At 57.5% G+C, this 114,087-nt stretch carries 107 protein-coding genes and 5 pseudogenes (2 of these 112 running past the window's edge); 66 read left to right on the forward strand and 46 right to left on the reverse strand.

Translation table 11 applies throughout. The annotated features are described in order from the left end of the window. Window positions 1-270: the 5' portion of an aromatic ring-hydroxylating dioxygenase subunit alpha gene (locus DK870_RS14345; protein WP_161548935.1), read on the reverse strand. 792 nt of this gene lie to the left of the window's left edge; only the first 270 of its 1,062 coding nucleotides appear in the window; it begins with the start codon at window positions 268-270; the stop codon falls past the left edge of the window. A gap of 273 nt (window positions 271-543) precedes the next feature. Here DK870_RS14345 and DK870_RS14350 point away from each other — a divergent pair, with 273 nt between their 5' ends. The 5 genes from DK870_RS14350 (at window position 544) to DK870_RS14420 (ending at window position 21,011) form a co-directional block, all read left to right on the forward strand. Beyond that, the gene (locus DK870_RS14350) at window positions 544-2,265 is read left to right on the forward strand and encodes a ShlB/FhaC/HecB family hemolysin secretion/activation protein (protein WP_161548936.1); all 1,722 of its coding nucleotides are present in this window, start codon (window positions 544-546) and stop codon (window positions 2,263-2,265) included. A 33-nt stretch (window positions 2,266-2,298) separates the two neighbouring features. Continuing rightward, window positions 2,299-19,566: a filamentous hemagglutinin N-terminal domain-containing protein gene (locus tag DK870_RS29665; protein WP_256679854.1), complete on the forward strand. Its 17,268-nt coding sequence runs from the start codon at window positions 2,299-2,301 to the stop codon at window positions 19,564-19,566. A 1-nt stretch (window position 19,567) separates the two neighbouring features. Beyond that, on the forward strand, window positions 19,568-19,867 hold the full coding sequence (locus DK870_RS14410) for a hypothetical protein (RefSeq protein ID WP_372241673.1): 300 nt from the start codon (window positions 19,568-19,570) through the stop codon (window positions 19,865-19,867). 28 nt (window positions 19,868-19,895) lie between these two features. Beyond that, a complete protein-coding gene (locus DK870_RS29670; protein WP_256679856.1) occupies window positions 19,896-20,180 on the forward strand; it encodes a hypothetical protein in 285 nt (94 codons plus the stop codon). 198 nt (window positions 20,181-20,378) lie between these two features. Then, window positions 20,379-21,011, forward strand: a complete 633-nt coding sequence (locus DK870_RS14420; protein ID WP_161548937.1) for a hypothetical protein — start codon at window positions 20,379-20,381, stop codon at window positions 21,009-21,011. Between the two features lie 386 nt (window positions 21,012-21,397). Here the strand turns inward: DK870_RS14420 and DK870_RS14425 are convergent, their stop codons facing one another. After that, on the reverse strand, window positions 21,398-21,730 hold the full coding sequence (locus tag DK870_RS14425; RefSeq protein WP_161548938.1) for a DUF6124 family protein: 333 nt from the start codon (window positions 21,728-21,730) through the stop codon (window positions 21,398-21,400). A gap of 378 nt (window positions 21,731-22,108) precedes the next feature. Next, window positions 22,109-22,246, reverse strand: coding sequence for a hypothetical protein (locus DK870_RS29350; protein WP_178126870.1), 138 nt, complete (start codon window positions 22,244-22,246; stop codon window positions 22,109-22,111). 141 nt (window positions 22,247-22,387) lie between these two features. Between DK870_RS29350 and DK870_RS14430 the strand changes: the two genes are divergently transcribed. The 4 genes from DK870_RS14430 to DK870_RS14445 all read left to right on the forward strand — a co-directional run bounded on the left by DK870_RS14430 (window position 22,388) and on the right by DK870_RS14445 (window position 24,494). Next, on the forward strand, window positions 22,388-22,720 hold the full coding sequence (locus tag DK870_RS14430) for a hypothetical protein (protein WP_178126871.1): 333 nt from the start codon (window positions 22,388-22,390) through the stop codon (window positions 22,718-22,720). Next, window positions 22,701-22,970 (forward strand): hypothetical protein, encoded by a 270-nt coding sequence (locus DK870_RS14435; RefSeq protein WP_161548939.1) that lies wholly within the window; start codon window positions 22,701-22,703, stop codon window positions 22,968-22,970. Before DK870_RS14430 ends, DK870_RS14435 begins: the two co-directional genes overlap by 20 nt. A 225-nt stretch (window positions 22,971-23,195) precedes the next feature. Further along, window positions 23,196-23,777: a lipopolysaccharide assembly protein LapB gene (locus DK870_RS14440; protein ID WP_161548940.1), complete on the forward strand. Its 582-nt coding sequence runs from the start codon at window positions 23,196-23,198 to the stop codon at window positions 23,775-23,777. 327 nt (window positions 23,778-24,104) lie between these two features. Next, the gene (locus DK870_RS14445; RefSeq protein ID WP_161548941.1) at window positions 24,105-24,494 is read left to right on the forward strand and encodes a hypothetical protein; all 390 of its coding nucleotides are present in this window, start codon (window positions 24,105-24,107) and stop codon (window positions 24,492-24,494) included. A 66-nt stretch (window positions 24,495-24,560) separates the two neighbouring features. On the opposite strand, the gene DK870_RS14450 is transcribed toward DK870_RS14445, so the two are convergent. Together DK870_RS14450 and DK870_RS14455 are read right to left on the reverse strand one after the other, a co-directional pair. Further along, complete coding sequence (locus DK870_RS14450) at window positions 24,561-24,950, reverse strand: RidA family protein (protein ID WP_161548942.1); 390 nt, start codon at window positions 24,948-24,950, stop codon at window positions 24,561-24,563. Beyond that, the gene (locus DK870_RS14455) at window positions 24,940-26,076 is read right to left on the reverse strand and encodes a DSD1 family PLP-dependent enzyme (protein WP_161548943.1); all 1,137 of its coding nucleotides are present in this window, start codon (window positions 26,074-26,076) and stop codon (window positions 24,940-24,942) included. The genes DK870_RS14450 and DK870_RS14455 overlap by 11 nt, the downstream gene beginning before the upstream one ends. A 94-nt stretch (window positions 26,077-26,170) precedes the next feature. Between DK870_RS14455 and DK870_RS14460 the strand changes: the two genes are divergently transcribed. Then, the gene (locus DK870_RS14460; RefSeq protein WP_161548944.1) at window positions 26,171-27,055 is read left to right on the forward strand and encodes a LysR family transcriptional regulator; all 885 of its coding nucleotides are present in this window, start codon (window positions 26,171-26,173) and stop codon (window positions 27,053-27,055) included. 58 nt (window positions 27,056-27,113) lie between these two features. Here the strand turns inward: DK870_RS14460 and DK870_RS14465 are convergent, their stop codons facing one another. Next, window positions 27,114-28,055 (reverse strand): hypothetical protein, encoded by a 942-nt coding sequence (locus DK870_RS14465; RefSeq protein ID WP_060752863.1) that lies wholly within the window; start codon window positions 28,053-28,055, stop codon window positions 27,114-27,116. Between the two features lie 331 nt (window positions 28,056-28,386). On the opposite strand from DK870_RS14465, the gene DK870_RS14470 reads away from it, so the two are divergent. The 6 genes and pseudogenes from DK870_RS14470 to DK870_RS14490 all read left to right on the forward strand — a co-directional run bounded on the left by DK870_RS14470 (window position 28,387) and on the right by DK870_RS14490 (window position 35,030). Beyond that, window positions 28,387-29,892 (forward strand): methyl-accepting chemotaxis protein, encoded by a 1,506-nt coding sequence (locus tag DK870_RS14470; RefSeq protein WP_372241674.1) that lies wholly within the window; start codon window positions 28,387-28,389, stop codon window positions 29,890-29,892. A 379-nt stretch (window positions 29,893-30,271) separates the two neighbouring features. Further along, window positions 30,272-31,354 (forward strand): annotated as a pseudogene (locus DK870_RS29995) (cache domain-containing protein); the annotation flags it as partial. A gap of 324 nt (window positions 31,355-31,678) precedes the next feature. Continuing rightward, a pseudogene (locus tag DK870_RS30000) lies at window positions 31,679-32,215 on the forward strand (methyl-accepting chemotaxis protein); the annotation flags it as partial. Window positions 32,216-32,432: 217 nt separating this feature from the next. Further along, window positions 32,433-33,338, forward strand: coding sequence for a transcriptional regulator GcvA (gene gcvA / locus DK870_RS14480; protein WP_161548947.1), 906 nt, complete (start codon window positions 32,433-32,435; stop codon window positions 33,336-33,338). A 74-nt stretch (window positions 33,339-33,412) separates the two neighbouring features. Continuing rightward, on the forward strand, window positions 33,413-34,240 hold the full coding sequence (locus DK870_RS14485) for a DMT family transporter (RefSeq protein WP_161548948.1): 828 nt from the start codon (window positions 33,413-33,415) through the stop codon (window positions 34,238-34,240). 28 nt (window positions 34,241-34,268) lie between these two features. Continuing rightward, on the forward strand, window positions 34,269-35,030 hold the full coding sequence (locus DK870_RS14490; RefSeq protein WP_060752868.1) for an SDR family oxidoreductase: 762 nt from the start codon (window positions 34,269-34,271) through the stop codon (window positions 35,028-35,030). Between the two features lie 272 nt (window positions 35,031-35,302). Here DK870_RS14490 and DK870_RS14495 read toward each other — a convergent pair whose 3' ends face one another. The 10 genes and pseudogenes from DK870_RS14495 to DK870_RS14540 all read right to left on the reverse strand — a co-directional run bounded on the left by DK870_RS14495 (window position 35,303) and on the right by DK870_RS14540 (window position 42,912). Next, window positions 35,303-35,980, reverse strand: a complete 678-nt coding sequence (locus tag DK870_RS14495) for a DUF5710 domain-containing protein (protein WP_161548949.1) — start codon at window positions 35,978-35,980, stop codon at window positions 35,303-35,305. A gap of 274 nt (window positions 35,981-36,254) precedes the next feature. Continuing rightward, the gene (locus DK870_RS14500; protein WP_161548950.1) at window positions 36,255-36,668 is read right to left on the reverse strand and encodes a hypothetical protein; all 414 of its coding nucleotides are present in this window, start codon (window positions 36,666-36,668) and stop codon (window positions 36,255-36,257) included. A gap of 50 nt (window positions 36,669-36,718) precedes the next feature. Beyond that, a complete protein-coding gene (gene hxsA, locus DK870_RS14505; protein WP_161548951.1) occupies window positions 36,719-37,327 on the reverse strand; it encodes a His-Xaa-Ser repeat protein HxsA in 609 nt (202 codons plus the stop codon). Continuing rightward, window positions 37,324-38,559: a His-Xaa-Ser system radical SAM maturase HxsC gene (gene hxsC / locus DK870_RS14510; RefSeq protein WP_161548952.1), complete on the reverse strand. Its 1,236-nt coding sequence runs from the start codon at window positions 38,557-38,559 to the stop codon at window positions 37,324-37,326. The genes hxsA and hxsC overlap by 4 nt, the downstream gene beginning before the upstream one ends. Beyond that, window positions 38,559-40,046 carry a His-Xaa-Ser system radical SAM maturase HxsB gene (gene hxsB, locus DK870_RS14515; RefSeq protein ID WP_161548953.1) on the reverse strand — a complete coding sequence of 496 codons (1,488 nt, stop codon included), beginning with the start codon at window positions 40,044-40,046 and terminating at the stop codon, window positions 38,559-38,561. Before hxsB ends, hxsC begins: the two co-directional genes overlap by 1 nt. Next, window positions 40,043-40,342 (reverse strand): His-Xaa-Ser system protein HxsD, encoded by a 300-nt coding sequence (gene hxsD / locus DK870_RS14520; RefSeq protein WP_161548954.1) that lies wholly within the window; start codon window positions 40,340-40,342, stop codon window positions 40,043-40,045. Before hxsD ends, hxsB begins: the two co-directional genes overlap by 4 nt. A 963-nt stretch (window positions 40,343-41,305) precedes the next feature. Then, window positions 41,306-41,662: a type II toxin-antitoxin system RelE/ParE family toxin gene (locus DK870_RS14525; RefSeq protein WP_104993594.1), complete on the reverse strand. Its 357-nt coding sequence runs from the start codon at window positions 41,660-41,662 to the stop codon at window positions 41,306-41,308. Between the two features lie 2 nt (window positions 41,663-41,664). Then, entirely contained in the window at window positions 41,665-41,955 is a 291-nt protein-coding gene (locus tag DK870_RS14530; protein ID WP_104993595.1) for a type II toxin-antitoxin system ParD family antitoxin, read from the reverse strand. A 91-nt stretch (window positions 41,956-42,046) separates the two neighbouring features. After that, a pseudogene (locus DK870_RS29675) lies at window positions 42,047-42,281 on the reverse strand (DUF6124 family protein). Between the two features lie 205 nt (window positions 42,282-42,486). Next, a complete protein-coding gene (locus tag DK870_RS14540) occupies window positions 42,487-42,912 on the reverse strand; it encodes a low affinity iron permease family protein (protein WP_138452794.1) in 426 nt (141 codons plus the stop codon). A 214-nt stretch (window positions 42,913-43,126) separates the two neighbouring features. Here DK870_RS14540 and DK870_RS14545 point away from each other — a divergent pair, with 214 nt between their 5' ends. The 9 genes from DK870_RS14545 to DK870_RS14585 all read left to right on the forward strand — a co-directional run bounded on the left by DK870_RS14545 (window position 43,127) and on the right by DK870_RS14585 (window position 50,834). After that, on the forward strand, window positions 43,127-43,621 hold the full coding sequence (locus DK870_RS14545) for a CinA family protein (RefSeq protein ID WP_104993597.1): 495 nt from the start codon (window positions 43,127-43,129) through the stop codon (window positions 43,619-43,621). Next, window positions 43,621-44,139, forward strand: coding sequence for a hypothetical protein (locus DK870_RS14550; RefSeq protein ID WP_104993598.1), 519 nt, complete (start codon window positions 43,621-43,623; stop codon window positions 44,137-44,139). The genes DK870_RS14545 and DK870_RS14550 overlap by 1 nt, the downstream gene beginning before the upstream one ends. Before the next feature lie 7 nt (window positions 44,140-44,146). Continuing rightward, on the forward strand, window positions 44,147-44,593 hold the full coding sequence (locus tag DK870_RS14555) for a DUF421 domain-containing protein (RefSeq protein WP_027616380.1): 447 nt from the start codon (window positions 44,147-44,149) through the stop codon (window positions 44,591-44,593). Between the two features lie 95 nt (window positions 44,594-44,688). After that, window positions 44,689-44,916, forward strand: coding sequence for a PLD nuclease N-terminal domain-containing protein (locus DK870_RS14560; protein ID WP_027616381.1), 228 nt, complete (start codon window positions 44,689-44,691; stop codon window positions 44,914-44,916). 98 nt (window positions 44,917-45,014) lie between these two features. After that, complete coding sequence (locus DK870_RS14565; RefSeq protein WP_161548955.1) at window positions 45,015-45,944, forward strand: ZIP family metal transporter; 930 nt, start codon at window positions 45,015-45,017, stop codon at window positions 45,942-45,944. 153 nt (window positions 45,945-46,097) lie between these two features. Beyond that, window positions 46,098-46,598, forward strand: a complete 501-nt coding sequence (locus DK870_RS14570) for a ferritin-like domain-containing protein (RefSeq protein ID WP_104993600.1) — start codon at window positions 46,098-46,100, stop codon at window positions 46,596-46,598. 157 nt (window positions 46,599-46,755) lie between these two features. Next, window positions 46,756-47,772: a M42 family peptidase gene (locus tag DK870_RS14575; protein WP_234016670.1), complete on the forward strand. Its 1,017-nt coding sequence runs from the start codon at window positions 46,756-46,758 to the stop codon at window positions 47,770-47,772. Window positions 47,773-48,731: 959 nt separating this feature from the next. After that, window positions 48,732-49,709 carry a class I SAM-dependent methyltransferase gene (locus DK870_RS14580; RefSeq protein ID WP_161548956.1) on the forward strand — a complete coding sequence of 326 codons (978 nt, stop codon included), beginning with the start codon at window positions 48,732-48,734 and terminating at the stop codon, window positions 49,707-49,709. Between the two features lie 6 nt (window positions 49,710-49,715). Beyond that, entirely contained in the window at window positions 49,716-50,834 is a 1,119-nt protein-coding gene (locus DK870_RS14585) for a carboxylate-amine ligase (protein ID WP_104993602.1), read from the forward strand. A 37-nt stretch (window positions 50,835-50,871) separates the two neighbouring features. Here the strand turns inward: DK870_RS14585 and DK870_RS14590 are convergent, their stop codons facing one another. Beyond that, the gene (locus DK870_RS14590) at window positions 50,872-51,126 is read right to left on the reverse strand and encodes a metallothionein family protein (protein WP_104993603.1); all 255 of its coding nucleotides are present in this window, start codon (window positions 51,124-51,126) and stop codon (window positions 50,872-50,874) included. A gap of 319 nt (window positions 51,127-51,445) precedes the next feature. Beyond that, window positions 51,446-51,628: a general stress protein gene (locus tag DK870_RS14595; RefSeq protein ID WP_057428464.1), complete on the reverse strand. Its 183-nt coding sequence runs from the start codon at window positions 51,626-51,628 to the stop codon at window positions 51,446-51,448. A 356-nt stretch (window positions 51,629-51,984) separates the two neighbouring features. Here DK870_RS14595 and DK870_RS14600 point away from each other — a divergent pair, with 356 nt between their 5' ends. The 4 genes from DK870_RS14600 (at window position 51,985) to DK870_RS14615 (ending at window position 55,584) form a co-directional block, all read left to right on the forward strand. After that, a complete protein-coding gene (locus DK870_RS14600; RefSeq protein ID WP_104993604.1) occupies window positions 51,985-52,245 on the forward strand; it encodes a hypothetical protein in 261 nt (86 codons plus the stop codon). A gap of 166 nt (window positions 52,246-52,411) precedes the next feature. Next, entirely contained in the window at window positions 52,412-53,296 is an 885-nt protein-coding gene (locus DK870_RS14605; RefSeq protein WP_104993605.1) for a manganese catalase family protein, read from the forward strand. 65 nt (window positions 53,297-53,361) lie between these two features. Further along, window positions 53,362-53,871, forward strand: a complete 510-nt coding sequence (locus DK870_RS14610) for a ferritin-like domain-containing protein (protein ID WP_104993606.1) — start codon at window positions 53,362-53,364, stop codon at window positions 53,869-53,871. A 111-nt stretch (window positions 53,872-53,982) separates the two neighbouring features. Further along, the gene (locus DK870_RS14615) at window positions 53,983-55,584 is read left to right on the forward strand and encodes a histidine kinase famiy protein (protein WP_178126872.1); all 1,602 of its coding nucleotides are present in this window, start codon (window positions 53,983-53,985) and stop codon (window positions 55,582-55,584) included. On the opposite strand, the pseudogene cyoE reads toward DK870_RS14615, so the two are convergent. The 5 genes and pseudogenes from cyoE to cyoA form a co-directional block, all read right to left on the reverse strand. Beyond that, window positions 55,565-56,452, reverse strand: a pseudogene (gene cyoE / locus DK870_RS14620) (heme o synthase); the annotation flags it as partial. The gene DK870_RS14615 and the pseudogene cyoE sit on opposite strands and share 20 nt — an antisense overlap. Continuing rightward, on the reverse strand, window positions 56,410-56,748 hold the full coding sequence (gene cyoD / locus DK870_RS14625) for a cytochrome o ubiquinol oxidase subunit IV (RefSeq protein ID WP_104993607.1): 339 nt from the start codon (window positions 56,746-56,748) through the stop codon (window positions 56,410-56,412). The pseudogene cyoE and the gene cyoD, both read right to left, overlap by 43 nt. Window position 56,749: 1 nt before the next feature. Further along, window positions 56,750-57,364, reverse strand: coding sequence for a cytochrome o ubiquinol oxidase subunit III (gene cyoC / locus DK870_RS14630; protein ID WP_104993608.1), 615 nt, complete (start codon window positions 57,362-57,364; stop codon window positions 56,750-56,752). 3 nt (window positions 57,365-57,367) lie between these two features. Further along, window positions 57,368-59,341 carry a cytochrome o ubiquinol oxidase subunit I gene (cyoB, locus tag DK870_RS14635; protein ID WP_104993609.1) on the reverse strand — a complete coding sequence of 658 codons (1,974 nt, stop codon included), beginning with the start codon at window positions 59,339-59,341 and terminating at the stop codon, window positions 57,368-57,370. 2 nt (window positions 59,342-59,343) lie between these two features. Next, on the reverse strand, window positions 59,344-60,267 hold the full coding sequence (gene cyoA / locus DK870_RS14640; RefSeq protein ID WP_161548957.1) for a ubiquinol oxidase subunit II: 924 nt from the start codon (window positions 60,265-60,267) through the stop codon (window positions 59,344-59,346). 418 nt (window positions 60,268-60,685) lie between these two features. Between cyoA and DK870_RS14645 the strand changes: the two genes are divergently transcribed. Next, window positions 60,686-61,000, forward strand: coding sequence for a hypothetical protein (locus DK870_RS14645; RefSeq protein ID WP_104993611.1), 315 nt, complete (start codon window positions 60,686-60,688; stop codon window positions 60,998-61,000). Window positions 61,001-61,133: 133 nt separating this feature from the next. Next, the gene (locus DK870_RS14650; RefSeq protein WP_234016630.1) at window positions 61,134-62,465 is read left to right on the forward strand and encodes an APC family permease; all 1,332 of its coding nucleotides are present in this window, start codon (window positions 61,134-61,136) and stop codon (window positions 62,463-62,465) included. Window positions 62,466-62,555: 90 nt separating this feature from the next. On the opposite strand, the gene DK870_RS14655 is transcribed toward DK870_RS14650, so the two are convergent. Next, the gene (locus DK870_RS14655; RefSeq protein ID WP_104993612.1) at window positions 62,556-63,725 is read right to left on the reverse strand and encodes a zinc-dependent alcohol dehydrogenase; all 1,170 of its coding nucleotides are present in this window, start codon (window positions 63,723-63,725) and stop codon (window positions 62,556-62,558) included. Next, a complete protein-coding gene (locus tag DK870_RS14660; RefSeq protein WP_234016631.1) occupies window positions 63,725-64,498 on the reverse strand; it encodes an SRPBCC family protein in 774 nt (257 codons plus the stop codon). Before DK870_RS14660 ends, DK870_RS14655 begins: the two co-directional genes overlap by 1 nt. A 508-nt stretch (window positions 64,499-65,006) precedes the next feature. Here DK870_RS14660 and DK870_RS29680 point away from each other — a divergent pair. Continuing rightward, entirely contained in the window at window positions 65,007-65,276 is a 270-nt protein-coding gene (locus DK870_RS29680; protein WP_104993614.1) for a DUF6555 family protein, read from the forward strand. Between the two features lie 48 nt (window positions 65,277-65,324). On the opposite strand, the gene DK870_RS14665 is transcribed toward DK870_RS29680, so the two are convergent. The 8 genes from DK870_RS14665 to DK870_RS14695 all read right to left on the reverse strand — a co-directional run bounded on the left by DK870_RS14665 (window position 65,325) and on the right by DK870_RS14695 (window position 72,880). Then, the gene (locus DK870_RS14665; protein ID WP_104993615.1) at window positions 65,325-65,540 is read right to left on the reverse strand and encodes a hypothetical protein; all 216 of its coding nucleotides are present in this window, start codon (window positions 65,538-65,540) and stop codon (window positions 65,325-65,327) included. A gap of 196 nt (window positions 65,541-65,736) precedes the next feature. After that, complete coding sequence (locus tag DK870_RS14670; protein ID WP_027616402.1) at window positions 65,737-65,976, reverse strand: DUF2934 domain-containing protein; 240 nt, start codon at window positions 65,974-65,976, stop codon at window positions 65,737-65,739. Window positions 65,977-66,005: 29 nt separating this feature from the next. Next, complete coding sequence (locus DK870_RS14675; protein WP_104993616.1) at window positions 66,006-66,557, reverse strand: ATP-dependent Clp protease proteolytic subunit; 552 nt, start codon at window positions 66,555-66,557, stop codon at window positions 66,006-66,008. 53 nt (window positions 66,558-66,610) lie between these two features. Continuing rightward, the gene (locus DK870_RS14680; RefSeq protein ID WP_104993617.1) at window positions 66,611-66,961 is read right to left on the reverse strand and encodes a general stress protein; all 351 of its coding nucleotides are present in this window, start codon (window positions 66,959-66,961) and stop codon (window positions 66,611-66,613) included. 331 nt (window positions 66,962-67,292) lie between these two features. Next, window positions 67,293-67,466 (reverse strand): general stress protein, encoded by a 174-nt coding sequence (locus DK870_RS14685; protein ID WP_027616405.1) that lies wholly within the window; start codon window positions 67,464-67,466, stop codon window positions 67,293-67,295. Between the two features lie 538 nt (window positions 67,467-68,004). Further along, window positions 68,005-68,247, reverse strand: coding sequence for a hypothetical protein (locus tag DK870_RS29355; RefSeq protein ID WP_174376777.1), 243 nt, complete (start codon window positions 68,245-68,247; stop codon window positions 68,005-68,007). Then, a complete protein-coding gene (locus DK870_RS14690; RefSeq protein WP_104993619.1) occupies window positions 68,244-68,543 on the reverse strand; it encodes a hypothetical protein in 300 nt (99 codons plus the stop codon). The genes DK870_RS29355 and DK870_RS14690 overlap by 4 nt, the downstream gene beginning before the upstream one ends. A gap of 191 nt (window positions 68,544-68,734) precedes the next feature. Beyond that, window positions 68,735-72,880, reverse strand: a complete 4,146-nt coding sequence (locus DK870_RS14695; RefSeq protein ID WP_161548958.1) for a CheR family methyltransferase — start codon at window positions 72,878-72,880, stop codon at window positions 68,735-68,737. A gap of 298 nt (window positions 72,881-73,178) precedes the next feature. On the opposite strand from DK870_RS14695, the gene DK870_RS14700 reads away from it, so the two are divergent. The 14 genes and pseudogenes from DK870_RS14700 (at window position 73,179) to DK870_RS14765 (ending at window position 87,345) form a co-directional block, all read left to right on the forward strand. Next, the gene (locus DK870_RS14700; RefSeq protein WP_104993621.1) at window positions 73,179-74,036 is read left to right on the forward strand and encodes an SDR family oxidoreductase; all 858 of its coding nucleotides are present in this window, start codon (window positions 73,179-73,181) and stop codon (window positions 74,034-74,036) included. 77 nt (window positions 74,037-74,113) lie between these two features. Further along, window positions 74,114-75,846: pseudogene (locus DK870_RS14705) on the forward strand (thiamine pyrophosphate-requiring protein). Between the two features lie 59 nt (window positions 75,847-75,905). Continuing rightward, window positions 75,906-76,562, forward strand: a complete 657-nt coding sequence (locus DK870_RS14710) for a cytochrome c3 family protein (RefSeq protein ID WP_104993622.1) — start codon at window positions 75,906-75,908, stop codon at window positions 76,560-76,562. Then, the gene (locus DK870_RS14715; RefSeq protein WP_161548959.1) at window positions 76,559-79,432 is read left to right on the forward strand and encodes a TAT-variant-translocated molybdopterin oxidoreductase; all 2,874 of its coding nucleotides are present in this window, start codon (window positions 76,559-76,561) and stop codon (window positions 79,430-79,432) included. Before DK870_RS14710 ends, DK870_RS14715 begins: the two co-directional genes overlap by 4 nt. Further along, window positions 79,422-80,786, forward strand: coding sequence for an NrfD/PsrC family molybdoenzyme membrane anchor subunit (nrfD, locus tag DK870_RS14720; RefSeq protein WP_161548960.1), 1,365 nt, complete (start codon window positions 79,422-79,424; stop codon window positions 80,784-80,786). The genes DK870_RS14715 and nrfD overlap by 11 nt, the downstream gene beginning before the upstream one ends. After that, window positions 80,779-81,303, forward strand: coding sequence for a DUF3341 domain-containing protein (locus DK870_RS14725; RefSeq protein WP_158683627.1), 525 nt, complete (start codon window positions 80,779-80,781; stop codon window positions 81,301-81,303). Before nrfD ends, DK870_RS14725 begins: the two co-directional genes overlap by 8 nt. Further along, complete coding sequence (locus tag DK870_RS14730; protein WP_104993626.1) at window positions 81,300-81,833, forward strand: cytochrome c; 534 nt, start codon at window positions 81,300-81,302, stop codon at window positions 81,831-81,833. The genes DK870_RS14725 and DK870_RS14730 overlap by 4 nt, the downstream gene beginning before the upstream one ends. Beyond that, window positions 81,830-82,822: a hypothetical protein gene (locus tag DK870_RS14735; RefSeq protein ID WP_161548961.1), complete on the forward strand. Its 993-nt coding sequence runs from the start codon at window positions 81,830-81,832 to the stop codon at window positions 82,820-82,822. The genes DK870_RS14730 and DK870_RS14735 overlap by 4 nt, the downstream gene beginning before the upstream one ends. Then, entirely contained in the window at window positions 82,812-83,162 is a 351-nt protein-coding gene (locus DK870_RS14740) for a hypothetical protein (RefSeq protein ID WP_104993628.1), read from the forward strand. The genes DK870_RS14735 and DK870_RS14740 overlap by 11 nt, the downstream gene beginning before the upstream one ends. After that, window positions 83,152-83,952, forward strand: coding sequence for an SCO family protein (locus DK870_RS14745; protein WP_104993629.1), 801 nt, complete (start codon window positions 83,152-83,154; stop codon window positions 83,950-83,952). Before DK870_RS14740 ends, DK870_RS14745 begins: the two co-directional genes overlap by 11 nt. Beyond that, the gene (gene coxB, locus DK870_RS14750; protein ID WP_161548962.1) at window positions 83,949-84,881 is read left to right on the forward strand and encodes a cytochrome c oxidase subunit II; all 933 of its coding nucleotides are present in this window, start codon (window positions 83,949-83,951) and stop codon (window positions 84,879-84,881) included. Before DK870_RS14745 ends, coxB begins: the two co-directional genes overlap by 4 nt. Continuing rightward, complete coding sequence (locus DK870_RS14755) at window positions 84,878-86,476, forward strand: cbb3-type cytochrome c oxidase subunit I (protein WP_054068910.1); 1,599 nt, start codon at window positions 84,878-84,880, stop codon at window positions 86,474-86,476. Before coxB ends, DK870_RS14755 begins: the two co-directional genes overlap by 4 nt. After that, window positions 86,463-87,089, forward strand: a complete 627-nt coding sequence (locus DK870_RS14760) for a cytochrome c oxidase subunit 3 (protein WP_161548963.1) — start codon at window positions 86,463-86,465, stop codon at window positions 87,087-87,089. The genes DK870_RS14755 and DK870_RS14760 overlap by 14 nt, the downstream gene beginning before the upstream one ends. A 1-nt stretch (window position 87,090) precedes the next feature. After that, the gene (locus DK870_RS14765) at window positions 87,091-87,345 is read left to right on the forward strand and encodes a hypothetical protein (protein WP_104993633.1); all 255 of its coding nucleotides are present in this window, start codon (window positions 87,091-87,093) and stop codon (window positions 87,343-87,345) included. Here the strand turns inward: DK870_RS14765 and DK870_RS14770 are convergent. Beyond that, on the reverse strand, window positions 87,317-89,629 hold the full coding sequence (locus DK870_RS14770; protein ID WP_161548964.1) for an FdhF/YdeP family oxidoreductase: 2,313 nt from the start codon (window positions 89,627-89,629) through the stop codon (window positions 87,317-87,319). The genes DK870_RS14765 and DK870_RS14770 overlap by 29 nt on opposite strands. A 178-nt stretch (window positions 89,630-89,807) precedes the next feature. On the opposite strand from DK870_RS14770, the gene DK870_RS14775 reads away from it, so the two are divergent. Continuing rightward, window positions 89,808-90,734, forward strand: a complete 927-nt coding sequence (locus tag DK870_RS14775; RefSeq protein ID WP_104993635.1) for an NADP-dependent oxidoreductase — start codon at window positions 89,808-89,810, stop codon at window positions 90,732-90,734. A 9-nt stretch (window positions 90,735-90,743) separates the two neighbouring features. Next, window positions 90,744-90,923 (forward strand): hypothetical protein, encoded by a 180-nt coding sequence (locus tag DK870_RS14780; protein ID WP_161548965.1) that lies wholly within the window; start codon window positions 90,744-90,746, stop codon window positions 90,921-90,923. A 42-nt stretch (window positions 90,924-90,965) separates the two neighbouring features. Here the strand turns inward: DK870_RS14780 and DK870_RS14785 are convergent, their stop codons facing one another. From DK870_RS14785 to DK870_RS14805, 5 genes are all read right to left on the reverse strand, one after another. Next, a complete protein-coding gene (locus DK870_RS14785; RefSeq protein ID WP_104996130.1) occupies window positions 90,966-91,205 on the reverse strand; it encodes a hypothetical protein in 240 nt (79 codons plus the stop codon). After that, the gene (locus DK870_RS14790) at window positions 91,205-91,459 is read right to left on the reverse strand and encodes a DUF6555 family protein (RefSeq protein ID WP_104993636.1); all 255 of its coding nucleotides are present in this window, start codon (window positions 91,457-91,459) and stop codon (window positions 91,205-91,207) included. Before DK870_RS14790 ends, DK870_RS14785 begins: the two co-directional genes overlap by 1 nt. A 90-nt stretch (window positions 91,460-91,549) precedes the next feature. Then, complete coding sequence (locus DK870_RS14795; RefSeq protein WP_074846711.1) at window positions 91,550-91,831, reverse strand: hypothetical protein; 282 nt, start codon at window positions 91,829-91,831, stop codon at window positions 91,550-91,552. A gap of 40 nt (window positions 91,832-91,871) precedes the next feature. Beyond that, a complete protein-coding gene (locus DK870_RS14800; protein WP_104996131.1) occupies window positions 91,872-93,182 on the reverse strand; it encodes an SDR family oxidoreductase in 1,311 nt (436 codons plus the stop codon). Between the two features lie 81 nt (window positions 93,183-93,263). After that, window positions 93,264-94,025 (reverse strand): OBAP family protein, encoded by a 762-nt coding sequence (locus DK870_RS14805; protein WP_161548966.1) that lies wholly within the window; start codon window positions 94,023-94,025, stop codon window positions 93,264-93,266. A gap of 188 nt (window positions 94,026-94,213) precedes the next feature. Here DK870_RS14805 and DK870_RS14810 point away from each other — a divergent pair, with 188 nt between their 5' ends. Next, window positions 94,214-94,714: a CinA family protein gene (locus tag DK870_RS14810; protein ID WP_161548967.1), complete on the forward strand. Its 501-nt coding sequence runs from the start codon at window positions 94,214-94,216 to the stop codon at window positions 94,712-94,714. Here DK870_RS14810 and DK870_RS14815 read toward each other — a convergent pair. Together DK870_RS14815 and DK870_RS14820 are read right to left on the reverse strand one after the other, a co-directional pair. After that, a complete protein-coding gene (locus tag DK870_RS14815; RefSeq protein WP_256679857.1) occupies window positions 94,711-95,241 on the reverse strand; it encodes a cupin in 531 nt (176 codons plus the stop codon). The two genes, DK870_RS14810 and DK870_RS14815, sit on opposite strands and share 4 nt — an antisense overlap. A 25-nt stretch (window positions 95,242-95,266) precedes the next feature. Then, window positions 95,267-95,704, reverse strand: a complete 438-nt coding sequence (locus DK870_RS14820; RefSeq protein WP_161548968.1) for a hypothetical protein — start codon at window positions 95,702-95,704, stop codon at window positions 95,267-95,269. Window positions 95,705-95,973: 269 nt separating this feature from the next. Here DK870_RS14820 and DK870_RS14825 point away from each other — a divergent pair, with 269 nt between their 5' ends. Beyond that, window positions 95,974-96,180 carry a hypothetical protein gene (locus DK870_RS14825; protein WP_256679858.1) on the forward strand — a complete coding sequence of 69 codons (207 nt, stop codon included), beginning with the start codon at window positions 95,974-95,976 and terminating at the stop codon, window positions 96,178-96,180. Window positions 96,181-96,552: 372 nt separating this feature from the next. Here DK870_RS14825 and DK870_RS14830 read toward each other — a convergent pair whose 3' ends face one another. Next, the gene (locus DK870_RS14830; RefSeq protein WP_078828231.1) at window positions 96,553-96,807 is read right to left on the reverse strand and encodes a hypothetical protein; all 255 of its coding nucleotides are present in this window, start codon (window positions 96,805-96,807) and stop codon (window positions 96,553-96,555) included. Between the two features lie 191 nt (window positions 96,808-96,998). Between DK870_RS14830 and DK870_RS14835 the strand changes: the two genes are divergently transcribed. Then, window positions 96,999-97,709, forward strand: coding sequence for a glycosyltransferase family 2 protein (locus DK870_RS14835; protein ID WP_161548970.1), 711 nt, complete (start codon window positions 96,999-97,001; stop codon window positions 97,707-97,709). Between the two features lie 4 nt (window positions 97,710-97,713). Then, window positions 97,714-97,962, forward strand: coding sequence for a hypothetical protein (locus tag DK870_RS14840; protein WP_078828233.1), 249 nt, complete (start codon window positions 97,714-97,716; stop codon window positions 97,960-97,962). Window positions 97,963-97,969: 7 nt separating this feature from the next. Here the strand turns inward: DK870_RS14840 and DK870_RS29685 are convergent, their stop codons facing one another. Next, the gene (locus DK870_RS29685; protein ID WP_045792439.1) at window positions 97,970-98,173 is read right to left on the reverse strand and encodes a hypothetical protein; all 204 of its coding nucleotides are present in this window, start codon (window positions 98,171-98,173) and stop codon (window positions 97,970-97,972) included. Window positions 98,174-98,398: 225 nt separating this feature from the next. Between DK870_RS29685 and DK870_RS14845 the strand changes: the two genes are divergently transcribed. Together DK870_RS14845 and DK870_RS14850 are read left to right on the forward strand one after the other, a co-directional pair. After that, window positions 98,399-99,538, forward strand: a complete 1,140-nt coding sequence (locus DK870_RS14845; RefSeq protein ID WP_104993644.1) for a glutathione-independent formaldehyde dehydrogenase — start codon at window positions 98,399-98,401, stop codon at window positions 99,536-99,538. Between the two features lie 304 nt (window positions 99,539-99,842). Beyond that, window positions 99,843-100,220 carry a termination factor Rho gene (locus DK870_RS14850; RefSeq protein ID WP_073637659.1) on the forward strand — a complete coding sequence of 126 codons (378 nt, stop codon included), beginning with the start codon at window positions 99,843-99,845 and terminating at the stop codon, window positions 100,218-100,220. Between the two features lie 437 nt (window positions 100,221-100,657). On the opposite strand, the gene DK870_RS14855 is transcribed toward DK870_RS14850, so the two are convergent. Continuing rightward, complete coding sequence (locus tag DK870_RS14855; RefSeq protein WP_027616433.1) at window positions 100,658-100,891, reverse strand: hypothetical protein; 234 nt, start codon at window positions 100,889-100,891, stop codon at window positions 100,658-100,660. A 686-nt stretch (window positions 100,892-101,577) separates the two neighbouring features. Then, window positions 101,578-102,180, reverse strand: a complete 603-nt coding sequence (locus DK870_RS14860) for an XRE family transcriptional regulator (RefSeq protein WP_041021432.1) — start codon at window positions 102,178-102,180, stop codon at window positions 101,578-101,580. A 160-nt stretch (window positions 102,181-102,340) separates the two neighbouring features. Between DK870_RS14860 and DK870_RS14865 the strand changes: the two genes are divergently transcribed. Together DK870_RS14865 and DK870_RS14870 are read left to right on the forward strand one after the other, a co-directional pair. Continuing rightward, window positions 102,341-103,036 (forward strand): B3/4 domain-containing protein, encoded by a 696-nt coding sequence (locus DK870_RS14865; protein WP_041021433.1) that lies wholly within the window; start codon window positions 102,341-102,343, stop codon window positions 103,034-103,036. A 29-nt stretch (window positions 103,037-103,065) separates the two neighbouring features. Then, window positions 103,066-103,959, forward strand: coding sequence for a dihydrodipicolinate synthase family protein (locus tag DK870_RS14870; protein WP_161548971.1), 894 nt, complete (start codon window positions 103,066-103,068; stop codon window positions 103,957-103,959). A gap of 55 nt (window positions 103,960-104,014) precedes the next feature. On the opposite strand, the gene DK870_RS14875 is transcribed toward DK870_RS14870, so the two are convergent. Continuing rightward, entirely contained in the window at window positions 104,015-104,497 is a 483-nt protein-coding gene (locus DK870_RS14875) for a DinB family protein (protein ID WP_161548972.1), read from the reverse strand. A 227-nt stretch (window positions 104,498-104,724) separates the two neighbouring features. Between DK870_RS14875 and thrC the strand changes: the two genes are divergently transcribed. The 10 genes from thrC to DK870_RS14925 form a co-directional block, all read left to right on the forward strand. After that, a complete protein-coding gene (gene thrC / locus DK870_RS14880) occupies window positions 104,725-106,128 on the forward strand; it encodes a threonine synthase (protein WP_104993647.1) in 1,404 nt (467 codons plus the stop codon). Between the two features lie 14 nt (window positions 106,129-106,142). Beyond that, entirely contained in the window at window positions 106,143-106,580 is a 438-nt protein-coding gene (locus DK870_RS14885) for an Lrp/AsnC family transcriptional regulator (RefSeq protein ID WP_027606629.1), read from the forward strand. 117 nt (window positions 106,581-106,697) lie between these two features. After that, window positions 106,698-107,747 carry a homoserine dehydrogenase gene (locus DK870_RS14890; protein ID WP_161548973.1) on the forward strand — a complete coding sequence of 350 codons (1,050 nt, stop codon included), beginning with the start codon at window positions 106,698-106,700 and terminating at the stop codon, window positions 107,745-107,747. Between the two features lie 2 nt (window positions 107,748-107,749). Continuing rightward, window positions 107,750-109,168 carry an aldehyde dehydrogenase family protein gene (locus tag DK870_RS14895; RefSeq protein WP_161548974.1) on the forward strand — a complete coding sequence of 473 codons (1,419 nt, stop codon included), beginning with the start codon at window positions 107,750-107,752 and terminating at the stop codon, window positions 109,166-109,168. 51 nt (window positions 109,169-109,219) lie between these two features. Beyond that, the gene (locus DK870_RS14900; protein WP_139645610.1) at window positions 109,220-110,422 is read left to right on the forward strand and encodes a PLP-dependent aspartate aminotransferase family protein; all 1,203 of its coding nucleotides are present in this window, start codon (window positions 109,220-109,222) and stop codon (window positions 110,420-110,422) included. Window positions 110,423-110,563: 141 nt separating this feature from the next. Next, window positions 110,564-110,881, forward strand: a complete 318-nt coding sequence (locus DK870_RS14905) for a multidrug efflux SMR transporter (protein WP_041021439.1) — start codon at window positions 110,564-110,566, stop codon at window positions 110,879-110,881. Between the two features lie 173 nt (window positions 110,882-111,054). Further along, entirely contained in the window at window positions 111,055-111,837 is a 783-nt protein-coding gene (locus DK870_RS14910) for a transporter substrate-binding domain-containing protein (RefSeq protein WP_060752886.1), read from the forward strand. A 51-nt stretch (window positions 111,838-111,888) separates the two neighbouring features. Beyond that, on the forward strand, window positions 111,889-112,617 hold the full coding sequence (locus tag DK870_RS14915) for an ABC transporter permease (RefSeq protein ID WP_161548975.1): 729 nt from the start codon (window positions 111,889-111,891) through the stop codon (window positions 112,615-112,617). Then, the gene (locus DK870_RS14920; RefSeq protein ID WP_161548976.1) at window positions 112,614-113,324 is read left to right on the forward strand and encodes an ABC transporter permease; all 711 of its coding nucleotides are present in this window, start codon (window positions 112,614-112,616) and stop codon (window positions 113,322-113,324) included. Before DK870_RS14915 ends, DK870_RS14920 begins: the two co-directional genes overlap by 4 nt. A gap of 52 nt (window positions 113,325-113,376) precedes the next feature. Next, window positions 113,377-114,087, forward strand: partial view of an ABC transporter ATP-binding protein gene (locus tag DK870_RS14925; RefSeq protein ID WP_161548977.1) — the 5' portion only. It continues 51 nt past the right edge of the window; only the first 711 of its 762 coding nucleotides appear in the window; the start codon lies at window positions 113,377-113,379; its stop codon lies off the right edge, out of view.

Consider the following 114,087-nt stretch of genomic DNA (forward strand, 5'->3'; position numbering starts at 1 on the left):
AAACCCGCGTACGCGCTGCCCCGGCATTTCCACCGTCTTGCCATCACCGCCCATCACCAGGCCGTGATAGCCGCAGACCAGGTTGCCGTTCTCGACATACCCCAGCGAAAGCGGGGCACCGCGATGCGGGCAGAAATCCTCGACCGCCATTACGGCGCCATCCAGGCCACGATAAAACACCATTTTTTCAGCGCAGATCTGTCGGCCCAAAGGCTTTTGCGCAATTTCATCAGGGGTGCAAGCGACGTACCAAGTGTTCTTGGGGTACATGACGACTCTCCAGGCAACGCGTTATTTTTATTTAATGGATCCATTAAATGGGCGGCTGGCTGGATAGGTCAACGCTAATGCGGTTATATATTGGGCGATTATCGGTCAATTGGGTTTCAGTGGATCCAATGATCCGTTCTTTAAAAGGACTCAAAGACGGGCAGGGGATCTGTGGCCGTGAAGCGGGGATGCACATTTAATTGACGCCACTATATCGCCACCCTATTATCGCCGCCGAATGGTGGCACTGAGCCATGTAGAGGGATCTAATCGATGTGGCGTTTTGCACGCCGGACCAGGCTCAGCCTGCTGTCCGCTTTTTTTTGCCTGGGCGCGGGCGGGTGGGCGCAAGCCGCCACACAGCAGGCTGCCCCAGGTATCACCGACCTGATTCGTGATCGTCAGGACCGCCTGCTCGAAGAGCAGCAGCGGCGGCTTGAGGATCTCAAGGAGTTGCCGGGTAAATCCGCGACGCCTACAACGCCCACAGGGCCTGCCGACACTCGTTGCTTCCCGATCAAAGCCATTGAGCTCTCCGGCGCTGAAGCGTTGTCCGAAGGCGAACGCAACCGCCTGATCAAGCCTTACATCGACCAATGCCTCGGCGTACCACAGCTTAACGAGGTGCTCAAAGTCATCACTGACCGCTACCTGGCCAAAGGTCTGGTGACCAGTCGCGCCTACCTGCCGCAGCAAGATCTCTCCAGCGGGCACCTCAAGATCCAGGTGGTCGAAGGCAAATTGGAAAGCTTGAAGGGCGCTGAAGGCAGTGGCATCACCGACCGCCAACTGGCGATGAGTTTTCCCGGCAAGCAGGGCGAATTGCTCAACCTGCGCGAAATCGAGCAGATGGTCGACCAGCTCAACCGTCTGCCCTCGAACCAGGCGCAGATGGAACTGGCGCCGGGCAAGGCGGTGGGCGGTAGCGATGTGTTGGTCAAAAACACCCCGCAGAAGCCTTGGCGTGTGGGCCTGTCGCGGCACAACGGCGGCCAGCGCAGTACCGGCGAGCAGCAGTGGGGCGCGAGCCTGGATTGGGACAACCCATTGGGCCTGGCTGACCAACTGTCGTTGCGCGGCGGGCACGATGCTGTCAGCGACCACCAGAAAACCTCGCGCAATTCGATGCTCAACTACAGCTTGCCGTTCGGCTGGTGGAACCTGACCTACAGCTACACCGAGAGCGAATACCGCTCCCGGGCCGAGGCAAACAATTTCACGTTCAAGCAGACCGGCGACAGTCAGAACCACCAATTGCGTCTGGAGCGTGTGATCCACCGCGACGCCCTCAGTAAAACCTCCCTGAGCACCGGCGTGGCCTACCTGCGCACGAACAATTTCATTGAAGACAGCAAGCTCGCCGTGAGCAGCAACCGTCTCAGTGAAGCCCAGTTCGGCATCAATCACGGGCGACGTATCGGTGAGTCATTTCTCAACATTGACCTGGGCATGCAGGACGGCATTGGTGCATTCGATGCCCAGGCCAATCATCATCCAAAACCCGGCCAGGCCGATGCGCGTTACCGCAAATACACCGCCACGCTGAGCTACCTGTACCCCTTCAAGTTGTGGGGCGAGTCATTGAGCTTCAGCAGCCTGATGACCGGCCAGCACAGCGAAGACGTGCTGTTCAGCCCACAACGCATGAGCCTGGGCGGGCAGTCGTCGATTCGCGGCTACAAAGACCAGATGCTCGCCGGCGACAGTGGCGGTTACTGGCGCAACGACCTGCGCTGGAGCCGCCCGGTGACCTGGGCCTGGCTGCAGCCGGTGCTCAGTGAGTACGGCACCAGCCTGGGTTACGACCAGGGCGTGATCAGCCGCGACCGCTACAACGCCGAGCAGCATGGGCGGATGAGCAGTAACTCGCTGGAGCTGTTTGCCCGTGGCAAGAACGTCGCCGCCAGCGTGACCTTTGCCCACTCTCTGGAACGACCGGCCGCTATCACTGAGCGTGAAGCGCCGATCTATTTCCGACTGGATTTCTTTCTTTAAATTTTTGACCGCCTTCGGGCAACGAGACATGACATGGACGTTCGCCAGTTCGCCTTCCTCGCGCGCCAGCCTTCTGCTGCCGTAAAAAGCCGCACCCACTTCCTGGGGCTGCCTAAACGTGGGTTGGCGTTGATCCTGGCCAACGCCATGTTCTGGCAACCGCTGCTGGCTCAGGCGGACGGCATCGTGGTCAGTGCACCGGGCACCACGCTCGCGCAAGCGGGCAATGGCGTGCCGATCGTCAACATTGCCGCCCCCAACGCCAACGGCCTGTCGCACAACCAGTTTCATGACTACAACGTCGGTGCCAACGGGGTGATCCTCAACAACGCCACCGACCGCACCCAGTCCACCCAGTTGGGTGGCATCATCGTCGGCAACCCGAATTTCCACGGCAGCGCCGCCAACGTCATCCTCAATGAGGTCAACGGCGGCAGCCCTAGCCAGTTGCGCGGCTATACCGAAGTGGCGGGGCAGTCGGCCCATGTGATTGTCGCCAACCCCTACGGCATCAGCTGCAATGGCTGCGGTTTCATCAACACCCCGCAAGCCACGCTGACCACCGGCAAGGCCGTGATCGAAAACGGCCAGATCAACCGCTATCAGGTTGACCAAGGCACTGTTGCCATCGAAGGCGCCGGCCTGAATGCGAGCAATGTCGACCAGTTCGAAATCATCACCCGCGCCACCACGATCAATGCGCAGATCCAGGCGAAAAAACTCACCATCGTCGCCGGTCGCAATGACGTTGATGCACGCACCCTGAATGCCACCGCGCGAGCCGCGGATGGCAGCCAGGCACCGGACCTGGCCATCGACTCGTCGGCGCTGGGTGGGATGTATGTGGGCGCGGTCAAGCTGATCGGCACCGAGGCCGGTGTTGGCGTGCGGTTGTCGGGTGACATGGTGGCCGGTGGCGATATTCGGATTGACACCGCAGGCAATGTGATCATGGGGCAGACCTCGGCCGGTACGGCGCTGGCGGTCAATGCGGCCAGTGTGCAAGCCAAGGGCGCAGTGTATGCCGGTACCGATTTGTCGGTGAAAACCCAAGGCGCACTGACCAACCAACAAACCCTTGCCGCCAAGGACAGCCTCACGCTGGACGCGGGCGGGCGATTGACCAACAGCGGGATTATCGAAGCCGGCGTCAACCCCGACAACAGCCGCAATGCCCAGGGTGATGTGCGCCTGACAGCCCAAGCCATCGATAATACCGGCAAGACCATCATTGCCAGTCGCGACCTCAGCCTCGATACCGGCGAACTCACCAACCAGGGCGGCACCCTGAGTGCTCAGCGCAATGCGCAGTTGAGCGCCACGAGCCTGGACAACCAGAACCAGGGCCGAATCTTGAGCGCCGGCAGCCTCGGCGTGAACGCGGGGCAGTTGCTCAACAGCCAGGGCGGCCTGTTGACCAGCAGCGCAGCACTGACGGCAACGGTCGGCCAGTTGATCAACCGTAACGGCGAACTGTCGAGCCTCGGCCAGGCCAGCTTGCAGGTGGCGATGCTGGATAACGTGGCAGGCCTGGTGTCGGCCGGGCAAACCTTGAACCTGAATGCCAGTTCCGCCATCAACAACCAGGCCGGGCGGATCGCTGCGCACCAGGCCGTGCAGTTGAATGCCGCTTCCCTGGACAACAGCCAACAGGGATCGCTGACCAGCCAAGGCACGCTCGCTGTTGAACTCAGTGGCAGCCTGGCCAACCAACAGCAGGGCCGTATCGAGTCCAGCGGCAACGCGACAGTCAAGGTCGGTGCGCTGGATAACCAGCAGGGTGGGGCGCTCACCAGCGGCCAGGCCCTCGACCTGACGGCGGGCGTGGTGAATAACAGCGGCGCTGGTCGGATCGCCAGCGCTCAAGGCTTGAACGCGAATCTCGGCAGCCTCGATCAACACGACGGCGGGCGTTTATACAGCAACACCGACTTGAGCCTGAACCTCAACCAGGGTCACCTGGACAACCGCAACGGGCTGATCAACGCCGCTGGGCAGTTGACCCTTGGCAACCTCAACAGCGTGGATAACCGCCAAGGTGAGATTTCCAGTGCGCGGGCGTTTACCGTCGTCGCACGCACGGTCGATAACGCGGCCGGCAAGCTGCTTAGCGACCAGGGGCTGACCCTGCAGATTGCCCAGGTCTTGAATAACGGTGCGGGGCTGATTGCGGCCGCCGACCTGCAAATCGATGCCGCCGGCCTGGTCAATGACCAGAACGGCAGCCTGAACAGTCGCGCTGCGCTGAACGTTCGGGTCACGGGGATGCTGGATAACCGTGGCGGCAGCGTCAGCGCTGTCGGTGCGAGCCAGGTCAATGTGGGCAGCTTGAACAACGGCGGCGGCAAGGTCTTGAGCGAGCAGTCGCTGATGCTGGCCGTTGCCCAGGCGTTGAATAACGCTGCAGGCCGGGTGAGCGCCGCATCGTTGCAGGTACACGCCGGCAATCTCGATAACAGCGGCGGTCATCTGGTGGCGCAGAACGGCCTGACCCACGACGTCGACGCCACACTGCTCAACCGCAATGGCGAAATCCTGGGCCGCGATGTGCGGCTCACGGCGGGCGTGCTGGACAACGCCCAAGGTCGGATGCAGGGCGACACTCTGCTGAAGATCAACAGCGGCGACCTGAGCAATCGTAATGGCACCTTGGCAAGCAGCCAGACCCTGCAACTCACTGCGGCCAGCCTCGACAACACCCTCGGCAAGCTCACCAGCAATGCCGCGCTGACCGCCGCCATTGCCGGTCACCTGCTTAACCAGAGCGGGTTGTTCAGCGCAGGCACCGACCTGCAACTGAGCAGCGCCGACCTGGACAACCAGGGCGGCCAGCTTAGCGCCGGCGGCGCCCTGCAATTGCGCACCGGATTGCTGGATAACAGCAGCGGCGGGCGCATCAACGGCCAGCGCCTCAGCGCGAATGTGACCGGCCTGGACCAGCACAACGACGGTCGTCTCTACAGCCAGGGCGACTTGAGCCTGGACCTCAATCGCGGCCATCTGAACAACCAGGGTGGGTTGATCAATGCACCGGGGTCGTTACTGTTGAATAACCTCAACAGCGTCGACAACCAAGGCGGGGAAATTTCCAGCGCCACCGGCTTCAGCCTGCAAGCGGACAGCCTGGATAACACCCTGGGCAAGGTTTTGAGCGAGCAGGCCCTGACCTTGCGTATCGCCCGCGCGCTGGCGAACGCCAAAGGCCTGGTGTCGGCCACGAGCCTCGACGCCCGGGCTGGGAACTTGAGCAACCAGGGCGGTAAATTGACTGCGCGTACCGCGTTGAACCTCGGCGTCGATGGGCTGTTGGATAACCGCAGCGGCGAGTTGCTGGCCAATGACCTGGCGTTGACCGCCGGTTCACTCGACAACAGCGCAGGGCGCGCCCAAGGCGATCGCAGCGTTGCCCTCAGCAGTGCTGCCCTGATCAACCAGCACGGCACCCTGGCGGCCGGCGAGACCTTCATCCTCAATGCCGCCAGCCTGGATAACAGCGCAGGCACACTGACCAGCGACGGCGCCCTGACCGCCGTGATCGCCGGGCAGTTGCTCAACCAGGCAGGCTTGCTGGCTTCGACCGGTAATCTACGCCTGAACCTGGGCAGTCTGGATAATCAACGCCAGGGACGCATCAGCAGCAAGGCCGACCTGACCCTCGCCGGCACCACGCTCGATAACCGCAACGGCAACCTTGCAGCGGTCGGCGTCTTGAAAGTCAACGCGGCCAGCCTGGATAACCGCCAGGGCAGCGTGTATGCCAACCAGAATCTCGACCTGGCGTTGAACGGTGCCCTGAACAACAGCCAGCAGGGACGCTTGCGTGGTGATGCCCAATTGGGCCTGAAGGCAGGCCAGGTGGATAACAGCGACGGTGGGCGCATCAGCGGCGGGCAGTCGCTCAGCGCCAGCGTGACGGGGTTGGACCAGCACAACGATGGTCGCCTGTTCGGCCAGGGCGACGTCAGCCTGGATCTCAATCGCGGCCATCTGAACAATCAGGGCGGCGCCATCACCGCACCGGGTCAATTGCGGCTGAGCAACCTCAACAGCGTCGCCAACCAGGGCGGGGAAATCTCCAGTAGCCGGGCGTTTACCCTGGCGGCCGATGCGCTGGATAACCGCAACGCCAAAGTCCTCAGTGAACAGGCGCTGACCCTGCGGATTGCGCGCGCCCTGGACAACACCCTGGGCCTGCTGTCCGCCCAGGCGCTGGACCTGCGTGCCGACAGCCTGGACAACCTCGGCGGCACACTCAGTGCGACTGACGGCCTGGCGGTGCAGGTCGAGGCTGCGCTGGACAACCGCAACGGTAAACTGTTGGCGCGCACCGCCTCGGTCAATACCGGCTCCCTGGATAACCGAGAGGGCTTGCTCCAGGGCGATGCCACGCTGAACCTCACCAGCCTTGGTGCCCTGGATAACCGTCAGGGCCTGGTGTTTGGCGCCCAGGCGCTGGACATCACGGCGGCCAGCCTGGATAACAGCAGCGGCAAACTCTATTCCAAGCAACAACTGGCCGTGTCGGCCAAGGGCGCGTTGGGCAACGCTCAAGGCACGCTCAACAGCGATGGCACCCTGGTGCTCACGGCCGGGCCGGTAGACAACAGTGCCGGCGGGCGCATCACCAGCCAGCAGCAACTCACGGCCTCCGTCACGGGGCTCGACCAACACAACGATGGCCGCCTCTACAGCCAGGCGGGTGTGAGCCTGGACCTCAACCACGGCCACCTGAACAACCAGGGCGGCTTGATTCATGCCCCCGGTACGCTGCTGCTGAACAACCTGGCCAGCGTGGATAACCAGGGCGGCGAAATCTCCAGTACCCAGGCGCTGAGGTTCAGCGCCGACAGCCTGGATAACCGCGCCGGCAAGTTGCTCAGCGAACAAGGGTTGATCGTGCGCATTGCCAAGGCCCTGGACAATACCAAGGGCCTGGTTTCCGCCACTGGCCTGGACTTGCGCGCTGATCGCCTGGTGAATGCCGAGGGTTCGCTCAAGGTCCGCGACAACCTGACGGCGCAGGTCGACACGGCACTCGACAACCGCCAGGGCGAAATCCTCGGCGCAAGTACCACCCTCACGGGGGCGTCGCTGGACAACAGCCAAGGGCTGATCCAGGGCGACAACCGGCTCACCCTTGAGCACTCGGGCGCGGTCGCCAACCGCAACGGCCGCCTTGTCACGGGCCAGGTCTTGAACCTGAGCGCCGGCAGCCTCGACAATACCCAGGGCAAGCTCACCAGCGACGGTGTCCTGAATGCGTTGATCAGCGGTCAGTTGCTCAACCAGGCGGGGCTGTTGGCCGCCACTACCCAGCTGCAATTGACGGCTGCCAGCCTGGATAACCAGGCCAAAGGCCGTATTACCGGCAAGAACCACCTGAACCTGAGCGTCGGCCAATTCGACAACCGTGGCGGCAGCGTCGCGGCGGTGGGGCAATTGCAGGTCAACGGCACCACGCTGGATAACCGTGACGGCGGCCTGCTCAACTCAGGCCAGGCCATGACCCTGGCGGTGGACACGCTGGATAACCGCGCCGGGGAAGTCTCCAGCGTCACCGACCTGACGCTCACCGGCCAGCAGTTCGACAACAGCGCCGGCGGGCGCCTGTTGGCCAACGGCGACATGCAGTTGACCCTGCAGCGCTTGAACAACCAGCTAAAGGGCATCATCTCCGGGCAGCAGTCGCTCAACCTGAACGCCGCGCAATGGGACAACAGCGCCCAGGGCAGCCTGTACGCCAAGCGCAGCCTCGGCATCACCTTGAGCGATCACCTGAATAACCAACAAGGTGCGTTGCGCAGCGATGGCGACCTGAACCTGCATGCGGCCAGCCTGGCCAATGACAGCGGGCGTATCAGCAGCGCCGCACCGCTGGTACTGACCACCTCGGGCGCGATCAGCAACCAGAAAGGCGAGTTGCTCAGCGCGGTCGCCTTGACCTTGACCAGCGCCAGCCTCGACAACCTGGGCGGGAAAATCATCGGTGACGGTGCCGTGCAGGTCACCACCGGCGCTTTCAACAACCAGCAGGGCGGACGGCTGATCAGCGCCGAGCGCCTCAACCTGGCGGCAGGGCAGGTGGACAACCGTGGACAGGGTCGCATCGCCAGCGCCAACACCCTCACCGCCAGCATCACCGGGCTTGACCAGCGCGGCGGTGGCCAGCTTTACAGCACGGGTGCGCTGACCCTGGACCTGAACAAAGGCCACCTGAACAACGCCGCAGGCTTGATCAGTGCGCCAGGCCAGCTGTTGCTCAAGAACCTGGCGACGGTCGCCAACCAAAGCGGCGAGATCTCCAGCAAACAGGCGTTCACCCTGGCCGCGCAAAGCCTGGATAACACCGACGGCAAAGTGCTGAGCGACCAGGCGCTGGACCTCAAGATCGATCAGGCGTTGATCAACCGCAACGGCCAGGTTTCTGCGGCCGGGCTCACGACTCAAGCGGCAAGCCTGGACAACAGCGAGGGCGTTTTCAGCAGCTCGAAAGACCTGAGCCTGGCGTTGGCCGGTGACCTGCTCAACGTCGACGGCGAAGTCTCGAGTGCCGGCGCCAGCGTGGTCAACGCCATGACCTTGAACAACCACAACGGTCAGGTGATGGGCGATGTCAGCCTCGACCTGGCGATCCAGGGCGCACTGGTTAACCAGGCGGGCACCCTTGGTGCCGCCCAGCGCCTGCAAGTCACGTCGGCGAGCCTGGACAACAGCCAGGCCGGCAGCCTGGTCAGCGATGGCAGCCTGCGCGTGAAAGTCGACGGTTTGCTGGACAACCAGGCCAAGGGCAGTGTGATGGCCAAAGGGCTCATGGACATTCAGGCGGTGAGCCTGGACAACCGTGGCGGGCGTGTTTCCGGGCAAAACCTGCTGACCCTGCGCGGCAACAGCCTGGATAACCGCGCCGGCGCGATCCGCGCCAACCAGGACCTGAACCTGTACCTCGGCCAGTTGGACAACCGCGAGGGCGTGCTCAACAGCAAGCAGGCCCTGGGCATCACGGGCCAGTCGCTGAGCAATCAGGGTGGCTTGCTCAGCGCCGCAGGCCCGGTACGTCTGGCGCTGGAAAACGCCAATAACGACAAGGGGCGCATCGCCAGCCAGGCCGACCTGGACGCTACCATCGGCATCTTGACGCAACAAGGTGGCGAGCTGGTTGCCCAAGGCAATCTGGCCCTCACCGGCACCCGCCTCGAGAACCGCGACGGTGCTTTGGTCGGGGCCACAAAAGCACTGAAACTCAAGGTCGATAGCGTCGATAACCGGGCCGGCGAAATCTCCAGCCAGATAGACGCCGAGCTCAGCGGCCAGCGCTTGGACAACAGCGGCGGCAAGCTGCTGGCCGGGACAGCGCTGCAATTGGCCGTGGCCCAGATGATCAACCAGGCCAAGGGGCTGGTGTTCGCCCAGGATGCACGCTTGACCGGCACGCGCCTGGATAACGCCCAAGGCACCGTTGCCGGCCAGCGCTCGCTGGCGATTCAACTGGCAGCGGGGCTGGATAACAGCTACGGCAAGATCAGCAGTGAAGGGACGTTGCAACTGCTCGGCCAACGCATCGATAACACCGGCGGCAGTGTTTCCAGCGCCGGTACGCTGGACATCAGCAGCGCCAATGAGCTGCTCAACCAGGGCGGTATCCTCGAGACCGCCCAAACCCTCGCCCTGACCAGCGCGAGCCTCGACAACAGCCAGCAGGGCCTGATCAAAAGCCAGGGCGCCGCGACCCTGGACACCGGCCTGTTCAACAACACCGTGGGCGGGCGCCTGATCAGCGCCGACAGCCTCGACCTCAAGGCGGCCCAGGTCAGCAACGCCGGCCGCATAGCCAGCGCCGGCAGCCTGAACGCCAGCCTCACCGGCCTCACCCAGCAGGGTGGCGAGTTGTTCAGTAACACCCAACTGAACCTGGATTTGAACCACGGTGACTTGAACAACGCCGGTTTGATCAATGCACCGACCCTGGTGCTGAAAAACCTCGGCAACCTCAACAACCAGAACGGTGAGATCTCCAGCCAGAACGCCTTCACCCTGGCAGCGCGCAACCTCGACAACAGCAACGGCAAGCTGATCAGCAACCAGGCGTTGACCCTGCGCATCGACCAGGCCCTGGCCAACCTCAAAGGCCGTATCAGCAGCGCCGGCCTCTACAGCCGCAGTCTCAGCCTGGACAACACTGAAGGGCTGGTCAGCAGCCGGGGCGTCCTGGACCTCAGTGCCGGCGAGCTGATCGATAACCAGCGCGGCACCCTGATGGGCGACGGCAAGGTGTTACTGGCCAGCGCCAACCTGGACAACCGTGGCGGCGAAATCGCCGGCAAGGCTGAACTGACGGTCAACGCGAACCGCCTCGACAACCAGCAAGGCCAGTTGATCGGCACCGACACCCTGCACCTCAGCGGTGCCAGCCTCGATAACCGTGGCGGCCTGGTCGGCGCCACAAAAGCGCTGACACTCGACGTGGCCGGCATCGACAACCGCGCCGGTGAATTGACCAGCAAAGCCGACGTCAACGTCACCGGCCAACGACTGGATAACAGCGACAACGGCCAGGTCTTCGCCGGCAGTGGCCTGAACCTCAGCGTCGATCAACTGCTCAACCGCCACGGTGGTCAACTCAGCGGCCAGCGCCTGATGCTGACGGGCACCAGCTTGGATAACAGTGGCGGCAAGCTCCTCAGCCAACAACCACTGCAAGTGGAACTGGCCGGCGACCTGGACAACAGCCAGGGCTTGCTGAGCAGTGAGGGGACCCTCGACGTCAAGGCGCGCAGCCTCAACAACACCCAGGGCAGCCTCTCCAGCGCACAGGGCTTGAGTGTCGAAGTCACCGGCCAACTGAACAACCAGAACGGTGAACTGGTCACCGATGGCGCCCTGGTGCTGCGCAGCACCGGCCTGGGTAACCAGCAAGGTAGCCTGAGCGGTAAAGGGCCGATTGCGGTCACCACCGGCGTGCTGAATAACCAGGGCGGGCGCCTCAACAGCGGCGACACGCTCAACCTGAGCGCCGGCCAACTCAACAACGGTGGCAGCATCGGCAGCGCCAAGGCGCTTACGGCCAGTGTCACGGGCCTGGACCAGCAGGGCGGCAAACTCTTCAGCAACACCCGCCTGAGCCTCGACCTGAACAACGGCCAGTTGAACAACCAGGGCGGTCTGATCAATAGCCTCGGCCCGCTGCTGCTCGACAACCTCAATGCCGTCAACAACCAGAACGGCGAAATCTCCAGCGCCCAAGCCTTCACCCTGGCCGCGCAAAGCCTGGACAACAGCAACGGTAAACTGCTGAGCAACCAGGACCTGACGCTGCGCCTCGCCCAGGCACTGGCCAACGTCAAGGGCCTGATCGGTGCGGCCAGCCTCAACGCACAGGCAGGCTCGGTGGACAACCGCGGCGGCACCCTGACCAGCCGCAGCGACCTGCAGCTGACCAGCGAAGGTCTGCTCAATAACCAGGACCAGGGTTTGATCAGTGCCAAGCAGGCGCTGACCCTGACCAGCGCCAACCTGAACAACCAGAACGGCAGCCTGCTCGGTACGGCAGGCGTCACCCTCAGCGCCATGGCGCTGGACAACCGTGCCGCCGGCCTGATCAACAGCCAGGGCACCCTCAACCTGAGCGCCGCCAGCCTGGACACCGGCAGCGGCGGTGAGGTCTCCGCCAAAGGCGCGATGGACCTGAACCTGAGCGCCCTGAGCCTGGCGGGTGGCCGTGTCATGGGTGAACAACGCGTCACCCTGGACCTGAACAACAACGACCTGGATAACCGCAACGGCTTGATCCTCGCCAAAGGCCCGTTGACCCTCAACCGACTGCGCACCTTCAACAACCAGAACGGCGAACTGTCCAGCCAGCAAAACCTGGCCCTTAGCACCGGCACCCTGGATAACAGCGGCGGCAAGCTGATCAGCAGCCAGGTGCTGACCGTCAACGCGACCCACCTGCTCAACCAGAACGGCCTGGTTTCCGGTTGGCAGGGTCTGAACGTCTACGGCGGGCGCCTCGACAACCGCAACAACGGCACCTTGTCCAGCCGCAGCGGGGCAGTCGACGTGGGCCTTTCCGGCGAACTGCTCAATGGCGGTGCTGGTGCCTTGGTCAGCCAAGGGCAACTGAGCGTACGGGCGGCCAGCCTCGACAACAGCGGCGGCATCCTGTCCAGCGGTGCCGGGCAAAGCCTGGTCATCAGCGCCGGGCTGAACAACGCCAACGGCGGCCTGATCGACAGCGGCGCCGACCTCGACCTGCAAGCCGCCACCCTCGATAACCAGGCCGGCACCGTCAACGCGCAGCAGGCGCTCAGCGTGACCGGCACCGACCTGCACAACCAGGGCGGCACGCTCGCCAGCAACGGCCGCTTGACCCTCAACCTGCTGAGCATCCTCGACAACACCAACGGCAAGCTGGCCAGCGCCGGCCCGTTGCTGCTGCAGCGCGCTGTCCAGGTCAACAACCAGGGCGGCCAGATTGCCAGCCAGGGCCTGCTGACGCTGCTCACCGGCGGCCTCGACAACCGCCAGCACGGCACCATCGCCGGCAAGGACCGCGTAGCAATCACCAGCACCGGCGTCCTGCAAAACGACGCCGACGGTTTGATCTACAGCCAGGGTGCAGACCTGCAAGTCAAGGCTACCAGCCTGAGTAACCGTGCGGGCGTGGTACAGGGCCAAAGTGGCTTGAGCCTGGATGTCAGCGGTGAGCTGGATAACCAGGATGGCAAGCTTCTGGCGCAAACCGGTGATGTCAGTGCCAAAGCCAATACCCTGAATAACCAGGGCGGCACACTCGCCAGCCTCAAGGGCCTGTTGGATGCCAACGTGGCTGACAGGCTGCTGAACGGCTATAGCCAGGTCGACAAGGCCGGCGTGATTCAGGGCCAGCGCTTGAACCTGATCGCCGGCAGCGTGGATAACCAACACGGGCGTATCGCCGCGCAAAATGGCGACGCCGTGGTCAACGCCAATTATTTCGCCAACGCCTACGGCGGCCTGTACGCCAAGGACCTGCTGCGAGTCGGCGGTGCGGGGCTGGACAACAGCTTCGGGCAAATGGCGGCGAACCGGGTTGAACTGGGTCTCAGCGGCCAACTTAGCAACCACTCGGGGATTATCGAGAGCGACACCCTGCTGAACGTGCAAGCCGGCAGCCTCGACAACCAGGGCGGCCAATTGCGCGCCATGGGCAGCGGCGGCAAGACCGACTTCCAGGTCGGCGGCGTATTCGACAACCGCAACGGTCGCCTGGAAACGCGCACCAGCGACCTCACCCTCAATGCCGCAAGCTTCCAGAACCAGGGCGGCAGCCTGCTGCACAGCGGCAGCGGCACGTTTGATATTGCCACCGCGAACCTGACCAATGCCGGGGGCACTGTCGTCACCCAAGGTGGCTTGACCCTTGCCGCTGATACCTGGACCAACAGCAGCGTGATCCAGGCTGGGCGTTTGACGGTGAACGTCAATACCTTGAATCAAGCCGCAGGCGGCCAGTTGTTGGCGTCTGACAGCTTCGTAGGCAGTGGTGGTAACTGGAACAACGATGGCTTGATCGCCAGCGATGGCACGGCCCAATTGACGCTGGCCGGCAGCTATGGCGGCAATGGGCGTTACAGCAGCGTGGGTAACCTGGGCCTGAGTGCCGGGCAAGTGAACCTGAGCACGGCGGCGAGTATTGCCGGCGGACAGGACAGCACGATCAACGTGGGCGGCCAGTTGACTAACGCCGGGCGTCTGACCTCGGCCAACACCATGACCGTCACGGCAGCAGGTGTCAGCAACACCGGCACACTGGCGACAGGCGCCAATCTGACCCTCAGCAGCAACACCCTGCTCAACAGCAATGGGTTGATCACTAGCGGCGGCGACATGCAGTTGTTGGCCACCCGCTTTACCAACACCTATGCCGATGTTTACGGGCTGGGTAATGTCCTGATCGCCAAAGATGCCAGCCAGACCAAAGCCGATTTGCTGGATAACCGTTCGGGCACCGTCGAGAGTGCGAAAAACCTGACCGTCAGTGCCATGACCGTCAATAACGTCAGGGACGTGTTGGAGTATTCGGGGCATGAAAAAAGTTCGGTCAAGATCACCGAACTCGACTGCAACCTGATCCCAGGTGCGGGATGTGACTTCCGCAGCAAAGGCCGTCGAAATGGTCTGTGGCAAATCGATGAAATCGATCGCTTGAACGTTACCCGCAGCAGCGTGGCCTCGGCGCTCAGCAGCGGCGCTGACATGCAGATCGACGCCCAGACGCTCAACAACCTGAGCAGCACCATTGCCGCCACGGGCAACCTCACCGCCAACGCGACCACTATCAATAACCAGGGTGTGCAAGCCCAGGAGATCAAGACCACCCGCACGTATTGGAACTTTGTCACGCAAATCTTCCAGGCGCTGCCGGCGGCCGCCAACTTCAATGCAAAAAATAGCCCTGCGCCCTCGGCGACCGTCGAAGCAGACCTCAGCTATTTCCTCAGCCTCATGGGGGGCGGCAAGCTTTCCGAAAAAACCACCACGCTCAATAGCGATGGCCAATCCTACGATGCGGTCATCCAGGCGGGGGGCAACGTCGCACTGAACGCTGCCCAGAACATCAACAACAGCGTGGTGCGTCCTTACTACGCCTATGTAGCAGCCGGCCGCACGAAAGCCGACACAGGCGCAGGAAGTGGCTATTCGACGGCGATCTCCATCAATTCGCAGTTGCCTCCCAACCTGGCCCAACAGCAAGTGAACCCCCTCGCGCTCCCGGGCTTCAGCCTGCCCACCGGCCAGAATGGTTTGTTCCGCCTGAGCGGGCAGGGCGCCAGCAGCGGGCAAGCGGCTCAAGCTAATGCCGGGCCTCAGAGCTGGACCCTTGGCGCCGCCAGCGTCGGTTTGGCGCAACGCCAACAGACCCTTCCTGAAACCCAGGGGCGGACGATTCAGTTGGAAGAGGTCACCCAGCTCTCCGCCAACAGCCGACAGGTATCGGTTACGGCCCGCGAGGCCAGCGGAATCAACGCCAGGGCCAGTGCCGTTAACATCGCCGGCATAGGCAATGCCGATGCGGTCACGCTGCAACCTGGCCGTACCGGCGGCGGCGATATCACCCAGGTCGATGGCATCAACACCCAAAACCCTGTTGAAGGCTCGCGGCCGACGGTTGATGTCTCTCGTCCGAATGTCGACCTGTCTGGCCTGACACCCGCCGAGCGCGACGCCCGTATCGTGCTGACCACACCCGATGGAACATCGTCTGGCGGCACTCGCCCTGACCAGAACGTCCCAAGCCTCTCAACTGCCGATCGCGCAACCAGCGTTGTAGCCGTTGCGCCGAGTAGCACGCGCCCCGACCTTGACCTGCCGGGCCTGATCCCACAGGCCCCTGTTGCACAGGTTAGTGTCGTCGCGCCGCAGCCATCCGTGGTGGTTCCGGTGGCGCCTCTGCCACGAGAGACCCCGTCGGTCACGCCGCCAGTCGATCAGCCTGGTGCAAGCGTCAGCAGCCGACCTGCCGTGGTCGCAGTTGTGCCATCTGCGGCTGAACCGACTCCGGTTGCCAGCCAGACCGTCAACCGGGTGCAGGGTCTTCCAGACAAGAGCGCGGTGTCGCAGCCGCACAAATACTTGGTCGAAACCAACCCGGTGCTCACCGGCATGAAGCAATTCATGAGCTCGGACTACCTGCTGTCCGGGCTGGGCTACAACCCGGACGAGAGTGCCAAGCGCCTGGGCGATGGTTTCTACGAACAACGCCTGGTTCAGCAAGCCGTCGTCGCACGTACCGGCCAGCGTTTCCTCGATGGGCAAACCAGCGACGAAAAGCTGTTCAAATACTTGATGGACAATGCCATCGCCAGCAAGCAAACGCTGAACCTGGCGGTAGGTGTCAGCCTGAGCTCCGAGCAAGTCGCGGCGCTGACCCACGACATCGTCTGGCTGGAAAAAAGCGTGGTCAACGGCGAAGAGGTGCTGGTGCCGGTGCTGTACCTGGCCAACGCCAACAACCGCCTGGGGCCCAACGGCGCGCTGATTGCGGGCAATGACGTCAGCCTGATCGCCGGCCAGAACCTGAACAACGTCGGCACCTTGCGTGCCGGCAACAACCTGTCGGCCAAGGCCGGCAACGACCTGGTCAACAGTGGCTTGATCGAAGCGGGCAACCGACTGGACCTGCTGGCGGGCAACAACATCGTCAACAAGGCCGGCGGCATCATTTCCGGACGCGACGTCACCATGACCGCCGTAAATGGCGACGTGATCAACGAACGCACCGTCACCGGCCACGACAGCAGCGATGGTGTCATCAGCGAACACAGCGACTTTCTCGACAGCGCCGCACGTATCGAAGCGGCCAACGACATGAGCATCAGGGCCGGCCGCGACTTCTCCAACCAGGGCAGCGTGCTGCAAAGCGGGCGCGACACCACCATCCAGGCCGGCCGCGACCTGAGCTTCGGCTCAGTGGAGCAGATCAACAGCAACGCGAACCTCAGCGCCCGCAACAACAGCCGCTCCGTCACCCAGAACGGTTCGTCGGTGACGGCGGGTCGCGACCTGTCAGCGATTGCTGGCCGCGATCTGACAGCGATTGCCAGCCAGATGGATGCCAAGCGGGATGTGGCGATGTCGGCGGTGGGCGACCTGACGATGGCTTCGGCGGCGGACGAGCAGCATTCGGCGTTGAACCTGAAGAAGGTGAAGGCGCAGGAAGACCATGTGAGCCAGGTGGGCACGTCGGTCAAGGCTGGCGGGGATGTTTCGCTGAGTGCTGGCAAGGACCTGGCGATGATTGCCAGCCGCGTCAGTGCGGGGGATGAAGCGTATTTGGTGGCGGGTGGAAAGCTGGGGTTGCTGGCGGCGGAAGACAGCGATTATTCGCTGTATGACATGAAGAAGAAAGGGAGCTTCGGGAGCAAGAAGACTCAGCGGGATGAGGTCACGCAGGTCACCAACATCGGGAGTGAGATCACGACCGGGGGGGATCTGACGCTCAAGAGTGGTAGTGATCAGGTGTATCAGGCGGCCAAGCTTGAGAGTGGGCAGGACATTACGTTGGATAGTGGTGGTGGTATCACATTTGAGGCCGCCAAGGATCTGCATCAAGAGAGCCACGAGAAATCCAACAACAACGCATTCTGGGTATCGGCAAAGGGCAAGGGCAACACCGACGAGACCGTACGCCAGACCCAAATGGTGGCTGAGGGCAACATTGCGATCAAAGCCGTTGAGGGCCTGAAGATCGACGTCCTGCAGGTAAACCAGCAAACCGTCAGCCAATCCATTGATGCGATGGTCAAGGCAGACCCGCAGTTGGCTTGGCTTAAAGACGCCGAAAAACGCGGTGACGTGGACTGGCGCCAGGTCAAGGAAATTCACGATAGCTTCAAATACAGCAACTCGGGGCTTGGGCCGGCGTCGCAGATCATTATTGCGATTGTGATGGCGACAGTACTGGGGCCGATGGCAGCTACGGCTGCGGGAGGAAGCGTAACGGGGGCTGCTGTGGGGGCCGTTGCGTCCGGGGCTGCTACCAACGCCACCGTGAGCGTTATCAATAATCGGGGCAATTTGGGGGCGGTACTCAAGGATGTGACTTCTTCGGATGCGATGAAGGGGTATGTCATTTCAGGCGTCACAGCTGGTTTAACTGCCGCCTATTTTGATGGTTGGACCGGAACACATACGGATACGGCTACTGGCCAAGTTATCGGTCCGAAGTTATACACCGTGAACGGTGTGGGGCAGTTCGCCGCAAACCAAGTACTTCAAAATGGCACCTCTATGCTGCTGAGCAAAGCGCTCGGGCAAGGCGGTAGTGCCAGTGACGCGTTGAAAAGTGCACTGTTCAATACCTTGGCCGCCGCCAGCTTTAACGCTGTGGGCGATTACACCAAAGGCGTAGTCGCTGATGGTTCTGTGCCGAAAATTGCCATTCATGCCATGGTCGGAGGGTTGCTGGCAGAGGCGACAGGTGGAGATTTCCAAACAGGTGCCTTAGCCGCCGGGGCGAACGAAGCTTTGGTTGCGGACCTTAACAAACTGGTTAAGGGCGATGGGCGCTTATTGACCATGAGTTCTCAAATCGTTGGCGTTTTGGCTGCGGCTGCTCAAAAGGATGTGGATGCTAGCAAACTGGAGAAAGGGAAGTGGATCGCGCAGAACTCTACGCAGTACAACTTTTTAGGTGATCACTCTGCACCGGAACGGGATAAAGCCCGGGAGGACTTTGAGAGAGACCGAGGGATAGGCGCCGCTAAAAAACTTGTTTCCTTGGAGGGGGCTGATCAACGCAGCGACAATTTGCTGGCAGCCTACAAGAAAGATCCTGGGTCTTTATCCAAGGACGATGTATCCGAGTTAACGGCCTATCTTCAGGTCTATACCTATGAGCAGGTAGCGTCAAAAGGCGAAGCAAAGGCACGTCTAGACCTAGAGAACCTGTTGAATAATGGGCCGACCCCTACTACCGATTTCTATTACGCAGGTACCACCGAGGCAAAAAATGCCTACGGTGACACCGCTCGCGCTGAACTGGGGTGGCTAGAGAAGCTCTATTGGTCCCGCGACAAAAGCGCCAACGAATTGACTTACAAGGACGCCAAAGGTGTCTTACGAGAGAGTTACGAGCAGCAAGGTCTTGCGAATATCGGCAATCCTGCCATTTATGGACTTTCTGGTCCTTTAGGCGCTACTGTTCGAATTGCTGCTGCAGCCGATGGGGTGCTTCAAGCCGGTTACGGTGCAAACCAGGCTATCAACGGTGACGGATGGAATGCTGCGGGTAATATTCTATTCGGGACGTTAGCGGTTGCGGGGCTGGGGGTTCCTGGGGCTAAGCCTGGTGTTTTCGGTGCAAAAGGTGCCGGTTCTAGTGGTTTCAGTGGCGGTAAACCATCTATTGTTGATGACCCATATAGCCCGAATGCTGTTACTGAAAGGTCTAGCGTAAATAGAGATTATTATGGTCGGGAAAATGCTGCCGATGAGTTTTCTGCTGGTCTTCCAGATTATGCAACGCATTCAACAGCAAAGAGCTATCAGTCAACGGCGCCAAGAGATCTGAACGAGCAGACTTTGTGGAACAGAGTGACAGAAAATCCCTCTGCCGGCCGTGATACAAAACTAGCGGGCGATAAAGACTTCCCGCGGAGTGAGGGATGGAAAAAAATGGAAGTAAGTCACCGTCTACCTAGCGGAGAAAATATAACCATCCACTACCAGTACAACTCCGTAACCGGTAAAGCATACGATATGAAAATTACTACGCCGCAACAGCTGCCCCCTGTGCTGCAGCCCGGTAGGACTATTGAGTGATGTGGATATGATTATTCGAGAAATTGGGCGAGAAGAGCCTGTAAAGGTGTTTGGGATTTACTGGATAGAGAACGAACGGTTTTACTGGGTCATTCCTTATGATGGCTACGGTGGCCTGATGGCACTCAGCGATAGAGAAGTCAATGTTGTTGACTCTTCTTTGTCAAGTGATCTCATCCTCTGCAAGGATGGGGGGGGAGGGGACATGATTCTGCATTGGGCAGCGGAAGATTTGATTGAAGAACTTGTGGAGCGTGATCCGCTAGCAATGGTTGAGTTCTTAGAACGCATAAAAGGCTGATGGTGAAAAAGGGACACGTGAGATTGTTGTGCGCAGCGACGATGACTTCAGCGCAGCGGTCAACGGAAACGGTAGGGCTAAAGCATATATTAATGAAAACGGCGAATTGGTTCCACCTAACGTCAACGGGACCGGCAGCGTCCAAACGCACGTGCGCGGTGGCAATCCTGAGAATTCGCCCTATATATCTGTTACTGATCCAAGTGTAGCGTCGACCCCGAAAGACTATGGTTCTGATAAAATTGAGATCGATGTGAAGCGCTTAAAGCAGGACATTGATTCTGGTAATCTGCCAGGTACCAAATTTTTGTAAAATCAGCAAGTGACAGCGGAGTTGCAATCGAAAGTGGATGCGGCCCGGGCAAGGTACACAAAAAATCCGTCTGAAAATAACAATGATTCGTTGATTAATGCTGAGAGAGATCTTAAGAACGCTACGCGCGATGGGGAATGTTTGATTAAGGGCTGTGTACCGGCTGACTATATTAAGAAAGTAAAAAAATAGGTTTATATGGACCCGAAAACATACGAACTATTGAATAGCGTTCCTGAGCATGCAGATTATGCTGTGACTGCAGGAGATTTGGATCCAGAGGATATTCCACCGGAAAGAATTGGCGCTGTGCTAAATTTGCTCCGTCATACGAATAATAAAGAAGAGCACTTTTTGGCTGCGAAACTGCTGACCAGTTGGGGGCTCTGTGAAGGTCTAGTCGCCTTAGAAGGGGATATGGAAAAAAACGAATGCATCGAAGGAGCATACCCCCACCGACTATATGGTTACGACGACACTTATCACCAGATAATCTTAGCTGTAACTCGATATTTTGCCAACGTGGCTGATCGCGGGGGAACTGAAGCGGCTAGAACGCAAATTTACTCTCCTCTATCGAAAATTATTTCGTTGGCGAGTAGTAAGCCGTTCGAAATAGCCAAAATTTTTGACTTTGTGAAAAGAAAGAACTATTTGGAATATGTGCCGCTTATTGAAGTTCACCTTGTTGCTATAATCGATCATCCGGAATTACATCGTTGGAAAATTTTTGATGCTATTGAATTCTTGATGGATTTTAGACCCGATTTCGTTTTGTCTCTGCTTCAAGAAAAGAAAAAGTCAATTGATGATTTTAGGCATGTGAAATAGGGTACAGACCCTGAGGGATCCCCACAAATCTATCTCAGGCCCTGCGCTTGAGGGAAAATAGGGGTCGGACCACGATTTTGCGTTTTTTAGAGTTCAGCAGACTTGCTCTTTAAAAATATAAAGAATGATGGTCTGGTGCCTATTTCCCTCTGGGCGGAGGTGGCTCCTCTGATGCTTGCTTGACCAAAACCCCTATTAAGCCAAAACAGTAATCCCCCACGCCGAATACAACAGTGCTTTCTTTGTTTTTTCCGTTGCCACGTCATCGTTTCTTTACGCAGGTCTAAAAGTTCGGCACCAGGCTATATGTTGACACGGCACAGCCCAATAGCAAAAACACCGAGCCGCCGTTGGGCGTTACGACGGCTCGGTACTGCGTTAAAGGCTTAGCTGCCCGCTACTGCTGCCTCCCGCTCCATCAGCTTGTCCATCAGCAACACCCCCAACTCACTCAACTGGTGTATTGCCAGCGCTACATCGCGTGGTTTCCCGGTCAGGTCCTCGGACAGGTCGAGCAGCAAGGCGCTGACTGAGGAAAAGGTTTCGTAGCTGTTGGTGATCAGGGTTTCTGAGCTGGTGTCGGGGGCGACACTGAATAAACCCGGCGGCGGCTGAGGTGCAGCCGTTTCTGAATTGAGGTAGTGATCTATGGCGCGATGCGCCGCCTGATTGAGTTTCAGGTCGGGCTTACTTGGAGGATTAGGCGTGACTTTGAACATACTTGGAATTTCCCACTTTAGGGCCGCCACCTCTGAGCTACTAAACTAAGGGGTGGCAGCTGTGCGCAGGTTAGTAGACCGGGGAATTCCAAGAAAGCCGGCGCGCCCGAGGACGCCCTGCACACAGCCACCATAAAGCACGGACGTTGTCGCCCGACAGATGAAGCTTATGCACTGATTGGAATAACCCCAGGCTACTAAACCCGATCGCTGAGTTTTCAGCGACCGAGCAACCTTAGAGACGCCCACTCAAGCGCACAAGCCGGCGGATTCTGACGCAAGCGTAGGCAAGGGAGCAAGGCGCTGTCGCCTCGGACTTTCCTGTTTCAGGGCTTGTTGTAGGAAATGTACTCATTCGGCAAAACAATTGGGCGGTCATTACCCTTTGGCGACACTCGCCCGCCACTGCGCCGGCTGCTCCAGCCGCTGCGCCGCATGCTGTGTGGTGGCTTGCGCGGTATACGCTTGGCTGGCGACTTCACCGATCGCTCGCAGTAGTTGGAAAATAGGGGGCATACCACGCTTTTGTGTTCTTTAGAGTTCAACAGAGTTGCTATTTAAAATTATAGAAAGAATGGTGGTCTGACCCCGATTTTACTCAAAGATGGAGGAGTCCAGCTCAAGTATGGCGATCCTGATGGCGTAGCAGGATTGGTCGTGAATGTAGATAAAGCGGGAGTGCTGGGATTTGAAATTCGTGCAGCAAAGAATCATCCCTACTACGATGCATCAGGCACTGATATGTTTGCCAGCGCAATGCAACGCCTCGGCAATGAAGGCGTCAAGGTCAATCAAATCCGTGGGGCTTGGGAGGCGGGTACTGACAGCGTTAACACTGCTCGTTATCTCGAGAATATTGCCAATGGAATGTCAAAAGAAAATGCTGCTTTGAATACATGGACAGGCCAAATAGCCCAAAAGTACGGATACGGAAAGGTTGAAAAAATTGAAACCATTGGAGATATCAATTGTGTCACCTTTAAAAAATAAGTATTTGTTAGCCCAGTTGCTGGAAGGAAAATTGCCGAGCACTGTACTGAGCTTTATGTTAGAGGCTGATCCTGAGTTGGATAAGTATGTTTTAGCAAATATTTTTTTGGAAGAGTTTGATCGTTTGGATAGCAAGGTCCTTCCTGTAATATGGAAGTGGAAGAGTGCCAAATCAATCATGGGTATTTCTGACCAACAATTTGATGAGGCAATACTCGCGCAAATGAGGATGGCAGGTTATACGGTATAGTTAATAATAGGGAGGGTCTCAACCGATTTCATCGAAAATAGGGGGCGGACCCTGAGGAGTAAATAGGGGTCAGACCACGATTTTGCGTTTTTAGAGTTTTGGTAGAGTTGCTCTTTAAGAACATTGGAGAATGATGGTCTGACCCTATTTCTTTTGGAAATCACCTAGTCAGCTAGAGTTATTTAATTCATTGATTAAGAAGGTTAGACCAGTTGGGGAATAGTTTTGAATGTTTCTAGAGATGGCGATGTGAGAGGTGTTCTGATTGATTATCTTTCAAATGATAAGATTGAAGATGGCGAGTGCTATTTTGAAAGTGTCTCGAATTTGCTTTCTGAGTATCTTCGTCTTGAATGTTTAGGAGATATTTGTTTTTATCGACGTGAAATCGATAAAGCAATAAAATACTATGAGTCCTCTACACGTTTGGCGCCAGAGCGAGCAATCGCAAGATATCTTTATATTGCAGGAGTTAAAAATGAGAGGTTAGGGAACTTTGTGGACGCTTTTAAATATTATCAAGCGGCTATTGAAACCGAACCTTCATTTGTTGATTCCTACGTGGAGCTTGGAGGTCTTTTAGTGAAAATTGGTGATTTTGAAGGCGCCTTGAAATGCTATGAAGATGCTTTGGAAATAAAACCAAGGGATTTGATTAGTTATGAGAATTTAATTTTGGTTTTGACGAGGCTTTATGAAGGTGATAATGAGCGTTATAAAGTTGAATTTCGTGCTGCTAAGTCAGCTTATGAGGAGCTTGAGCGAGCCGGCGGGCTAATCTCTTCAGATAAGTTCGGCAAGTGGTAATAATGAAGCATAGGGGGTGGGCCCTGCTTTTGTGTTTTTTAGAGTTCAGAAAAGTTGCTATTTAAAAATATAAATAATGGTGGTCTGACCCCTATTTCCTAAAGGTTTTATGGGGTATGGCCCGGACGGAGCTTCAGGATTAGTGGGGTCGCTTAAAAAACTCCTAGAATACACTCAGTCTCAAGGAGCCAAGACAGTCACCCTTAAAGGTTATTACGCGTCAGAGGAAGGCGCAGCATTAGGGGCCGGGAAAGTGGGCGAGAAATTCTCTTTTAGTTTTCCGGCTACCAAAGAAGGACTTAGAGAATTTTTGAAGGGGCTAAAGTAGTGAACCATCCAAATTCAGTGAGCAAACATCTGAAAAACCTCAATTTGTCTGGTTATGGAGGCTATATACCTCTCAGTAGTGACCCCGAACTGGGTCAGGGGGTATATGAAATTTATTTAGATGGCTGTGCCTTAAAGATTTTTGAAAAAGGCGTAGCTATAAAGTTTAAGGGAAAAAATGTTGGTGCTCTTTATTCTGATATATTAAAAATTACTAGCCATCTATCTGCGGCGGTGTTTTCGCAGGCTTCAGCGAACCAAAATGTGAATATTTCAATTCCTTTGGAAATTCATCTTTCGGAGAGTGTTGTGGTTTTTGAAGTTCAGTTGCTGATTTATTCTAGAGTGTTAATTGTTTTAAATGATATGTGGCGAGGTTATAAAAAATAAACGGTCAGTCACTGAGGGATGCCCCCTATTTTCCCTAACCCCCACACACCATAACCATGCTTCCCTTTATTCACCGCCGGTCATCGCCTCAATCTCTATCAAATAACCATGATGCAACCCCGCCACCGGAACCACCGCACGAGCCGGCCGATGCTCTCCCAGATAACACGCATAAACCCGATCAAAAGCGGCCCAGTGCTCTACCCCCACGACATACACCGTCACCTTCAACAGGTCACTCGCACTCCGGCCCGCTGCGCTGAGGATCGCCATCAGGTTATCGAGCGCGATCGAGGCTTGCACCTCGAACGGTTGGTCGGCGCTGTGCTCGCCGTTTGTGCGCACCGGCAACTGCCCGGACACGTATAAAACGCCCTGGTGCAGTATCGCCTGGGAGTAGTGCCCGCCCGGAGCGGCCGCGTTGATCGTGTGGATCAACTCGATCTTACCAGCCATGCAGGCGACTCCAGGTGTGCACGGCGCCTTCGGCGTCGCAGGCGTGATAGTGCGGGAATTGCGCGCCGGTTGCGCACGCGTGGTTGGGCAGGATGCGTAGGCGGCTGCCGATGGGGAAGCGCGCCACGATGTCGGTGTTCTGGGCCGCTCCAAGGGTGATGATGCCGTGCTCCTGGTTGGCGCCCGTCACTCGCGCACCGTCGATCCATTCGCCGGTTTCGGTACACACCTGCCCGTAGCCGAAATCCTGGCGCTGGCGTTGGGTGCCGCGGTCACGGCTCATGGCCATCCAGCCGGCGTCGGTGATGATCCAGCCTTTGTCTTGCTGATGCCCGATGACGGTGGTCAGCACGCTCAGGGCCAACTCGTCCGCCTGGCAAACGCCGATGTTGTGCATGACCAGGTCGAAGAATACGTAGACACCTGCACGTACCTCCGTCACGCCTTCCAGGTTCAGCGCCGACAGGGCGGTGGGTGTGGAACCGATGCTGACCTCCGGGCAGGACATCCCGGCTTGGCGGATTTTTTCAGCGGCGCTGACGCAGAGCTGGCGTTCCTGTTCGGCAAGGGCCTGCAATGCTGGAAGAGTGTCGAGTTCATAGCTGGAGCCGGCGTGGGTCATCACGCCGCGCAATTGCAGGCCACCCTCGACAAGGACACGGGCAACCGCTAGCAGCGCGGGGTCTTCAACGGCCAGGCCTGAGCGGTGGCCGTCGCAATCTATCTCGATCCACACGTCGAAACGTTCGTCGTGTTGCCGTGCGAAGGCGACAATCGCTTGGGCCCCGACAACGCTGTCGATGAGCACACTCAAGTTGCAGCCCTGGCGCCTGAGTGCGAGGGCCTGAGCCAACTTGCCTGGCGCTATGGCCACGGCATAGAACACATCGTTGATGCCCTCGGCAAAGCAGTACTCCGCTTCTTTCAGGGTGGACACCGTGACGCCGCTCGCGCCGGCGGCTACCTGCGCCTTGATCACGGGCAGGCATTTGCTGGTTTTGATATGCGGGCGCAAGCGCACACCCAAGCTGTGCATGCGTTGCTGCATGCGCTGAATATTGCGCTGCATTCGCGAGACATCGACTAGCGCGACGGGGGTATCGAGAGAGGCAATCGGGGCTGACATGACAGAACTCAGGTGGCTGGATACGCGGCCACTCTACTCAGCGTTCGTAAAGTTGTGGTTCAATCAATGGTCATCAATCATTAAGTAAAACTAAATGATCTCCGTCGAAGATCTACGCCTGGCTGCAACACTGGCGCGCTCCGAGTCTTTGAGCGCTGCGGCCAGAATGCTCAACGTCTCGCCACCCGCACTGTCCATGCGCCTACGTAAGCTCGAGACGCTGCTGGGGCTGACCCTGGCCAATCGCGATGCCCGGCGCTTGAGCCTTACGGCTGATGGCGAGCGTTTCTCCCGTGAATGTGCGCTGTTGCTGGAGCAACTGGAGGCGTTGCCGGAGTCGTTCAGGCAACAGGACCAGCGGCTGACCGGCACGCTCAGGCTGGCGGCGCCGTTCGGCTATGGACGCCAGCGGATTGCACCGCTGCTGGCCCGCTTCGCCAGGTTGCATCCACAGCTGCGCCTGCAGCTGGATTTGCGTGAAACGCCATGGCCTGATCGTCACGACAGCGACGCGGTGATTCACATTGGTCACCTGAACGACAGCCTGTGGATCGCCAGGCCCCTTACGCAAAACCACCGATGGTTGTGCGCAAGCGCAGCCTATCTGGAGCAGTACGGGGTGCCATCTTCACCGGAGCAACTGGCCGAGCATCGCTGCATTTGCATTCGTGAAAATGATGAAGATGTCACGCTATGGCATCTGCGTAAGGGGCAGGGGCGCAAAACACTGCGCATCGAACCCGCGCTGTTGAGTAACGATGGAAGCGTCGCTCGGCGTTGGGCCGAGCAAGGCTTGGGCTTGGTGCTGCGTTCGCAGTGGGATGTCAGTGATGCAATCGCCAACGGTAGCCTGGTCCGGGTATTGGCGGATTGGCAATTCGACAGTGCGCCCATCAATCTGTTGGTGCCCTCACGCAAGCTGCGTAGCCCGCGGGTGGAGGTATTGGTGGCGTTTCTGGAGGACGCATTGAAAGCCTGATCAGATGAAGGGCGGCGCAAACATGCTTCACGCAAGTGCGCCGCTTGCCCGACGGCTATCAACTGAAGCGGATATCCAGCGAGCGAAGGTAGGTCTGCAGCCCCGCGTCCTGGATCGGGATCAGGAACGCTTCCTGGCCGGACTCGTTGAAGTGGGCGTGCCAGTAGCCGGGCGGCGTGACAAACGCCAGCCCCGGTGCCCAATCCACGCGAACCGGGTGACGTATCTGGCCATCGGCGTCCAGGTCGGTGCCGACCAGGGTGTAGCAACCTGTCGGGCAATCGACGATGAAATCCAGCGCAATGGACTGATGCCGATGAGGCTTCTGGACCGAACCAGCCGGCAGAATTCCATACATGGCCCAGAGCACATGGGTCACGGTTCGGGTTTGCGGGAAATTGCGGTTGCCCAACAAGATGCTGATACGGCTGCGGTCTTGCGCACGCGGGTCATCGGCCGCTTCACGCAACTTCGCGTTGGCGGTCTGCGCCGGGTACAACGTCGGCAAGAACCGGTCAGTGCTGCGGGTCACGCCGAGATAGCGCAACAGGGGCTCGTCATGCACGTAATAGAGCCGGGCGTCCTCGGTCGCGCTGAAACAGGCGCCCAGCAGACCTGGCAGTGCCATGAAGCAGCCTTTGGACCATTCCAGGGTGTGCTCGCCCTGGGTCACTTTACCTGCGCCGGCAATCACATAAAAAACCTGCGAGGTGGCGTTGGGCTGGAGCGTCAGGCTGTCGCCCGCATTGAGGCGGATAAAGTTGGCACAAAGCCCGGGGCCGGTGGCCGGCCCTTCGCAGCCCAATGCTTCGCTCAGGTCCAGCGGCACGACCCGCGAGGGGCCTGAGTCGCAGAGCGAGGCTGGAAAGTTGTGGTAGGGCACGCCTGTAATGAGCTTGGCGCTGATCGGATTTGCCGCTTTGCTGTACTCGAAATATTCCGCTTCGCGCTCGTTTGGCGGCACGGCGTCTACTGCATCGATCCTGAATGTGCTGTTCACGATTGTCACCTCGCTCGCTGATCCGTGGATGCAGCGTAGGCCGGATCAGGCCCTTCTGCAAAGTGCTGATATATATAGAAACTGCGACCGTTATGGCAGCAAAGCTATTTGTTTATTTCTTCTTAGTTGGTACTTTCGTTCAGGTTTATAAAGCTTCGTTTATTGTTCGATTTCGGTACAAAGTCTGTATGTATAAGAAAAATTTCAAAAAAAAGTATTAACTTTTCCTGGCGCTTGCCGATGGCTATGCAAGTCATAAAAGGTAGTCGTTGTGCGAAATAATCAACCCGTTACTCAGCGCGAAGTTTCACTTGACCCACAGCAGAAACTTATCTCTACAACAGATGCCCGAGGCGTTATCAGTTATTGCAATGACGCGTTTGTCGAGATCAGCGGTTTTAATCGAGAAGATCTGATAGGGGCTCCGCAAAACATCGTTCGTCATCCGGACGTGCCCCCAGCCGTATTCGCGCACATGTGGAGTGCGCTTAAACAAGGCCGGCCATGGATGGGGATCGTCAAGAACCGCTCCAAAAGTGGCGATCACTATTGGGTCAACGCGTACGTCACACCGATATTCGAAGGCAGCCAGGTGGTGGGCTTCGAGTCGGTCAGGGTCAAGCCGACGGCGGATCAGGTCCGTCGGGCGCAAGCGCTCTATCAGCGTATCAGCCAAGGAAAGTCGGCCATTCCTCGCTGGGACAACTGGGTGTGTGCTGCGCAGGATTGCCTGCCATATCTGGCCACCGGGCTGGCGGGTGCGGTGAGCGGTGTGTTCTTCAGTGCGCCGTTGGCATTCGGTGTGGCGGCAGCCGTGGCGTTACCGGTCGGCTGGGTCTTTTCACGTTGGCAAAAGCGCGGAACGCAGCACCTGTTACAGATGACCGAACCCTCGACCTCCGATGCGTTGATTGCGCAGATGTACAGCGATGCCCGTGGCCCGCAAGCCCGCCTGGAAACGGCTTTCGTCAGTCAGACTGCGCGTCTGAAGACTTGCCTTACCCGTTTGCAGGACACCGCCGAGCAGCTCAGCCGACTTGCGGGGCAATCCGAGGCGCTGGCCGCTGAGGGCTCGAAAGGCCTGGAGCGCCAGCGTGTCGAGACTGAGCAGGTGTCGGCCGCAGTCAACCAGATGGCGGCGACGACCCAGGAAGTTGCCCGGCATGTGCAACGCACCGCTGATGCCACCCAGCAGGCCAACCAGCTGACGGGGCGTGGCCGCGATGTAACCCGGGAAACTCGCGAAGCCATTGAGCGTCTGTCGAATGTGGTGAGCGAAACCGGCCTGACTGTGGCGCAGTTGGCGCGGGACAGTGATGAAATCGGCACGGTCGTGGATGTGATCAAAGGCATCGCCGATCAGACCAACCTGCTGGCACTGAATGCCGCCATTGAAGCTGCCCGTGCCGGCGACATGGGCCGAGGCTTTGCCGTGGTGGCCGATGAGGTCCGCCAGCTGGCACAGCGCACCTCGCAATCGACCACGCAGATCCATCAACTGATCACCACGCTTCAGGTCTCGTCCGGCAAAGCCGTGCAAACCATGGAGAGCGGTTGCCGCCAGGCCGAAGAGGGCGTACTCCAAGTGCTCGAGGCGGACAAGGCGTTGCTGGGCATCAGTGAAGCCGTCGCCAACATCACCGACATGACCACCCAGATTGCGAGCGCTACGGAAGAGCAAAGCGCGGTGGCCGAGGAAATCAGCCAGAACATCGCCACCATCGCCCAGCTGGCCGACCAAACCTCGGAGCAGGCGCACCAATCGGCAGGGCTGAACACCGAGCTGACCCGCACGGCTTCCACGCAATACTCCCTGGTCGAGCGCTTTAATCGATAAAGCCTGCCCTTAGCATAATGCTGGTCAGTTAATAACCTGTGGGAGGGGGCTTGCTCCCGATGGACTGCGCAGCAGGCCCAGCCTTTTCAAACCCAAAGCTGGTGCCGCTTCGCGGCCAATCGGGAGCAAGTCGAATCGTCGCACCGCCCCTCCCACAATGACAGCGTCAAGCTTTAACTGACTGGTATTACGCCTTGCGCAGGCTTTTTTATTGCGCGCAGCTTGGTTGTTTGCCTTACAAAAGCTTCCGACATGTTCCTAAAGTGCGCTTCAACGCGGCCGATAATTCAGTCTAAGCATGGCTTCCGATAACAACACATGCGATGTTCAGCTCTAGCGTTTCTCCTTGCCAAAACTATAAATACCCGCAGGTGAAGTCATGAATATCAAGCAGAAGCTGACCTGGGCGTTCGCGGCTATCGCGTGCATCCCGGTCATCCTGGTCGCCGTTTTGGTAGTGCTGAATGTGCGGGAGGGGGCCCAGGCCAATTTTCTCGACAGCAGCGGTCGCGAGATCCGCCAGATCGACAATGGCATGAAGCAGTTCTTCGACGGCATCAGCCAAAACGTCGACTATGTTGCCAAGGACCCGCGCGTGGTTGCGGCCAAGGACCTCAAGAGCTACGCCGGCGCCGATGCCGCACAAATTCCGCTGACCCCGACCAACAAAGAGTTGCTGGCGATATTCGACCAGTTCGCCAAAAGCCATCCGAGTACCGCTTACCTGTCCCTGGGGCTGAGCGACGGCGGCTACGCCAGTTGGCCGGACGATACCAAACTGAACAACTACGACCCACGCGTGCGTCCCTGGTACAAAGCGGCCATCGCCGCGCCAGGCACCACCGTGCGCACCGGTGCCTACTACTGGGCGCCGGACGATGCGACGCTGATCGGCACCGTGCACACGGTTGCGGATGCCGCCGGCAATATTCTCGGCGTGGTGGGCCTGGATGTGTCGCTCAAGCAGCTCACTGAACTGGTGCGCAACATCAAGCTGGGCAACAGCGGCTACCTGATGCTGGTGGAGGCCAACGGTAACGTGCTGGTAGACCCCAGCGACGCCAAGCACAACTTCAAACCCCTGGCTGACCTTGGCCCCAACTACGCCGAACTGGCCAAGCGCGGCGACGGTGTGACCCAGATCGAGATCGATGGCGTGCCCTACATGGCCAACGTGGTCAGCTCCAAAGACCTGGGCTGGCGTTTTATCGGCCTGATCAAGCGTGATGAAGTGATGGCCGAGGCCACCCGCCTGACCTGGTTGATCGCCGCCATTGCAGCGGCCTTGGCCTTGGTGTTCGCGCTTGTCGGTGCCAGTTTTGCCCGCGTCATCGTGCGTCCGATTCGCGGCGTGGCCGACGGCCTGCAGGAAATCGCCGAAGGAGAAGGCGACCTGACACGCCAACTCAAGGTGCAGGGCAAGGACGAAACCGCCGGCCTGGCGGGCTGGTTCAACCAGTTCCTGGGTATGATCGCTCAATTGGTGCAGCGCATCGGCAGCGCTTCATCGGACCTGCAGACCGCCGCCGCCGACACCAGCGAAGTGGCCAACAACATGAACCAGGCCGCAGGTCGCCAGCGTGAAGCCGTGGAACTGGTGAGCACGGCGTTCAACGAAATGGTGGCGACCGCCAACGAAGTCGCGCGCTCGTGCAGTGCTGCCGCGTCGAGTGCCGACGAAGGCTACCGCGACGTCCATGACGGTCAGCAGCACATCGGCGAAGCCACCGGCAGCGTGCTCAAGCTCAGCGAAGACTTGCAGAGGTCCACCCAGACCATGCAGTTGCTGGAGCAGGACAGCCAGAACATCAACACCATTCTCGACACCATCCGCTCGATCGCCGAGCAGACCAACCTGCTGGCGCTCAACGCCGCGATTGAAGCGGCGCGCGCCGGTGACCAGGGCCGCGGCTTCGCCGTGGTCGCCGACGAAGTCCGCGCCCTGGCGCGTCGCACCGCCGACTCCACCGGCGAGATCGACAGCCTGCTGGGCAACCTCGCCCGCCGCACCCAGGAAGTCACGCAACAGATGCAAGGCAGCCTGCAGGTGTCCCACGCCAGCGTGGAACGCATCCAGCAGGCCCGTGACAGCTTCGACAAGATCCGCGGCTCGGTGGACTCGATCCGCGACCAGAACACTCAGATCGCCACCGCCGCCGAGCAGCAGCACCAGGTGGCTGAAGAGATCAACCGGCACATCGCACAGATCCATGCCGATGCCCAGTTGGTCGAAGGCTTTGCGCAGTCCTCACAGACTGGCTCGGGCCGGTTGATAGAGATTTCCGGGGAGCTTAAGGGCTTGGTAGGGCGTTTTAAATATTAGTCTCCCAGGCCGAATGAAAACGGTGAGCTTTCATCGTTTTCATTCGGGCGGTCAATGCAGTCTTTTCCCTGGGCGTGCCCGCAGGTTATGTCTCAGGCCTGGCAGACGCCGTCGGCGGAGGGGGTCGATGGAGAACACAGCGTCCCGAGTGAGTTTATGCCTATCATGAAGAAGCGTTCATGCATGCACTTTTCTGATAACTCGCCGGATAATGCCCATGAGAGACCTGCCGCCCACCGCGACCTTGCGCGCATTTGAAGTTGCCACCCGGCACTTGACCTTTACGTCGGCCGCACAGGAACTACATGTGACTCAAAGCGCGGTCAGCCACCAGCTCAAGCATCTTGAGGCCCTTTGGGGCGTGCAGTTGTTTGAACGTGGCAAGGCGTTACGCCTCACGGCCGCGGGGGCGGCGCTGGCGCCCATCGTGCGGGAGTTTTTCATCAGCCTGGAGGCGACTCTGGGTGATTTGCGCGAGCAAAAAGGCAGGGTTCGACTCAGCGTCAGTACCACCTATTCCTTCGCGCTCAAATGGCTGCTGCCACGCTTGCCGCGTCTCTCTCGTCAGCACCCGGAGCTTTTGGTCTCGCTGGATACCACGGATAAAATAATTCATTTCTCTCACGGCCAGGCTGATGTTGCGATCAGGCTCGGCAAGGGCAATTACCCTGGTCTGTATTCTGAGTTCCTGTTTGGGGAGCAGGTGTTTCCTGTGGCCAGCCCAGAACTGTTGCGGCGCGTCGGGACTCCGCAGAACCCTGCGCAGTTGTTACATTTCCCGCTTCTGACTCGGGACGGTGCCGAGTTGGTACCCAAGTGGGAAGTGTGGTTTCAAGCCGTCGGGCTGGCCTATTTGCCGCTTCAGGAAAGCGTCAGATTTGGTGATACCAACATGACGGTGGAAGCGGCTCTGCTCGGCCAAGGCGTTGCATTGGTGCGCAGCGGGCATGTCGAGAGCGAAATCGGCGATCGCCGTTTGGTTCGGCTGTTCGATGTGCCGTTCCCATCGCCGCTTGCTTATTACTTCGTCTGTCCCAAGGGCATTGAATCACAGCCGCACATCGCCAGCTTTCGTCAATGGTTGGTCAATGAGGCGCTGAAGGTAAAACACGTAGAACCTTAAGGTATGAGCATTCATTCATGCTGCGATGAGGAGCCTTCGCTTTAGTCCCGGCGCCGAATTGCCTAGAGTGGCGCATGCCTATCCATCTCATCTTCCTCGTGCTTTTCGCCGCGCTCCTGCATGCCAGCTGGAACGCGCTGCTGCGCAGTGGCGCTGATCGGCTATGGTCGATGACAGTGATGTGCATTGCCATCGCCGTCACCAGTCTCGTTGCCGCATCATTCATGCTGCCGCCCGCTATTGAAAGCTGGGGCTACGCGGTGCTTTCGGGGTTGTTGCATGTGGGCTACAACCTGTTTCTGGTGCGCAGTTATCGAGTCGGTGACCTGGGGCAGATCTATCCGATTTCACGTGGGTCGTCGCCAGTGTTGATCACCTTGGGCGCAGCCGTTTTTGCCGGAGAAAGCATCACGCCTGGCGAGTTGCTCGGCGTTACGCTGGTGTCATGCGGGATTATTTCCCTGGCCTTCAGAGGGCGCAGTCTTTCGGTTCCCAGCCTGCCCTATGCGCTGGGAACGGGCGGCTTTATCGCGGCCTACAGCGTGGTCGACGGCATCGGCGCCAGGCTCTCCGGTGCGCCGCTGGCCTACACCGTATGGATGTGCGCGCTGTGGGGCGTGTTGATGCCGGTGGTCTACATCGGTCTGCGTGATGCCCGCAGCTTATTCTCTGCCCGGCCCGGAACAGCGACTGCTGTGGTCGGCGGGCTGGTCTCTTTGCTCGCGTATGCAATGGTCATCTACGCGATGAACGAAGCGCCTTTGGGCGCGGTATCCGCATTGCGTGAAACCAGCGTGCTGTTTGCGGCGTTGATCGGCTATGTCTTCCTCGGCGAGACGTTAACCGCACGCCGGATACTGGCGTGCGTAGTGATCGCCAGCGGCACCTTACTTATCGGCTGATACAGCCACGGCTCAGGAGCAATATCTAATGTTCGACGTCTCGCAGGCACCGCTGATTCTAATCACGGGTGGAAGTCGTGGAGTAGGGGCAGCAACGGCTCGGCTGGCCGCTGCAAGAGGTTATGACGTCGCGATCAGCTACGTTACCAACGAGGCCGCAGCGTTGGCTGTGGTTGCGGATGTGGAAGCGTTGGGGCGCAGAGCGCTGGCGATGCGGGCCGACAGTGCGGACCCTCGGCAGGTGGCTGATTTGTTCGCAGCGATCGACCACTCGTTCGGACGCATTGACGTCTTGGTCAATAACGCCGGAATGCTGGCGACTCAGTCACGCCTGGAGGGTCTCGGCTTCGAGCGGATGCAGCGCATTTTCGCGGTCAATTCCATCGGGCCAATCCTCTGCGCCCAGCAGGCGGTAAAGCGTATGGCTTACCGTCACAACGGCCCGGGCGGCGTGGTGGTCAATGTCTCTTCGGCGTCGGCGCGCCTTGGCAGCCCCAATGAGTATGTCGACTATGCGGCGTCAAAGGGAGCCTTGGAGACTTTCACCATTGGCTTTGCAAAGGAGGTCGCGCGCGAAGGCATACGCGTTAACTGTATTCGCCCCGGACATATCTATACCGAAATGCATGCCAGTGGCGGTGAGCCGGGGCGGGTCGATCGTGTCAAGGAATCGATCCCCATGGGGCGGGGCGGACAGCCTGAGGAAGTGGCCCGCGCGATTCTATGGTTGGCGAGTGCGGAGGCATCGTTTGTTACTGGTACATTCCTGGATGTGACGGGCGGTAAATGAGTCAGAGACATGCTCGCGCAACGGAGTATTCGATGGACGCGCGAATTGCGCAGCTGTTCAGTCGGTTGTTTCGACAGCAACCGTACTGGCATAAGCATCCAATGATGATCTTGATATTTTGGTTAAATACATTGTGGCAGCCAGCACGGGAAGTCTTTCCGGTCGTGATTTATATAAGCAGTACAGGCCGAATCCATGTTCGGGCGCTTGTTTGTAGGGTCGATGTCGTGGAAAGCTGAGGTCATTGAGCAGTACGGTATTGGATAGGGTAATTAGGATTGTTCGCGAACCTGCATCCAGTCGAAAAAATCTTCGGATGCAAAGCCAACGCTGCAGTTGGCGTCGAACCGTTCGTTGATTCTGATGAGAGTCATCCGCTGAGCCTCTTGTGGTGAGGTCGGGAAGAAAGCTCCACCAGGTTTGCTGTGCATGAAGAAATCCCCGAGCTTGGCTCCGCAGTTTTCGCAGTGATTCATCAAGTAACGGCTGCCCACTGTTTTGCTGTAGGCCTGTTTGAATTTGTTGGTGAAGTGATGGATCTGCTTCGTGACCAAGGGAGAGAGGCTGACGACGTTGGAGACCGTTCCGCGATACCCATGGCACTTCCATTCGCCGAGGTTGCTTGTGAGCGCGAAATCTTCGTCCTCATCCTCGTAATAATCGAACTCTTCGTGTTGCTCGGGAAGCTTGAACGTGAACACGCGGGTCAAATTAGAGCAACCCCAGCAGTCAGACACTGACTCTATGACATAGTAATAAGGTGCTCTGACACTAAATTCAGGTCCGTGCTCTAGGTCTGCATGCTCTGTTACGGGCAGCCACTGAGCCAAGGGGGCGATGTCGACACCCTCGGGGATGTACCAAGTCTTCAGGCTCGGGTCCCACCTTGCACCGAGTGATTTCGCTTCGTCTTTTTCTGAGAAAGGGACTTTCAGATCAATCCTTGCCATTTCCGTATCCGTACGTATTGCTGAGTAAACGCCAGATCTCATGCTAGAGCCTTCTGGCCTTGTTGGGACCTGCAAACTTAAAAAAGAGCGACAAAGCAGGCTGATGGAGGGAGGTGTTGCAATAGCCCGCGGGTCTGTCGTGGTCAGAGGTAGATCCACAACTGCGCTCAATGGCTGGGTCTTCAATCAGGCTGTTTAAATAGCCTGTTAACCAACTATGGCAGTTATCATAGGTCGACCAAGTTTAGGCCTTAAAGGAGGCCTATAACTCGACTCAGGGCAGCAGCCAAGTGCTGTTTGGGGTGGTGGACCGAATGCCGACTGCCTGACACTGCTCCAGAATCGGCAGAATGTAGGTGATGTTGGTACGGCCTGGCTTGCCTCCTGCTATGTAACGCGCCGCCTGGCAAAGTGGGCCGGCTTTTTCATACGTATGGTTGGAGCTGATTTCCACCGCTTGTGCTTGGCCGAAATGATTGTTTCCGGCGAGGTAGTCCAACGTTTGCTGGAAAGCTGCTCGAGTCAACGCTAACTGCGAGTCTTCCGATCCTGTCTCAATCACAACGCGATTTGCGTCAACGGTCGTGATACGGAAACGGGCTTTGCGCGAAGGTGTTTGCAGCTCTGTGCCTTGCAGGCGGCTGATCAATGCCCAGAGAGTGCTGTCGACTTGAATGATGTGCTGCATGGGATAATTCCTTCGTTGCTGAACGGACGCTAGTTTTAACCTGAAGCGACTTATGGAATCCTGATACCCAACGCATTCAGCGATGGCGTATCCATTCGGCCATTCACGGTCAGCCCACTGTCCATCTGAAAGGCCATCAAGGCACCACGTGTCGCCTTGCCCATCACCCCATCAATGGTGCCTTGGTAATACTGGCGCACCATCAGCGCGGTCTGCACACGGGTGACCAGGTTGCTTTTCTGTTCATTGGTCACGCGGCCTTTTGAAGTGCTCGAGCTTGTCCCGCTGGTAGTGCCAGACGACTGATAAAAGCTATTGCTGTTTGAGGTGCTGCTCGAAGCACTCGGCGCACTGTAGCTTCGGGTACTGGTAGCGGGTGGGCTGTAGTAGCGAGGTGCGCTATAGCCACCCGAGCCGCTGTAGTGAGAACTGTGGGAACTGTGGGACCGGTGTGAACTGTGCGAGCGATGTGCCGCATAGATGTTGACGGTGTCTGGCGCATTGAGCGTATCGGCAAATACCGGGGGCTGTAGCTTGTCGTTGGGTTGCCAGTTCGCATCGGCGAGCGACAGATGGCCCGCCTGTGCCAGGGTGGGACCTGCCATTGGCAGCAGGCTGATCCCACTGATCAGGACTTTCCAGCGGTCGAGCAATTTCACTGTGCACTCCTTGCATAGGCGCTAAAGGCCTCGGTCGATAATAGTTGTACGCCGCGGCTCTGCCAGCGGTCGGTGTGGGATTTGAAGAAGCCAGAGCAATGTTTGACGGCAGCGCATTGCTGGCAGGTATCGATGAACAGGTTCTTCCAGTCCGAGATGCTTTGGCGGGCGAAACGCGAGAGGTGGGCCGGGATCAGGCACAGGGGCAAGTTGTAGATCGAAACCGGCACTCCGCGGTTGAACAGGAAATACACGGCCTGGCTCAACGATTCCTGATAGTCCAGCGGGTCAATCCACAGTTCTTCGTAGTTCTTCCTGGCCAGGCCGGTACTTTCGATACCCATCAGCGCAACATGCCGCACGAAGGGCAGGTTCCTGAACACGTAGTGGGCGAGCTCAGGCAAGCGTGGCGTGGTCAGGCGATTGAGCACCACGCGTATCTCGATGATCTGGTTGGCGCGCGCCAGGTTGTAAAGACCTTGCAGGGTTTCGCTAAACGCGCCGGGAGCCTGCACCACATAGTCATGGTCTTCTGCATTGTCGGCATACAGCGGGATGCCCCAGCTCAATTGAGGATGACCGATGGAAAAGAGCGCAGCGATCCAGCTCGGGGCTTGGAACAGACGCCCGTTGCTGAGCACATGAATGGATTTCTGCGGCAAAACGGCTTTGCACTTGGCCAGGATTTCGAGCAGGCCGTCGCGATAAAGCGTTGGTTCTCCGCCGCTGATTCCCAGATTTTCCTCGCCCGGGTCCATCAGGTCGATCAGCCGTAGGTTCTCCTCAATGTGCCAACGGTCATCGATATCTTTGGGCGGCTGCGAGCACATCAGACAGAGGCTGTTGCAACGATCAGTCATGAACAGCAGGTTGCTGTCCGAGCCTCGTCGATAGAGCACTCGCACCAACGCGTGGCCTGGTGTGATGGCAATGACATCGCCGGGCTGCACGACATTCGCATCTTTGGGTGTGTGCAGGTGTAGCTGCACACTGTCGAAATCGCCAATCAATGGCTCTGGGGTCAGGAATCCACCCACTGGTAATGAGAGCAGATGCGGGCTCCGTAGCCGTTCTTCGTTTGGCAGCCAAAGCAGCAGGTCACCGAACTCAGCGCTTCCGGCACAAACAGCCAGGCCTTGTTCGATGAACTCATCCAGAGTGATGACCTTGAGCAGTTTCGGCTCATTCAGGTGATGGATTTCGAAGTGGGTATCTTTGCGCAGCATCGCCATCAGCCCCTGTAACCCGGGAACCGGACATCGTTGTAAGAGCGCCTGTTCAACCAAGACAGCAGCACCCTCTGCACGTTGTCGTCGCCATCGCAAAGCAGGCCGAAAAGATGCTTCAGCAGCCCCATGTTCTTCTTGCAGAAGCTGCTGAACACTCGGTGTCCGATCGGGTCAGCTTGGCGGGCATAGTGTTCGACGGGGTCAGCACCACAGTACGGGACAAGTGCGCAGTCGGAGCAGCCCGGCAGCGCCTCTGCTACACCACTGGCGAGCAACGCATTCATAACGGGTGATGCGAGTAATTCAGACAAGGGTTGCTGCACGGTGCCGAGCCTCAAGCCGTCTTCACCCATCTCCAGCAACATTCGGGCTTCGTCCGAGGGATAGACGTAACCGTCATAGTTGTAAACCAGCGCCGCAGTGCCTGCGCCAGCAGGGGAGCGCAGGTCTACATAGCCGGAGGAGAAGGGTGTCAGGATATTCTTCAGCAACAGGCACGTATAACTCTCTGAGAGGTATACGCCCTGTTGGTTGATATGCAGCAAATAAGTCAGTGCCCTCTTGTAGAAGGCCAGATATCGCTCAATAGGGTAATCAAGTCGATGGGCACTCTTGGTGGCAAACCCATAAGGGCTCAGAGGCCGAAGCGAGATGCAGGAGAAGCCTTGACTTACATATTCATCGATGATCGCTTCAGGTTGTTCGAGGCTTCTTGAGGTCAGCGTAGTCAGCGCGGAGACTGCATCATGGCCAAGGCGCTCACGGACCCACTGGATACCTTTTACAGTGCGTTCGTAGGAGTCTCGTGATGGGGTAGGGCGGTTGGCATTGTGCAAGGACGCCGTCCCATCGAGCGAGGTCGAAAACTGGATGCGATTTAGTTCTGCGAAGTCGAGTATTTCCTCCGTCAGGTGGTGCAGTGTGGTGGTAATGACGAACTGGATATCCCGTTGCTCGACCATATTCCGTTCAACGACCCATTCGACAATCTGGCGGACGCGCTCGAAGGCCAGAAGCGGTTCGCCACCCTGAAACTCCACAGTCAGGGCGGGAGCGTTCGATTCGAACAGGCGATTGACTGCCTCCTGTGCATCCGCTTCCGACAGGTCGTGGCCGGATCCGCTCAGAGGGGCCCGCGACACCTGGCAGTACTGGCACGTGTGGTTGCAGCGCAATGTAACCACGAACAAGTGCAGTGCAGGGCCCTGGAAGAGGAAGTCTTTGCGGCTGCGGTACTGCGCGGCCATTTCCGGGAACGGGTCGTGGCGACCTGGTTCGTAGATGAAATGGCGGGCCAGCAGGTCCTTGTAAAAAGGCGTATTTGCTTGAACGTCGAAGTAACTGAGGGCTCGTAATTGCGCGTCGTTCACGTGCATGTACTCACCGGTATCGGAGGTGAGTAGGATGTCACGGTCTTGTCGCGTGCTCATGCGCATGAATCGAAAAGGCAGCAAGCGGTAGTGCTTGGCATCTGTCGCAATCAGTGTCACTGGGAAATCCCACATCCAGCGAGCGCGGCGCGGGCCAAGACTTCACGTAACCCTGCTGTTTCGCGGTTGATATGGTCGCGTAGGGCGAAGTCGTTCAGGTGCTGAAGGATCAGCGAGTGAGCCTGTTCCCGGGAAAGCGTTAGCTTTGATTCAGTGGGATGGGCTGTGAGGCTTATCTGATTGGCTTCAATATCAACTTGGACCGTGACAGTGTCGGCCAGGGAATATGCGGCGCGTCGCACCACGCTGAGCGGGTAGGCTGCGCTGTCGAGTTTCAGCGTGACTGGCCATGTCATCGGAATCGGTCCTTCAAATCCATTGGGAACGTGTGGATTTTGCCGATTGCCGAGGCATTATGCCATCATAATTTTTTACATTTGCACGCATTTATCCAGCGTGGCGGGTGGTGCGCTCACTAGAGCTCGATCATTGATATGGGGTAGGGACGAGAATCCACATATCCCTCAGTGCATCCATCCTCATCAATAGCCCACTTGGCCCAAGGCTGGGGGCATCCTTTTCAAACCATCCAAAAACATGCCCTCAGATATGCCTCCAATGTAGCAATCCACTGGAATTGGATGGATCTTCATGGTCTATCAAAACGCAGAAATGATCAGATAAACAGACCGCCATACGGCTTCTATAGACTGTCAGGATCCCCAAAGAACATTTTGACATAGCTCTAGAACAGTAGTTTCAGATTGAAAAAATCGAATTATGCCCCCAGTTATGCCCCCAATTGCACAGGGTGTACGAGCGATCGCGAATGGCGATTTATGACATGGATCTGACTGGCCGTGGCTGGTATTCAGTGCGCCTCCGTATACTGGATTACCAACCCGAATCTGGCAAACTTTTGGTCGTTAGATGAGTCGATATCCTCAATCGGAGTTGTCTGGGCTGTCTTTCTGTACATGTCCCGAAATCGGGATCGTGAGATGCTCATGCTCTGCGAGATGTTGCAATGGCGCTGGTCGCCAGGGAGATCGATCCGCGTGTCCATCGACAACTGGAGCGTAATGCCAAGCGCCTGGTCACGGAAAACGCTAAAGAAGGAGTTGTTCGGTATTGAAAGTAGCACGCAGCGTTGAGCATCGTGTTTCTGGTCGCGGGTCTCGATAGTCCTGTCGGACCCAGAACCTCCCGCTTCAATTGGTCGCGAGTCGGCTGACAGCGAGGGCGCTCAGGTTGCATGTAGAGGCGGGCGCCTTACCTTCGCTGTTCTTGGACAGTTAGCCGGTGGGCCAAGTCGGTCATCAGTCGTTGGGCAGGTGCAGTTGCCCTTCCATGGCGTCATGAAGGAGTCGGACGACCTCGATCACGTCGGCGGTTGCTACACGATAAAACACGATATGGCGTGGGCTTTTGACCGTCCCATGGGGGTGTTTGGCCTGCTGGCGCGGGTAGATGACGTGATAGCTGCGAAGGCCCGGTACAAGCTCGTCGCGGTCGTGGCTGCCAATGCGATAAGGCGTGTCGGCAATAGCTTGCAGCGCCGTGAGGATCAGCGCCTGGTAGCGCTGGCGTGCTTGATCGCCGAACTGCGTCTGGGAGAGCCTGAGGATGTCGACAATGTCGGCGCGCGCCGCGTTGGAAATCCGATAATGCGACATGCTCAGTGTTTCTCGCGCGCGGGGAGGGTTGCCTCCAGGCTCAAGCCCTCGAGGTAGTGCTCCAGATCCCCTTCGTTCAACTGAGTAAAGCGCCCTTGCTCAAGGTCCATGATGCCGATAGAGGTCGCCAGACGCAGCGCCTCAATTTTGGCAGTGTCTTCGGCGACGCGTTGTTCCAATAGTCGTAAACCTTCTCGCATCACTTCACTGGCATTCTGATAACGGCCAGACTGCACAAGGTCTTGGATAACCTGTTCCTGGTGTGAGGTAAGCACAACGTTTCGCGTCGCCATCATCAGCTCCAACTCTGAGCAAATATGTTTTTCCGATCGTTGGCATATTATGCCATTTTATGTGTGGGGGTTATCCTAATCACACTGCAATTTATCGGGCTGGCGAGTTGGAGGGCTGATCATCTGCCAGGGCCGGCGCTTCCCAGTCGAGGAGATTAGCGGTGAAGAGTACGCCCCAGTTCGCTCAGTTGGTGGATGGCCAGGGCGATGTCACGGTGTTTGCCGTTGAGGTCTTCGGACAGTTCGAGCAGGAGTGTACTGACGCTGGTGAAGATTTCGTAGCTGTTGGTGATGAGGGGGTCGTTGCTGGCGTTGAGGGTGACGATGAAGAGGGTGGTTGAATCGTTAGCCGTGGTTAAGTTCTTGCTTGGGCCACTTTCCCATCGTTACTAAACAATAGGGGCGGTAGCTGTACACAGGTTAATAGACCGGTGGAACCTAACAAAACCGGGGCGTGCGAGGGCGTCCAATGTCGTCCATGTCGATCACCAAAGAGTTCCATCTAGATAGAGGCGAGAGCGGGCAAGAATCTCATTCGCTCAGTTCAGAATGAGGGCGAACCTCAAGCTCAGGTGGGGCATCAGTATCGGACGGCTCGAGATTGCCCTGATCACTTTTACCTAGAGAACTGTACTGGTCACGAAGCTTTCTGAGCTCTTTTGAACTCATGCTTTCTAAGCAGAGACTCGCGTTTTGTGCCTCCTTGGTGGCTCGAATCAGCTCGTCAATTTTGAGATGCAAAATGTCATTGTCGCGGTTTTGCGTATTTTGGATAAGAAATACCATCAGGAACGTGATGATGGTCGTCGACGTGTTGATGATGAGTTGCCACGTGTCGTTGTAATGGAAGTACGGCCCTGTGATCCCCCAGACGCCTATCAAAACGATAGCCAAAAGAAAGGTTTTTGAGCTGCCTGCCCAGTTGGAAAGTGCTTGGCAGAACCGTGCGAATTTCATGATTGTGGACTCCTGTTGGGTATACGGATAGACCGCCCAAAAGCTTGAAATTCTTTCTTACATTTTAACCGTTCGTCGGCTACCGAAGTTACCGAATAAGAGGTGGGCGTCCCATGGCGCTCTAAATTTTATTCGTTGGAAATCTTTGGAATGTTCCGCTTCTGTAGTGGTCGATCGAACAACATCCATTGAGTTCAGCTCATGCCCATCGCAAATGAAATTAGTCCAATACTTGCGTGAGCACGCCTTGGTCGTCACCACGGCGGAGTCCTGCACCGCAGGTAAAATCGTGACGCTGTTGTCTGAAGTGGAAGGCAGCGGCGAATTCATCGAATGTGGTTATGTGGTCTATTCGCCACAGGCCAAGCAACGATTGCTCCATGTCAGCCCCCAGACTATCGAGACGTTCAACCTGACGAGCGTCGAGGTCGCTAAGGAAATGGCGAAGGGTGCGTTACGAGACAGCACTGCAAATGCCGCCATCGCGACTACGGGGATACTCGGCCCCGACGATGTGGACGGAATACCTGCGGGCACGATTTGTTTTGCCTGGGCGTTTCAGTCCGATGAAAAGTGCTATCTCTTCAGTCACGAACACCGATTCTCCGGCGGGCGTTGTCGGGTCCAAGAGGAAGCCACGGAATACGCATTACGCCAGCTTCCTCACTTTCATCGCCGCGCACGGCTCGGCGATACAGGTGAAGCCTGATGAGCGAAGACACCGATCATCCAGACATGAAAAGCCGAAACCGTCCCCTTCGTGAGGACATGGCCTATCAATTGAAAGTTTGGCGTTTCGAGCGGGTCGGCTGGTACGTGTTGGTTCTAATTTTGGTGATGGCGCTCGGGGGCGTGTTTTCCAGAGGACTGCTCAGTTCGAGAGATGTGCGTAGCGACGATGGGAAGGTGAGGGTCGAATATGAAATGTTTCATCGAAACGGCTCTACCAACTCGATGAAAATCACGCTAATAGAAAGGCCAAACTCACCCGTTGAGCTGGAGCTGGCTGGGCAGTTGCTAGAGGGCTTCAGCATTGAAACATTACAACCTGAACCGTTGCGCTCACGAAGCTCCTCTCAAGGCATGAAACTCTGGATGCAAACTGATGCTGATGGACAGGCGACGCTGTACATCACTTTGCGCGGCGACGCGGTCGGTCTCTTCCGCAGCCAAATCACCTCATCTGGCACTCGCAGCGTAAGGCTTGTTCAATTCATTTTTCCTTAGGTGGCCTATGGACTCTGTCTTACGTGCAGGAGCAATGTATTTAGCCCTTATGGTGCTCTTCAAGATTGCTGGGCGTCGCTCATTGGCAGAGCTGACGACCTTCGATTTCGTCTTGCTGATGATGATCGGCGAAGCCACCCAGCAAGCGCTGCTGGGCGATGATTTTTCCATTACCAACGGCATACTTGTCATCGTGACGCTGATCGCCATTGATGTTGGCCTATCGCTGCTTAAACAGCGTTCTGGCTGGGTATCAAGGCTGATCGATGGTGAGCCAACGATCATCGTCGAGAATGGCAAGCTCCTGCACAGACGCCTGCGGCACGCTCGATTAGTCGAAGCTGATGTAATGGAGGCTGCGCGCTCCAGCCAAGGTATCGAGCGGCTGGAAGAGATCAAGTTCGCGATAATTGAGCGCAACGGAAAAATCTCCATCATTGCCAAAGAAAATTAAAACTCAGATCCGTGCTTGCTGGAGGCTTGTGATTTTCTTGGAACGTCCGTATTCGAGCGGGGCCTAAGCTTTAACACCCTAAGGAGGGCTAAACCATGTCTGAAGCCACCAGCTATTTTGCGATTGCTGTCGCCGTGTTCATTCTGCTTGTCGATCTATGGGCCATTGTCAGCGTGTTTCGGAGCGACAAAACCGTAGGGATAAAAGCCGCGTGGGCGCTCGGTCTGATCATTTTCCCGGTATTGGGTTTGGTCGTCTGGGGAGTCGCCGGACCACGGGGGATCAAGGAGGGGCCATCTTCGCCCGAGCACAGTAAAGGCTGACTGCAATCTTTGCGAATCAGAGCCTCTGCATTTAACGTGAAAGGTGGTTTCCCATTGCTGCGTTTCATGCTCATAACGCAGAAAGCTGTGGAGGAAAAATGTCAGAGCCCTCTCCATCGTTTGGAGCGCCTTTGCGCGCTTGGTTCGTACACATTTCCCGCTCGGGGTGGGGAGGGTTGTCCTTCTGGATACTCTTGTTGTGTGTGGCTGTTTTCCTGGTCATCTGCGGTTATGGCGCATTCATCGGTGCCAATAAGGCGAATCTCCACTTTGCTTTTCTGGGCGGACTTTCCGGTTTCGTTGCGACAGCTATCGGCGCAGCCGCAGCCATAGCATTGCGAGATATCGCCGCCCGTACGCAAGACATCATGCTTGGCTTTGCCGCCGGCATGATGCTGGCCGCCAGTTCCTTCTCGCTCATTCTCCCTGGTATTGAAGCAGCACAGGCCCTTTGCGCAAACCAGTTGCTCGCAGCATGCGTTGTTGTTGCGGGATTGGGATTGGGGGTAGCGCTGATGGTTGGCCTTGATCGTTTCGTCCCTCACGAACACGAGAAAAGCGGACGCAGGGGACCGGACGCGCAGCGTATCAATCAGGTTTGGTTGTTCGTCTTGGCAATCACGCTGCATAACCTGCCAGAAGGCATGGCTATTGGGGTGAGCTTCGCCAACGGCGATATGAAGGTGGGGCTGCCTCTGACAACCGCAATTGCCATACAGGACATTCCGGAAGGGTTAGCAGTCGCCTTGGCATTGCGAGTGACAGGCATCAGCGCGCTTCGAGCCGCGCTGATTGCGGTTGGTTCGGGGCTGATGGAACCCTTTGGGGCAATTGTCGGTTTAGGGATTTCCAGTAGCTTTGCCTTGGGGTATCCCATCGCTCTCGGCTTGGCAGCTGGCGCCATGATTTTTGTAGTGTCCCATGAGGTCATTCCCGAGACACATCGCAATGGTCATGAGACACCAGCAACCTTAGGCCTAATGCTAGGTTTCGGAGTCATGATGTTCCTTGATACAGCCCTGGGTTAGTTCTGAACCTTTTATCCGTCACCCTGAAAATTTTCGGAACACCTCTTAAATTGAGCGGGTCAGTTTTCATGCACGGCAAGTGTTGCTGGCATGTAAATCCCACGCAGACGCCACGACTAGGCGACGCCCCACTGACCAGAAGGAAGTCTCGAAATGGCTAGAAAAACTGTCGAAGATTTGTTTATCCACGAACTCTCTGATGTTTACAGCGCGGAAAAGCAAATCACCAAAGCCTTGCCGCGCTTGGCGAAAGCGGCGACCAACCCGCTGTTGGCGGAGGCCTTTACCTCACACTTGGAAGAAACCCATGGCCAGATCGAGCGCATTGATCAATTGGTGGAACTGACCGGGATAAAATTGAAACGCATGAAATGCGTGGCGATGGAGGGGTTGGTTGAAGAGTCGAAAGAACTGTTGGAAGAGATCGAGAAGGGCGCCGTTCTTGATGCAGCGTTGATTGGCGCGGCGCAGAAGGTGGAACACTATGAAATAGCCGCCTATGGCACCCTGATAGCGATGGCCAAACACCTCAAATATGACGACGCTGCAAAGCTGTTGGCTGCGACGCTCGCTGAGGAAAAAGGCGCCGATGAAAAGCTTACAAAGATTGCGGAGCAGGGTGGCAATCAGGCTGCAACGTTGGAATCCAAGTGACAGCCGTGATTTGAAACCAGGCGGCGCCGCAATGGCGCCGTTTGTCACTTACAAGTGCCTGCGCGAGAGACCGAAAATGTCTGATGCACAACGTGAAGCTATTTCCAGAGCCTCAAACTCGCAAAACACCCTTTCCGAGTTGTTAGCTCAACTCCTGATGGCTCGCGGGCCAGGTGGGCAGGAAGATGAGGTTCGCGAAATATGCTTGCAAACCATTACTCCTCTCTGCGACGAAACATGGGTTGATGCCGCAGGTAACGTTATAGGACTTATTAAGGGTAAGCGGAAGGCTACCGAATCGCGCGGAGCTGTAAGGGTCATGGCGCACATGGATGAAATCGCGATGGTGGTTAAGAGCGTCAATGAAGATGGCACATTGAGAGTTATCGCCCTGGGAGGCGCGAACCCGGTGAATTTCGGTATGTGTCCGGTTGATATTCTGGGTGATAACGAAATTATCCCAGGCGTTTTGTCTTTCGGCTCAACGCATGCGACGCAGAATGCGCCTCAAGGCGCTGATGTGTTATCGGGAGATGTGCATTGGAATGACGTTCATGTGATTACGCGATCTTCACCCCCGGCCCTGAGCACTCAAGGCGTACGTCCAGGTACGCGGGTCGTGTTGAGTCGTCATTGGCGTGAACCGTTTCGAGTGGGTGACGCCATCGCGGCGCATTTTCTGGATGACCGTGCACCCTTGGCGGCCATAATTGATGCCGCGCATCAATTGAGCCATCGCCGAGATGAGCTGGCATGTGATGTATATTTTGTATTTACGACGTCGGAAGAAGAATCCAATGCAGGGGCGATGTTCGCATCCGCGTCCCTACCAGGTGAAACCACCATCGCTGTAGAGGTCGGGCCAGTGATGGATGAGTATGGAACGAAGCTGAGCGTCGATCCAATCATCAATACCGGCGACGAAAAGGGTTATTACACACGCGACATCGTGACGGCCTTAGCCACTGCAGCAGAGCGCTGTGGTTACAGCCCTCAATATGCGTTACTCGTCAATTTTGCCTCAGATGCGAGCGCCGTATTAAGCAATGGCTCGTCGGCTAGAGCGGGGTGCGTAGCAATACCTACCGAAAACACTCATGGTTATGAGCTTATTTTGGACGGCGCAGTTCGGGCTTGTTCGGCGACGCTTTGCGAGTACCTGATGACTTGCTAAAGGCAGGAAATGAACCCGGTGTGCGCTTAGATAGATTTGGTTTATCTAAACAAATTCCATGCGTTTATCCTAAAGCATCGACTTACCATATGATTTTACGCTGCGCTTGTTAATCGCGCCTTTCGTCGCCTTTCGTTGAAAAAAATAAACCGCGGCATGGTTTTTGGCTTCTTAATACTGAGCCTGTTCACTCAGACAGCCTCTAGGTATAACTCCTTTTTGCCCGTACTCAGTGCGGGCTTTTTTTCTATGGGTTTTATATGGCTAAAGAGTTACCAGCCAATGGCGAGCGCCCATCGAGCGGTTGTAGCCACTCTTATATACGTAAAGGTTATTATCTTGGCTTAAGCCCAGATGTTTATGTGTGTATGTATTGCGCAGAGCAACGTAAACCTGAGCAATGGGACAATTTTGAGCACCGACGTCGGCCACCTACAGGCATGCTTAATGATGTGGAGCGATACTAAGCTTTCGCTGGCCGGACCCTGTATTTGATCGTTTTGTGATGGTCAACTGCGCAACGATGCCGGCGTAGCCTGCCAGCGTTTGACAGCGTCAGCCTTGGCTCAATGACGAGAATCGCGTACCCGTGAGTAGATGAGGGCAAACCGATTCAGCAACTGGTGGCGCACGCTTCAGCCACCGCTTGAAGCCTTCCAAAATTGCCGCCAAGGGTTAACCCATCACTTTGTCAGAACTTAGCGCATGCCGATGGAATTATTGCGTCGTGTGCGGCTCTTTCTGAATAGGACGCGCAAAAAAAACGCACCCCGTAATAAGTCGCCCTGACACTCAGGCACTCCGTAAGGCACTGCAGGAGCCCGACGGCGAGCAACTGCTTTCCCTGTTATTACCGTGGCTGGGCCCTGACCGCCATCATCGGCCCGCCGGCTTGTTTGCCACCCGCCGTTTTATCGAATTACGCGCAGCTCTGCGCTGACTGACAAGGAGCCCTGCCAATGGTCGACTCACTGTGCCCAACGCCCTCCGGGTCATCGGCCCAATCGCATGCTGATCGGGTACTGCTCAATCTGGGCCGCCGCCTGCAGGCGCAGGGCTATCGCTTTATAACGCCCACACCGCTGACCCATCAACGGGTCATGGCGCGTTGGGATAATGCACCGGCTAGCGATACGCGCGGGATATTCGGTTGGTCGCGGCCCTTCGATGCTGAGGTTTTCGAGGCTGCCGAACGACAGGAACTGCAACAGGCTGAAATTATCGTCAATACGCATGGCCGCTGGCGGAGCCGGGTGCGGTGGTCGAACCTGGGCCCGTTGCTGTTGGCGCATTCGGCGTTTCCGACAGAAGCCGCTGATGCGGTTTTTTTCGGCCCCGACACTTACCGCTTCGCCAGCGTAATCGAAGAGAGCTTGCGCCAACGCTTCGCGCCGATCCGCCGCGCCGTGGACATCGGTTGCGGTTCGGGCGCCGGTGCCTTGCTGGTGGCGCGCGCCCGGCCTGACGCAGAGGTGCTCGCGGTGGACATCAACCCAAAGGCGTTGCGCATGAGTGCGGTCAACGCCGAACTCGCCAACGCACCAAACGTCAGCGTATACCACAGTGATGTGCTCGACGGCGTTGATGGTCGCTTTGACCTGATCCTCGCCAATCCGCCCTACATGAAGGACAGTCAGCAGCGGTCCTACCGCCACGGTGGTGGTGAATTGGGCGAAGCGTTGTCGCTGCGCATTTTGCGCGAAGCGCTGCCCCGTTTGGAACGCGATGGCACTTTATTGCTCTACACCGGGGTGGCGATGGTCGATGGCCGCGATTTGTTCTTTGAATCCGCTCGCGGCTTGTTGAGTAGCGATGCTTTTGGCTGGACCTACCATGAGCTTGACCCGGACGTGTTTGGCGAAGAGCTGGAAAAACCAGGGTACGAGCGCGTCGAACGCATCGCAGCGGTGGCGCTTTCCGTTACTCGACTGAGTTGACTGCGTATGGATCGCACTCAGCGCTTTGGCATTGAAGAAGAATATTTCATTACAGATCTGCGCAGTCGGCGAATGCTCGCCGAGCCGCCAGCTCATGTGCTTGCGGCGTGCCGCGAGGTCATCGGCGATGGCTTCTCTTATGAGATGTTCCAGGGCCAGGTCGAAGTGGCGTCTCCAGTGTTTGACGACGCCGCAGAGGCGGCCACTTACCTGGGCCGGGTGCGCCGCGAGTTGAGCCAGGCGTTGGCCGGATATGGACTGGGGTTTATATGCAGCGGCGTACACCCATTGGCCGATTGGCGGGCGCAACGTGCTACGCCTCAGGTCCATTTTAAGCGCTTGTTCGAGGAGTTCCAGATCGTCGCGCAGCGCAGCGTGCTCAGTGGTCTGCATGTTCACGCAGAGATCCCGACGGGTGTTGATCGAATCGCAGTGCTGAACGAGGTGTTGCCCTGGTTGCCGATGCTGCTGGCTCTTAGCGTTTCATCGCCGTTGTGGCGGGGTCAGCCCAGTGGGTATTGCAGTTATCGGCAAGTAGTCTGCGATGAGTGGCCGCGCATGGGTATCCCAGAGTTTCTATCGGATGAGCAGAGCTTCGAGCAATACCTGGGCTTATTGAAACGTAGCGGGGCGCTGGCAAAGGATGCAAATGTCTGGTGGGGTTGCCGGCCCTCGTTGAGCTACCCGACGCTCGAGTTGCGCATGACCGACGCGTGCCCGCGATTGAGCGACGCGTTGGTCCTGGCGGGACTGTTCCGGATCATGATCAAACACGCCTGCCAGATGCCGACACCCGGCAGCCAATACAGCCTTGAACGTCTTTGGCTGCTTAAGGAAAATCGCATTCGCGCTCGTCGTTGCGGACATCATGGGCGCTTCACGCTGGCTCCGGACACCGCGGCAATATCACTTGAACAGTGGCTGATTCTGGCTGAGCAGCAATTCGGCGAAACCGCCCGTGTGTTGGGAGAAGTCGGCGTGTTCGACCACGCACGGCAAATGCTGCGCGACGGCAGCAGCGCCGAGCGTCAACTGCGCGTCTTTAGTGCACAGTCTTCGCCCGGACTGCAAGGCGGGCAAGCAGTGGTTGACCTGTTGTTGGAAGAAAGCCGGGAGAACCCGTGAAAGTGCTGTCCGGCGATTGAAATCTGCGCTAAAAAAACTAAGGGGAAATAGGATCACTGGCGGGGAACGTTTCTTCGATAGCTTCATCGAGCTGGCTGTCGCTTATGGCACGCTCATGGAGGGTGACGCTCGATTCACAAAGGCAGTCAGCGGCCGGGCAAGGTTGCCCGTGTGGGTGCAGGTTGGCACACGCTTGACTGCAGTAGCGCTTTCCGTCCCGTTGATGGTCTGCCAAGGCGTCGCACTGACAAGTAGCGCAAGCGCATTGACCGAGATGGGTAGTGTTTGACATCTTATCTCCTTATTGTCGATCTCCTGGTTTAAGTTGCCTAATTTTCATCAGCGCCAAGGAAGTTTTAATATAAATATGGGGCCGTAGGCGTGGTTATATTATTGGCCTTGAGTTTACGTCAAAATAGGCTGCCGAGCAGGGGGGCAACGGTGCTCCGAATAGTACAGAAGTGCTGCTTCTCGCCGACAGTCACCCGGTTTGTTTCGGTCAAGCGATCGATAAGGTGCTATCGACGGCGCCGGTATATCCGGTTACGCCACTGTAATGAGTACGCCGAAACGAGCCTCAAAGGGCGGCGAGGCCGCCCTCTGTATGAGCACTAAGATCCCGATTTTCGGCCGCCGCCATGGCTGTGTTGTCCGCCCTTGCGTCCTGCTTCAGACGCTTTCTCGCGGTCATTGGCAAAGTTTCCGCCCGATGATTGGCCGCCTTTTTTCCCGGCTTCGGAAGCTTTTTCGCGGTCGTTAGCAAAGTTACCTGGATTTTTGTTGCCTGTAGTCATGAGAGTTCTCCATTTACTAAGGTAGCGCTTCGTTAGTTTCCCATTTTCTGCAATGGACATTTACTGGGATGTCGGTCGGCTAAAAAATGTTTTAAGAACTTTACCGGAAGGCGACAGGCGGTAGTTAATAATACGTATCTCATAGAGTGCCGATTCTGAGAGGGCGCTAGATATTAATTTGATGGCAGCCACCGATCGCTCCGCTTCGCTTAGTTGGCCTCACCCATACTTTTCGCTGAAGCTTGCACTTTTAAGTCGGCGCGTCGGGAATACCTGGCCGTTCGTCTTTTACATGGCACCGCAAACTGCTGGGCGATTCCAAATGGTTTCATACGTGTACACAGGAGAAGCTTGCTATGAACCATGACTCATCCAATGATCAAGGCCTGCCGCCGGAAAAATCGCCTGAGCCGAATGAGGATGGTTGCGTCCTGGGAACGGCCGGGCGCAACGAAGATCCGAACGCAACAACTGACTGGGACCACCCCGATGACACATCACCTGAACGGGCGCCTGAGGAGCCAGACGGTGGAAAAAATCAGGGTGTCACGCTTCCGCCCAACGGCACCCCTGGGATAGACACCGTTCCTTGCCCGCAGAACGACGACGGGAAGTGAGCCTACAAATGCTCTGCGCCGCGGTTTCGCTTGATGCGCAGCACTCGACCGCTGGTCGCGCAGCAAAGGTTTATTTTGAAATTTATCAACAGGGAGGCGCCTCACAAAAAAGTAGGCAGCGCTCCAACCGGGCGCTGCCCCTTCTTAAGCCTGAGGAGATTTGTTCATGTTTCTACATAACAAGCGACTTCAATACACCGTACGTGTGGCCGAGCCTAATCCGGGTCTGGCCAACCTGTTGCTGGAACAGTTTGGCGGCGCTCAAGGGGAACTGGCGGCAGCGTCCCGCTACTTCACCCAGGCCTTGGCTGAAGACGATCCGGGCCGCAAGGATCTGCTGATGGACATCGCCACCGAAGAGCTCAGCCATCTGGAGATCGTCGGGTCCATCATCGTGATGCTCAACAAGGGCGCCAAGGGGCGAATGGCCGAAGGTGTGGAAGAGGAGGGCGAGCTGTATCGCTCCCTTAACGGCGCCGGCAATGACTCTCACATCACCAGCCTGCTGTACGGTGCCGGTGCTCCATTAACCAACTCCGCGGGCGTGCCCTGGACAGCGGCCTATATCGACACTATCGGTGAGCCCACCGCGGACATGCGCTCCAATATCGCGGCCGAAGCCCGCGCCAAAATCGTCTACGAGCGGCTGATGAACGTCACGGATGATCCGGGCGTAAAAGAGGCGCTGGGCTTTTTGATGACGCGGGAAATCGCGCATCAATTGTCTTTTGAAAAGGCGCTGCATTCGATCCAGCCGAACTTCCCTCAAGGCAAGCTGCCGGGCATGCCGGAATTCACGCAGGTCTACTACAACATGTCCCAAGGCGCGGAAAGTATGCGTGGCCCGTGGAACCAGGGCGAAGAGTGGGAGTTCGTGGAAAGCCCGCAACCGGCGGTCGACGGTGGTGATGGCTTGGCCACTGTGCAACTGGATGCCGATGACGAAGCGACATTGAGCGCGATGAAAATCCGCACCGCCTCGGACGCGACGAGCGACCCCGTTACCGGCGCTGACCTGGGCTCGGGAATGCAACCTAAACCCGAAATTTGAAGCTTGGTAGCCGCACGCTTTCGGGCGTGCGGCGCCTGCCATTTTTTATCAACAGGACTAACGACATGGCGACTCCACAGGAAAACCTGCTCGATTGGCTACGTGATGCCCATGCGATGGAGCAGCAGGCCGAAAAAATGCTCAAGGCGCAATCCGAGCGCCTGGAACATTACCCCCAGCTCAAGGCACGGATCGACCAGCACATTGAGGAAACCCTCGGCCAGCAGCAACTTATTGACCAGTGCCTGGCGCGTCTGGGCGGCAGCTCATCGACCCTGAAAGACATGGGGGGCAAGCTGATGGCGTTCGGCCAGGCAGTCGGTGGCTCACTGATGAGTGACGAAGTCATCAAGGGCGCGATGGCCGGTTACGTCTTCGAAAACATGGAAATTGCCAGCTACACGGCGCTTATCGCCGCTGCGAAAGAGGCCGGTGATTCGGAAACTCTAGCGGCCTGCGAAAAGATCCTGCCGCAGGAAATCGCCATGGCCGAGTGGCTGCTGGAGCACTTACCGGAACTGACGCAAGCGTTCCTGCGTCGCTCAGCCGACCCCGACAAAGCAGCCAAGCGCTGACGTAATGCGCGGCGCCCGACCGCCTGCGGCGGGCGCCTGTTCAGCGCAGGGTGGCACTGCGCGACGTTTTCACGGTCCATGGAACACGCACCACGTAACTGGAGGTGAACCTTGGCAAGCAAGAAAAAGCCCGTGGTCGACCGTATCGATCCGGCGCGGCTCTCTTCCAGCCGCAAAGACCTGTTTTTCGCGGCGATGGAAACCAGCCAAAGCGCGATGATCGTTTGCGACCCCGCACAAGCCGACAACCCGATCATCTTCGCCAATCAGGCGTTCCTGAGGCTGACGGGGTATGAACAGGATGAAGTGATCGGGCGCAATTGCAGGCTTCTGCAAGGACCTGAAACTGATAAGCGTGCGTTGCGGCAAGTGCAGCATGCTATGACATGCCGCCATGAGGTATGTGTGGAAGTACTCAACTACCGCAAGGACGGTTCGACGTTCTGGAATGAACTGTTCATTTCGCCGTTGTTCAACGAGAGCGGCCAATTGGTGTACTTTTTTGCCTCTCAGCTTGACGTGAGCCGGCGCCACGACGCAGAACTGCGCGTGCGCCGCGTTCAGGACCTGGAGGCCCTAGGGCAACTGACCGGCGGCATCGCCCATGACTTCAATAACCTGCTTCAGGTGATGGTCGGTTATCTCGAACTGATCCAGCAGAGCGCCAAGCGCCCCGGCACCGACCCGCAGCGCATCCTCAACAGCGCCAGCCGCGCCAGGGCCGCCGCCGAAAAAGCTCAAACCTTGACCCAACAGCTACTCGCGTTCTCGCGCAAGCAACGTCTCGACAGTCGCGTAATCAACCTGAACACCTTGCTGAGCCGCACCGATTTTTTGGCGCAGACACTGCAGGATGTCCAGCTGCATGTGGATCTGGCTGAGGACCTGTGGAACTGTCGTATTGACCCTGCGCAGGCGGAGCTGGCGGTGCAGCATTTGTTATCCAACGCCCAGGATGCGCTAGGAGGACATGGCGAGCCGACCGTGACAATCAAGACGTGCAACGTTCAGGTTCCGGGCGATGCCAATGCGCAACGCGACGGGTTGGCCGAAGGCCGCTACGTGGGCCTCTCGATCAGCGATAACGGCAACGGCATCGATGAGAGCGTCCAGGAGCAAGTCATGCAGCCGTTCTTCACCACCAAGGAAGAGGGCAAGGGTTCGGGGCTGGGATTGTCGATGGTGTATGGCTTCGTCAAGCAATCGGGCGGTACTGCACGCATCCATTCCTACCCAGGCGTTGGCACGACGGTATGCCTGTATTTTCCGGCGAACGACAGCCAGCTCTGGGTCGAGCAAACGCCCGCGACTACTTCGCTTCAAGGCGACGAGCACATCTTGATTGTGGAGGACCGGCCCGAAGTGGCCGAGCTCGCGCAGGAGGTTCTGTCTGACTACGGTTATAACACCGAGATTGCACACACTGCCGCCGAGGCGCTGGATCGGCTCGCCGGCGCGACCTATGACCTGGTGTTCAGTGACTTGATCATGCCCGGCCAGATGAATGGCGCGGAACTCGCGCGCGAGATAGCGTACTTGTATCCGCATACCAGGGTGCTGCTTACGACGGGCTATGCGAAAGACTCGCTGGAGCGCGCGGATATACAGGTGCATGAATTCGAGTTGATTGCCAAACCCTACCAGCCCGCTGATCTGCCCAGGAAGATTCGCAGCTTGCTCGACACAGCGTGGACAGCGCCAGCATCAGGTTGAGGGCCATCACCAACAGAATCGAGAACCCGAAGATAGATCGCGCCCAGCGTGTTGGATCGACCCGGCGCACGCTGCTGTTGGCCAGCGCCAGCCAGTAACCGCCCAAGGCGCTGATCACGGCGAAATACAGCATGCCCATCTGGGCTACCACTCCCAGCAGCAGGGTGCTGGCGAAGAAAGCCAGGGTGTACGCCTGTATTTGCCGGTGGGCTTGGGACAGGGTCAGCAGCGGCAGGCGCGCTGCGCGGAAGTCTTCGCGGCGCATCACGGTGATGGCGTGTGAATGGGGCATCTGCCAGCAGCAGAACACCAGCACTAACATCATCGCCGTGGCGTCTAACCTTGCGGTGACCGCGCAATAGCCGATCACCGGCGGCATTGCCCCGGAGAGGCTGCCGACCAAGGTGCCCCAGTGGGAACGGCGCTTGAGCCAGAAGGTGTAGACCCCCGCATAGATCACCAGCCCGACCAGCGCCAGGCAGCACGCCAGCAGGTTGCTGCCCGCCCACAGCAGGCCGAAACCACTGACGCCCAGCGCGAAGGCATAGCTGACGGCGGTGGGCACCGCGATGGTTCGCAGCGCCAGCGCGCGATGGCAGGTTCGCACCATGCGCCGATCAATATCCCGATCGGCGCAGTTGTTGATCACACAACCGCAACCGATCACCAGTGCAGTGCCGAGCAGGGTGGCCACTAGATGCACGGGGTCTGCCAGGCGTCCACCGCCAGCGAGGAAATACCCCCCCAGCACCGAGGTGAGATTGCCAACAATAATCCCTGGCTTGGTCAGTTGAATCCCGGCATTGAGCAGCCCCAGCCAGTACCTCAGTGCGCCAGCATGTTGTGGTGAATACTGTCCATGATCCATAGCGAGAGCCCTACCAGCAAAAGAATGATGACCGCCGAAAAAATCAGTGCAATCAGGTTCCAGCGTTGTTCGTCGGCCGTATCCAGATGCAGGAAGAACTTGAGGTGGACCACGATCTGGATAACCCCCAGCACCACCACCAGCCAGGCGGTGATGGTGCGCGGCAGCGAAGGGAACATCACCAGGGCGAAAGGGATCAGGGTCAGCAGCACCGACAGCAGGAACCCGACCAGGTAGGAACGGCTGCTGCCATGGCTGGTACCGGCGCTGCTGTGAATCGAACTTTGCTTGTACATGTCACACCACTCCCAACAGATAGATCACGGTAAACACGCAGATCCACACCACGTCCAGGAAGTGCCAGAACAGGCTCAGGCAACTGAGCCGGGTGGCGGTGGTGTTGGTCAGGCCTTTCTGGCGAATCTGCACCATCAGCACAGCCATCCAGATCAACCCCGTCAACACGTGCGCGCCGTGGGTGCCGACAAGGGTGAAAAACGCGGTCAGAAACGCGCTGCGGTCCGGTCCGTAGCCTTCTGCGATCAGATGGTGGAACTCGTTGACTTCCATGGCGATGAAGCCAGCGCCTAGCACGAATGTGAGTCCCAGCCAACGCAGCACCTGGCTTTGCTGGCCACGGTTCATCGCGAGCATCGCGTAGCCGTAGGTGATGCTGCTCAACAGCAGCAACATGGTTTCAGCGAGAACATAGGGCAGTTCGAAAATATCCACGCTCGACGGACCGCCCGCTACGCTGTCGCGCAACACCGCATAGCTGGCGAACAAGCTCGCGAACAGGATGCAGTCGGTCATCAGGTAGATCCAGAACCCGAAGACGCTCAGCGAACCTGCGTCTTCATGTCCGTGTTCCTGAGTATGAGCGACGTCTTTTTCAATCACGATATTGGACATGGATCAAGCCTCTGCCAGGTCTTTGAGACGTGCCGTTTCGATGCGCGCCACCTCTTGTGCGGGCACGAAGTAATCAGTGTCTTCGTCGTAGCTGCGCACCACGAACGCGACCACCGAAGCAACCAAGCCGAACGCCGCCAGCCACCAGATGTGCCAGACCAGGGCGAAGCTGCAGATCAGCGCGAACAGGCTGATCACCAGGCCCGAGGCGGTGTTGCGCGGCATGTGGATGCTTCGGTAATCGGTGTGGCTGAGGGTGCTCACGCCGCGCTCCTTCATGCCCCAATAAGCGTCCAGGTCATTGACCTTGGGTTGCTCGGCGAAGTTGTACAGCGGTGGCGGAGAGGCGGTGGCCCACTCCAGGGTGCGCCCGTCCCACGGATCGCCAGTGAGGTCGCGGTATCGGTGGCGGTGGCGGATGCTGACGAACAGTTGCAGTGCCTGGGCGGCCACGCCGCAGAGGATGATTGCCACCCCCAGCAGTTCCAGCAGCAGCCACGGCCGCCATTCCGGATTGTTGAAATGGTTGAGGCGCCGGGTCATGCCCATAAAGCCCAGCACGTAGGACGGCATGAACGCGAAATAAAAGCCGATCAGCCAGCACCAGAAGGCGGTGCGGCCCAGCTTGTCGTTCAAGCGGAAGCCAAAAGCCTTGGGGAACCAGTAGGTCAGGCCGGCCATGTAGCCGAACACCGCGCCGCCGATGATCACATTGTGAAAATGCGCAATCAGGAACAGGCTGTTGTGCAGCATGAAGTCGGCGCCCGGCACTGCCAGCAATACCCCGGTCATCCCGCCGATGCTGAAGGTCACGATAAAGCCCAGGGTCCATAGCATGGGGGTCTCGAAGCGCACCCGGCCGCGGTACATGGTGAACAACCAGGTGAAGATTTTCACCCCGGTCGGCACCGCGATAATCATGGTCATGATGCCGAAGAACGCGTTGACGTTACCCCCTGCGCCCATGGTGAAAAAGTGGTGCAGCCACACGATGAACGACAACACGGTAATCGCAATCGTCGCCCATACAAGCGACACGTAACCGAAGAGCCGCTTACTGCTGAAGGTCGCAGCAATCTCGGAAAACACCCCGAACGCCGGCAGGATCAGGATGTACACCTCCGGATGTCCCCAGGCCCAGATCAGGTTCACGTACATCATCGGGTTGCCGCCGGCTTCGTTGGTAAAGAAATGCATGCCCAGGTAACGGTCCAGGGAAAGCATCAGCAGGGTGGCGGTGAGAATCGGAAACGACGCCAGGATCAGTACCGAGGTGCACAGCGCATTCCAGGTGAACACCGGCATCTTGAACAGCGTCATGCCTTCGGTGCGCATCTTCAAGATCGTGACGAAGAAATTCAGCCCCGTCAGTAACGTACCGACGCCGGATATCTGCAGTGACCAGATGTAGTAGTCCACCCCGACCCCGGGGCTGTATGCCAACCCGGATAACGGCGGATAGGCGACCCAACCGGTTCGCGCAAACTCACCGATCCCCAGTGAGACGTTGACCAGCGCGGCACCGGCCACGAACAGCCAGAAGCTCAGCGCGTTGAGAAACGGGTAGGCCACGTCGCGTGCGCCGATCTGCAACGGCACCACTACGTTCATCAGGCCGACCACGAAGGGCATGGCCACGAAGAAAATCATGATCACGCCATGGGCAGTGAAGATCTGGTCGTAATGTTCCGGCGGCAGATAACCCGGCCCGCCACTGGCGGCCATGGCTTGCTGGGTGCGCATCATGATTGCGTCGGAAAAACCGCGTAGCAGCATCACCAGCGCGACGATGATGTACATACATCCGATCTTTTTGTGGTCCACCGATGTGAACCACTCGCGCCACAAATAGCCCCATTTGCGTTTCCAGGTAATGGTGCCCACCATCGCCGCGCCGATCAGCCCGATGAAGGCCAGCGTGTACATCACAATCGGTTCAGTGGTTGGAATCGCATCCCATGACAGTTTTCCGAACATTGTTATTGCTCCTCGGCCAGTAAACTGGGGTGTTGATCGACGCGCTTTTCAGTACCGCTCAATGGCGCTCGCCTGGTTTTATTGGCCTTGTTCATGCCTTCGTATTTATCGACGATGTCCAGGAACAGGCGCTCCTGCACTGCCGAGTAATAGGTCACAGGGTGCTTGATGGTGGGCTTGGCCAAGTGCGCATAGCTCGTTTGGTCAAGGACTGTGGAGGCGTCCTTGACCTTGTTCGCCCAGGTCTGAAAGTCGGTGGGGCTCAATGACAGCGTGGTGAAATGCATATCGGAAAAACCGGGGCCGTTGTAGTTGGCGGCGATTCCCTTGAACTCGCCGGTTTCGTTGGCGATCAGGTGCAGCTTGGTCTGCATGCCTGCCATCGCATAGATCTGCCCTCCCAGCGCCGGGATGAAGAAGGACGTCATGGCCGCGTCGGAGGTGATGGTGAAACTCACCGGCGTGTGCACCGGCAAGGCCAGTTCGTTGACGCTGGCGATACCCAGGTCGGGGTAGATGAACAGCCACTTCCAGTCGATGGCAACCACCTGGACGTTGATCGGTGGCGTGTCCGAGTCGAGCGGGCGATAGGGATCGAGGGCGTGGGTGGTTTTCCACGTCACCCAGCCCAAGGCGATGATGATCAGCAGCGGCACGCCCCACACTACCGCTTCGATTTTGTGGGAGCTGGCCCAGCGCGGCGAGTAACGCGCTTTTTTATTGGTCGCACGGTAGCGGTAGGCGAATACGAACATCAGCACGATCACCGGCACCACAACCAACAGCATCAGGCCCGTGGCGAGGATAATCAGGTCGCGCTCATCGGTTGCAATCTGCCCCTTGGGGTTGAAAACCACTAAGTTGCAGCCGCTTAACAATAAGACGCTGGCGAGATATGCCAGGCAATAGCCAATCGCTCGTTTCATGCCTTGCTCCTGTATTGAAATATCCGTTGTTACAGTGCCGAAGCCGCCGCACCAGTGCTCAAGAGTTAGTTAAGCGAAGCGCTGCCGTTGCGCTTGTTAGTGAACCGTCCCCTTAATTGTTTAACGGCCGACAATAAGCTGCCGTCAGTAGATAAAACTCATATGCTGCCAGGTTTTGTTAGTGTTCGCTGCCGCTCTGCCGGGCGAAAATCATCGTGCTCCCGAACAATTTGAATGAGCCCTCAGGGGTTGGTTTAACAAAATGTTACCTCGCCTGACGAACGGTTTAACAAGCGAAACGAGAATGGGGTTCTGATAGGCGCATACTTGAAATTGCCTTGGAAAAACACGTAAATCCCTGCTAAAGAACTCATGTATTAGTTGAAGAGCAATGCACTAACGGTCTTGGAGAACAGCTATGTTCATTCGCGGAAATACCTATAAGGCCTGGGCCGAGAAGGCACTGGAGGAAGAGTGCTTTACCCAAGAAGTGGAAAACGGCTGCCATATCGAAGTCAGGGCCCGCGAGCGCGAGGACGCTGATATTGAGGTCTTGATCAGTGTCTACACCGCCACCGGGCAATGTGTGGTTGAACGCACCAGGCACTTGCCGGGCGCCGAATGGACCATGCACGACGCGCTCAAGCGCGGCATTGATCAGGCGGAACGGATTGCGGGCGGCGAATCGGGGCGTTTGCCCTGCGCTGACGCGCACCTGCACGAGGACGATTGACGGGGCGCCTGCGCTGGGGTTGCAGCGGAAAACGGAACTTTGGCGGCGCGTGGATTTTCCATTGTAGAGAGCCCCGCGTCAGCCGGCCCGCGCCCGCTGATTGCTGATAACAACCCCGCCGCCCGAGCCGCCCATGTCCGAGTTCAGCTTCATCCAAGCCGCATCCTCCAAACCGTCCTTGCGCCGCGCCGTGACGGGCCCGATGTTGTTTCTGTTCATTCTCGGCGATGTGCTCGGTGCCGGCGTGTACGCGCTGGCCGGCACCATCGCTGGCGAGGTGGGTGGGGCGATCTGGGTGCCGCTGCTGGTGGCGTTGTTCTTCGCCATGCTCACGGCGGGTTCGTACGCGGAGCTGGTGACCAAGTACCCCTATGCCGGCGCTGCTTCGGTGTTCGCCGAGAAGGCATTCAAGTCACCGCTGATTTCGTTTCTGGTTGGCTTCTGCATGCTGGCGGCCGCCGTCACCAGCGCGGCCGGGCTGTCCCTGGCATTTGCCGGCGACTACCTGGCGGCGTTCGTCGACGTATCACCGCACCTGGCCGCGCTTATATTCCTGGTGGTGATAGCGCTGCTCAATGCTCGCGGTATCAAGGAGTCGTTGGGCGCCAACATGGTCATGACCTGCATCGAACTGTCCGGGCTGCTGTTAGTGGTGGTGGCCGCGGCCTGGTGCATACAGTCGGGCGAAGCCAACCTCGGCCGCGCGCTGGAGTTCAAGGCCGGCGTCAACCCTATGCTTGCGGTGCTGGGCGCTGCATTGCTGGCGTTCTATTCGTTTGTAGGTTTTGAAACGTCGGCTAACCTGGCGGAAGAAGTACGCGGGGTGCGCAAGGTGTATCCGCGTGCACTGTTTGCCGCGTTGGTGACGGCCGGCATCGTGTATATGGCGGTTGGTGTCGCTGCTTCGGTGGTACTGCCGATAGACAAGCTGACGGCCACCTCGGCGCCATTGCTCGAAGTGGTGCGCACCTCGGGCTTGAGTCTCCCGCCCCAGCTCTTCGCCTTCATTGCACTGGTGGCGGTCGCCAACGGTGCGCTGTTGACCATGGTCATGGCCAGCCGCCTGGCCTATGGCATGGCCCGCATGGGCCTGTTGCCGGCGCCGCTTGGGCGTGTGCTGCCCAAGCGGCGCACGCCGTGGGTCGCGATCATCGCCAGCACCCTGGTGGCCATTTCCTTGACGTTGACCGGCACGCTCGCAGCGTTGGCCGAGACGGTCGTGCTGTTGCTGCTTTTCGTGTTCTTGAGCACCAACCTGGCGGTGCTGGTATTGCGCCGCGAAACCGTCGCAGAACAACATTTTCGTGTGCCGACCTGGGTGCCGGTGCTGGCGATTGTTTCCTGCCTGATCCTGCTCAGCCAGCAAGGCCTCGACACTTGGCTGCGAGGCGGCGCGTTAATGCTGCTGGGGAGTGCGCTGTACGCGTGCAACCGCCTGGCGACGCCGGTCGCGGAGCCTGGCTAAACCGCTCATCGGAGCATGGGTATCGGCATCTACGGCTCACACATCCCCCGCTGTTCGGCGTGCCAGGCATTGAAACCACACGCACGACCCTCAGGGCTTAAACACCACCCGCAGGCAATTATCGGTTTTTTCCTTGAACAGCTTGTAGCCTTGCGCCCCTTCTTCCAGGCTCATGGGATGGGTCAGCAAGTAGGCAGGGTCAAGCTCGCCTTTGCGAATATGCTCGAACAGGGTCGGTGCGTAACGCTGCCCCGGTTGCTGTCCGGATCTTAGCGTCAACGCCTTGTTGACGATCGCGCCCATCGGGAACTTGTCGAGCAACCCACCGTACACGCCGACTACCGATACCGTGCCGCCTTTACGGCAGGCACGTATGGCCTGCCTTAGCACGCTGCCGCGTTCGGTGTGCAGCCTGAGCAACTGCTTGGCCTTGTCATAGGCATAGTCGATCTCGGTGCCATGCGCCTCCATGCCCACACAGTCGATGCAGCGATCCGGGCCGCGTCCGCCAGTCAACTCCAGCAAGGCTTCGTGCACGTTGGTTTTCTCGTAGTTGATAGGGATCGCCTTGCCGCGTTCTTCGGCCAGGCGCAGCCGGTCGGGGTAACGATCAATCGCGATCACCCGCTCGGCGCCCACCAGGTAAGCACTGCAGATCGCCATCTGGCCAACGCCGCCGCAGCCCCACACTGCCACGGTGTCGCCGGGCTGGATATCGGCATTGTCCGCCGCGAAGTAACCGGTGGGCGCCGCATCCGAGACAAACAGCGCCTGCTCATCGCTCACGCCTTCGGGCACCTTGAACAGGTTGACGTCGGCAAACGGCACCCGCACGTAGGTCGCGTGACTGCCCGGGTAACCGCCAAAAGCGTGGCTGTAGCCGATGATGCCGCAGCATGGCTGGCCATACATCAGGTCCGTCGCCGACGGGTTTGGGTTGGAGTTGTCGCAGCAGGAAAAATCGCTGCGCTGGCACGGCTCGCAGTTGCCGCAGCCGATGATTGAGATGGTGATCACTTTGTCACCCTTGCGCAGGTCGGTGACGCCTTTGCCGACCTCGACCACTTCGCCCATGAATTCGTGGCCAATGATATCGCCGGGCTTCATGGCCGGTACGTAGCCGCCGAGCAAGTGCAGGTCCGAACCGCAGACAGAGGAGAGGGTGACGCGAATGATCGCGTCCCGTGGGTTGAGGATGGCAGGGTCGGCGACATTGTCGACTCGCAGTAGATTAGGTGCTTGCCAAGTGAGTGCGCGCATCAGTGGGGTCCTCCTTCGATAACAACGCCGGTTTTGGCTGACGGGTGATCGGTTGCGACCTGGTCAGCGCCGGCGTGTACGTAAAAAAAATCGTCGTCCTGTTCCGGCCTGGAGCGGTTGTTGCTGACCTCGCCGGTCTCCAGTTGCTGCTTCACTGCCTGCAGGGCGTTGAGCAAGGCTTTGTCGCTGAACAGGCTGATCGCACGCGCCAAGCCATAGCCCAACTTGGCCATTGCCGGCTTGCACACCACCACCGCCTTGACCTGGGTTCCACGGCCGGCCGGGGCGGGGCTCAGCGAGACGGTAATGTCGTGCGCCCATCGCGCGTCGCCTGGAGTTTTCCAATGCAGTACATGGCGATCCTGTGTATCGATCTGCACAAGCGCGCACTGCAGGCGCCGGCCGGCCGGTGCGCGGAGCTTCCAGAGCGCGGTGTCCGGGGTCAGTTGCTCGACACTGTCGACCCAGCGCAGCAACGGGCCGATGTTCTCGGGCCTGGCGATGAAGGCAGACACCTCATCCGATGGGCGCAAGATCGTGATACTGCGCGTGATTGCCTCGCTGATCGGCCACTGATGTTCGCGGCTGAATTGTGTTTCGTAGGGGGTTGGTGTCAACACCCGCTTCAGTGCGCAGTGCCCGGCTGCACCGCGAATCACACCGTAGGCGCCCGCCGCAATCTGGAGTGCACCACTCAACCCACCCTTGCGACAGCCATGCAGTAATAGGGCAGCGCCAGAGGCCAGCAAAAGTGTGCGCTCAGCCTTGGTCATCGTGCCGCTTCGGTGCGCGTCAGGAGGGGTGTGGGTGGATATTAGTGGCTGGTCAGTCATGGTCAATCCTCCGATGGATGTGTCTGCGATAGAAAAACCTGCGCAGCTTGAGTTCCACCGCATTTCACGATTAGAGATGAAAGGTTTCCCGCCCTTGAAGTTCAAGTTACTCATAGCAGCGCATTGGGGCGCGGCGAAACAAGCCGACGTTGTGTATATAAGTGCGGCGCACTAGTCACCGGCTCGCCGAACAGCGTCACGGCTCTATGAACTGCTCAAAAAAAGCCCGCACGGAGTACGGGCAAGACAGGAGTTTTACCAGAGTCTGGAGGGAACAGGCTCAATAGTAAGAAGCGATAAATCGATAACGGTTTGGTTTTTTTCAGAAGGCGCCGACGAATGGTCATATCCCGATAGTGCCGCAAGTTGGCGCAACTAAAAATACACATCAAGAGGGATAATCTGAACCTTTGCGCTGCTCCAATAACAAAAATCAGAAGGAGGGCATATGAAAAATTCTTTATATATTATCGAGTACGAATACCATCATAAGCCGAGATCTTTCATTATAAGAGCGGATATCATGAGTAATGCAGAGGCGTGGCATTGGGCATCTTGCGATGCTGGGATCGGTATAATTCCTCGGTCACGCCATGAAAAAATCAAACGGGTCAGCAGACCCCTTGCAGAACGCTACGGCCTGGAGAACGTCAGGTGGCGTCCTTCTGGAAGTATTCCGTTTATTGCGCAGCCCTATGTACCACCGCCCCCTGAATGAGTTTAACTTTTAACAAATACGCACATTTGAATAGGGTGTTGGTTTGAGTCAAGCCTTATTGTTTTTTCGACGTTCCTGCAGCATGCATAACTTGAGGGCGCTGCGTTGAAGTGCATCCATCATCAAGTCCGCCAGATACTGTTGCCTGCATTGCGGGCAGAGCATCTCGGCGGCGGTGGACACCAGATAGGAGGGTTCGTCCATCGTCGGCTCGAAGGGCTGTTTACATTGGGCGCACTGGCCGTTCGCTTGTAGACCAGACATCTTCGATTCCTCCCTGAATTAAAAGCTCACTCACGATCCATGATGAGGTGAATGATTTCAACAAAAAAAAGGAGGAGTTTCAAACAAGCGATTAATTGATATTAAAGTGCCAATATTCGAGTTTCAAAGGGAAGGCGTGCGCATGACTGTCGGCAGGTGTTACGACAGACGCGTCCGCACGCCTGATCTGGCCCGCTCAGGCTTCGAGCTTTTTGCTGCGTGCTTTTCGCGTTGTGGAGGAGGGCGCCGCCTGGCGCTTTGATTGGACCGGTACAGGCTGCGTAACACTGCTTTCGATCGTGCCCGAAGAGCTATCTATTTGCCCGGGCGTCAGTTCGTCTCTGGCTTGCAGCCAATGCAAAAAATCCTGACCGTCAGGCTTACCTTGTTGTTCCCAAATACGGTAGGCGGTGAGTCGAATCGTTTCTTCGTCCATCGTGGTGCTCCTGTTCCAGTTTAAAAACGCTAGGAGTGAATGAAGCTGCTTACAAACTCAGCCTTGATGACCGGTAGTTCGATCCCATGGATCAAGCCGGCTGTCATGGCTTGTTGCGGGTCGAGAATGCGCGGCGCCGCGATCAGGTACTTTTCTGTTTCGAGTTTTTCCCTTGCATCCCGGGTACGCTCTTCGACGATGCGCGCATACAACTGCAAGTCGTAGTCAAGGCTCATGGCGTATTCGGACATGCGCGAATGGTCGACGGCGCCTTGCACATGCCAATGAAACGGATGAAACAGAAATTTACTGTGCTTGCACGCCGTTCTGCGCTCTCCGGCCAGAAAGATGATATTGCCCATCGACTCCACGGTGCCCAGGTTGTGCGTGTGCACCGAGATCGGCAGCGCCATCAGAAAATTGTACATGGTAAAACCGTAGCTGCATTCGCCGCCCATAGTGGCGATATTCACGACCAGGCCCGAAGCCTCTTGCTGAACGGCCAACGAGGCCTTTTCGATGAGTTGGCTGCAGGTTGAGGCGGTGACCGACGCCGTAAAGTTAATAACGTGTAAAGGCATGGTGTCCCTCGTCAATCAAGGCAGGGGAGCACAGCTCCCCTGCATCAAGCACATTAACCGTTGCGTCCGCCACCATGGCTGTTTTGGCCGCCTTTACGGCCAGCTTCCGAGGCTTTCTCACGGTCGTTGGCAAAGTTGCCGCCACTGTTCTGGCCGCCTTTGCTACCTGCTTCGGCGGCGCGCTCGGGATCATTCTTGAAATTGCCGCCGCTGTTCTGGCCGCCTTTGCTACCGGCCTCGGCGGCGCGCTCGGGATCATTTTTGAAATTGCCGCCGCTGTTTTGGCCACCCTTGCTTCCGATCTCTTGATAGAACTCTTTGTCATGGGAAGCCGAAGTTGCATCGCCGCCTTTTTTACCGGCTTCGTTGACGCTCATTTGATTTTGCTTGTCGTTAGTAGTCATTTCAGTAATCTCGTCGTTATGTCGTTAATATATCTTTCATCTCGATCTACAGGCACCTAAATACTGATGGTCGCTCAGGTTATAAATGCCTTTCGCACAGCGGTAGTGTTTGCGACACATCGGCAGTCGCTTCAGCCAGTTCCACGACGCGCTGATGTTCGTAACACGGCAATGTGTTCGCGCGTTGGCTTGCCCCCGCGTCAGTTCGCACTTGCGTGCTCGGCTGGTGAGGTAAAACGCTTCGCTGATAGTCTGGTGATGCACGCATGCTTAGTTCTCCTTTGCTATTAACAGAAGGGGCAGCATTGCTGCCCCCTTGTGACCACGCTTACTACTTGCGGCCGCCGCCATGGCTATTCTGGCCACCTTTACGGCCAGCTTCCGAAGCCTTTTCGCGGTCATTGGCAAAGTTGCCGCCAGATGCCTGACCGCCTTTCTTTCCCGCCTCGGAGGCTTTTTCGTGATCGTTGGCGAAATTACCTGGGTTTTTATTACTGGTCGTCATAATGCTACTCCAACTGTAATTGAGGTTTCGCTTACGCCCGTTTATTGCAACGGACATAGTTTTCGATAAGGGCGACCGTCTAAATGTTTCGAGATTTTTTTAAAAAGGACGATGAACGGTCTTTGGTTGAAAGAAACTTGTACAGATGCGCGGTGTTCGCGCCGCTTCGTATAAGTTTTTACTTTGGGTAGGGCGGGAGTGATATTAAATTAATAGCAATGGTTGCCGCTTCGCTTAGTGTCGAAAATGATTTTAATTGAGGGCTCTTGTACGGATCGACTACCGAAAAGTACATCACGGAGGTTTAGGCACTTTATGCCAAATATATAGATATGAAACAGACTGATCGTGGGGCGGGGCTGGCCAGGAAAACGGAGGCTGGCAAATGACCTGAAGCTCGCACCAACCCCTCGAACCGCCAATAATGGATTTGATTAAAGAGTAACGCCCCGTCAGCTCATTTACCCGCCGACGCGCAGCATTCCGCCAGCGCGTGTTGAGCTCTTTTCAGCGGCCCGATACTGTCCCTTGACGATGGTCAATCGGCACCTACCAAGATACGGCTGCGGCCAACCTGTTTTTGCAGGCAACGCTGACTCAGATTTTCGGCGAGCGAGGTTTCGGCCAAAATCGCCTCTTCACGAAGTGCTGTCTCCAGCGCCTCCAAATGCCGCGCAAGTATTTTTACCGATCCGCTCAAATTGGCGGGATCGAAAGGAATTTTACCATTAGCAATCAGAACCATCGCCAGGTCCCAGGCGTGCTGAGAATTTTTCATCATGCAATCTCCTTTTCGCGCCTGGCAGCTTTTCCACCGTCGGCGACCACGCTTACGGTGGGCAATGGAAAATGCTTGTTGAGCACGCCAAGATGGTCAATCGCTTCACGGAAAAGCGCTTCGGCTTTGCCGCGAAGGCGCAGATATTCATCATACATTTCGCTATCGAAATCAGGCTGCTCCAGCAGGTCGAATGCGCTGCGGCTTAGGGCGTTGGCCTCGTTGAAAAGCTTCTGATTCTGCTCCATGGCCAACTGGCGGCAGGCCATCATTTTTGCGTCGATGTCGTTGTGTTGCATGGCTTGAATCCTTCATCAGCAGGTCTCTGTATAACTGTGTGACCCGCTTGCAAAGCCCGTGTATCAAAATGGTTTTCTCTGAAATATCGATTAATTCAACGATTCAGTTTGCCTTAAATTATCGTCTTTTTAGATGGAGCTACGCGTTTAACCCCCAAGGGCCCGTCTTATCTCTACTGAGAAAGTCTCAACTAACGACGTAAGCAACACAATTTTTCGATCAGAACAATCAACGAATCGTGGACGACCGGTTTGCTCAAATGACTGGTGAAGCCCGACTCAGCCGCCTTTTTCTGATCACTGCCGGCCCCATAGCCTGTGAGTGCGATCGAGGGAACCTGACGCAGATGACCTATCGTGCGCAGCTTGCGCATCAGCTCATGGCCATTCATTTTCGGCATGCCAATGTCCGAAATGATCAAGTCATACTGTGCATCGCGGGCCGTTTCCAGCGCAGTCTGTGGGTCATTGAAGGCGCTAACCTGGGCGCCTTCCATCTCCAACAGCAAATTCAGCACTTCAAGCACCTCGGCAGAGTCATCCACCAGCAACACCTTGACGCCATGCAGGCGTTCATCCGCGTCCTGTTCAGCGTCAGAAAATGGCAGATGATCCTGTTGTTCGCACAGCGGCAGCCATATCGAGAAGGTGCAGCCAAAACCCAGCCCCTTGGAATGGACACTGACCGAGCCTTCGTGAGCCTCAACCAGTTGGCGTACCAAGGACAAGCCTATCCCCAGGCCCTCGCGCTGATGCGTCAGATGTTGGTTTTCTGCCTGCCCGAACAGGTCAAAGATCTTCTCCAGGCTGTCATCGGCCAGGCCGATGCCGCTGTCGATTACGTCCAACTGGGCGCGCCCCTCCGAGCGGCTCAGCACCAACTGCACCTGACCGCCCTCCGGGGTGAATTTCAGCGCGTTGTTGACCAGGTTCCAGATCACCTGCTCAATGCGCGTCGGGTCGACATCAACGATCAGTGATGCATGATCCGAAGGCGTTTGCAGCGTCACCTGACGACGATGCCCGTCGGCGAGCACTACGCCATGGATATCCTGCAGGGTACGAATCAGATCAACCTGTTGTTTTTTCAACTTGAGCTTGCCCGTGCGAACCCGGGCGACATCCAGCAGGTCGTCAATGATCCGCGCCTGGCTGGACACGGCCTCGCAGATCGTATTCACGGCTTTGATCGCCGAGCCCGCCGCCTTGGTAGCGGGCAAGCGACGCAGTAACTCCGCGTTCAGTTGGATCAGATTCAGTGGATGTTTGAGTTCGTGAGACATCACCGCGAAAAACTCGTCCTTGAGATGGCTCTTCGTCTGGGTCTCCATCAGGCGCTGGCTCTGCTCATCCTGGGTGCGTTTGTGGCCGGTGAGGTCGCGGGCGATCTTGACGTAGCCCTGCAAGCTGTCGCTCTTGAGCAGCGTGACCTCACCGCTGCAGTAGAACCGACTGCCATCCTTGCGCACATGCCAGCGCTCATCTTCACCGCGACCATGTTCGCGGGCCGCGCGCAGCTCGCTCTCCGGGACACCGGAGGAGCGGTCCTCCGGTGAAAATATCAAGTCGTAATAGGCGCCCAGGACTTCGTCCTTGGTGTAGCCGAAGATCAGTTCTGCTCCCGTGTTCCAATCGGTGATGGCGCCGTGGTCATCAAGGATGATGATTGCAAAGTCATGGGTACTCTCGGCCACCAGTCGCATGCGCTCTTCGCCCAGGCGCAGTTCCTCTTCGGCCTGGCGCCGCTTGGTGATATCGATGAAGGTCAGCACCGTACCATCGATGTGATCCTCGCTGGAGCGGTAGGGCAACAACCGCGCGATGTACCAGCGGTTGTCCTTACCGCTGATTTCCCGCTCGATCATGCTCAGCGATTCAAACACCGTCGCAGCGTCTTCGGTGATTTCCGGGTAATCCAGGCGGTGGGTGATGTCCATCAACGAGCGTCCAGTGTCCACCGGGAGCATGCTGAATATATCGGTGGCGCGGGGCGTGAACCATCGGATGCGCATATTGCGGTCGACGAATACGGTGGCGATGTCGGTGGAGGCGATCAGGTTGGTCAGGTAGTCATTGACCTTGTCCGTCTCTTCTACCTTGGTTTTAAGTTCATAGTTGACGGTCAACAGCTCTTCATTGATCGACTGCAGCTCTTCCTTGCTGGTTTCCAGCTCTTCGGTGGCCGAACGCAATTCTTCGTTGACCGCCTGCATTTCTTCGTTGGAGGCCTTGAGTTCTTCGCTTGAGACTTCCGACTGTTCGATGGTGTCCTGCAAGTGCAGCTTGGTGCGTTGCAGCTCCTGCTCCAGGTTGCCCATGATGGCGTTTTCAGCATGGCTGACGGCAGTGGAATCGGTCTGTTGGGGGTCGAAAGGGCTTTCCTGGAAGATCACCAGCACATAGTCGCTTTCGGTCGCGTCATCGCGGTAGGGGCGGGCGGTAATGTCCACCATGAAGGGGGCCTGCTCGCGCTGAACGCGGATCTTGCGGGAGGTCACAGGCATGTTCGATTGCTGGACCTGAAAGAGTGTGGTGCGGATGTCGAGGCGCAGGTCGGGATGAACCAATGCCAATAGGTTATGCGTTATCTCGCCAGCCACATAACGCAGGAACCGCCCGGCACCTTCGCTCATGTGCAGGATCTGCGCGTGGATGTCGACTAAAACGCTTGGCGGTGCGGCTTTCTCCAGAGCCCGCAGATGAATATCCGCTAATGAAACTTTGTTAGGGGCCTTATTTTCGAGCGCAATCGACGGGGCGCTTGGGCGCAAGTAGCCGCCTCGCGGAATGGTCGGGGCGCGGCGAATGCCTGAGGATCCGGCACGCACCCGAAAAATGCGGTTTCGTTTGTCGACCGGCACAAACAGGTCCAGGCAGCCGTCGGCCGACTCCGAGGATCCAAGGAACAGATAGCCACCGGGGCGCAGCGCAAAGTGGAACATCTGCAGGATGTCGCGCTGCACTTCGCGGTCAAGATAGATCAACAGGTTGCGGCACACGATCAGGTCGATCTGGGAGAACGGCGGGTCGGCCAGCAGGCTGTGTTTAGCGAACAAAACCTTCTCGCGGATTTCTTTACGTACCCGATAGTGCTGGTTTTTTTCCTTAGCAAAATACTGGCGCAAGCGCGGCGGCGGTACGTCGGTGATGATCGCCTCGGGGTACACGCCGTTGCGGCCGTGGGTGATTGCACGCTCGTCGATATCAGTGGCAAAAACCTGCATTTTGGCGCCGCTGGCATCCAGCGCCAGTTGCTCGGCCACCAGCATCGCGAGGCTGTAGGCTTCTTCGCCGGTGGAACAGCCGGCCGACCAGATGCGCACTTGTTCACGGTGTGGCACGCTGTCTTCTAGCGATTTCACCAGGTTGGGTATCACGTCACGTTCAAGCGCTTCAAAAGCCTCGCGGTCGCGGAAGAAGTTGGTCACGCCGATCAGCATATCGCCGAGCAGGGCCTTGGTTTCGTCTGGGTGCTCCTGGAGGAAATTATAATAGGCCGCGAGGTCCGGCTGGGCGGTTACTTGCAAGCGTCGCTCAATACGGCGCAACACTGTGGCACGCTTGTAATGCTTGAAGTCGTGCCCGGTAATGGCGCGTAGCTGAATCAGGATGTCCAGCAGTAACTGCTCGGCCACGGCTGCATCGCGTTCGGTTGCGGGCGGGGTGGTTTTGATTTCGGGATCGTCGGCGGTGGGCAGGATGATTGACTGAGCGTTGCGCCACAGCTCCAGCAACTTCTGGGGCATTTCCACCACGGGAAGCACGAGATCGGCCATTTGCGTTTCGATGGCAGCCAATGGCATACCATCGAACTCTGCATCTTCCGGGCTTTGTACCAAAGTGATCCCGCCTTGCTCCTTGATCCGAGACAGGCCGACCGCGCCGTCCGCTCCGGTCCCTGAAAGGATCACGCAAAACGCCCGTTCTTTATGCGCATCTGCCAAATCGCGAAAAAACAGGTCGATGGCTATGTGCGAGCCGCCCTCGCGGGTTGATGGGGATACCGCTAAATAGCCATCATTCATCTTCAAATGGTGAGCAGGCGAGATGACGTACACCTGATTTTTTTCGATGGGCGTCGTGTTATTGACCTGTGACACCGGTAAGCGGGTCGACTCCTGGATGATCTTGTCCGCCACGCTTTGATGATCAGGAGACAGGTGCAGAATCACCACGAACGCCATGCCGCAGTCTTTGGGCATATGCTCAAAAAACGCTTTTACTGCTTGCAGCCCGCCCGCGGACGCGCCAATCCCAACCACCGGAAAGTCCAAGTCACTGGGGATCAGATCCTTGCGTTGCGGAACGTTAGGGGACCGCAGGGGGGCAGACTTCATAAGTACCAACCTTGGTTAACTGCGCACGCAAAGAGCGTGGAGGAAAAAAAATTAAGCGAGGGCGAGGCTTGAACCGAAAGTGAAATATAGCGGAAAACCTGGGTTCAGAAGAATGCCTCGAATCGCTAAACCTATAAACCTTACCTTGCGGTTGAGGCACGCCACCTTCAGAAGGTTTATTCATTTTGACCAATGGCACTGCCGCGCCTGAACGGTCATCTGATTTTTTCGAAATTCATCTGAACTTACCCTCCCGGCCGACCCTCGCAAAAAGTAATCACAGCCAGGAGGGAGCCCCATGAACAGTTATCCAAAACCGCCATTCAAGACCCAACAGCAGCCCGTACCCGGTGAACAGCACAAGATGGATCCAATGCCCGATTGCGGTGAGCAGACCTACAAAGGCTCGGGCCGCCTCGCCAACAAAGTAGCGTTGATCACCGGGGCCGACAGCGGCATCGGGCGTGCGGTGGCCATCGCCTTCGCACGCGAAGGCGCGGACGTGGCGGTCTCCTATCTGGATGAGCATGAAGACGCCAAGGAAACCGCGCGGTGGGTCGAGGCGGCGGGTCGTCAATGCCTGTTGCTACCCGGCGACCTGGGCAACGCGGATCAGTGCACGGCGATCGTCGCTGACACCGTGGAGAAGTTCGGACGCATCGATGTGCTGGTCAACAACGCGGCGTTCCAGATGACCTACGAAAGCCTGGAAGACATCCCCGACGAGGATTGGCTAAAGACCTTTAACGTTAACGTCACCGCGATGTTTCGCATCTGCAAGGCCGCGCTGCCGCACATGGCCGAGGGCAGTTCGATCATCAACACCAGCTCGGTCAATTCCGATGCGCCCAACCCCACGCTGTTGCCCTATGCGGCCACCAAAGGCGCGATCGCCAACTTCACTGCGGGCCTGGCGCAGATGCTCGGCAAACGCGGTATTCGCGTCAACAGTGTGGCGCCCGGGCCAATCTGGACGCCATTGATCGTGTCGACGATGACCGAGGACACCGTCAAGAACTTTGGTGGCAATACACCGCTGGGGCGCCCCGGCCAGCCAGTCGAAGTCTCGCCCATCTACGTACTGCTGGCGTCGGATGAGGGCAGTTATATCTCCGGTGAACGCTACGGCGTAACAGGTGGCAAACCCATTCTTTGAATGAAGCGAGGCATTCGATGACGACGACAGTAGGCGACTTTCTGGTTGAGCGACTCAGCCAATAGGGCGTTACCCGAATCTTTGGTTACCCGGGGGACGGTATCAATGGTGTATTCGGCGCGTTGAGCCGGACGTAGGGCAAGATCGAATTCATTCAGGCCCGTCATGAGGAAATGGCCGCGTTCATGGCGTCGGCCCACGCCAAATTCACGGGGGAGCTGGGCGTTTGCATAGCCACATCAGGGCCAGGTGCCTCGCACCTGATCACTGGGCTCTATGACGCGCGGATGGACCATATGCCGGTGCTGGCGATTGTCGGGCAGCAGGCGCGGTCGGCGCTTGGGGGCATTACCAGCAGGAGTTGGATCTGGTGTCGATGTTCAAGGATGTGGCAGGGGCATTCGTGCAGCAGGCTACGATGCCATCCCAGGTGCGTCACTTGGTGGATCGGGCCGTACGCACGGCAGTCGGTGAACGCCGAGTGACGGCGATCATCCTGCCCAACGATTTGCAGGAGGCGGCCTACGAACCGCCCGCCAGGGCCCACGGCACAGTGCACTCGGGGGTAGGTTATTCAAAACCGCGAGTGGTGCCGTATGAGGCGGATCTACAGCGCGCCGCAGACGTGCTGAATGCCGGTGAGAAAGTTGCGATTCTGGTCGGCGCTGGGGCGCTGGCGGCCACCGATGAAGTCATCGCCGTCGCTGAAGCCCTCGGCGCCGGGGTGTCCAAGGCGCTACTCGGCAAGGCTGCAGTCCCTGACGATTTGCCCTGGGTTACCGGCAGCATCGGCCTGTTGGGCACCGAGCCCAGCTACAAGCTGATGACCGAATGCGACACCTTGTTGATGATCGGCTCGGGTTTTCCTTACTCAGAGTTCCTGCCCAAGGAAGGCCGGGCCCGTGGGGTGCAGATTGACCTGCAACCCGACATGTTAAGCCTGCGTTATCCCATGGAGGTGAATCTGGTGGGCGATGCCGCCCAGACCCTGGCTGCGTTGTTGCCGTTGCTCACCCACAAGACTCAGCGTAAATGGCGCAAAAAGGTCGAGGGTTGGTGTGCTAGCTGGGAGAAAACCCTGGAGAAACGCGCCCTGGCAAAAGCCAAACCGATCAACCCGCAACGCGTGGTCTACGAGCTGTCTCCACGCCTGCCCGACCACGCCATCATCACCAGCGATTCCGGGTCCTGTGCCAACTGGTATGCCCGCGACTTGAAGATCCGCCGTGGCATGCAATGTTCCCTGTCCGGTGGCTTGGCGTCCATGGGGGCTGCCGTGCCGTACGCCATCGCCGCCAAGTTTGCGCAGCCGCAGAACACCGTGATCGCGCTGGGGGGCGACGGCGCGATGCAGATGAACAACATGGCCGAACTGATCACCGTGGCCAAATACTGGCGGCAGTGGCAGAGCCCTAACTGGATCTGTGCGGTGTTCAACAATGAAGACCTGAACCAGGTCACTTGGGAGCAGCGCGTGATGGAAGGCGACCCCAAGTTTAAGGCTTCGCAATCTATTCCTGACGTGCCGTATCACCTGTTTGCTATTTCGCTGGGGCTGAAGGGGGTTTTCGTCGAGCGCGAGGAAGATGTGGCTGCGGCCTGGGAACAGGCGTTGGCCTCGGATGTACCGGTGATGATCGAGTTCAAGACCGACCCCGACGTGCCGCCACTTCCCCCGCATATCAAACTGGAACAGGCCAAAAAGTTCGCCACCACGTTGCTCAAAGGCGACCCGGATGAAGCCGGGGTGATTGTGCAAACCGCCAAGCAAGTGTTGGCCAGCGTTCTGCCAGGAGGCGCAAAAAAATAACGAACGCCTGCGCACCCGCGCAGCCAAAGCGTTAAGGACATGGACATGAGAATCCGGCAATGACGCAGATTTTCAGGCGCTCGGCCGATACCTGGCTGCGCGTAGGACTGTTGCTGCTGATTGCCGGGCTCTCGGGAGGTTTGCTTGTGGCGTTGACTCTGGACAGCACCGACTACCGCACCGGCCGTAACTGGGTGGTCGAGCAGCCATTGCCCTTCAGCCATGCCCACCATGCGGGCGAACTCAAGATCGACTGCCGTTATTGCCACAGCGCGGTGCAGTCCTCCGCGATGGCCAGCCTGCCACCCACCGAAACCTGCATGAGTTGTCATTCCCAGGTATGGACACACGCCGATGTGCTGGAACCGTTGCGCAAGAGCCTGCGTGAGCTTGAGCCCCTGCATTGGCAACGCGTCGCCAAGCTGCCGGACTACGTGTATTTCCATCACGGCGTCCATGTGAACGCCGGCGTCGGCTGCAGTGAATGCCATGGTCAGGTCGACCGCATGCAACTGATGTTCAAGGCGCAACCGCTGAACATGGGCCAGTGCCTGGCCTGTCACCGTGACCCGGCGCCCCATCTGCGTCCCCTGGAGCAGGTCACCAATATGCAGTGGAAACCTTCCGAGGACCGTCGTCAATTGGGTGAGCGCCTGATGACCGCGCGGCACATCGATACCCGGGACCTTACTGACTGCGGGACGTGCCATCGATGAGTAAGCCGCTGGACTTCTCCGTTTTGCGTGAACAACTGGCCGGGCTTGAGGGGCAGGCTTATTGGCGCGGGCTTGAGGCGCTTGCCGAGTCCCCTGACGCTCAAGCACTGATAGAAGCGGAATTTGCAGGTGTGGCGCCTCTGATGGATCGACGGCGTTTCCTGCAGTTGATGGCGGCGTCCATCGCCATGGCGGGGCTGGCCGCCTGTGGCAAGACCCCGGAACAGGCGGTGACGGCGGTCAGTCAGCCGGTCAATCTGACGCCAGGCGTGCCGGCCTGGTACGCCACCGCCATCCCGTTTGGCGGTGTTGCCCAGCCCGTGTTGGGCAAGACCGTTGCAGGCAGACCGATCAAGCTCGAAGGTAACCCGGACCATCCTGTGTCGGGCGGCGCCTGCGATGCCTTTACTCAAGCGGCGATCCTGCAACTCTATGATCCGGACCGTTCCCAGGTGCCGCGTTTCAAAGGCCGCGAAGCCAGTTGGCCGGATGTGCACGCGGCGCTGGCCCATGAGCAGCAGGTGTTGGACAGCGCTCGCGGCAAGGGCTTGCACATCGTCTGCGGGGCCAGCAGTTCACCGACCCTCAAGCGCCAGCTCGACCAGTTGCAACAACGCTGGCCCGAGGCGCGCTTGTACCATGGCGAAGCCTTTGCCGAGACGGTCGCCCTGCGAGCCAGCGAACGCGCGTTCGGTCAGCCATTGGCTGCGCAGGTTCACCTGGAACAGACCGAGGTGCTGGTGTGCCTGGAATATGACCCGCTGGGCAGCGGTCCGTATCAGACGGTGCTTCAGCGCGGCTGGGCTGAACGTCGCCGCCAGGCAGCGAAAGGTGAGGGCGCCGCGTTGGTATTCGTCGCTGAAAGTGTTCCGAGCCTCACCGGCGCTGCCGCCACCGCGCGCTTGCCCACGGCGCCGTCGCAGTTGCCCGGCCTGCTGCTTGCGCTGAGCAAGGCGCTGGACCAGGACCTGCCCGGAACGCCGCGCCTGAACTCGGCGCAACGGCAGTGGGTGCAGGACGCCGCCGCTGCGCTCAAGGCCCACCCTGGGCGCGGCCTGATCGGTATCAGCCAGCAGGCATCCGAGGCGTTGCAGGCGCAGGTCATGCAGCTTAACCAGCGCTTGGGGCACGCAGGCCGAGCGTTGGACTGGCAGGTGCCGAGGTTATTGGGTTACGAGCCGAATCAATCGTGGGGTTCGCTTGCGCAACTGAGTCGGGAAGCAGTGACTCATTTGCTGATACTCGACTGCAACCCGGTGCTAAATGCCTACATGCAAGATGTGCTGCTCCAGGTGCCATTTCGCTTGCATGCCGGGCTTTACTACGACGAAAGCGCCGCGCAGTGCCATTGGCACCTGCCGCTCAATCACGCATTGGACGGTTGGAGCGATGGCCGCGCGGCGGACGGCAGTGTCTGCATCGTCCAGCCGCTGATCGAACCGATGTATTCGACGCGCACCTTGCATCAGGTCGTCGAATTGCTGATGCACTCAACCGAGGCCGATGCCTTGGCGCTGGTGCGCGCAACCTGGGCGCATATCGCGCAGCAACAATGGCGCGAGGCATTGGCCAATGGCTGGATTGAACCGGCCCCAGCGCCAATCAAGGTGGAGGAAATGACGCCAATTCCCCCCGCGGCGGCCGACGTAGGCGAAGGATTAGAGGCGGTAATCCGTCCCGACCCGACCGTGTGGGATGGGCGCTTCGCCAACTCCGGCTGGCTGCAGGAGTTGCCCAAGCCCATCAGCACCCTGACCTGGACCAATGTGATCGGACTTTCGCCACAACTGGCCGAACAGTTGGGCGTGAGCAACGGCGACGGCGTGCAGGTGACTCTGGCCGGTCAGACCGTGCGCGGACCGGCCTGGGTTGACCCCGGACAGGCCGACCAGGTCATTGCCTTATACACCGGCTACGGTCGCGGCCACGCCGGGCGCGTCGGTGATGGCCTGGGTTACGCGGTGAAGCCCACTGAGCAACTCTCCGTCAGTGCGTCACTACGAAGCACCGGCGAGCAATTTCCTTTGGCGGCCACCCAGTCACATCACCGGTTGCCTGAAGCGCAGGAACCGCCCATCCGTGTGGTCTCACGCGCCAAACCACAACTCGCGACCCAGGCCATTCCCGCGTCGCTCTACAGCCCGGTGGCCGACAGCGGCCCGCAGTGGGGCATGGTCATTGATCTGGACCTGTGCACCGGCTGCAATGCCTGTGTGGTGGCCTGCCAGGCCGAGAACAACATTGCCGTGGTCGGCGCCGAGCAGGTCGCCCAAGGGCGCAGCATGCACTGGCTGCGCATCGACCATTATTACCAGGGGCCGTTGGAGGCCCCGCGTTCGCGCTTCCAGCCATTGCCCTGCATGCACTGCGAGCAGGCGCCCTGCGAAACCGGCTGCCCGGTCAACGCCACCGTGCATAGCCGCGATGGCTTGAACCAGATGGTCTACAACCGCTGCATAGGCACCCGCACATGCGCCTCTTACTGCCCGTACAAAGTGCGGCGTTTCAATTGGCTGGACTGGAGCGCCGACGCCGCGCCGTCGATCCAGGCCCAACGCAACCCCGAGGTGACGGTACGCTCCCGCGGCGTGATGGAGAAATGCACGTACTGCATCCAACGCATCAGCAACGCCCGCACGAACGACAAGCAACACGGCGACGATTTCGACCCCTCTGCTGTGGTCACCGCTTGCCAGCAAACCTGTCCCAGCCAGGCCATCCAGTTTGGCGACCTCAACGCCCCCGCCAGCGCTGTCAGCCTCGCGCGCTGCGATCCCCGCCATTACCGCTTGCTGGAAGCCCTCGGCACACGGCCGCGTACCAGTTACCTGGCACGCATCGAGGAGGAGGGCGCCGGCGATGAAGGCTGAGCCGCTGCTGCACGCCACCGGGCATTTCCTGCCAAAGGACTTGAGCGACCAGCAGGTGTCGCGGCAGGTGTTCGGGCCATTGCAGCAGTTCCCCCGGCGCGTTGCCTGGCGCTGGATGTTCGGTGTCGGGCTGGTGTTGTTACTGGTGTACCTGGGCTCGGTCGCTGTGCTGCTGGGCAATGGCGTGGGCATGTGGGGCAATAATCAGCCGGTGCATTGGGGCTTTGGCATCCTCAACTACATCTGGTGGCTGGGGATCGGCCACGCGGGCACGTTTATCTCGGCCTTGCTGTTGCTGATCGAGCGGCCTTGGCGCCACACCCTCAACCGGCTGGCGGAGCTGATGACGCTGATGGCAGTGATCTGCGCCGCGCTGTACCCGATCCTGCATCTGGGCCGCCCCTGGCTGTTCTACTGGACCATGCCCTACCCGAATGAAATGGGGCTCTGGCCCCAATTCAAGAGCCCTACGGCCTGGGATATGTTTGCGATCCTGTCGTACCTCACGGTGTCGGTGCTGTTTCTGGGGGTGGGCGCCATACCGGATTTCGCCACCGCCCGTGATCGCGCCAGAACGCCGATCCGCCAGGTGCTCTATGGGCTGTTGGCGCTTGGGTGGCGCGGGTCGCAACGGCATTGGGCGCTGTGGCGGCGCACCACGCGGGTGTTGGCGATCCTCGCGATACCGCTGGTGTTTGCGGTGTCGAGCGGCTATTCGTTTTTGCTGACCATGGGCACTCAGAGCGGTTGGCATTCAACCCTGTTTCCCGCCTATTTTGTGGCCGGGGCGGTGTGTTCCGGGTTCGCCCTGGTGGCGCTGCTGGCGATTGCCGTGCGCTGGTTGCTGTGCATCCAAAGCCTGATCACCCCACGCCATCTGGACATGCTCGGGCGCCTGTTGCTGGCCACCGGCTGGATGACCACCTATGGGTACCTGGCCGATCTGTTCATGCCGTTCTACAGCGGTGACGCTCATGAAATCGAGGTATTGCTTGCGCGCATCAGCGGCGCGCATGCCTGGAGTTTCTGGTTGGCGATCGTCTGCAATGTCGGGGTGCTCCAGGCGCTCTGGTGGCGAAACGTGCGCCAAAGCCCGCCGCGATTGGCACTGGTGGCGCTGGCCGTGCTGATGGGGATGTGGGCCGAGCGTTTCATGCTGCTGATCCCGCCGCAGACGCGTGATCTGCTGGTTTCCAGCTGGGGTGATTACACGCCGTCCCTGTGGGACTGGACGCTGTTTATCGGCAGTTTCGGGGTGTTTCTGGTGCCCTATAGCCTGTTCCTGCGCTATGTGCCGATGGTTTCCGCGTTCGAGGTCAAGCAGGCGCTGCATCAGGAGCGCGGCGATGGCTGAGTGCCTGGGTTTGCTCGCGCGGTTCCCGGCGCCCCAACCCCTGGTGGATGCCGCCGTGTGCGCGTGGGGCCTGGGTTATCGGCGGCTGGATGTCTTCGCGCCGTTTGCGCTGGAAGCCTTGGAGCCGGTACTGGAAGTCGACGCCAGGCGAGTAGGGCGCATGGCCTGCTTGGGGGCCGGGCTGGGCATCGTCCTGGCGCTGGTGATGCAGATCGGCTCGGTGTGGGCCTATCCCTTGAACATCGGCGGGCGACCCTTGGTGGCGTTGCCTTCATTCGCCGTGGTGACGTTTCTGTTTGCCGTGGTGTTTGCAGCTTTGGCGGCCGTGTTGACGTTGTTGCTGTGCAGTCGCCTGCCGCGCTTGCACCATCCGTTGTTCGGCGTCGAGGGGTTTGAAGGGGCCAGCGATGATGGGTTCTTCTTGTTTATCGATGCGCGCGACCCGCTGTTTGACGCACACCAGACCCATGCCTGGCTGGCCGAACGCGCGCAGAGCGTGCAGGAAGTGGCGCCATGAATGCCTGGCCATGGGCATTGAGCCTGGTGCTGCTGTGCAGCGGCTGCGATGACATGTCACGCCAGGCCAAGGTACTCGAACAGCGCGCCGGGGCATTGTTTGGCAATGGCCTCAGCAGTCGCCAGCCTCCCGCCGGCAGTGTGGCGCGCGGGCAACTGCAACGTGAAGCGCTGGCCCGACAACGGCCGGCCCTGAGTGCGGACTTGCTGGCACGTGGCGAGGCGGGCTATCAAACATTCTGCACGCCGTGCCATGGCCTGAGCGGGCTCGGCGACGGGCTGGTGGTGGGCCGTGGTTTTCCGGCACCGCCGTCGTTTACCGAACCGCGGTTGCTGAACGCCTCCGATGACCAATTGATGCAGGTGATCGCCGACGGACGAGGCTTGATGTACGGCTACGGGGCGCGCATTCAGCCCGATGAGCGCTGGGCGATTGTCGCCCACTTGCGTGTGCTGCAGTTGAGCCAGCACGCCGACCTGCAAACGCTGCCGCCGGCAGTGCGCCAGGCCTTCGAGGAGCCCGGCCAATGAGCCGGTTGTGGTTGCTGGCTGTCGCCATCGGCCTTGCCGTGCTTGGCGTCTGGCAGCCTGCCTGGGTCGGTGCGGGCGCCCTGGCGGCAGCGGTCAATGGCAGCAATATCGTGCTGGGTTGCCTGCTGCTGGCGTTGCTGACGCCACTAGTCAGCGGTCGCTGGCAGCCGGTGCTGGATCCCGGCAGCCGCTTGGGCGCAAGCGCCGTGTTGCTGATCATTCCGATGCTGTTGCCGGTGCTGGTCACGTTGCCCTGGGTGTATCCCTGGTTCGATCAGGAGGCCCCGGGCTTTCGTGGCCTGTGGTTATCGCCGTGGTTTTTTGTGCTGCGCACTCTGGTGTACGGCGGGCTTGCCTGGGTGTTGCATGGCTGGGTGGGCAAGCGCAGCGCGGCGGGGCTGATCCTGTACGCGCTGGTGGCGAGCCTGGCCGCCGTGGACTGGCTGATGTCGTTGCAGGCGGGGTTTGTCTCCAGCGTGTTCGGCCTGTTGTTGATTGCCCGGCAACTGCTCGACGGCCTGGCCTTTGCCGGGCTGTGTGTGTTGTGCTGGAACGTGGTGCTGCTGCCCGCACGCCAATGTGTGCTGTTGCGCGGTCTGCTGGTGAGCGCCTTGACGTTCTGGATCTACGTGCAGTTTATGCAGTACCTGATTATCTGGTCGGTGGACCAGGCGCATGAAACGGCCTGGTACCGCGTGCGCGAGACGGGTGGGTGGGGCGCACTGACGGCGCTGTTGGTCGCCGGACAACTGATGTGCCTGGTGGTACTCGCGTCGCCATGGGGCGGGCGAATGAATGTGTTGACGTGGGGCTGTGCGGCGATCTTGTTGTTGGGGGTTGTCGAGTCGATGTGGATCAGCCTGCCGTCGATTTTTCCCGACGCGACCCTTGGCATGCTCCTCACCGCGGTGCTGTGCCAGGGGGTATATGCCGCGGGCTTGTTTGCCGTGTGGCGGCGGCAGTGGCAAAGGAGGCGCCATGACCGCTGAATACCAGCCCAACGATTTTGACGGTAAAAAAGCTGCCCGGGTAATGGTGCTGCTGGGAGTGGCCATAACCCTGAGCCTGGGCGGCGTGGCCTGGTTGTTGAGCGGCTATCGTCAACAGGTGCAACAACCGCCGATGAGCACACTGGAACACCAGCGCCTATTGCCCCCTGAGCCGCGTCTACAAGCTGATCCCCGGCAGGCGGGTGAGCGGCAACTGGCCCGCCAGCGTCTGCACCTGGACAGTTATGGCTGGGTCGACCGTGAGCATCACATCGTGCACCTGCCCTTGGCACAGGCCCGGCAATTGCTGCTGCAGCGAGGCTGGCCTGATGAGCATTGAGCGCCTGCTGATGGTCGTCGTACTGGTGTGCTGTTGGCTGCCGCAAGCGGGCGCCGCGCAGCCATTCGACCCCTTTACCGCCGCCGGAATCGACACGGCACACGTCGGCCGTTCCTTGGCGCTCGACAGTCGCTTCACCGACCAACAGGGCCGCTCGGTGCGTCTGGGCGACCTGCTCAACGGCCAGCCTACATTGCTGGTGCCGTTGTACTACCGTTGCCCGAATGTCTGCGGGGCGGCGCTCTCGACCCTGTTCAGCCAACTGGTCAACCAGCCTTATCGCCTGGGCCGTGACTTCCAGGTGATCGCCTTCAGTTTCGACCCCCGCGAAGACGTGGGCGCCGCCCGGGAAGAGTTGGCCAAGCTCAGCCAGCACTGGCCAGCACTGGCTGACGAACCTGGCGTGCATCTGCTGACTGGCGATGCGTCGGCCAGCCAGGCCTTGGCGGACTCGATCGGCTTCGGCTATCGCTTCGACCCGCAACGGCGGCAATACGCCCACAGCTCGGCAGTCGCGGTGGTAACGGGTGACGGGCGCCTGTCGCGCTGGCTCTACGGCCTGGGCTATCAGCCCAGCGACCTGCGCCTGGCATTGACCGAGGCCGGGCAGGGCAAGTTGGGGGCCATCAAGGAACAACTGTTATTGCTGTGCTACCACTACGACCCGCAGAGCGGCACCTACAGCAGCCGGATCATTCTGCTGCTGCAAGTGGCAGGCGTGGCCACGGTGCTGGTGCTCGGCCTGCTGATTTTGCGGGCGGTGCGGCGCGAACGTCGGGAGGCGCGATGAACGAACACTTTCTGCGCCTGTGGCCGGCACAAGCCTCGGACTACGCGGTATCGGTCGACTGGCTGGTGATCGGCTTCACCGCCATGATGGCGCTGTTCGTGGTGCCGGTTTTCGTCGCGCTGTGGGTGTTTATCTGGCGCTATCGGCGCGGCCGTCCGGCCGACCGCGACCATCGCCCGCAAAGTAATCTGCCTATCGAGCTGGCCTGGATCATCTTGCCGTTCATAGGTTCGCTGGTGGTCTTCCTGTTGTCGGCGCGGCTGTTTTTCATCGCCCGCACGCCGCCGGAGGATGCGCTGGAAGTGCAGGTCACCGCGCGCCAATGGATGTGGAAATTCCAGCACCAGGGCGGTCAGCGGGAGATCAACACCCTGCACGTGCCGGCCCGGCGCCCGGTGAAGTTGACCATGATTTCCGAAGACGTGATCCACAGCTTGTTTTTTCCCAGTCTGCGTATCAAGCAAGACGTGTTGCCGGGGCGCTACAGCATGTTGTGGTTCCAGGCCGAGCACAGCGGCACCTACGAGGTGTATTGCGCCGAATACTGCGGCACCGACCACGCGGCAATGCTGGCGCGCCTGGTGGTGCTCAACCCCGCCGATTACGAGCACTGGCTGGCAGACAACGGCAGCAGCGCCGACCTTGCCCGTCAGGGCGAGACCTTGTATCGCCAATACGGTTGCGCCAGTTGCCACGACTCAGGCAACGCGCCGCCGCTGGCCGGTGTGTTCAACCGTTCGGTGCGACTGGCCGACGGCAGCCAGGTAAAAGCTGATGAAGCCTACCTGCGCGACAGCATCCTGTTGCCGCAAAAACAGTTGGTAGCCGGCTACCTGCCGATCATGCCGACCTACAGCAATCTGTTGGATGAAGAGGCCGTGCAGCGGCTTGTCGCTTACCTGCGCGAACTTCCGGAGAAACACCAATGAGCCAACCCAGCTATTTGCATGCACAGGGCCTGCGGTCATGGTTGCTGACCCGCGATCACAAACGTATTGCGGTGCTGTACATGCTCACCGTGACCTTCTTTTTCTTTGCCGGCGGGCTGGCGGCGAGCCTGATCCGCATTGAACTGGTCACGCCGGAAGGGGATTTGCTCACCGCCGATGGCTACAACCGCGCGTTTACCCTGCACGGGGTGATCATGGTGTGGTTTTTCCTGATTCCGTCGATTCCGAGCGTGTTCGGCAACTTCCTGGTGCCGATCATGATCGGCGCCAAAGACATGGCCTTTCCGCGCCTGAACCTGTTCAGTTGGTACTTGCTGCTGGGTGGCGGCCTGTTCACCTTGCTGGCGCTGCTGCTCGGCGGGGTAGACACCGGCTGGACCTTCTACACGCCGTTGTCGACGATGTTCAGCAACGGCCATGTGGTGGCGGTGATCTGCGGCGTATTCATTGCCGGGTTTTCGTCGATCTTCACCGGCGTCAATATCATCGCAACCGTGCATACCCTGCGCGCGCCGGGCATGACGTGGATGCGCTTGCCGCTGTTCATCTGGTCGATGTACGCCACCTCGATCATTCTGGTGCTGGCCACGCCCGTGCTCGCGATCACCCTGGTGCTGGTGGCCGCCGAGCACCTGTTCAATATCGGTGTGTTCGACCCGAAACTGGGCGGCGACCCGCTGTTGTTCCAGCATCTGTTCTGGTTCTACAGCCACCCGGCGGTGTACATCATGATTCTGCCGGCCATGGGGGTGGTCAGCGAGTTGATCACGGCGGCAGGGCACAAGCGCATTTTCGGCTACCGCTTTGTCGCCTGGTCCAGCGTGGCGATTGCGGTGATCGGCTTTCTAGTGTGGGGCCATCATATGTTTGTCGCCGGGCAGTCGATGTATGCCAGCCTGGTGTTCTCATTGTTGAGTTTTCTGGTGGCGATTCCGTCGGCGATTAAGGCCTATAACTGGAGTGCCACGCTGTACAAGAGCGACTTGACCCTGCATGCGCCGTTTCTGTTTGCGTTGACGTTTATCGGGCTGTTCATCGTCGGCGGCGTGACCGGGCTGTTTCTTGCGCTGCTGGCCGCCGACCTGCATGCGCATGACACCTATTTTGTGGTCGCGCACTTCCACTACATCATGGTCGGCGCCGCCGTGGCCGGGTATTTCGGGGCCTTGCATTTCTGGTGGCCGAAAATGACCGGCCGGCTTTACTCGCAACTGTGGGGCAAGATCACCGCGATCCTGATTTTCTGCGGCTTCAACCTGACGTTTTTCCCGCAGTTCCTGCTGGGCTACCTGGGCATGCCGCGCCGCTATCACAGTTACGACCCGGACTTTCAGTTCCTCAACGTGATGTCGTCGGCTGGCGCTTCGATCCTGGCGCTGGCCTACGTGTTGCCGTTTTTCTACCTGCTCGGCTCCCTGCGCTGGGGCGAGCGGGCGCCGATCAATCCCTGGGAGGCGGCCGGGCTGGAGTGGCGCGTGGCTTCGCCGCCGCCGCTGCACAACTTCGAAGCGCCGGTGACGGTGGATTTCGAGGCCTACGATTATTCCCCAGGGGCCCGCCGTGATCCGCTCTGACGAGAGGCCCGCCGACCCGTTCGTGGACTGGGCCCAGCAACGCGAGGCCGCCCGCCTGGGCATGTGGCTGTTCCTGGCCAGCGAAGCGATGATGTTCGGCAGCCTGATCATGGTGGCGTGGTTCTTTCGGCTGCGTCATCCGAGCGGGGTGGCGGAGGCCGTAGCGGGCCTGCATTACCTGTTGGCGACGGGCAATACAGTCCTGTTGTTGACCAGCAGTTTGTTGATGACCCTGGCCGTCAGCGAGCCGCGCCGGGTGCGCTGGTGTCTGCTGGGTGCGGCCGTATTGGGCGTGTTGTTCCTGGGCTGCAAGGGTGTTGAATACGGCCTGGAGATCCGCGAAGGCGTGCTGCCCGGCTTTAGCGATCACTCAACCTGGCAGGCGCCGTCGGCGCAGTTGTTCATGAACCTGTACTTCATCGCCACGGCGTTGCACGGGCTGCATGTGTTGATCGCCGTTGGCCTGGCCCTGTGGCTGTATAGCGCGTTTAAACGCGACCGGTTGGCACCTCACCAGCGCGCGATGCGCCTGGAAATGATCAGCCTGTATTGGCACCTGGTGGACGGAATCTGGATCCTGTTGTTTCCCTCTCTCTACCTGGTGGGGCGTTGAGATGAGCAAGGCGGGCGCGTTGAAAGTCTATGGGGCGCTGCTGCTGTTGCTGGCCGTGCAAATATTGTGCGTTCGCTATCAGCCCGGGTTCGGCGGCGTGATCATGCTCGCCGCCGCCGGCCAGTTCCTGCTGTTGTTGCTGTTCTATTTAGGGCTTTACCGGCACCGCGGCTGGGTACGCCTGTTTGGATGGGTGTACCTGCTGTGGTTGCTGGTAATGGTGGTGTTTATCCTGGGTGAATCGGCGACGCGCTGAGCCGCACCGGCACCGATTTGGCGGCCGGCACCTTGCTGCGTTCAGCGTGGTGCCAGAGCGGCACCAGCGGGTTGCATTCGGGGTAGTACGCCGCGGCGCAGCCTTCGGGAATGTCGTAGGCGATGATTTCGAATGGCCCGACCTGGCGCTTGACCTCCGGTTCGATGGCAGTGGTCAACATCACCTGCGCGCCGGGCATGAAGCCCAGGCGCACGATGTCGTTGCTGTGCATGAAAATCACCTCGCGCGTGCCGCTGACCCCGCGAAAGCGATCGTCATAACCGTAAATGGTGGTGTTGAACTGATCGTTGCTGCGCAGCGTCATCAGTTGCAGGACATCCCGTGCCGGTTGCGCAAGGTTTACGTCGTCATCTTCGGCCAGGGTCGCGGGCTTGACGAACTGCGCCTTGCCGCTCGGGGTCAGCCACTTGCGCTGCGCGGCGGCAATCGGGCGATGGAAGCCGCCAGGCTCGGTCATACGGCTTTCCATGTCGTGGAATATCTGCGGGTAGATCTGCCCGATGGCCGTGCGGACCTTGGCGTAGTCGGTGCTCCAGGCCTGCCAATCGATGTTGCAGGGATGGGAGAGGGTGGCCATGGCCAGCCCGGCGACAATGCTGGCTTCGGCGCGCACATGAGGGCCGACCGGCTCGCTGCTGCCACGCCAACTGTGGATGCAGCCGGTGCTGTCTTCTGTGGTGTAGGTTTGCGCCACGCCATTTTGCCGGTCTATTTCGATGCGACCCAGGCATGGCAACAGCCACTGGTGACGCGCCGGCAGCAAGTGCGTGCGGTTGAGCTTGGTGGCGACCTGTACGTTCAGGTGCAACCCTTGCCAGGCGGGCTCCATACGCGAGGTGTCCGGAATTGCCCGCAGAAAGTTGCCGCCCAGGCCGACAAAACCGCGCACCTGGCCGCTGAGAATTCCTTCGCACGCATCCACCGTGCACACGCCCATTTTCTCTGGCACCTTGAAGCCGAAGTGCTGCTCGATCAACTCCGCCGGTACTTTTTTCGGGTCTTCGGTAATGCCCACCGTGCGCTGGCCTTGCACATTGGAGTGGCCGCGCACCGGGCAGATCCCGGCACCGGCCTTGCCGATATTGCCGCGCAGCAGCATCAGGTTGACCAGCATCTGCACGTTGGCCACGCCGTGTCGATGCTGGGTCAGCCCCATGCCGTAGACGAACATCACGCGTTGGCTGTGGGCATACACGGTCGCGGCGGCTTCCAGTGCGCCGCGCGTCAGCCCGCTCTGGTGCTCGAGGTGAGCCCAGGTACAACCACGCACGTAGGTGGTGAAGACTTCGAAGCCTTCGGTGTGGCCGGCGATGAAGTCATGATCGAGTACGGCCGGGCTGCCTTGTTCGGTGGCGAGGTCATCCATTTCCAGCAACGCCTTGGCAATACCGGTGATCGCTGCCGTATCACCTCCGATTGCCACCTGATGGTACTGGGTGCTGATCAAGGTCGAGTCGGGCGTGAGCATTTCCGTGGGGGACTGCGGGTTGACGAAACGCTCCAAGCCGCGTTCGCGCAGGGGGTTGAAGGTGATGATGGGCACATCGCGTCGACGCACGTCCTGCAGTTGATGCAGCATCCGCGGGCTATTGCTGCCGACGTTCTGGCCAAAGAAAAACAGGCAATCGGTGTGCTCGAAGTCTGCCAGGGTCACGGTGCCCACCGGCACGCCGATGCTTTCCTGCAACCCTACCGAGGTGCTTTCGTGGCACATGTTGGAGCTGTCGGGCAGGTTGTTGGTGCCGTAGGCGCGCGCGAACAGCTGGTACATGAACGAGGTTTCCAGCGACGCCCGCCCGGAGGCGTAGAACACCACGCTGTCGGGGTCCATGGCCTTGAGTTGGTCGCCGATTTCACGGTAGGCCTCTTCCCAGGAGGTTTCCCGGTAATGATCAGTGTCGGGGTCGTAGCGCAGCGGGTGGGTCAGGCGGCCATGCTGCTCCAGCGCATAGTCGGGCCAGGTACGCAGGTCGCTGAGGCTGTGCTGGGCGAAGAATGTCGGGTCTGTCTTGAGGGACGTCAGTTCCCAGGCGGTGGCCTTGGCGCCGTTCTCGCAGAACTCCAGCGCATGGGGATGGCCGGGCTTGGCCCAGGCGCAACTGACGCACGCAAACCCGTCGGGCTTGTTCTGTTTGAACAGCGCGGCGGGCGCCTTGGCCAGCGCTTGTTCGCGCCACAGGATCTGCATCACCGACTTGGCCGAACCCCAACCGCCACAGGCATTGGTATAAGGCTGGAAATGGCTTTTGGGGTAGATAAGCATCAGGCACTCCCGGGTCTTGGCTGAATACAGTTGGGACGGGCCGGTAGACGCAAAGGTTCGAGTGGATTCGTGGGTGGAAGATGCCGTTTGTCAGTGTTGCTCGATATCAAGTGAACCCATGGACATCGGCGGTCCTCCACACCCCTGTGTGCTTTGAACAGACAATGAGGTGCGTACCATGAAAGCAATCAGGATTGAGCAGTTTGGCGGCCCCGAGGTCATGCGGTTTTGTGACGTCGAGGTGCCGAAGCCTCTGGCAGGCGAGGTGCTGGTCAAGAATTTTTTCGTGGGCGTCAACCCTGTGGACTACAAGATTCGCGAAGGCCAATACCCGGAGGTCAAGCAGGACAAACTCCCGCTGACCCTCGGCCGTGAAGTCGCCGGCCTGGTAGAAAAAGTCGGGCAGGGCGTCAGCGATTTCAAGAAGGGCGATCGGGTGTTTGCGATGATTGGCGCCGACGGTGGCTATGCCGAGTATTCGCGGGTACCGGCGGTGCATCTGGCGCATATCCCCCAGTCACTGGATTGGCCGGTTGCTGCCGGTGTACCGCTGGCGGGCCACACCGCTTGGCAGGCCCTGGTGGAGCACGGGCAGATCGAGCAGGGGCAGAAGGTGCTGATCCATGGCGGGACCGGCGGGGTGGGCCACTTTGCCGTGCAGTTTGCCAAGGTCAAGGGTGCCGAGGTATACGCCACCGCCTCCACGGACAGCCTGCCGTTCTTGCGCGAGCTGGGGGCAGACCGCGCGATCGACTACAAGACCGAGCGTTTTGAGGACATTTGCAAGGAGTTTGACCTGGTGATTGATTTGATCGGCGGCGACACGCAGGCCCGTTCCTGGCAAGTGCTGGGGGAGGGGGGCCGGCTGGTGTCGACCCTGACGATGCCCGACGCCAGTCATCCGCAGGCAGCCGGCAAGACCGGCGCACGGTTTACCGCGGCGCCACGTGGCGAGGAGCTGACAGAGATCGCCGGCTTGATCGAGGCCGGCAATGTGCAGGTCTACATCGCCAAGGTTTTCGAGCTGGAGGCTGCGGTGCAGGCGCTGGATTACCTGGCCAATGAGCATGTGCACGGCAAAGTCGTGCTGCATATCAGTGATTGAGGAGGCGTCATGAACGAACCATCAAAACCTCGCACCTCGGGGCATGCCGGGCAAAAGGTGCGTCCCGATACGGCAAAGCGCAACGACAAATCGGAGGACCCGACGGTCGACCGCCCCTGGAAGGCGGACGTCGGTCAAGGCGGCGTCGCCCCTGGCGGGCCTTCAAAAGACCCTGAGTCAGGGGCGTGATACTTGACCGGGCGTCAGCCCTGTTTTCGACAGGGCTGACGGCTATCTTCGCTTTGTACGATGGATGCGCATCCACTCTTGGTAAGCGGCGGTGCGTTGCGCATCTGCAGCTTTCTTCGCTTCGATGAAGCGCGCCCACGTCTGCGCGTCGCCGCTGTAGGACTCGATGATTTTGTACGCTTGCGCATCCAGTCGATCGGCTTCGAAAAACATCTCGTTATTTCGCGCGACCTCATCATCGCGTGCTTGTCTCATTGTATAACCAAGCGTCTGGCTGTTCATCATGCGAGACCCTCCGCCCACTGTACCTGCGTCGCGACGCTCCAGCTTACATGGGTAATGCCGTATCTTTCCGCCATGGGTTTAGAGACGCGCTTGAGGGTGTGTTGGCCAAATTTGGGTATGACGGCGACACCTGCATCGCAGCTGGCCCAATGCCAAGCCTCGGCATTGTTCATTTGCGACGCGCGCACGACGAAGGACTTCGGTTCACCGTGAAGCTGATACTCGATGGTAAATAGATTGTTATCTTTCATGAGACCTCCTTATGCTCATGAATTACAGATATTTGACGTCAAAAAAATTGTCCGACAATTCGATGGATGAGCTCCGGCGCTTATCACACCTCAATCATCTACTGTAAACGTGACCCAGCCGGGCGCATCCGTGGGCCGATCTATATCGACGATGACGCCACTCACGGTGGAACCATCGGGTAAATGGACTGCGACAAAGTTAGGATTACCCGGCCAATCCAGTGGCTTGTCGAAGTCCAAACGCGCAATCGTAGGTTTTCCACTGCTGCTTAAATGGATCTCTGCTGACTCATTCAAACATTCATCCGAGGGTGTGCCCAAATGACGAGAGGCAGTCATTACGCTCGCGTTACCTTGGAAGTTGTAAGACATGCTGATTTACCTCATTTAAACGGGGCGGCTGCCCCCCATTTCAGTTATGCGGCTTGTTGTTTGTTGAATGCTTGCGAGCAATGACCACACCGCCGAGTAACAACGCTGCGCTTGCTGCAACCAACCAATACGATGTACGGCGTGTTTGCCGCCACCCGCCTTCAATGCGGCGCTCGCCGCTGGCGGGTCTAAACAGGTTTCCCGACGAAGTCGCTGAGTGGGGGGCCCGTTGCAGGGCGGTGCGGGTGAGCCAGCCGGATACCTGGGGAAAGGCGGGCATCAAAAAATGCGCGACTCGAGCGATGGTTGCGGCGGCACCCACAGTGGTGCTGTTCCTCGGCTGCAGCGCGCAAGCGACCATCGCCCGCGCCACCTGACGCGGATCATAGACCGGTGGCGGCGGCGTCAATGCATGGCCGGTAAAATTTGCGCCATCGCGAAAGCCCGGTGTATCCATCACGGCGGGATAGATGTCGCACACATGAATATTCGGGTAGCCGACCAATTCACCGCGCAGTGCTTCGGTCAAGCCACGCAGACCGTATTTACTGGCTGAATACGCGGCGGCAAAAGGCTGGGCGACCCAGCTTCCCAGCGAGAGTGTATTGATCAGAATCCCGCTTTTCTGGGCTTTGAAATAGGGCCACGCCACGTGGGCGCCACGCAGGTAACCGAGCAGGTCTGTTTGCAGTACTTGTTCGTGTGCTTCCAAAGGCGTGTTTTCGAAGCTTCCGACGGCCCCTACACCGGCGTTATTGATCCAGATATCGATGCGGCCATTTCCGAAGGCTGCAGCCTTTTCCGCCAGCGCGCGCATTTGGTCGCCATGTGTCACATCGGTCTTAACGGCGATCGCCTGCGCGCCGCGTACAGCACATTCCTCGACCACTTCTGCCAGCGCCTTTTCATCACGAGCCGCCAAGACTAGCCGGGTACTTTGTTCTGCAAATGCGTGAGCAGCAGCACGACCTATGCCGCTTGAGGCGCCGGTGATCACCACCGTTTTGCCGTGTAACTGGCCATTGTTTTTTCCCATTACAGGCGCGCGTGCAGGCAAATCCTCGGGCACATGAACAGGTATCGGATGGATTTTCAAACGGGCACCGTCGGCCAGTACGAGGGTAAGGTTTTCAATCGTGCCAGCGACACGGTCGGGGAATACCGGGTCGCCTAAGGCGTCGAGCTCGTCGTAAATAAATGTCTGGCCCTCAAGCCACCCGACAGCCGTCAAGAGTTCGGGACCCAGGTAATATTTTCCATCCAGGAAAAAACCGCAAAAGCTCCTTGTTCGCTCCAGGCTCTCCACTGCGTATCGTTCGCCAGGACTCATTCCGGTTGCTGAATCAATCATCATGACATCCTCCTATCGCTGGTCTTGCGATAGAGAAGGGCCAGCAAATGATCGTTCAATCCAAATGACTGAGTGGTGCGTTCAGTGCTGATGGGCCGTTACAGTCGGATCGGTGATCTGAATAACGGTGCCCTGTTGCCATGCGTCCGCACCCGGTGCGATGGGTGGCGCAACTATATCGATGCGTGTCTTCTTCTTTTCGGTGCTGTCGATACCCATCCGCTTATCTCGCTCGGCGACCATCCGAGGGTCGGCCTGGCCATCGGTGGTAAACCCCATCATCAGTTGCGGCGCACCCAGCGGCAGGCGTTTGTTGAGATCGGTATACCAGGTATGCCAAGTCTTACCGTAGGTATGCACCAGTTTTTCCATCAACGCGTGCTCCGCCACTTCGGGGATTCCCAGCGCGACCAGTTGTCCTGATTTCACTTCGTGCACGTGGCTGTGCCACAGCGCCTTTTCAGGGGTAGGCAGTGAGGTGAATAACTGCTCGCTAATGATGTATTCCACGCCCATCAACTTTGCATCCTGGCGATTGCCGTCGTAGATCACGCATTGAATCACCTCTTCATTGAGAATCGCGCAGTAGTGATGCGCTTCCATCTGTACCTCAGCATGGCCGTTATAAAAGTGAAAACCGTCCAGATAGGCGTTCAATGCATCAACAGGCGGACGAGATTGGAGCAGGGCTGCACCGGCTTCCAAGGTTCGGGTAGATGGAGCAGTGGGTTTACCGGGTGCCCCCACGTTCGAGGGAGAATCATTGCCAGCGCAGGCGCTTAATAGGGTAAAGGTTGCCGCCAAGGAGCATGACTTGGCCATTCTGGCTGTCTTGGTAATCATTGCCGTAGGTTCCATCCTCTTGCCTTCTCTCAAGCTGAATTCGTGAACGTCAGGTTCAACTCTGTAGACGTTGGAAACCCTGACACCGTGCACGTTCAAAACACTTTCACTTGAACGTTGATTGATTTGAAAGGTCGTTTTTTGGAACAGGGTAATAGCGCAATCGCTCGCGCGCAGGAGCAATTATCATGTTTGTCGCCGCTTCTATCGTGGAGTACCTCAAACGCAATCGACTGGTTATTACGACGGCCGAATCTTGTACCGCGGGAAAAATTATCACTTTGCTTTCGGAGGTCGACGGAGGTGGGTCATGTATTGAGAGTGGTTATGTCGTCTATTCGCCAGAAGCGAAACAGCGGCTATTAAAAGTACGCGCGTACACCATAAATGCTTTTAATCTCACGAGTTGTGAGGTTGCTCGGGAGATGGTTCTCGGGGCGATGGACGACAGCCCGGCAAATGTAGCCATCGCGACCACAGGCATATTGGGTCCCGATGTGATCGATGGGATACCTCCTGGAACTGTTTGTTTTGCCTGGGCCTATCGAATAGGGTCGGGTCTGAGCGTGTTCAGTCGAAAGGAACGGTTCATGGGCTCGCGCCAGGAGGTCCAATTGGCGGCATCCCTCCATGCCCTGAAATCGTTGCCGCATTTTCACCAGTTAGCGATGGCGGGTGAGGGCGCTTAGCGATCTCTGACCCACAGCCTGCGAAAGGCACCTTGATCGCCCGTTACTGGTCCCTCATCAGGAAAGGGTAGCCGTTCGATATTCCTCAACTGTTCTGGGGTGGGCGCCTCGCGGCAGATATCCGCATGCTGGCCTGGCGGATAGGCGCCGACTACGAGGAAGTCTCTACTGGCGCTCAGACTGCAATGTCCGGTGCCTGCCGGCAACAGCAACACATCGCCTGTACTCACGTTCAGAACCTGCCCGTGCTCGCCACCTAGCATCAGCTGAGCATGGCCGCTTGCGACACCCAGCACTTCGTGCCCCTGTGTATGGTAATGATGATAGTTGTAGATCCGATCACGCCACTGAGGTGGCCAACCTTGGCTGGCGAACATTGCTTCAAAGAGTGCCGCAGGGTCGTCGAAGGGCTTGGACAGTGCCTCTGAATAAAAAAGTACGGGCAGGTCCGGGTTATTGGGCACCGTATCACCGCGCTTAAACATAAACGGTATTGGCGCAGTTGTACCATTCTCAAAGCCGTTCATATGGGATGCGCCATTTGAAATCCGGTTATTTAGCTGACTGCCACGTCCACTGCCCGCCGTCTTTCTCACAATCGATTTTGGCTTGCTTAAGGTCCTGTGCGGCGTAGTGATAGATCACCACCCCAGCGTTGCTGGGAAGCATCGCGCCCGCGTGGCCAGGAACTTTGGCGGTTGCATGAGGATTCGCAAGTGCCTCCTGTGTGAGTGTTGCCTTGCAACTGGCCGTATAGTCGCCGGCGCATTGAGCGATCTTGGTTTTTTTTGTGTTCATCATGTCCTTGTTTTCGTTGTTGCACGACCAATCGATAGCGTCGGAAGGCACGCCTTCGTACGTGTAGCAGGTGTGCTGTTCAACCACGGGTACCTGATCGCTCTGAGAGTGCGTGTAGACATCACACGCCGCAGCCAAGGCGTTTGAAAAGGTAAAACACGAGATCAAAAACATGGGTAGGCGCAGGTTCATGATTGTCATCTCCACGCAGCGTTCACACTGTCGGATTCAATTGAATCGATTCATCTAGGAGAAAATTCTTTTCTCTTCACAAGTGGGAGAGTGCAACGGTAAATAAAGTTTTAACGCTGTGCATATCCCTCGACGAGTGGCGTGTAGCGCTATCCACCAATGCTGAATAGCGGGGCTTTGGGGTGATTGTGTTTGAACATTCAGGTCGGCGACGCTCTCACATAGAAATAGGCGAAAAGACAAACCCTGCTCCAAACAGGATGAGCATTATGAGCCACTTACCCCAACGACCCGAGCTCAAAGCTTGGTACAAGGCGTTGAACGACTACGAGTACCGCGCCAATTCTCCGGATGCTTACCACCGTACTCTGCTGGACGGTGCCAAAGCGCTGTTAAGCGGCGGTGTCATTGATTGGGACCAATGTGAGGAACTCAAACGGCTGGCTGATTCGGCGCATGCCCGGGCCGTGCTGTAAGCCAAAGCCCATCTGAAGCGTGACCCCTCGGCGTAACAGCAGCGGCAGGCGCAATTTCCACCTTCTCCGCCATCACGACTGAGCTTGTGGGGCGACGTCCAACAGCAGCTCTCCACTGGGAAGTTTTTCAGTGTGGTGCACCACCCCACGGTAGGAGCCGCCCTCCCATTCGAAGGTAAGTGTGTGGGCATGTTGTAGCTCGCAAGGCCACGGCAGTGCGACTTGCAGCTGAAATCCGGACGCTTTGCGTATTATGCGTGCTCTGTACTCGCTTGCGAGTGGATTCACTCCGAACAGCGTGTCCACTAGGTATTCAATTTTGATTGAATGCATCGTCGCTTCAGTAGAGTCCGGCATATGAATTCCTGTTTATTACCCCACAGATGAGCGCCTGGAAGATTGTCTCGATATGACCATTTCTTCCAGTATTTCCCGTATGAGCCTATTGATTCCTGATTCCCCGTGATAGCGGGCGCGATTGATATTGGCGATGGTGAACTGATCAGCGTCGTGCGCCGTCACGGTCACCGAAAGGCTGCCGTCGGGATTGAACGCACAGTGAACTGCGCAGTTAGGAAGGCGAGCGGAAAGGGCTGCTTCAACCTCCACTTTGGTTAGCGTGTCCATCAGTTCTCCGCATTAAAAGCCTAAACACGACAAGGCTAGTTCAGAATGCCGCGGCGTAAATACTGGCAGGATAATAGCGCTCCGAAACGTTCCTTTAGAGGGAGCTGCTCTCGCTACGATAGATTCTTTAAACCTTCCTTATCAGGGCGGTGTCGATTGCTGGGCACACGTCGCGAGATAAGGGAGAGAAAATGATAGGGATCGTGATACCTGCTCATAACGAAGAACGCTATATCAGCCAATGCCTTGAGTCCGTACACCTCGCGGTTGAACACCCGTCGCTAAAAGATCAGTTGGTCGAGATACTTGTCGTCTTGGATGACTGCTCAGATAGCACGGAGGCAATGGTCGCGGCGATGGGCATACAGTCGATTGGTGTCTCCTTTCAAAACGTGGGTAAGACGAGAGCTGTAGGTGCTGAGCAGTTACTGAAAGCTGGTGCACGGTGGCTTGCCTTCACGGATGCCGATACCGTTGTACCGCCCGATTGGCTAGCGCGTCAGATTGAGTTTGACGCTGACGCGGTGTGTGGAACAGTTGAGGTCGACAGCTGGAGAGAATACGGCGAGACGGTTCGCACTCAATACCTGGCGTTGTACCAGTTCATCGAGAACCATCGCCATATCCATGGGGCCAATCTCGGCCTGAGTGCCGAGGCTTATCAGAACGCTGGTGGGTTCAAGCATTTGATGGCACACGAGGATGTTCAACTGGTTGCAGACCTCGAGAGGATTGGAGCACGTATTGTCTGGACAGCCACCAATCCTGTGCTCACCAGTGCACGCCGAGACTACAAGTGCCGGGGCGGATTTGGAGATTATCTGGCTTCCCTTATGCCTCCCAATACCGACAAAGGTGTCGAGCCGTCCATAGGTTCAGATTCTGGCCTCGGAGCTGGGTGAACTGGTGGATCTGATTGATTGGGTGCAATGGCCCGCCATGATAGTGACTGTCATGTCAGCTTGGTATATCGGTTCTCAACAACCGCGCCGACGCATGATTGCCTTTTGGGGGTTTATCCTCAGCAACGCGCTATGGGTTATCTGGGGATGGCACACAAATGCTTTCGGATTGATTATGCTCGAGTGCATTTTGCTTGGCATGAATGTTCGTGGGTTCAGGAAAAATCAGCGCGGTCGCCAGGCCTCCGAATGAATCGCGCCTACTGATTCTGAAAGTTCTTTTTAAACCCACGTAGGTTCATCGAGCAAAGACAGATCTGCAGCACGATCAGTGCGTAGGCCTCCGCATAAGCCCCCCAAATGACCCATAGCACATTACTCAAAATAAAACAGAAGAACCCGGCCATTCTTCTCGCGGGGCGTTGAGACCCGATAAGCCACGCGGCGATCACTGTCACTGCCATGGCTGGCCACTGAACCCAATCCAGATAACTCAAGCCAACCTCTCAATCTCTATCGATAAAAAAGAGAGGGATATGAGGGCGAATAATTCAGATTTTTTGAGCGATTTTGGGATGTACCGTTCGTCAGGCATGGCTCGAATTTGTTGAACGTAGGATTTGCTCTCTCGGACAGATTAAACATGTGCTGACGAAAAATCCCTTTCGTCTTGCCTCTGGGAGAACGCTATGAAAGCCATCGTTTACAACGGCCCTCGTGACGTCAGTGTGCAAAATGTGCCGGACGCCAAAATTGAAAAACCCACCGACGTTCTGGTGCGGGTGACGGCCACTAATATCTGCGGATCTGATCTGCATATGTATGAAGGCCGAACCTCTTTCGAAACCGGCAGAGTGTTTGGCCATGAGAATCTGGGCGAGGTCATCGAAGTTGGCGCCGGTGTGGATCGGGTAAAGGTAGGCGACCGCGTATGCCTGCCATTTAACATCGGCTGCGGCTTTTGCGAAAACTGTGAAAAAGGTCTGACCGGATTCTGCCTGACCGCTAACCCAGGCAGCGCGGGTGCTGCATACGGGTTCGCTGACATGGGCCCTTATCAGGGAGGGCAGGCCGAACTGCTTCGGGTGCCTTATGCAGACTTCAACTGCCTGGTGCTGCCAGAAGATGCGCAAGAGCGTGAAGAAGACTACGTCATGCTGTCCGACATCTTCCCGACGGGCTGGCATGCAACCGAGCTGGCGGGCCTCCTTCCTGGGGAGAGCATTGCCATCTACGGCGCAGGCCCGGTGGGTTTAATGGCCGCCCACTCAGCAATCATCAAGGGCGCCTCTCAGGTGTTCGTGGTCGACAATCATCCCGACCGTTTAAGGCTCGCCGCTCAGATGGGTGCTACGCCCATCAACTCGCTTGAGAAAGAGGCAGTGGACCAAATCTTAAATCTGACTCACGGCAAAGGCACCGATCGAGGATGTGAGTGTGTTGGTTACCAATGCTGCGACCGCCACGGTCATGAGGCCAATCATCTCACTATGAATAACCTTGTCGCCTCGACAAAAGCGACGGGGGGCATCGGTGTCGTTGGAGTGTTTGTACCGCAGGATCCAGGCGCTAAAAATGAACTGGCCAAAGAAGGCAAGATGGCCTTCGACTTCGGCGCTTTCTGGTTCAAGGGGCAGCAGATTCGAACTGGGCAGGCTAACGTCAAAGTCTATAACCGTCGCTTGGCCGAGCTTATCCATCACGGTCGTGCCAAACCATCTCAGATCATTTCTCATCGACTCAAGCTCGCCGAAGGCCCAGATGCCTATAAGCACTTCGACGCACGTGACGATGGCTGGACGAAGGTCGTACTCAAGCCAGCAGCCTGAAATGAACAGCCAAATTCACTAGTAGGTAAACGATCATGAAAAAGTTGAGTATGTGCTTGGGCTTTTGCAGCGTATTCATGCTTCATGGATGCTTTGACAGCGCCGACAATGCAACCAAAGACAACTCCAGCGGTACCAAGTCCTCTGTACAGATGCAGGAAGGAAAGTCGGACGACAGTAAGCGATAATTGATGGCCCAGACCGTTATGAACCGCTGGGCCAAAACCCTTTGACGACAATAAAATGTTGGGTTGGATGCTCCACTAATGTAGGCAATGTGCTCAGCCACTAAGAGGATGCGATCATGCCGCGCGGGGATAAAGACAAGTACACCGATAACCAAAAACGCAAAGCGAAACATATCGAAGATAGCTACGAGGCTAAAGGGGTTCCCGAAGATGAAGCAGCACGTCGTGCTTGGGGAACAGTTAATAAACAGTCAGGTGGCGGCGAACGGAAGGGTGGGTCTGGGCAGAAAACCACCAAAGCAAAAAAGGCTAAAGCCCGAGAATCATCAGCCCGGCGAGCTGCAGCAACACGACAGGGTGCTCCGCGAACTGACCAGCGATTAGAGGATATGAGCAAAAATGAGCTTATGGAGCGAGCTCGTAAACACCGAATAGCCGGGCGTTCGACTATGCGTAAGATCGAACTGATCAAGGCGCTGAATGAGGTGAGTTAAGGACTTAACCGAAGTGACCACGTGGCATGAGCGGTGCGACCAATGAATTCACGCTGGCCGCTTCGGTGTAACGGCGCTGGCTGGCCAAGTTTACCCCTCAGGGGCCACCGGTCCGTATGCGCCTGCCCAACACACCTTGCGTGATTAAGTAGCATTTCGGTGCGTCGGCAGTCGCGTGAGCACAGCTTTGAGATAGATCCTTGAGCCTTCAGCCTAGCCAGCCCCTGCTTGATTTGCTCAGGGTTCTCGAAGATCGTCTCTAGAGCACCACCAGTGCTACTCTGTCGCAGATACGGCCCGCGAAGTTCTGCCTTAGCGGTAAAGCATCGCCCATTAGGCCAAAGGGCCTCTCCTAGACGCCAAAAGCTCGTAAATGCTCAACCGCTACCGCCAACAAGGACGTCTTGCCCGCGCTATGGCCTAAGATGATTTCGTCCTTACGCGCTCGCAATTTTATGGAGACGCTTCTCAAGCGCCACCCTGTACAGGATCCTCAGATTATCACCATCAAGCTTGGAGATGGCCTCTGTAACTTGAAGATTCAATATCAACTCCTGCGCGCGAATATTATGGATCCACGCTTCAACTGCGGTAGGTGCTTGCGCAATCAGGGCGAGTAAATGAGCCGATACATGTTTAGCGGGGTGAGTATCTTTACTGGCGCCTAACATGGATTTCCACCCTAATTCTTAACGGTTGCAGCGGGCTAAAGAACTGTCCGCCTTTCAGTTAGTGAGACGACTGCGTCGAACCACGTAAGTGATCATAGGGGACATTTAGAAATGAGCTCCAGGCATGAAAGGCCTCATGATGACGCAAAGCTGCGGCATCCCACTTGGCTCCCGCAACCTCCTTGAAGAAACAAGCATCATCATCGTGCTGGTTGCCGCATCTAGCTCAATTAAAAGGTAGTGGGACTTGAATCTGAAATCATCGATTCCGCTCATACGCTCGCCTTGCGATGAGTCTCGCCGGAAATTCCGGAATGTACCCATCGCTGTAGTGACCGATGAGTCTTGGGAGCATTCAAGTGAACCGATGAACGGTCAATTAGCTTTGTCGATTCGGGGTTGAAGAGGCTTTTCAAAGAGCTGAGTACCTGTGGATTTTTTCGTGGCGTTTTCAGAGCTTCCAAAAAACATTTTGACTAGGCTCTAGAACAGTGTTCTTAGGCTGTAAAATGCTAAATGTGCCCCCAATTTTGCCCCCAGTCACATGCGCTGCTCGAGCAATTGTGAATGCGCGCCCTGGCGGTGATCCACCGCAGTAATTGATCGGGTTCAGTGGCAACAACCCCTTTGAAATTGGCAGGTTCGTCCACTTTGCAGATGCTTACTGAAGGCCAGCCTGCTGCTATCTACTGATGCATCTCGGTCACGGACATAGTGAATACCAACTTGGATCTGCCAGCGTTGGAATAGGAATGGGGAACATCGGTTTTGGCCACTGCCGAACTCCCCGCAGGAATGACCAACTCTGTTTCCCCTACCACACATTTCAGCGCGCCTTTTTCCACATGAAACAGCTCAAGCGTGCCCTGAGGATGCCCCTGTGAAGAGAAGGATTCGCCTGGGTGCATTTCCCAACGCCACAGTTCGATCATATTTGGTCCGGACGTTCCAGCCAGAAGGCGCGCCGTTCCTCCCAGGTCCCCGGTCCAGAGCGTGGGGATGTCTTGGCTGTCGATGATATGGGCGGACGGGGCTTCGCTCACATTGACGATGTCTGCAACGGACAGGCCCAGCGCGGCGGCGATTTTGCAAAGGATGCCGATACTGGGGTTCGCCGTACATTTCTCTATTTCGACAACCATTCCTTTGCTCACGCCAGCACGGCGGGAAAGTTCATCCAGCGTGATCTTCTGTGTTTTGCGTGCCTGTTTAAGTGTGCGCGCAACGGCCAGGCTGACGGCATGAGCATCAGCGCCAGGGGTAGTCGACAGGCTGGTATTGGTGGTCATTGATGAAGGTCATGAGAAAAATGTGCTGGGATTCTCGGCCTTTATAAGTAGCTCCGTCAATCGGCTCAGCCGTTATAGTAGATGATAATGGTCATTATATTGACTTTATTGGTCGTCGCTGACTAGCATGAAATGACATTTAGGTTCCTGGAGGTTTTTGATGCTGTCCGTACTGCCGTTAATCGATCAAGCCGTTGCCGAGCTGGCGCCGGAGTTCAGGGCCCTGAGTATCGTGGTGGAAGCTGCACCACTGGCTCATCCTGAGGTGGCCCAGGCTGCGCTGGACCGTGCTTGCAAGGCTGTGCAGGAAGGTGGGCCAAGCTGGGGAGAAGGCCATCTGGCTGCATGGGCTGAGACCTTTCGAAAGTTTGGGGCCAAGCCGCAGCGAACACCTTGTTCAGCTGAAGCGCTGCGTAAACGAGTTTTACGTGACGGCAGCTTGCCTAGCCTGGATCCCATCGTCGATCTCTACAACGCAATCAGCATTGAGTACGCCATCCCGGTTGGCGGGGAAAACATTGAAGCCTATGTGGGCTCCCCACGGCTTGTAGTCGCTGATGGCACTGAGCCTTTTGACACGATGAAAGAGGGGGCTGCTGCCTTCGAGTATCCGGATGCCGGCGAGGTTGTCTGGCGCGATGACAAAGGCGTGACCTGCCGTCGCTGGAATTGGCGGCAAGGTGTCAGGACACGTCTCGGTGCTGACGCGAGAAGCATGTGGTTCATTCTGGAGAGTCTGCCGGCGATGCCGCTTGAAGCCCTGACGGAAGCGGGGGACAAACTCATCGAAGGGTTGCAGCAAATGATGCCAGGCGTCCAGATCGAAAGCTCACTGATTGGTCCTGGGGCCAAATAGTCCATAGACCACTGCAAGGAGTGATGACGATGTTTACCGGTCTTAGTGCATTTCCTCTGACCCCTATGGATGAGCAGGGTGTGGACGAAAATGCTTTTACTTGTCTTGTGCAGCAATTGGTGGCAGCTAAAGTAGATTCCATCGGGGCTCTAGGATCCACCGGAGGCTATGCGTATCTTTCTCGAGCCGAACGTTCTCGAGTTGCTCAGTTGGCAGTAGAGGCCGCGGAGGACGTGCCTGTGATGGTGAGCATCGGCGCGCTGCGTACACGCGACGTTTTGCTGCTGGCTGAGGATGCGCAAGCCGTGGGGGTCAAAGCCTTGCTGCTGCCACCCGTGTCATATCAAAAACTGACTCAGGACGATGTGTTCTCGATGTACGAAATGGTTTCGGCCAACGTCTCAATCCCGCTATGTGTCTATGACAATCCTGGTACCACTCATTTCGAATTTACCGATGAGTTACACGGGCGTATTGCAGAGCTACCCAATGTCAGCTCAATCAAAATCCCTGGCGTCCCCGAGGCGCCACATCTGGCCAGGGAGCGTGTGGAGCGCCTGCGGAAATTGATTCCGAGTCACGTGACTATTGGAATAAGCGGCGATGCGTTTGCCGCTGTTGGAATGAATGCCGGCTGCGATGCCTGGTATTCGGTCATGGGCGGTTTGTTCCCCAATACGGCGCTCGCCATCACACGAGCAGCATTGTCAGGTGACGCCTTTGAGGCTATGCGCCTCTCCGAATCCTTGAAGCCGCTTTGGGCATTGTTCAGCCAATTTGGCGGTAGCTTTCGCGTGATAGCCACTGCAGCGGAGCTACGCGGCATTACTCACTCTCCGAGCGTGCCTTTGCCGCTTAGAACCATCGAAGGGGAAGGACGCAAGCAAATTGCAGCGGTGATAGACGCGCTCGAATTGAGCTGAGCACTGCGGTGAACACTCTGCCTCATCATGGTTGAGGAGGCAGAAATCCAACTGCCTACAGTTTCAAATACGTTGTGAAATGATCTTGGTGTCCCTCCAGGATTTCCCTGGGTAGGATCGTGCTAACACTTCCTCGATGCTGCAGGCCATGAGAAAGCACATGAGCAAGGATTTGTTCTTTGGTCATGTTGCCGGGTTTGCCATCCTTGAAAATAAATTCCACCGGTTCAGACAGCTCCTTTGCAGTGACTGATTTCGTGTAATCGACAAACCATTGATTTGCCGCTGTGAAAGCCTCTTCCAACTGACGAATGTCTTGCCGCTGCTCAGTGACGACGTCGTCAAATTCCTCCGGTTTTCCCTGCAGTCTGGCGATGAATAGTTGGTCCACAATATTGATGTGCCTGAGCCAATAACAGGCCTTCTCCATTTCCAAAGGAAACGACTGCGAAATGGGCGCTTTCAAGCACCTGAATAACACATCCTCAGACCATGCCTTGTACTGATAAAGCGAGTGCAGCAGATTCTTGGCACACATGGTGTTCTCCCATTTCTAAGCATTGTCGGCCCTCGCACATCCCATGGGCTTGGACAAAAGGGGGGTCGTGTAACGGGAACGGAATACCGTTAGCGAGATATAATAGTCGATATATGGTCATTGGTATGAAGCTGGATCAAAGGCGATTAACGCTACCGCATTGAATTCCGCAGAAGCCCCAGCTTGCAGGCGGCCGGCTCGGAAATGGCTTGAGGGTGTCTTGGATCATGAAATACGTCAGCACACGGACCCCTGGTAGAACGTACGAATTCAGCGAGGTGCTGATGGGGGCGTACGCGCCTGACGGTGGTTTGTACGTGCCGCACAAGGTTCCCCGCTTCAAAAAGGAGGAGCTCTCAAAGCTCGAATGGTTGCCCTTCCATGAATTGGCTCGCTACGTAATCGAGCCCTTTCTGGGGGGATGGATCGAGCAGGATCTGTTGTCTCGGATGCTTGAGGAGATTTTTGATTGTTTTAAAAGCAACGCAGTGACACCGCTGTACCAGACCGCAAGTAACGAGTGGATACTCGAATTGTTTCATGGGCCGTCAGGCGTCTACCAAGACGTTGGCCTTCAGTTGATGTCTCGCTTTATCGATCATGATTTACTCAGGTCTGGTAAGAAGGCGCTGATTATAGGTTGTACAGGTGGAGATACTGGCGCCGCAGCAATAAAAGCATTTTCGGGAATGAAGGGCGTTACGTTGTTGGTATTGCATCCTTCCATGGGGTTAACGGCGGAGGATCGCATACGCTTACTGAGTACGCACGAAGATAATGTTGTGAATGTTGCGGTCGACGGAGACTATTCTGATTGTCATCGTTTGTGTGAGCAGTTCCTGAAACAAAGTAATAATGCACGGCAGCATCTTATTTCGTTCAACTCAGTGCATTGGGTTCGCGTACTTGCGCACCTCTCCTTCTATTTCTATTCTGCTCTTCAGCTCGGTGCGCCTAAAAGAGAGATTGCTTTCAGTGTCCCGACTGGAAATTTTGGCGCCCTGTACGCTGGTTATATTGCCAAGCAAATGGGACTGCCGATTCGACAGCTTATCGTTGCCACGAATACTAACGCCGGACTGCATAACTTTCTCCAATCAAATCTGTACAGTCGAAATGAAATTCGTGCTACCAAAATTCCCACGATGAATGTTTCATTAGCCTCTAATTTTGAGCGCCTACAGTGGAGCATTTTAAATCGATGCGGAGAAAAAGTAGCTCGTAATATGCAGTTGCTAGAAGGCGAGGGAACTATTCAGTTAGCGCAGGATGAATGGTTGGAGGCACGCAAACTGTTTGACTCACTGGCTGTGGACGATGCAGACGCATTCAGTTGTATTCATGAGGTCTTTGCAGAGAGTGGATATCTGGTCAGTCCCAATACCGCCATCGGCTTGCGCGCTGCACGTGTAAGCAGACGCAGCTTGATGATCCCCATGATTTGCCTGGCAACCACACATCCGTCGAAAGTTGGCACTGCAACCCAAAAGCCAGAGATTGTTGGCCACCTAAATACAATTGGTGTTCCTGTAGTTGCTGAACAAGACTGTACTTCAATTCCCAACGACGTCAGGTCGCTGATCTCACTGGTCAGGGCATTATCAAAAGACACGGAGTCTCACTCGTTATAAGTCCGGAGCCAGAGATGAAACGTGTTTTAGATAAAGTTGATGAAAAGATTTTGGAGGAGCTAACTCGCAATGCACGGTTGGCCCACAACGATATTGCCCTAAAAGTCAATTTGTCCAGGAACGCAGTCAGGCTGCGGATTGAGCGATTGGAGCGCGATGGGTATGTCCGAGGCTACACAATTATTAAAGGTATGCCTTCAGCTGATGCAGGACCCATTAATGCATTAATCTTCGTTTATCGTAAGGATCGTATGCGAGATTCAGAAGTTGTTCGTTCCGTTGGTGCAATGCCTGAAGTTATTTCCTGCAATGTGATGAGTGGCGACCTCGATATTGTACTGACGGTTCAGGCGATGAATGCAGATCGTATCCACAGGGTATGGAGTGAGATCTCGACGCTGCCGGGAGTCCTGAATACCGTAACGTCTTTTGTTCTGTCGAGCACAAAATAGCAAGTTGCGCTGTTGTTCGAGCATTTTGCTCGCAACAACGTTCTGTTTGCCATATTCGTAAAGTTAAGTTGGCGGCTTACTATCTCAGCACCACAACATAACAATGAGAACCCTGTCGTGACTGAATACAAAATTGCGTTGCTTGGATTTGGTGGCGTTAACCGCGCGCTGACCCAGCTTATTGCCGATAAGAATTCGCGTTGGGCCGATGAATTAGGTTTTACCTTGAAGATTGTCGGTGTCAGTGACCTTTACCTCGGTTCGATCATTAACAAAGACGGACTGGACGCTCGTGAATTGGCAGCAGTGCCTGCTGCTAAAGGCAGTTTCAGGACCCTGGCCGGCGGGACTGCTGAGCCGGCAAACGAAACCGTTATCCGCTTCTCTGGCGCCGATATTGTCGCTGAGGCAACGTTCACCAATCCTGTGGATGGTGAACCGGCTACGACCTTCTGCCGCTGGGCTCTGGAAAAGGGCGTCAGTGTCGTGACCACCAACAAAGGGCCCGTGGCGCTGCATGCACAAAGCTTGAAGACGCTGGCCGATAGCACCGGCGCCCGCTTTGAATTTGAAGGTTCTGTCATGAGCGGGACCCCGGTTATCCGTTTGGCCAAGGAGTCACTGGCAGGCTCGGAAATCACCGGCTTCAAGGGGATCCTCAACGGTACTTCAAACTTTGTCCTCTCCAGCATGGAGACGGGGTTGGACTTCTCCAGTGCTGTCGCAAAAGCGCAGGAATTGGGGTATGCCGAAGCTGACCCAACAGCGGATGTAGAAGGGCACGATGTGCGCTTGAAGGTTGTCATCCTCGCCAATGAACTGCTAGGCGCAAAACTCAAACCAAGCGACGTCCTGTGCAAAGGGATTTCTGAAATCACGGCCAAGGATATTGCCGAGGCGTCGAAAGCAAATGCCCGCTGGAAGCTGATTGGCAGCGCAGAGAAACGCAGCGATGGTTCGATTTCAGCATCGGTAAGTCCGAAACTCTTGCCGGCGAGCGACGCGCTCTCAGCCGTGAGCGGAGCCACCAACGCAATTACCTTCAACACGGCCATTCTCGGTCCCGTCACTGTAGTGGGTGCGGGGGCAGGTCGTTTTGAAACCGCATTTGCCTTGCTCGCCGACATCGTAAGCATCCACAACCACAAAACCACGTCAGGTAAGTAATCATGAATAGCTTGAGTCTCTCGCTCGCTGCTGATTATAAGGCCATTACGGTGCTCAGCCCGTTTGACGGCAGCAAAGTGGGTGAAGTGGCAGACATACCCGCATCATCCGCTACCACGATAGTTGACACCGCCATTTTAGGTGCCTTGATTGCCAAGGATCTGCCACGTCATGAGCGTGCGCGTATCTTGGAAAAGGCCGCAAGCTCAGTCGAGCGTGACAAGGACTCCTTTGCCAAACTGATCGTCGCGGAGTCAGGAAAAACGCTGAAGCAGGCGCGAAAGGAGGTGTTGCGATGCGTCAATACCTTGAAGTTGTCTGCCGAAGAAGCCAAGCGCAATGCCGGTGAAGTCATTCCTTTTGACGCCTATGTCGGGTCTGAGTCCCGCCAGGGCTGGTTCACCCGTGAACCGTTGGGCGTCATCGTCGCCATCACCCCTTACAACGACCCGCTTAACCTGGTCGCGCATAAATTGGGGCCTGCCATTGCAGGAGGAAATGCAGTTGTTCTCAAGCCGTCTGAGCTCACACCGCTATCAGCGATCAAGCTGGTGGAGTGCTTGATCGACGCGGGTCTGCCTCCGGTTGTTGTCACCGTCGCAACAGGCGGCGCCGCCCTGGGCAAGGCGCTTGTGGCCCACCGTGCGGTGCGCATGGTGTCTTTCACCGGCGGCTTTGTCACGGGTGAGCAGATCGCTCGTACAGCTGGCCTCAAGAAGCTAGCGATGGACCTTGGCGGTAATGCGCCGGTCATCGTGATGGCTGATTGTGATTTGGATGAAACCGTTGATTCATGCGTGTCGGGGGCTTTCTGGGCGGCCGGACAAAACTGCATCGGTACCCAACGGATCCTCATCGAGGCCTCACTCTATGAAGCCTTCAAAACGCGCTTTGTTGAACAGACCTCTAAGTTGATCGTCGGCAACCCTGCTGATGAGCAGACGGACGTAGGGCCGATGATTACCGAGGCGTCAGCCAAGCGTACCGAGGAAGTGGTCAATGACGCCATTGCCAAAGGCGCCACGTTGTTGTTTGGCAACACATGTAACGGCTCGCTCTATTCACCTACCGTGCTGGAAGGCGTCGACCGCCAATGCAAGTTGTGGTGCGAAGAGGTGTTCAGTCCGGTAGTCATCCTTCAGAGCGTCGCCTCCCTGGATGAAGCATTGGCGCTGGCTAACGAACCTGAATACAGCCTGCATGCTGGGATCTTCACCAGCAATCTGAAGGTTGCAATGACCGCCGCTAAACGCCTGGAGGCGGGCGGGGTGATGATCAACGACTCTTCCGACTATCGTTTTGATGCAATGCCTTTCGGCGGCTTCAAGTACGGGAGCATGGGTCGTGAGGGCATACGTTTCGCTTACGAAGACATGACGCAACCCAAGGTCGTTTGCATTAACGGTGTGAGTGGACGCTAAGCAACTCTCACAACTCAAGAATGAAACACACAACAATAAAGAGGAAACGACATGCGCCCCGATAAGCACAACCTTTCGACATTATCTGCAGCGACACTTGCTGTTCATGGCGGCAATGTCGCGGATGTCACCAGTGGCGCCGTCCGTACACCATTGGTCATGGCGAACTCCTATCTCTTGCCGGAAGATCCGGCGACCATGGACTGGTCGAGCCCGGACGGGCTCGTATACACACGCAATCAAGGCCACAACCAGGTTTGCCTTGAGAAAAAACTCGCAGCCCTTGAGGGTTGTGAAGACGCGGTAGTATTCGCGACCGGTGTTGCTGCCTTGCACTCGGTATTTTTTTCATTCTTGAAAAGTGGTGATCACGTCATCGTCAGTGACATCACCTACCAGGCAGTCTGGCGGCTTTTCGCCGAACTACTGCCTGAACGTTACGGCATTGAGGCAACCTTCGTAGACGTAGGTGACCTGGAATCGGTACGTAACGCCATTCGCCCCAATACCAAGCTGATCCACACTGAAACGATCGCCAACCCCACCACGAAAGTTGCTGACATTGCCGCATTGGCTGAGATTGCGCACGCCCATGGCGCGCTGATCTCTGTGGATGCCACATTCACGCCGCCTCCATTTTTTCGTGCAAGTCAACACGGTGTCGACTTCGTCATTCACTCATTGACCAAGTACATCAATGGCCATGGTGATGCGATGGGCGGGGTAGTGATCGGCTCCAACCAGTTGATCAACAAGATCAAGAATGATGCCTTGGTTGACCTCGGCGCGACCATTTCGCCGTTCAACGCGTGGATGATCATGCGCGGCTCGGTCACGTTGCCTCTGCGCTTGAAGCAATTATTGAACTCGGCCGAAAAGTTGGCTCAGTTTCTGGATAGCGATGATCGGATTGCCTACGTCTACTACCCCGGTTTGCCCTCCCACCCGCAGCATGAGTTGGCGCGCCGGCAATTTGCGGGCAAGGGCTATGGTGCTGTGATGGCGTTTGCCGTTGAGGGTGATCCTGATACCCAGAATCGCTTTGTCTCGAACCTGCGCATCATCACGTCGGCCGTTTCATTAGGGCATGACGAATCACTGATCGTGCACGTAGGTGCAGAGGGTCGAGGTGGCTTTGACAAGTACCCCGAAGAGTTCCGCCAGTACGGTCATTTGCGGTTTTCTGTAGGGCTGGAAGACCCAGAAGACTTGATCAAGGATATTGCGTTCGCGCTGGACGCAACATTCAAGTGATTTGAATACGGGCGCTATGTAACCAGGGTTTGGTCAACCCGTCTTTACCCCCGTCCTCGAGGGGGTCTTTTTAATAACGTTGACGTGTTAATTGCGCCTGGCACAAACAGTCTTGGTGTTTTTATTGATTGGGAGTTACTCATGGCTTGGGTGAGTTTGATAGTTGCGGGGATATTTGAAGTTGTGTGGGCTTTTTCGATGAAACAATCTGAAGGGTTTACGCGATTGGTGCCCACGGTCATTACATTTGTCACCGTGGTTGCCAGTTTCGCGCTTTTATCCTTCTCGATGAAGAGCTTGCCGCTGGGTACGGCGTACACCATCTGGACGGGGATCGGCGCTGTGGGGGCTTTTGCTGCGGGTATTTTCTTCATGGGTGAACCCGCCACGCTGTTGCGTATCGTGGCCGCCGTATTGATTGTCAGTGGATTGTTAATGATGAAATTGGTGTCTGCTTGAAAGGCGAGCATTTTGCTCGTGATAACGTTCAATTTGCCATATTCGTAAAGTCGCCGTACTCAGGTGACGTTCAAGTCGAGACGCAGGTCTCGTTAAATAATAACGAGCGTCATGGTTAATGCTGTCGGATGTTTACTGCCCTTAATCCAACTACAATATCTAGGGATGTAATTATGATTTCGCTAAAGAAGCTATGTTTAGTAATGGGCTTGGCGTTGTGCACAAGTGCAGTGTCTGCCAAAGAATACTCCACCTTGCGTTTCGGCGTAGATGCCAATTACGCGCCGTTTGAGTCCAAGGCCGCCGATGGCAGCCTCAAGGGATTTGATATTGACTTGGGCAACGCGATTTGCGCCAAGCTTTCAGTCAAATGCATCTGGGTGGAAAGCGATTTTGATGGCCTGATTCCAGGCCTCAGGGCCGGCAAGTTCGACGGTATCCTGTCATCCATGACCGTGACGGCCACTCGTGAAAAAGCCATTGATTTTTCAAGCGAGCTTTTCTCCGGATTCACGTCCTATGTGTTCAAGAAGGGGTCGGACCTGAGCACGGATGTGGCATCACTCAAAGGCAAAACGGTTGGCTATTTTCAAGGCAGTATCCAGGAAGCTTACGCCAAGGCCGTGCTGGACAAAGCCGGGGTAAAAATCCAGTCCTATCAGAACCAGGATCAGGTGTATTACGACCTGGTAGCGGGTCGGCTGGATGCATCCCTTCAGGATGCGCTTCAAGCCCAACTGGGTTTTATCAACTCCCCCCAGGGCGCTGACTACGAAATGAGCCCGTCGGTCGAGAGCCCTTATCTTCCCTCCAAAACAGCCATCGGCATCGCGAAGGGCAATACAGAGCTCAAGGCCTTGCTGGACAAAGCGATCCAGGCTCTTCACGACGATGGCACCTATGATTCGATCCAGAAGCAGCATTTTGGCGATCTGAATCTTTACAGCGGCAAATAACCACCCGGCGCTCGTCCGCTGGATGGGCGTTTTCGCTATAGGTTGTTGATCATGTTTGAAACATTATTAGGCGTATTGGGGCTCTCTGCATTCAGCTTGCAAGGCTTCGGCCCGCTGCTGCTCGAAGGCGCCTGGATGACCGTCAAGCTGTCCCTGTGCTCTCTTTTGCTTAGCGTATTGCTCGGGTTGATGGGCGCCAGCGCTAAACTGTCCAGTCTCAAGCTGCTGCGTATGCCCGCGCAGCTCTACACCACACTGATTCGTGGGGTGCCGGATCTGGTGCTGATGCTGTTGATTTTCTACAGCCTGCAAACCTGGCTGACGGTCATCACAGTGGCATTGGGCTGGCAGTACATCGAAATCAATCCCTTCGTCGCAGGAATCATCACCCTTGGTTTTATCTACGGCGCCTATTTCACCGAAACTTTCCGTGGCGCCATGCTGGCCGTACCCCGTGGACAGGTCGAAGCCGCTACTGCCTATGGGTTAAGTCGCGCCCAGCGTTTTCGCTTTGTGGTATTCCCGCAAATGATGCGGTTTGCCCTCCCGGGGCTGGGTAATAACTGGATGGTAATTCTTAAAGCCACCGCATTGGTGTCGATCATCGGCCTGGCTGATTTGGTAAAGGCTGCCCAGGACGCAGGAAAAAGTACCTATCAATTGTTCTTTTTCCTGGTACTGGCTGCACTGACCTACCTGATCATCACCAGCATCTCCAACTTCGTCCTGCGCTGTCTGGAAAAACACTACGCCGCGGGTTTACGGGAGGCAGTGCGATGATCGAACTAATGCAGGAGTACTGGAGGTCATTCGTCTACAGCGATGGCCAGCAAATCACTGGTCTGGCCATGACACTATGGTTGCTCAGCGCATCGCTTTTCATCGGCTTTATCGTATCTATTCCATTGTCCATCGCACGCGTGTCCTCCAGGTTTTACGTGCGCTGGCCAGTGCAGTTTTATACCTACCTGTTCAGGGGGACACCGCTCTACATCCAACTGCTGATCTGCTACACCGGAATCTACAGCCTCGCCGCAATACGCGCTCAGCCTGTGTTGGACGCATTCTTTCGCGATGCAATGAACTGCACCATTCTTGCCTTCGCTCTGAACACGTGCGCTTACACCACCGAGATATTTGCCGGGGCCATTCGCAACATCGCTCATGGCGAAGTCGAGGCGGCAAAAGCGTATGGCCTCTCGGGATGGAAACTCTATGCGTTTGTGATCATGCCGTCAGCCTTGCGTCGCTCGCTGCCGTATTACAGCAACGAAGTGATCTTGATGCTGCACTCAACCACGGTGGCATTCACCGCCACGGTGCCGGACATTCTCAAAGTTGCCCGTGACGCGAACTCGGCGACCTTTTTAACCTTTCAATCGTTTGGGATTGCGGCACTGATTTACCTGACGGTCACTTTTGCGTTGGTCGGATTGTTCCGAATTGCCGAACGTCATTGGCTGGCCTTTTTAGGGCCGACTCACTGAGCCCTGTATCTGACAGGGCCGCTCCCAACCCGCTTAGAGGATGATTGCGAACATGTACAAATTGACGGTTGACGGACTACACAAGAGTTACGGTACCCATGAAGTACTCAAGGGTGTTTCCCTGCACGCCAAAACGGGCGATGTCATAAGCCTGATCGGCGCGAGCGGTTCGGGAAAGAGTACATTCCTGCGCTGTATCAATTTTCTCGAAACACCCAACGACGGTGCCATGAGTTTGGATGGCAAACCAATTTGCATGGTTAAAAATCATGCTGGATTACGTGTGGCGGATGACCGCGAGCTGCAACGACTGCGTACCCGCTTGGCCATGGTCTTCCAGCATTTCAACCTGTGGGGACACATGACCGTGTTGGAAAACATCACCATTGCCCCGCGTCGGGTGCTAGGCGTCAGCAAAAAAGACGCAGAAGACCGTGCGCGGCGATACTTGGATAAAGTCGGCTTGCCTGCCCGTGTTGCCGATCAGTTCCCTGCATTTCTTTCCGGTGGTCAACAGCAGCGGGTAGCGATCGCCCGCGCCCTCGCCATGGAGCCGGAAGTCATGCTGTTCGACGAACCCACCTCGGCGCTTGACCCTGAGGTGGTGGGCGAGGTGCTCAAAGTCATCCAGGGGCTTGCTGAAGAGGGGCGCACCATGATCATGGTGACCCATGAAATGGGGTTTGCACGCAAAGTGTCGAACCAACTGCTGTTCCTTCATCAAGGACTGGTTGAAGAGCAGGGCGGACCTGAAATTCTGGAT

This window comes from Pseudomonas sp. Q1 (assembly GCF_009935975.1).
GTDB lineage: Bacteria > Pseudomonadota > Gammaproteobacteria > Pseudomonadales > Pseudomonadaceae > Aquipseudomonas > Aquipseudomonas palleroniana.

Excerpts from the sequence above, each read along its gene's own strand:
- DK870_RS14350 (WP_161548936.1), top strand. The coding sequence starts at position 544 with ATGTGGCGTTTTGCACGCCGGACCAGGCTCAGCCTGCTGTCCGCTTTT.
- DK870_RS29665 (WP_256679854.1), top strand. The coding sequence starts at position 2,299 with ATGGACGTTCGCCAGTTCGCCTTCCTCGCGCGCCAGCCTTCTGCTGCC.
- DK870_RS14420 (WP_161548937.1), top strand. The coding sequence starts at position 20,379 with ATGGACCCGAAAACATACGAACTATTGAATAGCGTTCCTGAGCATGCA.
- DK870_RS14425 (WP_161548938.1), bottom strand. The coding sequence starts at position 21,730 with ATGTTCAAAGTCACGCCTAATCCTCCAAGTAAGCCCGACCTGAAACTC.
- DK870_RS29350 (WP_178126870.1), bottom strand. The coding sequence starts at position 22,246 with ATGCCCCCTATTTTCCAACTACTGCGAGCGATCGGTGAAGTCGCCAGC.
- DK870_RS14450 (WP_161548942.1), bottom strand. The coding sequence starts at position 24,950 with ATGGCTGGTAAGATCGAGTTGATCCACACGATCAACGCGGCCGCTCCG.
- DK870_RS14455 (WP_161548943.1), bottom strand. The coding sequence starts at position 26,076 with ATGTCAGCCCCGATTGCCTCTCTCGATACCCCCGTCGCGCTAGTCGAT.
- DK870_RS14460 (WP_161548944.1), top strand. The coding sequence starts at position 26,171 with ATGATCTCCGTCGAAGATCTACGCCTGGCTGCAACACTGGCGCGCTCC.
- gcvA (WP_161548947.1), top strand. The coding sequence starts at position 32,433 with ATGAGAGACCTGCCGCCCACCGCGACCTTGCGCGCATTTGAAGTTGCC.
- DK870_RS14485 (WP_161548948.1), top strand. The coding sequence starts at position 33,413 with ATGCCTATCCATCTCATCTTCCTCGTGCTTTTCGCCGCGCTCCTGCAT.
- DK870_RS14490 (WP_060752868.1), top strand. The coding sequence starts at position 34,269 with ATGTTCGACGTCTCGCAGGCACCGCTGATTCTAATCACGGGTGGAAGT.
- DK870_RS14495 (WP_161548949.1), bottom strand. The coding sequence starts at position 35,980 with ATGGCAAGGATTGATCTGAAAGTCCCTTTCTCAGAAAAAGACGAAGCG.
- DK870_RS14500 (WP_161548950.1), bottom strand. The coding sequence starts at position 36,668 with ATGCAGCACATCATTCAAGTCGACAGCACTCTCTGGGCATTGATCAGC.
- hxsC (WP_161548952.1), bottom strand. The coding sequence starts at position 38,559 with ATGGCGATGCTGCGCAAAGATACCCACTTCGAAATCCATCACCTGAAT.
- hxsD (WP_161548954.1), bottom strand. The coding sequence starts at position 40,342 with ATGACATGGCCAGTCACGCTGAAACTCGACAGCGCAGCCTACCCGCTC.
- DK870_RS14525 (WP_104993594.1), bottom strand. The coding sequence starts at position 41,662 with ATGTCGCATTATCGGATTTCCAACGCGGCGCGCGCCGACATTGTCGAC.
- DK870_RS14530 (WP_104993595.1), bottom strand. The coding sequence starts at position 41,955 with ATGGCGACGCGAAACGTTGTGCTTACCTCACACCAGGAACAGGTTATC.
- DK870_RS14540 (WP_138452794.1), bottom strand. The coding sequence starts at position 42,912 with ATGAAATTCGCACGGTTCTGCCAAGCACTTTCCAACTGGGCAGGCAGC.
- DK870_RS14545 (WP_104993597.1), top strand. The coding sequence starts at position 43,127 with ATGAAATTAGTCCAATACTTGCGTGAGCACGCCTTGGTCGTCACCACG.
- DK870_RS14550 (WP_104993598.1), top strand. The coding sequence starts at position 43,621 with ATGAGCGAAGACACCGATCATCCAGACATGAAAAGCCGAAACCGTCCC.
- DK870_RS14555 (WP_027616380.1), top strand. The coding sequence starts at position 44,147 with ATGGACTCTGTCTTACGTGCAGGAGCAATGTATTTAGCCCTTATGGTG.
- DK870_RS14560 (WP_027616381.1), top strand. The coding sequence starts at position 44,689 with ATGTCTGAAGCCACCAGCTATTTTGCGATTGCTGTCGCCGTGTTCATT.
- DK870_RS14565 (WP_161548955.1), top strand. The coding sequence starts at position 45,015 with ATGTCAGAGCCCTCTCCATCGTTTGGAGCGCCTTTGCGCGCTTGGTTC.
- DK870_RS14570 (WP_104993600.1), top strand. The coding sequence starts at position 46,098 with ATGGCTAGAAAAACTGTCGAAGATTTGTTTATCCACGAACTCTCTGAT.
- DK870_RS14575 (WP_234016670.1), top strand. The coding sequence starts at position 46,756 with ATGGCTCGCGGGCCAGGTGGGCAGGAAGATGAGGTTCGCGAAATATGC.
- DK870_RS14580 (WP_161548956.1), top strand. The coding sequence starts at position 48,732 with ATGGTCGACTCACTGTGCCCAACGCCCTCCGGGTCATCGGCCCAATCG.
- DK870_RS14585 (WP_104993602.1), top strand. The coding sequence starts at position 49,716 with ATGGATCGCACTCAGCGCTTTGGCATTGAAGAAGAATATTTCATTACA.
- DK870_RS14590 (WP_104993603.1), bottom strand. The coding sequence starts at position 51,126 with ATGTCAAACACTACCCATCTCGGTCAATGCGCTTGCGCTACTTGTCAG.
- DK870_RS14595 (WP_057428464.1), bottom strand. The coding sequence starts at position 51,628 with ATGACTACAGGCAACAAAAATCCAGGTAACTTTGCTAACGACCGCGAA.
- DK870_RS14600 (WP_104993604.1), top strand. The coding sequence starts at position 51,985 with ATGAACCATGACTCATCCAATGATCAAGGCCTGCCGCCGGAAAAATCG.
- DK870_RS14605 (WP_104993605.1), top strand. The coding sequence starts at position 52,412 with ATGTTTCTACATAACAAGCGACTTCAATACACCGTACGTGTGGCCGAG.
- DK870_RS14610 (WP_104993606.1), top strand. The coding sequence starts at position 53,362 with ATGGCGACTCCACAGGAAAACCTGCTCGATTGGCTACGTGATGCCCAT.
- cyoD (WP_104993607.1), bottom strand. The coding sequence starts at position 56,748 with ATGTACAAGCAAAGTTCGATTCACAGCAGCGCCGGTACCAGCCATGGC.
- cyoC (WP_104993608.1), bottom strand. The coding sequence starts at position 57,364 with ATGTCCAATATCGTGATTGAAAAAGACGTCGCTCATACTCAGGAACAC.
- cyoB (WP_104993609.1), bottom strand. The coding sequence starts at position 59,341 with ATGTTCGGAAAACTGTCATGGGATGCGATTCCAACCACTGAACCGATT.
- cyoA (WP_161548957.1), bottom strand. The coding sequence starts at position 60,267 with ATGAAACGAGCGATTGGCTATTGCCTGGCATATCTCGCCAGCGTCTTA.
- DK870_RS14645 (WP_104993611.1), top strand. The coding sequence starts at position 60,686 with ATGTTCATTCGCGGAAATACCTATAAGGCCTGGGCCGAGAAGGCACTG.
- DK870_RS14650 (WP_234016630.1), top strand. The coding sequence starts at position 61,134 with ATGTCCGAGTTCAGCTTCATCCAAGCCGCATCCTCCAAACCGTCCTTG.
- DK870_RS14655 (WP_104993612.1), bottom strand. The coding sequence starts at position 63,725 with ATGCGCGCACTCACTTGGCAAGCACCTAATCTACTGCGAGTCGACAAT.
- DK870_RS14660 (WP_234016631.1), bottom strand. The coding sequence starts at position 64,498 with ATGACCAAGGCTGAGCGCACACTTTTGCTGGCCTCTGGCGCTGCCCTA.
- DK870_RS29680 (WP_104993614.1), top strand. The coding sequence starts at position 65,007 with ATGAAAAATTCTTTATATATTATCGAGTACGAATACCATCATAAGCCG.
- DK870_RS14665 (WP_104993615.1), bottom strand. The coding sequence starts at position 65,540 with ATGTCTGGTCTACAAGCGAACGGCCAGTGCGCCCAATGTAAACAGCCC.
- DK870_RS14670 (WP_027616402.1), bottom strand. The coding sequence starts at position 65,976 with ATGGACGAAGAAACGATTCGACTCACCGCCTACCGTATTTGGGAACAA.
- DK870_RS14675 (WP_104993616.1), bottom strand. The coding sequence starts at position 66,557 with ATGCCTTTACACGTTATTAACTTTACGGCGTCGGTCACCGCCTCAACC.
- DK870_RS14680 (WP_104993617.1), bottom strand. The coding sequence starts at position 66,961 with ATGACTACTAACGACAAGCAAAATCAAATGAGCGTCAACGAAGCCGGT.
- DK870_RS14685 (WP_027616405.1), bottom strand. The coding sequence starts at position 67,466 with ATGACGACCAGTAATAAAAACCCAGGTAATTTCGCCAACGATCACGAA.
- DK870_RS29355 (WP_174376777.1), bottom strand. The coding sequence starts at position 68,247 with ATGATGAAAAATTCTCAGCACGCCTGGGACCTGGCGATGGTTCTGATT.
- DK870_RS14690 (WP_104993619.1), bottom strand. The coding sequence starts at position 68,543 with ATGCAACACAACGACATCGACGCAAAAATGATGGCCTGCCGCCAGTTG.
- DK870_RS14695 (WP_161548958.1), bottom strand. The coding sequence starts at position 72,880 with ATGAAGTCTGCCCCCCTGCGGTCCCCTAACGTTCCGCAACGCAAGGAT.
- DK870_RS14700 (WP_104993621.1), top strand. The coding sequence starts at position 73,179 with ATGAACAGTTATCCAAAACCGCCATTCAAGACCCAACAGCAGCCCGTA.
- DK870_RS14710 (WP_104993622.1), top strand. The coding sequence starts at position 75,906 with ATGACGCAGATTTTCAGGCGCTCGGCCGATACCTGGCTGCGCGTAGGA.
- DK870_RS14715 (WP_161548959.1), top strand. The coding sequence starts at position 76,559 with ATGAGTAAGCCGCTGGACTTCTCCGTTTTGCGTGAACAACTGGCCGGG.
- nrfD (WP_161548960.1), top strand. The coding sequence starts at position 79,422 with ATGAAGGCTGAGCCGCTGCTGCACGCCACCGGGCATTTCCTGCCAAAG.
- DK870_RS14725 (WP_158683627.1), top strand. The coding sequence starts at position 80,779 with ATGGCTGAGTGCCTGGGTTTGCTCGCGCGGTTCCCGGCGCCCCAACCC.
- DK870_RS14730 (WP_104993626.1), top strand. The coding sequence starts at position 81,300 with ATGAATGCCTGGCCATGGGCATTGAGCCTGGTGCTGCTGTGCAGCGGC.
- DK870_RS14735 (WP_161548961.1), top strand. The coding sequence starts at position 81,830 with ATGAGCCGGTTGTGGTTGCTGGCTGTCGCCATCGGCCTTGCCGTGCTT.
- DK870_RS14740 (WP_104993628.1), top strand. The coding sequence starts at position 82,812 with ATGACCGCTGAATACCAGCCCAACGATTTTGACGGTAAAAAAGCTGCC.
- DK870_RS14745 (WP_104993629.1), top strand. The coding sequence starts at position 83,152 with ATGAGCATTGAGCGCCTGCTGATGGTCGTCGTACTGGTGTGCTGTTGG.
- coxB (WP_161548962.1), top strand. The coding sequence starts at position 83,949 with ATGAACGAACACTTTCTGCGCCTGTGGCCGGCACAAGCCTCGGACTAC.
- DK870_RS14755 (WP_054068910.1), top strand. The coding sequence starts at position 84,878 with ATGAGCCAACCCAGCTATTTGCATGCACAGGGCCTGCGGTCATGGTTG.
- DK870_RS14765 (WP_104993633.1), top strand. The coding sequence starts at position 87,091 with ATGAGCAAGGCGGGCGCGTTGAAAGTCTATGGGGCGCTGCTGCTGTTG.
- DK870_RS14770 (WP_161548964.1), bottom strand. The coding sequence starts at position 89,629 with ATGCTTATCTACCCCAAAAGCCATTTCCAGCCTTATACCAATGCCTGT.
- DK870_RS14775 (WP_104993635.1), top strand. The coding sequence starts at position 89,808 with ATGAAAGCAATCAGGATTGAGCAGTTTGGCGGCCCCGAGGTCATGCGG.
- DK870_RS14780 (WP_161548965.1), top strand. The coding sequence starts at position 90,744 with ATGAACGAACCATCAAAACCTCGCACCTCGGGGCATGCCGGGCAAAAG.
- DK870_RS14785 (WP_104996130.1), bottom strand. The coding sequence starts at position 91,205 with ATGAACAGCCAGACGCTTGGTTATACAATGAGACAAGCACGCGATGAT.
- DK870_RS14790 (WP_104993636.1), bottom strand. The coding sequence starts at position 91,459 with ATGAAAGATAACAATCTATTTACCATCGAGTATCAGCTTCACGGTGAA.
- DK870_RS14795 (WP_074846711.1), bottom strand. The coding sequence starts at position 91,831 with ATGTCTTACAACTTCCAAGGTAACGCGAGCGTAATGACTGCCTCTCGT.
- DK870_RS14800 (WP_104996131.1), bottom strand. The coding sequence starts at position 93,182 with ATGATTGATTCAGCAACCGGAATGAGTCCTGGCGAACGATACGCAGTG.
- DK870_RS14805 (WP_161548966.1), bottom strand. The coding sequence starts at position 94,025 with ATGATTACCAAGACAGCCAGAATGGCCAAGTCATGCTCCTTGGCGGCA.
- DK870_RS14810 (WP_161548967.1), top strand. The coding sequence starts at position 94,214 with ATGTTTGTCGCCGCTTCTATCGTGGAGTACCTCAAACGCAATCGACTG.
- DK870_RS14815 (WP_256679857.1), bottom strand. The coding sequence starts at position 95,241 with ATGAACGGCTTTGAGAATGGTACAACTGCGCCAATACCGTTTATGTTT.
- DK870_RS14820 (WP_161548968.1), bottom strand. The coding sequence starts at position 95,704 with ATGAACCTGCGCCTACCCATGTTTTTGATCTCGTGTTTTACCTTTTCA.
- DK870_RS14825 (WP_256679858.1), top strand. The coding sequence starts at position 95,974 with ATGAGCCACTTACCCCAACGACCCGAGCTCAAAGCTTGGTACAAGGCG.
- DK870_RS14830 (WP_078828231.1), bottom strand. The coding sequence starts at position 96,807 with ATGGACACGCTAACCAAAGTGGAGGTTGAAGCAGCCCTTTCCGCTCGC.
- DK870_RS14835 (WP_161548970.1), top strand. The coding sequence starts at position 96,999 with ATGATAGGGATCGTGATACCTGCTCATAACGAAGAACGCTATATCAGC.
- DK870_RS29685 (WP_045792439.1), bottom strand. The coding sequence starts at position 98,173 with ATGGCAGTGACAGTGATCGCCGCGTGGCTTATCGGGTCTCAACGCCCC.
- DK870_RS14845 (WP_104993644.1), top strand. The coding sequence starts at position 98,399 with ATGAAAGCCATCGTTTACAACGGCCCTCGTGACGTCAGTGTGCAAAAT.
- DK870_RS14850 (WP_073637659.1), top strand. The coding sequence starts at position 99,843 with ATGCCGCGCGGGGATAAAGACAAGTACACCGATAACCAAAAACGCAAA.
- DK870_RS14855 (WP_027616433.1), bottom strand. The coding sequence starts at position 100,891 with ATGTTAGGCGCCAGTAAAGATACTCACCCCGCTAAACATGTATCGGCT.
- DK870_RS14860 (WP_041021432.1), bottom strand. The coding sequence starts at position 102,180 with ATGACCACCAATACCAGCCTGTCGACTACCCCTGGCGCTGATGCTCAT.
- DK870_RS14865 (WP_041021433.1), top strand. The coding sequence starts at position 102,341 with ATGCTGTCCGTACTGCCGTTAATCGATCAAGCCGTTGCCGAGCTGGCG.
- DK870_RS14870 (WP_161548971.1), top strand. The coding sequence starts at position 103,066 with ATGTTTACCGGTCTTAGTGCATTTCCTCTGACCCCTATGGATGAGCAG.
- DK870_RS14875 (WP_161548972.1), bottom strand. The coding sequence starts at position 104,497 with ATGTGTGCCAAGAATCTGCTGCACTCGCTTTATCAGTACAAGGCATGG.
- thrC (WP_104993647.1), top strand. The coding sequence starts at position 104,725 with ATGAAATACGTCAGCACACGGACCCCTGGTAGAACGTACGAATTCAGC.
- DK870_RS14885 (WP_027606629.1), top strand. The coding sequence starts at position 106,143 with ATGAAACGTGTTTTAGATAAAGTTGATGAAAAGATTTTGGAGGAGCTA.
- DK870_RS14895 (WP_161548974.1), top strand. The coding sequence starts at position 107,750 with ATGAATAGCTTGAGTCTCTCGCTCGCTGCTGATTATAAGGCCATTACG.
- DK870_RS14900 (WP_139645610.1), top strand. The coding sequence starts at position 109,220 with ATGCGCCCCGATAAGCACAACCTTTCGACATTATCTGCAGCGACACTT.
- DK870_RS14905 (WP_041021439.1), top strand. The coding sequence starts at position 110,564 with ATGGCTTGGGTGAGTTTGATAGTTGCGGGGATATTTGAAGTTGTGTGG.
- DK870_RS14910 (WP_060752886.1), top strand. The coding sequence starts at position 111,055 with ATGATTTCGCTAAAGAAGCTATGTTTAGTAATGGGCTTGGCGTTGTGC.
- DK870_RS14915 (WP_161548975.1), top strand. The coding sequence starts at position 111,889 with ATGTTTGAAACATTATTAGGCGTATTGGGGCTCTCTGCATTCAGCTTG.
- DK870_RS14920 (WP_161548976.1), top strand. The coding sequence starts at position 112,614 with ATGATCGAACTAATGCAGGAGTACTGGAGGTCATTCGTCTACAGCGAT.